The following is a 110,890-nucleotide window of genomic DNA, read 5'->3' as shown; positions in this document are numbered from 1 at the left end:
CAACGAAGGATTACCGGTCCCCGTTTCGATGGCGTGAATGGTTCGGGAAGACGTGCCGATCAGGTCCGCCAGAACCCCTTGGGTGATACCAGCGTCCCTGCGGGCGTGCCGGATCCTGGCACCTATGGCCGTCACGTCCTCCATCCGGGCACCCTTCTGAAATATATTGCTGATACGTTCGGTTCCATCGCTTACTTTGCCCCAGTTCAATGGATTCTGCAAGATATTTCCGAAACGCCGTCTCTGCTGGGTTCCTAGGTGGATAAGACGCCAACCCGGAAGGATATTACCGATTTCCTCTCCCCCGGCGCCGTAGAATCAAGCGAATCAGTCTAGGGGGCGGCAGTGAGATGCATACCGGAACAACCGGAATTCGGCGAGGGACAGCTGGCGGAAAAGGCCGTCTGGACCGCCCTGAAAAACAGTCTCCCCGATGAGTGTGTCCTAGCCCATTCCGTCCAAGTCCGCGACGGCCGCAGTGAACACGAGATCGATCTCCTGGTCCTTTGGCCTGGAGTAGGCATGGCCGCCATCGAGGTCAAAGGCGGACAGGTCAGCATCGCGGACGGGCAGTGGTACCAGTCAGACCGGTCCGCCAAGCGCAGGATCCTGAGCCCTGTGGCGCAGTCGCAAAGCTCAATGCATGCCCTCAAGAACTGGCTGGAGGACCACCTCGGGTCCCGGCTCAGCAGCCGCAGCGTCTATATGGTCAGCCTGCCTTACACGGACGTGCCAAGGGACTGGACCATGGCCGGCTGCCCCCGGCCCCTCATCCTGGACCAGACGGACACCAAGTCACCCGCCGACCTCGTCCGCCGTGCGATAGAGAACGAAGGCGGCGGCGCCTCCCCGCTGGCCCCGGCTTTCCTGGACCGCATCGCCGGCAAGCTGGGCGGAAACCTGGACACCGCCGTCGTACCTTCCACCACCGCCAAGGAGGATGAGGCAGCCCAGGACCACCTCACCGAGCGCCAGTCCGTGCTGCTGCAGGCAACCCGCTCACTCCCCCGCATCCGCTTCACGGGCGGCGCCGGCAGCGGGAAGACCTGGCTCGCCGTCGAAAAGGCCCGGATGCTCAGCAAGCAGGGCAAGCGCGTGGGCCTGTTCTGCTACAACAAGGGCCTCGGCCAATACCTCCAGGACCGCGTCGCACCCTGGCGCCAAGCCAAGCCGGTGTTCACCGGCGAATTCCACGAGTACGTTCGCGGGCTGGGAGTTCCGGACGGTTCCGGGCAAGAATACTTCGACATCGAGATGCCCCGTCTCCTGAAGGAACTGGCCGCGGGGATGGAACCGCATGAGCGGCTCGACGCCGTCGTGGTAGACGAGGCGCAGGACTTCGCGCCCCTCTGGTGGGACGCGCTGCTCGCCTGCACCACCGACCCCGATGCGGGCGAGGTGTACGCCTTCATGGATGACCGGCAGGACGTCTACCGCAGATGGGAAGGCGCGACGGCGGACCTCGCCAACGGCCCCATGGCCACCTTCGTGCCCATCCACATCGACGACAACCTCCGCAACACCCGGAAGATTGCCGAGGCGTTCAGGCCCTTCGCCGGTGAGCATTTCACGCCCCGCGGCAGTACGGGCTTGCCTGTCCGGTTTGTGGAATGCGCTACGGAGGATGCGCTCGGCGTCGCGGAGGATTGCCTGAACGCGCTGATCGACGAAGGCTGGGCGAACAACCAGATCGCCCTCCTCACCACCAAGGACCGCCACCCCATCCACTTGGACTATTTCGAGCGGGGCGCCACAGAGGAGTATTGGCGGGACTTCCATGCTAACGAGGGTGAATTCTACGGGCACGTTCTGGGGTTCAAGGGCCTTGAACGGTCAGTTGTGGTCCTCTGTGTCAACGGGTTCAAAGACATGAGCCGGGCGCCTGAGCAGCTGTACGTCGGGTTGTCTCGCGCGCGAAGCCTCTTGGTGGTGGTTGGTGATTCCGTGCTGCTGGAGGAGGCCGGCGGACGGGAACTGAAGGCGGTGCTAGGGCGGGCGCAGGCGTGGAGCCCGGCGCCGGCTTAGGACCAAAAAGCGCGGCATGAGCTTAGGCCAAGTGGCCAAGTCTCGTGGATCTAGATCGACACGAGGCTCGGTGAATCACGGCATCCCCATACGAAAGAACACGATGAGCACATACGTTCAAATGGATCTGTCCCCCGGTATGCCCGGAGGAATTGGGGTCGTACCAATACAGGACGTTGCGGCAAGAGTCGTCGGCTACTGCACGCACCCGAGGAGCGGCTGGCATACGTACGATATGCCAGGATTAGAAGCTCGGCGAGGTGGCCACTTCAAGGAAATCGCCCCTTGGTCACTGTTGTGGGCAACTGCGCTTTCTGGACGATTGTCCGCGTCAGACGTCGCACGCTTCACGCACGAATTTCGGTCTAAATTGCTGCAACGACTGACCGCGCTGTCCGCCAAGGACCTCGCCGAAATGGATGATGACGAGGTGAAAGCCCTGGCGCTCCTTTGCAGGTCCGGCTTTAGCGGCTTGTGGGCACCCAAGGTCACAAAAATGCTTGCCCTTTACAGGCCGGACGCTGTACCAGTGCTCGATGGGCACGTGGCGATGGCCATGGGCTTCAAGAGAGACGGCTTCCGTGCCGGCAAAGAACCACGCTGGGATCGAATCGAACGAACACTTTTGACACTTCGCAGCATCCTCCGCCAACAACATGGCGAACTCACCCACGTCCGTGATCAAGTCGCCCACGAGGTATCGGATATTGGCACAGTAACGGATCTGCGACTGCTGGACATTATCATCTGGACTTCCCAAGACGACCGCATTGCCCGCGCCGGGAGCCCAACCGACTTCTGGCTAAATCGTCAACCTCGTGACTACCAGCCGGGGCGTTTTGACCCACTGCCTTTGCAGTGAGTAGGTGCGCTCGGTGCGTGACGAGAACAAAACGCTGGACGACCCGGGAACCGTTGCGTGCATGCACATGTCCGCAAGATCGAAGGGCATTCGATAGAGAAGCACCACCATCGTCGCTCAGCGCCAGCGAACTTCGTCCCCAGTCGAACGACAGGACTCAATTGTCAGACACTGGCGTTAGCGTGATAGAAACGACCACCAGTCAAAGCATGGGGGATAAATGAAGATCGAGTTCGGATGGCACCTAGACCGCGCACCGTGGGCCTACACGCAGCCGGGGCTCAACCGGATCCGCGTGGGCCGGAAGAACTTCACCGCCCTGCTGCAGACACGACTGGGCATAACGCGGCCGGACACCGGCCATGCCGAACGTGTCAGCCAATACCTGGAACGTCTCCAATCAATCGACTCCCCCGACGCATGGTTCCACAAGTCCTTCCAGGTTGACCCGTGGTCCACCGCCCAGGAACTGCTCGCCGCCCGCGACGACGCCGTCGCCAATGGCTGGAACGGTCTGCTCCCCGCCGAGCAGGCAGACTCAGAACCACTGTCCCCGTTGCTGCGGACTCTTGAAGCGGCGGAAAAGGCGCCCGGACGCCTTGCGCCATCTTTGGCAGATGACATCGCCGAGCTGCTGACCGCGCTTGACTCGCCACTGCCGCTGGGAATCGACGAGCTCATCCTTCAGCACCCGGAGCATAGTTTTCCGCAGATCTGGCAGGTCATCATCGGAAAGCTCCGCAGCCGCGGCGTCAGGATCAGCGAATCCTTCTCTGCCGCCACGCCTCCCAAGCTCACGATCCTGACAGCGGAAACAGAATGGAACGCTGCGGAAGCAGCCGCCAGGTGGCTCGCATCGGGTGAAAACGCCAGCACCGCCGTCGTCTGTTCCGACAGCAGCGCACTGCTGGACAGCTATCTCTCCGGCCATGGGCTGCCAGCGGTCGGCGTGGGTGCCCCCTCGGTGTGGCGGCCCCAGGACCAGTTGATTCCGCTGTTTTTCGAAGTCATCTGGTCACCAGTGAACGTACAGCTTCTCTCCGAATTGCTCAGCCTTCCCGGTTCACCGATCCGCAGAGGCGCCGCGCGGCATCTTCTGGGCGCACTCAAAGCCGAGCCCGGAATCGGCGGCGACGCCTGGGCCGCGGCAATTGCAGACATCGAAGGCGACGAAAAGCTCGGCCCGGATGTTGCAGGCGTCCTGGACAACGTCTTCAACACGGGCCTCCTCGTTGAAGAAGAAAATGTCAGCGGCAACCATCTGGCCGAAAGGGCGGAATGGCTGGCAGCCCGGCTGCGTGCACGCGTATCTATGGACGCAACCGCCGCGGCCACGGCGTCGCTGCTGCAACGGATACTTGCACTGATCAAACATCTGCCCCGCGTGTCCCGCCGGGACCTGCGGCGGATCATCGCCGCGGTGATCACTCCGTCCGCCGGGTCCCTGGTCTCAGCGGAAGCATCACCTTGGCTGCGGCTCGGCCATTTGGCTGAGCTGACCGATGACGTCGACCAAGTCCTCTGGTGGGGATTCCAGGGCGCCAGCGCGCTGCACCACCGCCGGTGGGACGCCCACGACGTTGCGGCGCTCGCCCGGGTGGGTGTTCTGCTTCCGGCCCCCGAAGAACTGAGCGCTCTCGAGGTTAGGCAGACGCTTGCTGGTTCTACCCGGACCAGAAACCTGGTTCTCGTCCAGATCCAGCAGCGCGACGGAGAACGCGTGGCGGGCAACCCGCTTCTGGAGGCACTCGTTGCCGCACAGTCCAACGGGCAGGCGGAAACCGTTGCAGCCCGGTTGGCCGCGCTGACTGTTGTACCCGAACAGCTGATCGGAGGCAAAGGCCGTTGGTCACTGGCCGGCCGCCAGGCACAGCTCGCCCCCGTTGCTCAACACCGGCCCCTGGCACCACGTCCAGTCCACGAAGTGGCTCCGAACCCGATGCTCATCCCGAAACGCATCTCCTACACCCAGCTGTCCACCCTGCTCGGCTGTTCATTCGCGTGGGCGCTCAAACACAAAGCACACCTCAAGGCGCCCGACGCCGCCGGTGTGCCGGCCGGCAACCAGATGCTTGGCATCTTTGCCCACAAGGTCGTCGAGGTCCTGCACGGCGAACTCCGGCCGCTGCACCGCTCGGTTCCGGAAGCAGCCGAGGTGAGTGCCGTCGTCGGCCGTCTCTTGCCCCAACTGGCATCCGAGCTGCTCCTGCCTGGCCAGCTGCACCGGCTTGCCGGTGTCCGCGCCACCATCGAAGCCACTGTCATGATGTTCTTCCAGCAGCTGCAGCGCGGCGGAGTGGTGCTCCAGGAGATGGAGAAGGAGTTCGGTAAGGACCTGACGCTCACAGTGGCGGGATCCGGTCTCACAGTGTCAGTCGAGGGCCGTGCCGACGCCGTGGGCATCGATGCGCACGGCCGTACAACCGTCGTCGACCTCAAGTGGAGCAACACGGAAAGGTATCTCCGCGAGGACGTTCAGCGGGGTGAAGCACTCCAGCTCGCGCTCTACCAATGGGCTCTCAACGACGGGGACGTGCCGCCGGATTTTCCGGCCGCATATTTCCTGCTGAAACAGGGAACATTCGCGTCCGCCCATCCTGAGTTCGGCGCCGCCCTGCAACCTGCGCAGGACACGCCTGAGCTCTGGCGCCGTGCAGTACGTGCCGTGGAATTCACGGTAGAGGAAGTCCTAGCCGGCCGCATCACTGCCGCACAGCCAGCCGAGGACGCCTTGGTCGACGGTGAGCCAGGTGCTGCCGGGTTGGCTGCGGAGAATGAGCGGCTGCACCGGAAGCCGAACTGCCGGTACTGCCATTTTGGAACTTTGTGCGGACTCAAAGGGGACTACTCGTGAACATGCTGGAAAACGTCACTATGGTCTCGGCAAGCGCCGGCACAGGGAAGACCTATACGCTGACGGGCAAGATCGTGGAGCAGATCGCAGCCGGGCTGCCTGCCGGGGCCATCATGGCCACCACGTTCACCAAGAAAGCGGCAGGCGAGCTGCGCGAGCGCATCGCCGCCCGCCTTTTGGAACAAGCTGAGGTGACGGACGACGCCGACGCTGCCGCCGCCCTTCGGCTCGCCTCCCAGCAGCTCCCGGTGAACCTCATCGGAACGGTCAACAGCGTCTGCGGGCAGCTGCTCCAGGATCACGCCATTGACGCGGGCCTGTCCCCTGCCCTCGAGGTCATCGGAGAGGAGCAGCTTGCCGGCATCTTTAACCTCGCCACGGACGAAATCCTGGCCGAGCACGCTCCGGCGATTCTGCCCATCGCACACCGCATGGGCACGGACGACGCTGGCGCTCGGGATGCCAAAACCTGGCAGGAGATGGTCCGCTCTGTCGTGGACGCCGCCCGAACCAACCTGCTGGATGCGGAGGAGCTTGCGGACTGCGCGGAGCGTTCCTGGACCGGGTTGCGTGAGCTCCTCGACACGCCCGGCACTGACGACCGGGCGAGCTGGCTGCGGGACCTGCATCTCGGTGGCATGGAGTTCCGAGAAATGGTCAGAAGCGGTACCGGCACTGATGGGAAGAAAGCCCTCACAGATACGGCGAAGTTCCGGGAGCAGTGCCCCAAGGTCCTGCCGAAGATAGATCAAGCGCAAACCGCGGAAGATACGCCTTGGGAGATATGGCGCGGGTTCATCGCCTCTGCTCCTGCGGCTCCGATTAAGGACATTTTTTGGGACCTCCGGCAGCGTATTCATGCTGGCCTACTCTCCAACCCCGCTTTCCATCACGACCTTGAGCAGTACATCCGGCGGATCTTCGCGTGCGCCGCGGATTGCCTCGATGCCTACTCCGAGTTCAAACGGCTCCATGGCCTCATGGACTTTGTTGACCAGGAGACCCTTGTCCTGAAACTTGCGCGTGACAACGAGGCGTTCCGGCGTTCGTTTCCCGGGCGCGTCCAGTTCCTTGTGGTCGACGAGTTCCAGGACACCAGCCCCCTCCAGCTGGAACTCTTCCTGCAGCTCAGCGGTCTCGTAGAGGAGGCCGTCTGGGTGGGCGACCCCAAGCAGGCCATCTATGAGTTCCGTGGCACTGACCCTGAACTCATGGAAGCCGTGGTTGCCAAGGTCAGCCAGCGGGAGCAGTTGTCTGAAACCTGGCGCTCACACCAGGCTGTGGTGGACCTCAGCAACGCCGTGTTCGAGCCGGTGTTTGAACCGCACGGCATGCCACCAGAAACTGTCCATCTGGAACTCCCTAATGCGCACGCGGAGTGGTCCCCGGGCACGCTCGAGGCCTGGACCCGGCCACAGTCGAACGATGCCGAGCGGCTCAAGGCAACCGCGGCTGGCGTGGCGTCCCTGCTAGGACGGCGGCCCGAGCTGCGGGCCGGCGATGTGGCCATCCTGGCCAGATCCAACAAGGATGTGGAATCCCTTTCCACGGCACTCGACGCGCTGGGAATCCGTGCCAGCCGCAACCCCCGTAAGCTGTCTGCCGCGCGGGAGGTGCAGCTCGCGCGGGCAGGCATGGCCTTTATCGCTGACGGCTATGACACTGTGGCGTTGACCGAGCTCGTGGCACTGCATCCCGGCCACTCGGCCCACGCAACATGGCAACAGCAGCTCCTCGAAGCCCCGGATGCCGCCGTCGTGCTCGAGTCGTGGAATGCTGACCCGTTGGTGACCGCACTCGATGGCCTCCGTGAACGCGCGGCCATGGCTACTCCTACAGAAGTCTTCGAGGCAGTGACCGGCGTTCTTGGGCTGCCCCGGCTCATCGCCAGCTGGTCTTCGCCGGCTACCCGGTTTAGGAATCTCGACGCCGCCCGTGGAGCGATCCACACTTATTACGAGCGGTGCCTGGCGCTCCGCTCCCCTGCGACCTTGCGCGGCTTCCTCGCCTTCTTCGACAGTGAGGAGCAGCAGTCGGCCGAGAATGCCGGGGACGACATCGTAAACGTCCTCACGTACCACAAGGCCAAAGGGCTCGAATGGCCCGTGGTAGTCATGGAAGGGCTGGACAAGGACCTGCGGCTCGCAGCATTCGGGGCCGCAGTGGAGCAGGACGGCACCTTCGATTTAGCGCAACCGCTAGCCGGCCGCTGGATCCGATTCTGGCCGACCCCCTTCCCGTATGGCGGATCCCCCCTGGACACGAAGGGCAAGAACAGCGAGGTTGCGGAGCGGGCGCAGGAACGCGACCGCCGCAACATGTCACGGCTCATGTATGTGGGCATGACCCGGGCAGTAGAGACCACTGTGCTGACCGCAAAGAACGGCAAACCGGAACTGCTGAACAACTTGGGTGTTGCCGGCCTTGTGTCCTGGTCGAAAGAAGACGAGAACAGCACCGAAGGGATTATTCAGGTAGACGATGGCGAAGGTTTTCCCGCGTTTGTTGAGGAGCTGGAGCCTTTCGATGCTGTACAGACAGCTGCAGTTTGGACTCCGCGGTTTGCAGACGCGCTATCAACCCGTTCCGGCGCTGCGGCATTGCCAGCCCGCTTCGCCGCCTCGTCCGTGGACTCTACCGGGCACGATGCCGCGGTCGCCGCTGTGGCCGAGCTGGGTTCACGGCTTGCGGATCATGGCTCCGATGACTGGGGTGCGGTCGGCAGTGCGGTGCATGCCTATCTGGGAACGCAGTTCTCCGCGCTCAGCGCGCCCGAGCGGCGGGATCTGGCAGAGCGGATCGTTGCGCGGTGGCAGGTCGCGGGAACCGTTGACCCTTCGTTACTTATCACGTCTGGGGACAGGTTCGAAGCCTATCTGGACATCGAATTTCCAGAATGGGTCCGGCACAAGGAAGCGGCCATCGGCTGGCGGCCAGACCATCAGGTCATGGAAGGCTGGATCGATCTGTTGCTGGAGAGTTCCGACGGATTTGTCCTGGTGGACCACAAGACGTACCCGGGAAATGATCCCGCGGGTCACGTTCGCGAGAAGTACCTAGGCCAGATGGCTGCGTACCGGAACGCGGTCCTCGCCGCGACGGGCAAGCCGGTCTTGCGGACCCTCATCCATTTCCCGGCTCTTGGCCGGGTCTACGAGATCAGCGAGTTCTAAGACAGCCGAGTCTTGCTACCACCAGCGATGGTGGCACTCGGGATTCTGGCATGCCCACTTCGGCACGCCCGTTTCAACCTTGCCAGTAGCGGGGTAGATTCTGAGTTCCTCCATCATGACGCAGCCGGCGAACTCCGCCTTTGAATACTCCTCCCGGGTGTCGGGCATGACCATTCCATAGATGACGCGCCAGGCTTCATGCCCGCACACCGGGCACTTCCTCGTCGCGGTACTCGTTGTCTTGCCGTCTTTAGTCATGCAAGCAACCTAGTCCTGGCCACGGACATTCCTGGCAGTTACAAAAATTTCTTAGCGCTAAGCGCTTTTTGTAGGCCGTGAACAGCAACGAGCACCCGGAACGGATCGCGCCAGTGAGCAAGTCCGAGGATGGCAGACACGCAATTGAATCCCGACCCGGTCCATCCGAGTGTCACAGCCGCAACCTAGCTTCATCCAAGGAAGCGGGACACCTCAAGCCGGACGGACAGGTCAGCGGCGACAGGAATGCAGGCGTTATGTTCCTCATCCTGCCATGCTTGCAGAGCGGCCATCTCGTGAAGAGATAGGAACGTATAGTCATCGGTCCCGTGATGTCTCCGAGTGGTCTCTTGGAGTGCCGCGTCAAAGTCCGTTTGGGAGAGTGGCCAACGCTATTCTCATGTTTGAATCATCTCGAGGGGAGACACCGTTGCCGTATGTAGTCGCTTTCGGAATCGTGATTGTCGTGTTGGCGCTCATGGTTTCGTTCTGGTATATCGTCCTACCAATTGCACTAGTGGCTTTGGCGGGCGTGATGTTGCCCCGCCTGATACGGCATGTTCGTAAGAACCGCTACTTCGCCAGTGAAGGTTTTCTGGCGCAGAAAGCTGAGATCGCTTCGGTCGTCGATGAGCACAATGAAATTGCTGAGTACACCTCTGAGATTCGTGGCCGTGGAACGTTTCAGCTTGGCATAGCGGCCACAGGTGCTCACGCGCACCTGGCGTCGTTTGAGAATACGAGCAATCACAACTACCGCCGTGACCGCAACGTAGCTAACTACCAGGGGCAGAATGTGCATAACTGCTCACTGCAAGTTGTAAGCAAGGCTAGCGCCGATCCCATCAAGTATCTGATGAAGTACTTCAACATCAAGGCGGACGAGGCAAACCTTCCTGACGTAGAAAATCTTGGCGAGGAGATCGCCCGCCTCGAAGATGCGGTCAATAATTTACATCAGCGCGAGGCGAGCATTACTGCGTCATTCGACCCTCCTGCCTTCATCTTGAAGCACTACGCCGAGGAGTTCATGGAGCACGCCGGAATCGAACTCTCGCCCATCAGCGTTCCGTACCCTGAATATGCATTCGAATATGTAAGCGCTGGTGGGAACAGCTCGCAGCGAACGACCGTCACCTTGAATACCGAGACGATTGACGCGCTCGCCGAGACTCTTTTGCAGAAGATCCGATTTAACCGAAGCGCGGCCGGACAGCGAGCTCTTATGACTGCGAAGCTCCGCCAGTTCATCAAGACGCGAGACCGCCACACGTGCCGATACTGCTCAGTGTCGATCGCTGCGGAGCCCCATCTCCTTCTTGAAGTGGACCATGTTGTTCCGGTCTCGAAGGGCGGGGTGTCAACGCCCGAGAACCTGCAGACCCTTTGCTGGCGATGCAACAGGACCAAATCGAACAAGATCGTGCCCGTTTGAGAGCAGTGTCAATGCATTCCAGAAATCACGCCTCACGGAGAACGACAGCGGGAGCAGCCGGCGCAGCCACCCCGTCGCCGTGAAAGCAGCATGCAGAGCGGAGGGCGCGCCCGGCCAAAGCCGGACGCGCCCTCCCTGCACCGAACCCGCGGAGTGGGTTTACAGCGCCCATTCAGTCGATGAGCACCGGCTGCTTGGCTTCGTCCGAAGATTCAACGCGACCAGAAACCTTGCCCGAACGGTGATGAAGCCAGTTGGCCACCGCCAGAAGCGCAACGAGTCCGAAGGTGCTCAGGAGCTGGGGGCGTGAATCCTCGCCGATGAAGCCCACCGTGAAGATCGCCGCGAGAATGAGCAGGCCAAAGCAAGTGAGCCACGGGAAGCCGGGCATCCGCAGGGGAAGCGCCGTTCCCTCGCGGTCGGCCCGGAGGCGCAGCGCGAGCTGGGCCAGGAGCGCGGACGTCCATACCAGCAGACAGGTCGAACCCACAATGTTGAGCAGGACGGGAAGCACCTTCTCAGGGAAAGCCAACTCCAGCACAACCGTAACAACGCCGAAAGCAACGCTGGCCAGGACTGCGACAACCGGGACACGGGCCTTGGACACGGAAGCAAGCAGGCGCGGCGCTTCGCCCCGCTCAGCGAGGGAGAATGCCATCCGTGAGGCGCCATAGAGGTTGGCGTTGAGGGCGGAGAGCAGCGCTGCCACGGCCACCAGGGTGATGGCAGTCGCTGCGCCGGGCATGCCGGCGGCGTCCAGCACGGCGGCGAACGGGCTCTTCAACCCCGCCGATCCCACGGGAACAACAGCCGCGATGATGAAGATCGCACCGATATAGAAGATGAGGATGCGCCACAGCACCGTCCGGACTGCCGTCTTCACACTGCGGGCAGGCTCCGCGGTCTCAGCTGCCGCCACAGACACGATCTCGGTGCCGCCGAACGCGAACGCCACGACGAACAGTGCCGTTGCAATGCCGGCGAAACCACTGGGTGCGAATCCGGCACCGGTGAAGTTGGACAGGCCCGGCGACTGCACGCCCGGCAGCCAGCCGAAGAGCAGCGCAGCGCCCACCAGGAGGAACCCGACGATGGCTACCACCTTGAGCAGTGCGAACCAGAACTCGAACTCGCCGAAGTTCTTCACGCTGGTGAGGTTCACTGCGGTGAGCACCACGATGAACACGAAGGCCATCAGCCACACCGGCAGGGCCGGGAAGATGGTGGCCAGCAGGCCTGCCGCGCCGAGCGCCTCGGCCGCGATCACCACCACGAGCTGCAGCCACCAGAGCCAGCCCACGGTGGCGCCGGCCACCGGCCCGTAGGCCTTTGCGGTGTAGACGGAGAAGGCGCCGCTGTCCGGATTGGCGGCGGCCATCTCGCCGAGGGCCCACATCACCAGGATGATGAGGGTGCCGGCCACGAGGTAGGAGATCAGTACGGCCGGGCCGGCGGCCTGGATGCCGGCGCCGGAGCCGATGAAGAGGCCCGCGCCGATGGCGCTTCCGAGCCCCATCATGGTGAGCTGACGGGGTTTGAGTGCGGCGCCGAGGGCGCGGCCAGACGTCTTTGTCTGTTGTTCCATGGGGAGTCCTCTGGTTGTAGGTGGAACGGGTTGGGGTTTCAGGTCAGTCGATTGTTGAGGCCGCGTGGGCTTCCAGGAGCCGGAGCACACGGTCGTTGGAGGCGGGGGCGGCAACGGTGATCCGCACGCCGTCGCCCTGGTACGCCCGGACCAGGATGCCCGCGCGGTCGAACGCGTCCACCAGCCTCGCCTGGAGATGCTCGTCCGCACGGATCCACAGGAAGTTGCCCTGGCTCGGCTGCAGTTTCCAGCCCTGGGCTTCCAGCTGCGCGGCCATCCGGGCGCGCTCCTTCCTGACGCCGTCGACCCGCGCTTCCATCTCCTCCCCGGCGTCCAGCGACGCGATGGCCGCCTTCTGCGCCAGCGCGCTCACCGAGAAAGGCAGGGCGGTCCGACGTAGTCCCTCGGCGATGGCCGGCGCCGCCACGGCATACCCCACGCGCAGGCCGGCGAGCCCGTACGCCTTCGAGAAGGTGCGCAGGATGCACACGTTCGGGTACTGGCGGTAGAGCGCCAGGGAATCGGGACCGCTGCCCGGTTCGGCGTATTCCACATAGGCCTCGTCGATCACCACGAGGATGTCGGAGCGCACGGATTGCAGGAAGGCCTCGATGCGTTCATGGCCGATCGGCACGCCGGTGGGATTGTTAGGGGTGCAGAGCAGGATGACCTTCGTGCGCGGGGTGACGGCCGCAGCCATGGCATCGAGGTCGTGGCCCTCAGCGCCGTCCAGCGGGATGCGGACCGGCAGGGCGCCTGCAAGCTCAACCAGGATGGGGTAGGCCTCGAACGAGCGCCACGCGAAGATCACTTCATCCCCGGCGTCGCACAGTCCGGTGATGATCTGCTGGAGGACGCCCACGCTGCCGGGTCCCACCGCCACCTCTCCGGCCGTGACGCCCAGGTGCCGGGCAATCCGTTCGCGGAGTTCGACGGCGGCCGAGTCAGGATAGCGGTTCATCGTACCGGCCGCTGCGGCCACCGCAGCGGCGGCAGCGGGCAGTGGCTCGTAGTGGCTTTCGTTGCTGGCGAGGGCTGCGATGTCCGTGCCGGCGCTGCGCCGGCCCGGGACGTAGGGCGGGAGGCCGGCCACCGCGCCGCGAAGGGTGGGGAGCGCGGTGTCCGGTGCGGTCAGGAACTGATCACGGGTCATGAGCACTGATCATGGTTGTGATCCGGCCCACAATGCAAGATAGGCTCAACCCATTGGGACTTCTGCTCAACTCCTACTCTCTGTGGTGAAAATATGACCATCCCGAACCCCCGCACCGTGGATTCCCTCGACGGCAGGATCATCCTGGCCCTCGACAAGGATCCCGAAGCCAGCGCCCTGGCACTCTCGCGGACGCTCGGCGTCGCCCGCCGTCCCTTCGGGTTGCAGACGTTCCCCGGGATGGCTAGAAAGGCACCCCGCAGGTCAACAGCGCATTGGCATAGGGCGTAGCTTCCCCTGTCCGAATGAACAGTCTGGCCGACCCGGACAAGTCCTTGAGCTCCTGATGACTGACGTAGCTCAGTTGCCCGATGCGGCTGCCGACCCAATTTTCAGTGTCCGTGCCGCGTCCTTCCTTCGCCACCGTGGCACTTTCGAACACCAGGTCCCCGACTAGTGCCGCCAGAACCTCGTCAAAACGCGGTATGCCCTGGACTAGCGCCAGGTCCACCACCGGGACCCCGCGAGGGGCGGGCATGCCGCAATCGGCGAGCAGAACCAGGTCGCCATGGCCCAGCCGGCTCAGGGCAGCGTTGAGCTCGGCGTTGAGAATTCCGTGGCGCTTCACGCTTTCACCTCAGGGAGCACATCGGCCAGGGTCGGATAGGACGGCTGGGTTCCGTGTCCTTGCACCGCGAATGCGCCTACCCGGACCGCATAGCGGGAAGCCTCCAGGAGTGACGCGCCAGCGGCAAGACGCGTGCTCAAGGCACCGACGAAGGCATCGCCCGCGCCCGAGGTGTCCACTGCTTGGACCGTCGGGGCCGGTACCAGGTGAGTGCCCTCACCGTCTGAGCAGATGGCGCCGTCCGCGCCACGGGTGAGGACGACAGACGGGATCCCCTGTGCCCGCAGTGAGGCGACCAGCGCCTCGTCATCTGCCGGCACCGGGGCGAGGGGCTCCAGCTGCGCAAGCACCAGGACTCCCTCGTGCTCGTTGACCACCAGTGGGCTCGCCGCACGGATAACCGCCGGGTCCAGGGCAACCACTGGGGCTAGGTTCAGCAGCACCCTCCCGGTTGCAAGTTTGGCCGCCGCCGCAATTCCCTCGGCGGGAATTTCACCCTGCAGAACCACGACGGCTGCTTCGGCAATTCGGGCGGCAGCCCGTTCCACCGCCTCGGCGTCCACCGAGGAGTTGGCCCCCGGGATGACAACGATGGTGTTTTCGCCGCCGTCCGCCACGCAAATGACAGCCACGCCCGTGGCTCCGTCCACAGTCCTGACGGCACCGAGGTCCACCCCTGAGGTTTCCAGGAGTGCCGTGGCCAGCGCGGCGTTTGGATCGTTACCCACCGCGCCGACCAGGCTTACAGTTGCGCCGCATTGAGCCGCAGCAAGGGCCTGGTTGGCTCCCTTCCCTCCGGGAAGCAGTGTGATCGAGCTGCCGAGCAGCGTCTCCCCCGGCAAGGGGTGACGCGTCAGGCGCACTACCTGATCCAGATTAATAGAGCCAACTACAGCGACTTTTCCGCCTGGCCCTTGCTGTTCTGTCACTTGCTGAAGTCGCCGACGTTGGTCTTGTTCACGGTCACGACGCCGACTGGGACCGTGGCGTCGATCTTTTCGCCCTTGAGAACCTTCGCGGCCTGCTCGACAGCAAACTGACCCAGCTTTGCCGGCTGCTGCGCGATCGACGCCACCAGGGTGCCGGCCTTGATGGCGGCAAGCCCATCGGTGGTTCCATCAAAACCAACGACCTTGACGTCCTTGCCGGCCTTGGCGCCCAAAGCCTGAACTGCTCCCAAAGCCATTTCGTCGTTTTCAGCGAAGACCCCCGTGACACCGGGGTTGGCCTGGAGCAGGTTAGTAGTGACGTCCAATGCGGCTGCCCGATCGAAGTTGGCGGTCTGCTTGGCGACAATCTTGATGTCGGGGAAGGCCTTCATGCCCTCTGCGAAGCCGGCGCCGCGGTCACGGCTTGCGGAGGTTCCGGCAACGCCTTGCAGCACGATGACGGTGCCCTGCTTACCCAGCGCTGCACCGAGTTCCTCCGCGGCCTGCTTGCCGCCGGCAACGTTGTCGCTGGCCACCAGAGAGTTAAGGGTCGCGTTGTTGACCGTGCGGTCCACGCCAACCACCGGAATGTTTGCCTTGGTCAAGGCCGTCACTGATGCCGATGCTGCATCAGAATCCACCGGGTTGACGATCACGGCCTTGGCGCCCGACGTCTGGGCGTTGGCAAGCTGGTTGGCCTGCGTTGCGGAGTCATTCTGCGCGTCCACTACTTCAAGCTGGATGTTTGCGGCCTTGGCGGCGGCCTGGGCGCCGTCGCGGACCTCGACGAAGAAGGGGTTGTTCAGGGTGGACAGTGCCAGAACCACTTTGGGATTGCTGGCTGCGGCAGAATCGCCACCGCGGTTGCACGCCGTGGCTCCGGTAAGCAGGAGGCCGCCGACGGCGGTCAGTGCGAGGGCGCGGGTGAGGGAGAGCTTCATTGTTCTGTCCTTTGACTTGGAGGTTTGGAAAATGATTCGGGGGTTGAAAAATCTGTTGGGAGCGTTAGCTGGAACGGGTCTTTCGACGAAGGACGTCCATGCCGACAGCCAGGGCAATAACGACGCCGATCACCACTTGCTGCCAGAAGGAGGTCACGTTGAGCAGATTCAGGCCGTTGCGAATGACCACCAGTACCAGCGCACCGACGATCGTGCCGGAGATCCGGCCGAGGCCGCCCGCCAGGGATGCCCCACCGATCACGACGGCGGCAATCGCGTCGAGTTCATAGCCGGCCGCAGCCTGGGGCTGGGCGGAGTCCAGCCGGCCGGCCAGCAGGAGTCCTGCCAGGGCGGCGAAGAGCCCCGCCAGGGCAAAAACAGTGACGGTGATCTGCTTGACCGGCAGTCCTGAGAGTCGGGCCGCCTCGGCGTTGCCACCGACGGCGTACATTGAACGCCCTATGACGGTCCGGTTCAGGATGAAGGAGGCTACAGCTGCCGCGATGACCAGGACGATGATTGGGGTGGGGACAGGGCCGACGTTGCCGCCGAGGAAAGAAACTTCCGGTGCCGTCTTGATGGGCCGGCCGTCTGAGATGACCAGTGTGAGGCCGCGGGCAATGCTGAGCATGGCCAGGGTGGCGATGAAGGAGTGCAGTTTTCCGTAGGCGCTGGCAACACCGTTGACGGTTCCCACCACCAGGCCTGTCAGCAGGCCGACCAGCAGGGCCAGGCCCCCGGGCAACCCGGATGAAACAAACATATAGCCGGATACCATGGCGCTCAGGGCGGCCACCGACCCAACCGAAAGGTCAATGCCGCCGGCCACGATCACGAAGGTCATGCCGAAGGCAAGGATGGCCACGGTGGAGACCTGGATGCCGATGTTGAGCAGGTTCGGCCCGGTAAGGAAGTCGGGGGTGATGATGAACAGCGCCAGAGCCAGGACCAGTAGGCCCACCAAGGCGCCGTTGTTCGCCAGGAACTTTCTGACATCGAAGCCCTGATGTGGCTTGGTCAGGGTTGCAGTGGACATGTTGGTGTTCCTTGTCTGGGTCAATGGGGACTGTGACGTCTTCGTCTCGGGATTTGGGGCGTTCATTGGTCTTCATCCATATCCAAGGCTGCCAGGGTCATAACGGCGTCCTGGGTGGCATCGGCTGCGGACAGCACACCGGCGACTTCGCCGTCGCGCATGACGAGAATGCGGTCGCTCATGCCGAGGACTTCAGGAAGCTCGCTCGAGACCATCACGATGGCGCCGCCGGCGGCAGTTATTTGGTTCATCAGTTCGTAAATTTCCACCTTGGCGCCAACGTCGACGCCGCGGGTGGGTTCATCCAGCAGCAGCACCGAAGACGCAGCCATGATCCAGCGCCCAAAGACGGCCTTTTGCTGGTTACCGCCCGAAAGGGATCGGATTGGCTGGTCGATGTTGTGCATGCGGATGCGCAGCTTCTTGGCAATCTCCTCCGCTTTTTGGCGTTGACCGGCGAAGTCGGCCAGGCCCAGACGGGAGCTTGACTTCAGCGTCGCGTAACCCAGATTTTCGTTCACCGTGGCGTCCAGCACGAGGCCTTGGACTTTCCGGTCTTCGGGAACGTGCCCGATGCCGGCAGCTATGGCTGCCCCCACGTCGCCCTTGGGCAGCCGTTTGCCGCGCACAGTGACACTGCCGGCGTCGTGCCTGTCCACACCGGCGATGGCACGGATGACTTCAGTCCGCCCGGCCCCTACCAGACCGGCAATGCCCAGTATTTCGCCGGCCTTGACGTCGAAGGAAATGTTGCTGAAACGGTCCTTGGACCCCAGTCCCTCGACCTCGAGGACCTTCTGAGGTGTTTCTGGCTCGACGATGCGGCGAGGGAACTGATCGTCGATGCTGCGGCCCACCATGAGCCGGACCAGTTCGTCCTCGTGGGTGGATCCGGGTACTTCGGCGATGAACTCACCATCACGCAAAACACACACGGAGTCGCCGATTTCGGCGATTTCCTCAAGGTGGTGGCTGATGAAGAGCATGCCGACGCGCTCCGCGCGGAGTTCCTCCACCACACGGAACAGGTTCTCTGTTTCGTGTTTGGTGAGCGCCGCCGTGGGTTCGTCCAGAATCAGCACCCGGGCGTTGATGCTCAGCGCCTTCGCGATTTCCACCAGCTGCTGCTGTGCGATGCCGAGCTCCCCCACCGGGGTGTCCACGTCGACGCGGAGTCCAATGCGGTCCAAAGCATCCTTGGCCTGGCGCCTCAATTCACGGCGGTCCACCATCCCGAATTTCTTTGGGGTGCGTCCCAGCATGATGTTTTCAGCAACGCTCATGCTGCCCACCAGGTTCAGTTCCTGGTGGATGGTGGCGATTCCGTGGGCCTCGGCCGCACGGGTGTTCGCGAGAGTGACGGGCTCGTTGTTGATCAGGATCTGACCGCTGTCCGGCTGGTAAACCCCGGCCATGATCTTGATCAGGGTTGACTTTCCCGCACCGTTTTCACCCAGCAGGACCTGGACTTGGCCGGGGTAGACGTTAACGGTGACGTCCTTGATCACCTTGACGGGGCCAAAGGATTTGCTGATGTTCTTCAGCGTGACAAGCGGTTCGCCGGGATGCTCTGCGGCGTTGGAGTCGGAGGAGCGATCGGTCATTTCAATTCTTCCTCTGGGTTTTCACTGGATCGGAATGACGGTGCAAGGATGACTCGCGGATAATGAGTTCGCTGGGCAAAGACACCGAGAGGGGTTCTTCGCCGTCGATGACTTTCAGCAGAAGATCCACCGCTATCCGGCCCATGTCCTCCACGCTGTGCGCTATGACGCTCAATGCCGGACTGAGCAGGGCAAACCAATTGATGTTGTCGAAGGCCACCAGGGCCACGTCCGGTCCGATCCGGACACCAAGTTCATGCAGCTTGGCAACAGCACCCACAGCCATGGGACTGTCTGCAGCGAGGATTGCCGTGGGCGGGTCCTTGAGCTGGAGCAGCCGCTCGGTGGCTGCAGCGCCGCTCTCAAGCTGGAAGTCGCCGAAAACCGTCAGGGCTGGGTCTTGATCCAGTCCGGCCTCAAGCAGGGCTCCCAGGAATGCGGCATAACGCTCCCGACCAGTGGAAATTGACTGCGGTCCGGCGATGTAGCCGATCCGCCGGTGTCCTTGATCCGCGAGGTGCCGGACCGCCTGGCTGATTCCAGGACGGCTGTCCGTGGTGACGCTGGGGACGTCAATGCCGTCGACTGTTCGGTCCACGAAGACAGTGGGGATCCCGCGGTTCACAAGCGAACTAATGGAACCCTTGCCGTCACCCTGCGGCGCCACGATCACGCCATCAACCCGCTGGTCTATCAGGGTGTCCAGGAACCGGTTCTGCTGGTCTTCGAGTTCATTGGCGTTGCCGAGGAGAATTACGTAACCGGTCTTCAGCGCCGCCTGTTCCACCGCATGCGCCAGATCGGCAAAGAAAGGGTTCCGCACGTCCGACACCAGGAGGCCCAAGACATTCGTCTTGGCCGAGCGCAGGCTCCGGGCCTGGGCGTTGGGCCGAAAGTCCAGTTGCTCAGCGGCGGCACTAACCCTTGCCCGGGATTCGGTTGACGTGGCGGGGTGTCCGGACAGGACCCGCGATGCCGTGGCCAAGGAGACTCCGGCCAGTGCTGCGACATCCTTAATGGTGACGCTTGTCATCGCAGACACTCCTTCGTGTGAATAATTGCCGGTTCCCGTTCCATGGAATCGTTTCCATGAGATCGTTTCCACAAGTGTAAACAGCGGCATTGACGTGTGTCAACCGTCACCAAATCGCCCGGCTGTCCCCGATTCGCGCGGACCGCTTTATTCACACTGCGGGCCTGCACTACGGTCTCTGCTGCTGCAGTAGAGAGGTGTCGGTGCCGCCAAACGCGAACGACACCACGAACAGTGCCGTGGCGATCCCGGCGAAACCGCCAGGCGCGAAACCGTCGCCGGCGAAGTTGGCCGATGACATTGTGGGGGGCGCAGAGCAAATGACCTGTGTCGGGGCAGTGACGGCCGCGGCCGCTGCGCCGGCCCGGGACGTAGCGCGGAAGTCCGGCCACCGCGCCGCGAAGAGTGGGAAGGGCGGTGTCCTGTTTGGTCAGGAACTGATCACGGTCATGAGGAACGATCATGATTGTGACCCGGCCCACAATGCAAGATACCCTCAACCCATTGGGACTTCTGCTCAACTTCTACTCTCTGTGGTGAAAATATGACCATCCCGAACCCCCGCACCGTGGATTCGCTCGACGGCAGGATCATCCTGGCCCTCGACAAGGATCCGGAAGCCAGCGCCCTGGCACTTTCGCGGACGCTCGGCGTCGCACGGAACACGGTCCACGCCCGGCTGGCACGGCTGGAGCGCAGCGGCGCCCTCCGCTCCTTCAGCAGGAGACTGGATCCCGCCGCGCTTGGCTATGACCTCATGGCCTTCCTCTCACTGTCCATCAGCCAGACCCGGACAGGTGCCGTGGAAGACGGGCTCGCCGCGATTCCGGAAGTCATCGAGGTGCACGCCACCACCGGGGATGCGGACCTCATGGCCAAGGTGGTGGCTCGCAGTACGGCCGATCTCTACCGCATCACCAACCAGATCCTGGAAATCGAGGGGATCCAGCGGACCAGCACGGCCATTTCCGTGCTGGAACTCATGCCGCCCCGCTACGACGGCCTCCTCAGCCGGCTCTCCGAGCAGGAATCCCGACCTTCCACCTGAGTGCGGGTGATGCACGCCACAGGTGGGCATATTTTCACTTGCATCCGCCTACTTCTGCCAAATATCCCAATCAAATCCGCACCTCTTGCCTATCTGTGAACCAGGCCACAAGATTCCTGCATGACTACTCTCACCGTCTCCGGCCGCGTGGCGCAGGTTCTCAGCAGCTATCTCAGCGATGTCTTCGGCGTCATGGGCAACGGAAACGTCTACTTCCTGGACGCCGCGGAAAAGCTGGGCCTCCGCTTCTCCCCCGTCCGCCATGAAGGCGCCGCCATCGCCGCGGCCGACGCCTACTACCGGGCCTCAGGACGCCTCGCCGCAGGCACCACCACCTACGGCCCCGGCTACACCAACGCGCTCACCGCCCTCGCCGAGGCGGTCCAGGCGCAGATCCCCGTGGTGCTGGTCACCGGGGACGCTCCAAGCAGCGGTGCCCGGCCCCAGGACGTGGACCAGGCGGCCATCGCCGCGGGCCTCGGCGCGGCCACCTTTACCGTCACCCGCGAAGCCGCGGGCTCCATCACACAGCAGGCGGTGGAGTACGCGCTCACCAAGCGGACCGCCGTCGTCATTGCCATCCCCTACGACCTCGCGGCCCTCGAGGCTGCGGACGAGGAACTTCCGGCGCCGTTGGCACCTCAGGTGACGGACGACGTCGACGGCGGCCTTGGGCAGGTAGCCCGCCTGCTCGCAGGGGCGAAGCGGCCGCTGATCCTCGCCGGCCGTGGTGCGCATCTCGCCGGAGCCGGCCCGGAGCTCCGGGAGCTCGCCGACCGCCTGGGAGCGCTGACCGCCGGAACCGCCCTTGCGCTCAACCTCCTCCAAGGCGACGGGTACCTCGGCGTCGCGGGCGGCTTCGGCACGGACACCGCGGCCGGGCTCATGGGTGAGGCCGATGTGGTCCTCGTAGCCGGGGCAAGCCTGAGCCCCTTCACCATGCGGTTCGGGCACCTGCTCGGCCCGGACAGCACCGTCATCCAGATCGATGCCGCCCTGCAGCCGACGCACCCCCGGGTGGACACGTTCGTCAGCGCGGACGTGAAGTCTGCTGCGGGACGCATCCTGAGGATGCTGGATGGCCCGGCCTCGCCGGACGCCAATCTCACTGACGCCAGCCGCGCAGAAGCCTGGCGCGCGGAAGCCCGCAGGCGCCTGGCCGAAGGACCGGCCCACCACCCGGGCTCCGACGAGACCGCGGACGGCCGGCTGGACCCGCGCTCCCTGGCCAAGGCACTGGATGCGGTGCTGCCGGAGCGCCGCACGGTGGTCCAGGACGGCGGGCACTTCGTCGGCTGGGCACCCATGTACTGGCGCATCCCGAGGCCCCAGGACCTGGTCATGGTGGGGACCGCCTACCAGGCCATCGGTCTGGGCCTTGCCAGCGCCGTCGGGGCAGCCCGCTCAGTGGAGGACGGCCGCACCCTGGTGCTGGCCTCCGGTGACGGCGGCTTCCTGATGGGCCTGTCCGACCTCGAATCGCTCATTGGTGCGGCAAGCAGCGCCGTCGTCGTGATCTACAACGACGCCGCCTACGGAGCCGAAATCCACCAGTACGGCTCCCAGGGCCTGACCCAAAAGCCCATGCTGATCCCCGAGGTGGACTTCAGCGGCATCGCCCGCGCGCTCGGTGCCGAGTCGGCCATCATCCGCTCACTGACGGACCTTTCCGCACTCACGGACTGGATCGACGCCGGCGCGAAGGGAACCTTCGTGGCCGACTGCCGCATCACGTCCAGCGTCCGGGCCCCCTGGCTGAGCGAGTGGATGCAGGCCAAGCAGGAGGCGAAGGCGGCGGTGGCGGGGTAATTGGTCCTAGACAAGCCGGGAAAGAATCAGGCATGCCAGGCGACCGCGTTCTGGATAAAGGAGGCGATGCGCCGGACGGAAGCATCTCCAGAATCATGGCCACTCACATACGTGTTCGCCGCTTCGCGGATCAACCCTCGGTACACCATCGGCAGTGCGATGATTTGGCCGGTCAGGAAGGCGGACCGCCCCACCAGCAACCAGGCACGAGGGACCAGGCCGTTGATCGCCGACCGGATGGACCTCACCCCTTGAGTGCATCCGGCGCCACTACGCAGGAGAGCCAGAGAGCCCCCTCACCGCGAAGGGTTCAGGGAGTTCGTGGACTTCTTCCACCTGCAAGACCTCGTGACCTCCGACTACGACGAGGTTCTGTTCTACCTGCCGTTCGACAACTTCAAGCGTCGCGCGACACCGGCCACAACCGAGGAGTACGTGACCTACCGTGAGGCCACGCTGGGCTTCATCTGCAGACGAACCCGTCGGATAACCGAGTGGCTTAGGGACAACCACCCCGACGCCGAGATTGGCGGATAGCGCCTCATAGCCGTCGCCCATAGACGGCTACCGGACCGTCGGCACCAGCACCGGAGTGTTCGCCTTGTACGCCTCGTAATCCGCCTGGCCGCCCCACGTCTTGTCGGCCTTTTTCTCCAGCGGCGGGACGCCGCTGCCCTTTACGAGCAGCAGCGCCACGAACACCGGCGACAGCAGGGCCGCCCACTGCCATCCCTCCAGCACCGGCACGGCGATCAGGAGCACGCCGATCCACAGCAGGATCTCGCCGAAGTAGTTGGGGTGGCGGGACTTCGCCCACAGGCCAGTGGAGATGAAGCTGCCCTTGTTGGCAGGGTCTGCCGTGAAGCGGCGTTTCTGGCTGTCCGCCACCGGTACGATGCAATGACGGGCTGGGGGCATCGACTCTGCTTACGCTGGGTCCTCCAGTTCCCAGTCCTTAACGTCCGCGAAGGGAGCGAAGACGGAAGGATCGAGGTCGTCGAATTCCAGGTTGTTCCGGACAAGGTGCGGCCAGTTCCGGTTGGCCAGCGCGGCTTTGCCCAGCGCAACGACGTCGGCTGAGCCCCCGGCAAGCATGGACATCGCGGTGTCCGGAGCGTCGAGCTTGCCGTTGGCGATCACGGGCACTCCCGAGTAGCGCTTGGCCAGCGCAGCCAGGGTTTCCTCAGCATCCTCGAACGCGGGCTCGGTGGCGCGGTATTCGGTGGTGTGGACAAAATCGATTCCTGTGGCGCCCAGCGTGGCGAAGATGACTTGGGCTTCCTGCACTCCTCCGCTCCACTTGTGGTCATTGTCGCTGACCTTGGACTGGGAGACGCGGATCCCCACCGTCATGCCCGGGCCCACGGCCTCGCGGACGTCACGGCAGATCTCGGCAGCGAAGCGCACCCTGTTTTCGGGTGAGCCGCCGTAGTGGTCGTCGCGCTGGTTCAGGTAGTCCGTGAGGAACTGGTCCAGCAGGTACCCGTTGGCACCATGGATCTCAACGCCGTCAAAACCTGCCTGCTGTGCGTGCAGCGCGGCCGTCACGAAGCCATCCCGGACCTCTTTCATCTGGTCCGTGGTGATCTCCGAAGGAACGGGATAGGGGCCTTCACCCCGGTAGAACCCCAGCTGCTCCCCCTTGGGTGCCACCGCCGAAGGCCCTACCGAGGAGGCCACGAACCGGTTCCCCTGGCTCTGCGCCCCCGCATGCATCAGCTGGGCGAAGATCTTAGCGCCCGCCGCGTGAACGCCGTCCACAACTTTCGCCCAGGACTGGGCTTGTTCCTCGGTAGCGATACCTGGCTGGTAGTGGTAGCCCTGGCTGTGGGCGGTGTCCGGATAGATGCCTTCCGTGATCAGCAGCCCGAAGCCTCCGCGCGCGAACGTCTGGTAGTAGGAAGCCATTCTTTCTGTGGCATGCCCGTCCTCGGTGGCGCTGATCCTCGTCATGGGAGCCAAGGCAACCCGGTTGTCCAGTTCTGTGGGACCGATCCTGATGGGTGACCAGAGCGGGTTGTAGTCAGTCATGAACTTCTCCTTGGAAGTTAGTGGCAGTAATTGGGTAAGCCGGGTCCGGCACAACCCCAGCTGCGAGCGCGGGCAGGCCGGCATTGGCTGGATCAGCTGCGTACGCGTGCCGGCGTTGGCGCAGGCGGTCGAGGACCGACGCTGCAGTGAAGCAGCCGAGCACAGCGGACCACAGTTGTTCGAGGGTCTGGCACTGCCTGGAGACACCGGAGGGGCCCGTCATCATCCAGCCGTCGCTAAGTGCAGTCACCTTCGGCGCTCCCGGGAGGCCGGTGCAGACCGCGTTGATCGTGCCGGCCACGATCAGGTGTTGCCGCATGGTCCGCACCGGTCCCAGGGCAGGGTCGGCAACGGTAGTCCTACCGCAGGCACCGCACATGTGGCTCTCCTTCGTTACGGCATGACGTCGCCGGAGTTGGGCCCCAGCGTCTGTCCCACAAACAGGTTTCCGCCCGGGTCGCTGGCCAGCAGCACGGCGGCAGGGGCCACCTCCTCCGGGCGCCCGAAGCGCCGGAGTGGCAGTTCGGCGCGTTTGGCGGCCTTCCAGCTTTCCGAAATGCCCTCCACCAGGGGCGTCTCAATCGGGCCCGGGGCAATGCAGTTAACCAGGACATTGTCCGCCGCCGTCTCCAAGGCAAGAGCCTTGGAAAGCCCTACCACGCCGGCCTTGGCAGCGCTGTAATGGGTGAGCCCAACGCCGCCTTTGATGGCCAGCTGGGAGGCGATGTTGATGATGCGGCCCCACTTCCGTTGCCGCATCTCCCCCACCACCTCCCGGCAGCACAGGAACACGCCGGTCAGGTCCACGGTGAGGGTCTCGTTCCACATGGCCAGGGACATTTCCTCCAGCGGAGACTCCGTCAGCAGGCCCGCGCTGTTGACCAGGACGTCGATTGGGCCCAGCCTGTCCCGGGCCTCGGCGAAGGCCGCCCGCACGCTGGCTTCATCCGCAACGTCCACGCGGATGGTGCCGTCGCCGTCGCCGCCGGCCCGGTCCAGCACGGCCACCCGGTCCCCGTTGGCCACGAACGCCTCGGCGATGGCCTTGCCGATTCCGCTGGAACCGCCGGTGACCACCACCGCCCTTCCGTCACTGGAAACCTGGTCAGCTGCATTAGTCGATATGTTCATCGTGTCCTTATCCCTGTCCGGCGCCCTGTCAGGCGCGCATCTTCACGGTGAGGCCGCCGTCAACCACCAGCGCCTGACCCGTGATGTAGCGGGACTCGTCGGAGGTGAGGAACCCGATCACACTGGCAACTTCCTCCGGTGTTCCCACCCGGCCCCACGGAATGTCCTTCCCGGCCCGCTGCAGCCCCTCCGGCCCGAGCGAATTCACCGGATCCAGGGACTGCGGGGTTTCGATCAGGCCGGGGATGACGGCGTTGGCGCGAATCTGGCGCGGCCCGAGTTCCACGGCCACACTGCGGACGAGGCCCAGGACGCCGGCCTTGGCGGCTGCATAGTGGGCGTGTTCCTCCCACCCGTACACACCGCCGGCGATGGACGAAACCGCAACCAGCGCGCCGCCGTCGGTCATTCTCTCCGCCCCGGCACGCAGCGTGCGCAGCACGCCGGTGAGGTCCACGTTGAGCATGTCGTGCCAGCGCTCGTCCGTCATCTCCCCCAGCGGGGAGTTGCGGAGGATTCCGGCGTTGGCGATGGCGTAGTCCAGCCGGCCGTATTCGTCCACGGCCCGCTGTGCCAGCCCATCCACGGACGCGGTGGTGCGGACGTCCACTTCGTGGATCACCGCCTCCCCGTTGGCCTCCTTGACCAGGCGCAGGGTCTCCTCCGGGTCGTGGGGGTCGCCGGGGAAGGTGCCGATGACTGACACCACTCCCTGGCGGGCGTAGTGGACGGCGAGGGCGCGGCCGATGCCGCTCGCGGCGCCGGTGATGATGGCGACTTTGTTACGGGACGTCATGGGGGTGGTCCTCCAGAAGAGCTTCAACAGGGGGCTTGGCGGCGATCATCAGGAGTCCGGAGAACAGTGTTCCCGCAGCGCCGACCCACAACGCGGCCGGCCCGGTTCCGGCCCCGGCTGCTGCAGCGGTGAACAGTGCCCCGCCGAGGATCACGCCGGGCTGGCTCATGGCGCCGATGAACGCTGTGCCTGTGGCGCGGCAGCTGACGGGGTAGCACTCAGCCATGAAGTACTGGATCGCGGCGTAGGGTCCGACGAGGAAGAACAGTCCGGCGCCGTAGGTGACGATGATCATGAACGGGCTGGTGGCGATGGGGCTGAGCATGATGGTGAAGGAGATGCCGGAGAGGATCCAGCCGCCGATGATGGTCCGCTTGCGGCCGATCTTGTCCCCCAGCCAGCCGTGGAAGACGTAACCGAAGTAGGCGAGCATGTTGATGACGATGAGCATCCAGAAGGCGTCGGAAAGTTCCACGCCCTTGGCGTTCTTCAGCACGGAGCTGCCGAGGATGCTGAAGATCATGATGCCGAAGAAGTTGAAGATCCAGGCCAGCGAGAACACGATCGTGTTCCGGCGCAGGTGCGGCTCCCAGATGCGCTTGAGCGGGGCCGCCGAGGAGTGCTCTACGCCGTATGACCTTGCCAGGGCATGTGCCTCCTCGGACCTGTTGCCCTTCTCCAGTGCGGTCAGTTTGTGGTGCAGCTCGAACTGCGGGGTTTCCTTCAGCTTCTTGGCAATGACCCACACAATGATGGCGGCCGGAACAGTAGCTACGAGATACAGCGCACGCCACCCCAGCGACGGGAGGAACGCCAAAGCCAACGCGCTGGCAAGCAGGAACCCCAGCGGCCAACCGCCCTGGATGAAGGAGTAGTGGAAGCCGGGACGCTTGCGCTTATCGGCCACCTCGGTGACCTGGTAGACCTCGTTCATGTACGTGGCGTTCACGGCCTGCTCGGAGAATCCGAGCCCGCCGAAGGAACGGATCAGCACCATCAGGCCGTTGCTCAGGAACGGGATCCCTGTCGGGATCAGGGCCGTCAGCCCGGAAACGACGGCGGTCCCCCCGATGGTGGTCATCATGCCTTTACGTCGGCCGAGGCGGTCAATGACCGGTCCGATGCCGAAGCATACGACAGCGGTACCCACCGCGATCCAGGTGTTCAGCGCGTATGCTTCCGTTTCGGTCCAGCCGAACTCCTCTTGCATCGCCGGCAGGAGCGTGCCGAAGAGCCCGTAGTCAAAAACAGCTACAGTCCAGGCAAGCAACGCAAGAACAGTGGCAATGCTGGTATCACGCTTGGAAAAGACTGGGAAGCGGCGCTTCTCGCCGGGTGCCGGCTGGGTCAGATCGACCTCATTCTGCTGCGTAGTCATCAGATGTTTTCCTTTCGGGGGCTGCGGGCAAGGAAGGAGTCGGCAATCTGGTCAAAAGTCATCCAGTTGACGCCCTCGTGGGAGTTGATGTGTTCGATGAGTCGTTCGAGCATGAGCAGGACCTGGGGGCGGCCGGAGACATCCGGGTGGATGGTCATGGTGAAGGTCGCCTGGTCCATTTCCCGGTAGACCCAGTCGAACTGGTCCCGCCACATCTGTTCGATGTCGCGGGGGTTGACGAACCCGTGCGAGTTCGGGGCCGCCTTGATGAACATCATGGGCGGCAGGTCATCGAGGTACCAGTTGGCCGGTATCTCCACCAGGTCCGTTTCCTGTCCGCGCACCAGCGGCTCCATCCAGGTTTCGGCGTCCTTGGCGTAGTCGATCTTCTTCCATGAGTCGCCGACGCGGACGTAGTACGGTTCGAAATCGCGGTGCATCAGGGAATGGTCGTACTTGATGCCGCGTTCAAGGAGGATTTCGTTCGTGACGGGCGAGAATTCCCACCACGGGGCGACGTAGCCTGTGGGCCGGCGCCCCGAAACCTTCTCGATCAGTTCGATCGAGCGGTCCAGGATGGCGGTCTCCTGTTCCCGGGTCATGGCGATCGGGTTTTCGTGCGAGTATCCGTGGACGCCGATCTCGTGTCCGGCATCCACAATCATCCGTGTCAGTTCCGGAAAAGTCTCGATCGAGTGGCCCGGCACGAACCAGGTTGCCGGGAGGTTGTATTTCTCGAACAACCGGATCAGCCGAGGTCCCCCGACTTCGCCGCTGAACAGGCCCCGGGAGATGTCACATGGGGAGTCCTCGCCTCCATAGGAACCGAGCATGCCCGCCACTGCATCAACGTCCACGCCGAAGGCGACTTGAATGTCCTTAGCCATTAGATTTTCCTTTCAATTCGTATAAAACGGGGGTGTTCGTGGGTGTCATTCGGAAGGTTCAGGAGGCCTCCCTCGTTGGGTGAAGATTTCGGTGATCCGCTCCCGGTCAGGGTTGATCCTGAGCAGGAGGCTGAGCAGAATGAGCGACTGTGACGGCCGGAGGTGGCCGGATCCGATGGCCCCGGCTGCGCGGAGATCCTCACCGCCCCCGCCGGCGCCGTAGATCGGGACCACGGGTCCGGCATCCACGCGGGTGCTCGTCACTACCACGACGCCGGATGCCACCGCAGAGGCGACTTCGGCGCAGAGGCTGGTGTTCGCATTGCCGCTTCCGGTGCCTTGCAGGATGATGCCCGCTGCTCCCCCTTCGAGCGCGGCGTGCATCAGGGTGGAGCCGGCGCCGGGGTATGCGGCAACGACGTCCACCCGGGGGGAGCTGCTTCCCGGCCGGGGCAGCGGCAGGGCTTCAAGCCTGCTGCCACTGCCCGCCATTGCGACTTCTCCCTGGGCTGATACCTGCCCAAGTACCCCAAAATCGGGGTTCGCAAAAGCATTGAGCAGAATAGTTTGGCTTTTCCGGACGCCGGCGGCGGGGAAGATGGTGCCCGCGAACTGCACCAACACGCCTTTTCCCCTGCCGTTTTCAGAACCCGCGACGGCGATGGCGCGGGCCAGGTTGTCCGGGCCGTCGGGAGCCTCGGAGTCTGCGGCGCGCTGCGAGCCGGTAAAGACAACCGGCCGCTCGTCACTGTGGGTGAGGTCCGCGAGGTAGGCGGTTTCCTCCATGGTGTCCGTCCCGTGGGTCACCACCACACCCAGTACCTTGGGGTCCTTGAGGACTTCCTTGATGGTGGTGCAGATCCTGAGCATGTCTTCGAATGTCAGGAGATAAGACCCCTTCTGGAACACATCCAGGACCCGCACGGGGTGGGATACGGGGGAACCGAGTGCTTTGAACACCTGCTCGCCGGTATCGGAGGCGACGGCGCCACCGGCAACGGAAGAACGCGACGAGATAGTGCCTCCAGTGGCCAGCAGCACGACGTGGGAGTCGGTATCAGTCATTTTCAGCTCCGGTGGTTCTCTTTGAGGTCCGCAACCCAATCGATTGGGTTACTTTCCGCGGAAAAGCGCGCAAGTGCGTGGACGAAGGGGTTCGGCATCAAGGGTGGCGGCGCCGGGAGAGGTTTTGGGTCACTTACCCAAACGTTTGGGTAACGTTGAAAACGACTATAGGATGTGAAGGGAGTCACGTCAAGGGCCGCACGTAACATCCCGGGGCGGAAAGACCTGGGCTACAGAGACCTCTATTGGGCAGGAGAGCGACATGGAAGAAAAGGCAGACGGCGGCCGCACGGTCACGCTGAAGGATCTGGCCAGGGAGCTGGGCGTCCATCCTTCGACCGTTTCCAGGGTCCTGCATTCGGGCTCGGATGTGGCCAAAGGCGCCGCTTCCGCCGCCACTGCCGAGCGCGTCCGTGAGCTGGCGCGCAAGCTCGGCTACTCCCCCGACCCCCAGGCGGCCAGCCTGCGGACCCGGCGGACCAAGCTGCTCGGCGTCATCGTCCCGCGGCTTTCGGACCTGGTCCTGGCCATCATGTATGAGGGCATCGATGAGGCTGCAGCCGAGGTGGGGTATTCCGCGTTCGTGATGAACTCGCGCGACGATCCCGAAGAACAGCGGCGGAAAATCGACCTTATGCTGGCGCGCCGGGTGGATGGCCTGATTATTGGCGACGCCCATCTGGACGGCAGCCTTCTGCAGGAACTGACCGACCGGAAAGTCCCGTTCGTGCTGATGAACCGCAGGGTGCCGGGATACCCGTCCGCCACCTGCGACGACGTGGTGGGCGGCGAACTGGTGGCCGCGCACCTGTGGGAGATGGGCCACCGGCACGTGGCGGTGATTGCCGGCGAGCCGTACGCAAGCACCGCAGTCGACCGCACTGCGGGCTTCCTTGACCGCTGGTGCTCCCTGGGCGGCGCCATCTCGGACGACGACGTGGTGTGGTCCAGGTTCGACACGGCCGGCGGCCGGGAGGCCGCAGAAAAAATACTAGCCAGGGGCAAACCGCGCCCCACGGCCCTGTTCGCCGTCAACGATTTTGCGGCCATTGGAGCGATGGGGGCCTTGCGCTCCCATGGCCTCACCGCAGGAAGGGACGTTGCCGTAGTGGGATACAACGACACGTCCCTGGCCGCCGAACTACCCATCCAGTTGACCTCGGTCTACTCCCCGATGGCGGACATAGGACGGACGGCAGTGCAACTCATCCAACGTGTGCTTAGTGGCGAGAAGCCTGAACCTGCGAGGCTGGAACCCACGCTGCACGTGCGGGAGAGCAGCGCCGCCCGGGTGCCGGCGGACGCGACCGCCCCCTAGGGCGCCGCGGCCACGATCTTCAACGCCAGCAGGCAGGTGGCGCGGACTTCGCCGTCATCCAGGTCAAGCTGCAGAACCTCCTCGATCTGGCGCAGCCTGTAGGTGAGGGTGTTGCGGTGGATGAAGAGCTCCCCGCAGGTCTCGCTGGTGTTCCCGCTGTGCCGCAGGTACACCTCAAGCGTTTCGCGCAAGGCCGTGCCGCCGTCGGACATCAACGGGCCCAGGAGGCGCCGCGCCATCGCAACCAATCCCGGCCCGGGCAGGCCCTCCACCACGCCGGCAAGATCTGCGACGGGTGCTCGATGGAGACCCGGTTCGCCCCCGGCGGCGGGCAAGCTGCAGCACCAGCGGCAGTTCGGCCAGGCTCCCGCACTCGGAGACGACGGCGGAGAGTTCCGGTGCGTCCTGGAAGGACTTCCGGACGGCGTCCATGAGCTCCATGCCGGCCTCGCTGGGATGGCGCCCGCGTCCCGCTCCCGTGGACCGCGTCGCCTTCGTTGCACCATGGATTCTCGCTGGGTTCTCCGGCTGCGGCCCCGTGGTTGCCTGCGAGCGCAGCCCCAAGTTCCTGGTTGCCGTGGCGATGGGGACCGAGACAGTGCGGCTGCCCGCAGGGACCGCCGCGCGGCGCCCGCTCCGCACCGTCTTCAGCTAGGCCGTCAACAACTCAGTAGCGTATTTGTTCAGGGGCACTCCGTGATTGGCGGCCTCAATCGCCAGCTTCCGGTGAAGCTCAGGGGGTACCCGAAGGTTAAGCCTGCCACTAAACGTCTGGGTCGCAATAGGTTGCGGCACCGGTTCGCCAGAAACCGTAAGTTCGTCGATGACATCGGACACCAAGCGTTCGAGGCCGCGAAGTGCCTCGAACTGATCCTCGTCCAGCCACGACAGCGAAGGGAACTCAAGGACAGTGGCAACGAACTCCTGGTCCTCCGGTGACCACTGCACCGAGTATCGGTACTGCGCAACCGGGGACGGAACGGCTGCTGCTTTTCGACTGGACATCTACTTCTCCTTGCTCCGATCGACGGCGGCTATGGCTTGTTTGACCTGATACGGCTTAGCCTTACCGTTCTTGTTCTGCAGATTGATTCTGGGATCCCCCGCCCAGGGCATTTTGAATATCGCGTTGTGGCTCCCAGAACCCGACCTAGTTCGCCAAAATAGTGAGCGCAAAGTTTGAGCATGTCGCTATACGAGACATTCTCGGGTGATTTTCTAGCTTGCTGTTCGATCTTCTCGATGCTCGCCATATGAATATGGTGCCACTTTTGGCACCACTTCTCAAAGTGTACCTGAGCGGTTCAGTGCCAAATGCTGCCCCGTCCCCTGCGCGCCCGGCACCCGCGACGAGCAGACCAGTGTGGCCTGCGCGCCGCCGTCGGAGCAATGCCCGTCAAGCAGGGCGGAGGACGCTCCCTCCGTGCACACGAACCCCATGAAAGGGGTCATAGCCCAGATTCAGTCAGTGAGCACAGGAGGCTTGGCGCGCTCCAGGACTGGATCGACGCCGGCGCGAAGGGAACTTTCGTGGCCGACTGCCGCATCACGTCCAGCGTCCGGGCCCCGTGGCTGAGCGAGTGGATGGCGGCCAAGCAGGAGGCGAAGGCGGCGGTGGCGGGGTAGCTGCCCGGCTGGCACGAAAAAGGAGGCCGACGACGACACCCAGTGTCGCCGTCGGCCTCCTTTTAAGCCCGCGGTGGCGCTATCCCACGCAGGGCGCCTGGGCTCTATGCCGCCATTGGAAGCGATACATAGCTGCCCTCGATGACGCCGGCGGCAACAACGGGAGTGCCGTCTACTGTGACATAGCTGCCACGGGTGACGGGGGCCAGGTTTCGGCCGCCAGCGACGGTGACGTAGCTGCCCTCGACGCCGGCGGGGACTCTGCCGGCGGGGAGAGTCACGTAGCTGCCGCCGCGCACTGCGGTGTCAGCGGCAGTGATCCGGGTGGCGTTCTTGAGAGTGGTTTCGGTGGTGGATGAGGAGGTTGCGGGGCGTTCGGTCAGCAAAGTCATGGGTTCTCCGTGGGGTTTCGGGATAAGGGCCATACAGGTTCTTGTGCCGCTCAAGCAGGAGGGCGGTTGCGCGTCGTGTCGCTTGCCCCGCTGGCCCGGGTATGTTCACCGGTGCGGTACTCAAGGGCTACGGTGGCCTGTACCTAACTTTACAGGCTTAATGTGAGCTACTCAGAATAAGGTGGGAAGGCTCACGTTTACGCAAGGCGGCTACGGATAACCACGTCATCCCCTACACGGCGCGAGCGTCCGGGCCCCGTGGCTGAGCGAGTGGATGCAGGCCAAGCAGGAGGCGAAGGCGGCGGTGGCGGGGTAGCTGCCCGGGCCCAGGTTGCTGCGGTTAGGTGCCGCGGGTGGGAGGTCCTGCTGAAACCGCCTAGCCTTGGGACATCGGATACGAAGCCTCGTCAGCTGTTCCCTGGCTCCTATGCCCGGTCAACATCCCTGAACACCCGGAAAGGTATGCACCCATGCGGATACTCGTCGTCGGAGCCGGAGCCACAGGCGGGGCGTTCGGCACGCTCCTGCAGGAAGCGGGACGGGATGTCACCTATTTGGTGCGGCCGCGCAAGCAGGAGGTCCTTCGCCGCGACGGGTTACGCTTCATCTCCCCCACCGCTGACCGGACGCACCCGGTAAAAACCATCACGGCACCGGACAGCTCAGAGGCCTTCGATCTGATCCTCGTCACGGTCAAAGCCACCGCGTTTGAGGGCGTCCTCGGCGAGATTGGCGCTTTCGTGGGGGCTGGAACCAGCATCATCCCCATCCTCAACGGCATGGCCCATGTGGACCGGCTTGAGCAGTTGTACCCGGGCCAGGTGCTCGGCGGCCTGGCCCGGATCGTCGCCACTCTTGACGGCGATGTGGTCCGACAGCAGATGCCCCTCACTTCCCTCACGGTGGGCGGGCTGAACGGAAACCCTGTCCCCACGGATGTTTCCGAGGCTCTGGACGTGCCCGGCGTCGACTTCTCGGTAGTGGACGACGTAGCCGGCGCCCTGTGGGAGAAATGGGTATTCATCGCTGCCGCAGGAATCGTCAACTGCCTGTTCCGGGCGCCGGTTGGACGGATCATCGAGGCCGGCGGGCGGTCCAGGATCCTGGAGGCCATCAGTGAAACCGAAGCTGTGGCGGCCGCGGCAGGACATCCCGTTTCCGACGCCGGCCATGCACAAGCGGTCGGCATACTGGCTCAACCGGGATCCGCATTCACTTCCTCCCTGTACCGGGACCTCAGCGCAGGGCTCCCATCGGAAGCCGAACACATCCTCGGCGACCTTGCCGGCAGGGCCCGCAGCCTCAACGCCCCGACGCCACTGCTGGACCTCACCCTCATCCAGATCAGGGCCGGCCTGCCAACCTGAACCACTCCGGCGCGGCCAGCACGCGGCGGAGGCGAAGGCTGCGGTGGCGGGGTAGAGGAAATCACAGGTCCACCGCCTAACATGGCCCACATGAAGGCTGCCCGGGACGCACGCTCTGCCGCCGTTGTAATCAACGCCGGATCACGCCGAGGGGCGGCACACGAACTTGCCGTGGACACGATGCGCAAGGCAGGCGTTCCGGTCTCCTCCGTCCACCATGTGCGCTCGGGGGCAGACCTGGCCGGGGCGCTTGACCGCGTGCTTGCGGACGGGCACGATCTGGTGGTTGTCGGCGGCGGCGACGGGACTGTGTCCTACGCCGCCGGTCGGGTTGCCGGCACCAACGTTGTGCTCGGCGTTCTTCCGCTGGGCACCGCCAACGACTTCGCCCGCACGCTGGAGATACCCAACAATCTTGCCGATGCATGCGCTGCCGTCGCCGACGGGAAGGTGGTGGACATCGACCTCGGCCGGGCCAACGGCGAGCCATTCCTCAACGTAGCGTCCGTGGGCCTGTCGGTGGCTGTTACCGAAGCGCTCAGCCCCCGCCTGAAGCGGCTTCTCGGGCCGCTGGCCTACGGCATTGCCACCCTGCGCGCTTATACCGGGCACAAGGCGTTCCGGGCCCGGCTCGAGTTCCCGGACGGGGACCACGAGACGATGGAGTTCGACAACCTGCTTCAGGTGGCGGTCGGCAATGGCCGGCACTACGGCGGCGGCAACACGGTCTCCCCGACGGCTGGAATCGACGATCACACCCTTGACATCTACGCCATCCTGGCGGGGCCGCTCCGGGAGCACGTGAGTATCGCACGGTTGCTCAAGGACGGCAGCTTCATCGAACACGACCGGGTGTACCACCTGACCAGCCGTGCTGTCCGGCTGGTCACCGAGCAGCCGCTGCCGGTGAACCTCGACGGCGAGATCGCCACCACGACGCCTACCGACTTCACCGTCCAGCGCAACGCCGTCCACGTCGTGGTGCCCCAGAGCAGCACGAGCGCGCTGTTCGACGGACCGGGCGCCGCGAACTGGCCGCCCACGTGAACGCGCATTAGCTCACCGCACCTAAACCCCCGGTTTCCGCTTCCACGCCACCGCCAATCCCAGCACCACGGCACCCAGCCCCAGCATCACCAGGACCATCAGTCCCCAGTTCGCCTGGTTTACGCCTGGCCCGTACAGCACACCGATCAGCACCGTCGCCGTGATGGCCCCAAGGTAGCGGCAGGTCTGGAAAATACCGGCCGCCACTCCCCTCTCCTCCGGCCGGGCAGACACATACAGGCCCTGGTTCGACGACGTGCTCACCACCCCGTACGGCACACCCATCAACGCGGTCAGCACAAACACCAACGGCGGCCACAGGGACAACGTCAACGCCCCCAGCCCGCCCGAGGCCACCAGCAGGATCAGCGCACCGGCAATCAACACCGGACGCACGCCGAACCGCTCAATCAGCCGAACCGTCACCGGGGTGACCACCACGGACATCGCCGCCAGGGGCAGCATCAGCAAGCCCACCAGCCCGGCGTCGTAACGTCCCGCCTCCTGCAGCAGCTGCGGCAGGCCGAAGAACGCAAAGTAGTAGACGCCGCTGAAGACCACGAACACCAGATACACCAGCAGCAGCGGCCGGTTCCGGCCCAGCAGCCGCAAGTCAAGGAACGGCGGGCGGAAGCGCAGCTCCCGCCATGCGAACAGCGCGGCAATGACGGTTGCGGCGCCCAGGAGCCACCACCGGTAGCCCGGCATCACGTTCAGCAGCGCCATCATCGCGAGCATCAGCGAGGCGACGAAGGCCAGGATGCCGGGGATGTCGGAGTCCCGGATCAGGGTGGAGAGCTTCCCGGTTTCGCGTCCGGAATCGGCCGGCGCGGCCCGGTGCACCACAATCAGCGCCAGCAGCGCGAGCGGCACGTTGACGGCGAACAGCGCCTGCCAACCCAGCAGGCTCACCAACAAACCGCCGACGACGGGTCCCACCGCGGCCGCCGACGTGTTCGCCATCTGGATCCGGCCCAGCGGACGGGTGGACGGCAGCTTCGCCAGCCGGCTCAGTTCGGTGACCATCACGACGGCGGACGGGTACGCCGTCGCCGTCCCCACAGCCATGAGCGCGCGGGCCACGCAGACCAGCGCAAAGTTGGGCGCAAACGGAGCCAGCGCGCACGTCACCGCCACCAGTGCCATCCCGAACGTGAACAGGCGGCGCGGCCCAAAACGGTCCGCAAGCCTGCCCATCAGCGGCTGCCCGGCTGCGGACGCGAGGTAGAACGAGGTGATCACCCAGGTAACGGTGGCGACGTCGAGCGCGAAATCCTCCCGCAGAACCACCAGGGCGACGGCGATCATGGACGAGTTCAGCGGGTTCAGGGAGGTGCCCAGGCTGAGCGCGGCGATCGCGAGGCCGGGACGGGGTTTGTGCGTCACGCCCCTAAGTCTGGTGCATGGTTGCCTTGGGTCACGAACCTAGTCCGGGGCGTGCGGCGAGTCGAGCTCGCCGCAAACCGGCGAAAGGCTCACCACCCCCTGGGCGCCGGCGCTGGCCAGCCTCGTGCCCCGGTCACATCCCGGGCATCAGCCCAAGCTGCCCCATCAGTGCGGCAACATCCGGATGGGCGCGGAACGAGGCGATCTTTCCGTCGGTGACGGAAGCGAAATAGGTTCCTGTTCCCACTACGGATTTGCCCGTGGCCGGAATTTCCTGGTCCCCCATCCGCACCGGACCGGTGTTCGTGCCGGTGAATTCCACCTCCGCCGCCACCTCGTCATCGCTGACCACCCGCCGGGTGGCCCTGATGCGCATATCCGGAAACGCCATGAACCAGGTGTCCATGTAGGCCTGGACCTGCTCCCGCGTGCGGAACGGCTCAGGGGCCATCACGTCCGTAAAAATGAAATCATCGGCCAGCAGGTCGGCGAACGCCGCCGTATCGTGCTGGTCCCAGGCCGCCATTCCGCGGTCGTCAAGCTGCTCTACTTCGGCGCGTGACATCACTAATCTCCTCCTTGAAATGTCCTGATGCGCCTCATGTTAGACCGCTGGAACCCGCAGTCAATGGTTAGTTGCTACCTGGGCGCAGGTCAGCCGGATGGCGCCCGCACCCAACCCTGGTACCGCCGTCGTACTCCCTTACTCCGGGGCGTGCGGCGGGTTCAGTTCGCCGGCAATCTTCACTTCCAGCGCAGCTACCGTGGCCTCGGGCAGGACGATGAGACCGTCCAGCTCGCACCGGGCGCGCTTGTAGGCTGTCTGCCGCTCCGCCGGTGTGGCGGCATTGTCCGAGGCGATGTTGAGCAGCTTCCTGGCCGTTGCCAGCCGCTGGCGTTCGGGCCCCGTGAAATTGCTGTCCTTGATCCGCTTGGCTTCCCGTTCCGCGACGTCGAACGCCAGCTCGAAGCTGTGTACGGCCGCCCGGTACTCCGCCAGCCGGGCCGCCGTCGTCATCTCCTCCGGTGTGGCCGGCCGCAGACCGTCAGCCTCCCGCTTGGCATCATGCGCTGCCATCAGGGCGGCGACCTGGGCCTGGCTGGCCTGTTCGGCCTGCACCGCCTGGTTCTTGAGCTTGTAGAGCTCCAGACGGCGACGGTGCCGGCGTTCGCTGGCCTTGGACCACTGCCTTGCCCACCCGGCAACCATCGGTGCCCAACCCGGGCACCGGCGTCGTGCTTTACGGACTCTCAGATCTGAGCGCTGGCGCGGCGGGACTCGGCGTCCTTCCGGTTCTGTTCCAGAAAACCGGGCTTCGGGAAGCCGACCGATTCGGGGGCGCCGGGGAGGGTCTCGCCGCGGAGCGTGGCCTGCGCGGTCTCCCGCATGCACAGGACGCTCACCAGGCCGATCACGCCGGCAATCGCCATGTACCAGCCGGGCACCAGCTGGTTCCCGGTGGTTTCGATCAGCTGGTTCGCGATGGTCTGGGACGGGCCGGCGAAGAATGCCGTGGAGAAGTTGTAGGCGATGGCAAAGCCGGTGTAGCGCACGGCCGTGGGAAACAGCGCGGGCAGCGTGGAGGACACCGAAGCCACCAGGATCACCAGCAGGAGCCCCAGCACCGCCAGGCCCAGGAACTGCAGGGCCACGTTGGGCAGGCCCAGCAGCATGACGGCCGGGACGGACAGCAGCGTGTACCCGGCAGCAGCCACCAGCAGCAGCGGCTTGCGGCCGAACCGGTCAGAGAGCGCACCCACCGGCGGAATGGCCACCAGCATCATGGCCATGATGGCCACGAGCATCCAGTTGCCCTGTGACGTGCTGTGCCCCAGCTGTCCGCTCAGGTACGTGGGCATGTACCCGAGGATCAGGTAGAACGCCACGTTCAGCAGGACCACGAATCCTGCCAGCACCAGCAGCTGGCGCCAGTTGTGCCTGAGCGCGTGCCGCAGCGGCGAGCGCATGGTCTCCCGGTGCTCGGATGCTTCGGAGAACACCGGCGCCTCCACCAGCCGGGTCCGGATCCAGAGGGCGGTGAGCCCCAGCGGGATGGTCAGCAGGAACGGCACACGCCACCAGCCGTCCTCCATGCCCTGGTCCCCCACCACGGCAATCAGCGAGGTGCAGACGATGGCCGCCAGGATGAATCCCACGGTGGTGCCGAACTCCAGGAACGAGCCCAGGAAGCCGCGGCGCCGGTCCGGCGCGGACTCGGCCATGTAAACGGCCGCGCCGCCATATTCGCCGCCGGCCGAGAAACCCTGCACCAGGCGGCAAATCAGCAGCAGCACGGGGGCCAGCAAGCCTACGGTCTCCAGCGTGGGCAACAGGCCGATGGCACCGGTGGCCAGCGTCATCAGGGTCACGGTGAGGACCATGACCTTCTGCCGGCCCACCCGGTCACCCAGCGGCCCCAGAATCAGGCCGCCCAGGGGCCGGACCAGGAAGGACAGCGCCAGGGTGGCGAGGGTCAGCGTGACGCCAAGGCCCCCGTCGCCCTCCACTGAACCGAAGAAGTTCGTGGCCATGTAAATCGTCAGGTAGCCGTAGACGCCGTAGTCAAACCACTCCACCGCGTTGCCCAGGGCTGACCCCAGGATAGAGCGGCGGAGGGAACGTTTGCCCTCTTCAGTGCAGGGCTCAGCACCTGGTGCGTTGAGTGGTTCAGGATGCCTGTTGGAAACGGGCTGGGGACTGGTCATCGTTGGTTCGTCCTTGAAGGGGGTAGTTTTCGCTTGCATCGCGGCGGCCTCAGCCGCGGGGCACGGCCATGTATTTGGTTTCGAGGAACTCCTCGATGCCCACGCGCCCGCCCTCTCGGCCCAGGCCCGAAGCCTTGATCCCGCCGAAGGGTGCTGCCGGGTTGGAGACAATTCCGGTGTTCAATCCAACCATGCCTACCTCGAGGGCGTCACCCATGCGGAAGCCGCGGTCCACGTCCTGCGTGAAGAGGTAGCCCACCAGGCCCCACGGGGTGTCGTTGGCCAGCCGGGTGACTTCCTCTTCGGTGTCGAACGGCACCACCGGGGCCACCGGGCCGAAGATCTCCTGGCTCATCAGGTCCGACTCTGCGCTGACGCCGGAGAGGACCGTGGGGCTGTAGAAATAGCCGGGACGGTCCGGGCGGGACCCGCCGCAAACCACGGTTGCGCCCTTGGCCACCGCATCGTCCACGAGCTCCTGCACCTTGGTCAGCGCCTTTTCTTCCACGAGGGGTCCGACGTCGGTCCCCTCCTCGGCGCCGTCGCCCACCTGCAGTGCGCTGAGGCGTGCAGCCAGCCGGCGGGCAAATTCGTCGGCGATGGGACGCTGGACGAACAACCGGTTGGCTGCCGTGCAGGCCTCGCCCATGTTGCGCATCTTGGCCGCCACAGCACCATCCACGGCACGGTCGAGGTCCGCATCCTCGAACACGATGAACGGCGCGTTGCCGCCCAGTTCCATGGAAGAGCGCATCACGTGCTCGGCTGCCTGCTTCAGCAGGCGGACGCCCACGTCGGTGGAGCCGGTAAAGCTGACCTTGCGGGCGATCCCGCTGGACATCCACGGGGATACCACGTCAGCGGCCTTGGTGGTGCAGACAACGTTCAGGACACCCTTGGGCAGGCCGGCCTCGATGAGGATGTCCACGAGTGCCAGCGAGGACAGCGGGGTCAGGTTGGCCGGCTTGAATACCATGGTGCAGCCTGCAGCGATCGCGGGACCGATCTTCCGGGTGCCCATGGCCAGCGGAAAGTTCCAGGGGGTGACCAGAACGCACGGTCCCACCGGCTGCTTGGAGACCAGGATGCGGTTCTTGCCGTCGCCGGTGGTGGTGACGTCGCCGCCGATACGGACCGCTTCCTCGGAGAACCAGCGGAAGAACTCTGCAGCATAGGCCACTTCGCCCTGGGCCTCGGCGAAGGGCTTGCCCATCTCGGAGGTCATGATGAGGGCCAGTTCGTCCTGGCGGGCCATGATCAGGTCGTAGGCGCGGCGGAGGATCTCGCTGCGTTCCCGCGGCGCGGTCCTGGCCCATTCTTCCTGGACCCGGCCGGCGGTTTCGATGGCCCGGCGGGCGTCCTCCGGGCCGCCGTCGGCCACGGTGGCGATAACTTCCTCGGTGGCGGGGTTGATCACGTCGAACCGGGCGCCGGACGCGGCTTCCGTCCATTCGCCGTCGATGAAGAGGCCGGTGTTGACCTTGGCGATTGCGTCCAGGGCGCGCTGCGAGATGCCGGCGGTCTGGGTTGTCTGGGTTGTCATGTCGGGAATCCTTTTCGTTGAAGATGGGGCAAAGTGTGGGTCAGCCTGCAATGGTGGTCAGGCTCGTTCTGGAGTTGTTTGTCCTGGGTCCAGGAGCTGGGCGATATGCCGCCCGGGCCGTTCGGCATCGATCTGCTTGACCTGCATGGCGCAGGAGAACCCGTCGGTGAGCACCACCGAATCGGTACGCGTGGTGCGCAGCGCCGGCGCGAGGGACTGCTCGGCAACCTTCATGCTGATGTCGTAATGCTCCTTCTCGAACCCGAAGTTCCCGGCCACACCGCAGCAGCCGGTGGCATCCACCACGTCCGCGACGCCCATGGCGGCCAGTGCGCCGCGCTGGGTTTTGGCACCGAACACCGAGTATTCGTGGCAGTGCGTCTGCAGCACCACCTGTTCCGGAAGCGGCGCCGCCGGCGCGGGCGTCCAGCCCGCAGCGGCCAGTTCACCCACGTGCTGGGCGAAGCTGCGGACCCTCGCCGCCACCCGGCGTGCCTGGTCCGTGTGGACCAGCTCGGGCAGGTCCTTCCGCAGCGCCGCGGCACAGCTGGGCTCCACCACCACGATGGGACGGTCCGTGCCGTCGTCCAGGACCTCGGCAGCGTTGGCCATCAGCCTTTTGGCCGTGTCCAGCTGCCCGGTGGAGATCCACGTCAGCCCGCAGCACGCGTCGGCCGAGCATTCGGTGGGCTCCCCCGTGCCGGCGAGCACGCGGGCCGCGGCGCCGGCCACCTCCGGCCGGAAGCCCTTGGTGAAGGTGTCCACAAAGAGCACGACGCCGGCTCCCGCACCACCGAGGGGACGGTCACCGCCGGGGCGCGTCCCGCCGTCGTTCTTCCGTTCCGGCGCCTTCCGTCCCTGTGCGTTCCGCGCGGGCATCTTCACGCCGGCCGCGGCGACCTCCTTGCGCCATTCACCGTCGCCGGCGAACCGGGGCAGGTCCCGGTGGGTGGTGAGGCCGCCCAGCACGGCGGCCAGTTTGCCCAGCGGCGTTGCCAGGACGGCGTTGACCAGCGGCGCTACGCGGCCCGTGATCTTCAACCAGCGCGGCAGCCAGCCCAGGGAGAAGTGCGAGAGCGGGCGCAGGCGGCCCCGGTAGTAGTTGTCGAAGAACTCGGATTTGTAGGTGGCCATGTCCACGCCCGTTGGGCAGTCGCTGGAGCAGGCCTTGCAGGACAGGCACAGGTCCAGCGCCTCACGGACCTCCTCGGACTTCCAGCCCTCCTCCACCGTGCGGGCGCCGCGGACCATGTCCTGCAGCACGCGGGACCGGCCCCGGGTGGAGTCCTTCTCGTCGCCTGTGGCCCTGTAGCTGGGGCACATCACGCCACCGGAGTCGGTGCGGCAACGGCCCACGCCGATGCACGCCTGGATGGCGTGGATCCAGGGATCCAGGCCGCTGCCGGCTGAACCGGCCGGGTTGTCCGTCTCGCTGGCGGAGCCGCCGCCGGCGTGGAGCGGCCGCAGATCAAAACTGGTGCGCCACTCGCGCTGCGGCACGCCGTCCAGCGCCAGGTTCTCATCCAGCGGATCAGGATCTGTGAGGGATCCCGGGTTCAGGATGGCCGCGGGGTCCCACAGCCTGCGGAAATCCGAGAATGCCGCCAGCATCCGTGCTGAATACATCAGCGGAAGCAGCTGCGAGCGGGCCCTGCCGTCGCCGTGTTCGCCGGAGAGCGAGCCGCCGTGGCGGACCACCAGCTTCGCTGCCTCGGCGGAGAACCGGCGGAACACCTCGCGGCCTTCCTCGGTGCGCAGGTCGTAGGTGATGCGGATGTGCATGCAGCCGGCGCCGAAGTGCCCGTACATGATCCCCTGCAGCCCGAAGCTGTCCAGCAGTCCACGGAAATCGGCCAGGTAGTCAGCCAGGTTTTCCGGTGCGACGGCCGAATCTTCCCAACCGGGCCAGGACTCGCCGCCGGTGGACAGCCGGGCTGAGAGCCCGGCGCCGTCCTCGCGGACCCGCCACAGCGAGCCGCGTTCCACGGCGTCCGGAACCGGGCGGCCCGCCACCAGGCGGCCGTTTTCCCGGAGCCGGGCCAGCAGCCGGTCAGCCTCGGCCCGCACCTGGGCCGGGTCATCGCCGTCGAGGTCCACGTACAGCCAGGCCTTGCCTTCCGGCAGGCCCAGTACAGCGTCCGCGCCGCGCCGGAAGCGCATGGTGTCCACGATGGCCTCGTCGATGCCTTCCACGGCGGCCGGTGAAAACTCCAGGATGGTGGTGATGTCCCGTGCCGCGTCCACCACGTCCGCATAGCCGAGGCAGACCAGCAGCGCGCTGGCTGGCTTGGGCACCAGCTTCATCCGCGCCCCGGTCACGACAACGCAGGTCCCTTCGGACCCCGCCAGTGCGCGTGCCACGTTGAAACCCTTTTCCGGCAGGAGGTTGTCCAAGTGGTACCCGGAAACCTGCCGCTGGATCCGGCCCAGCTCGACCCGGAACTCGGCCAGGTTGGTGTGGGCCAGTTCCCTAAGCGAGTCGGTGAGCGCGGCGGCGCGCACCACTGCGGCCCTGTCGGCAGGGTCGGTGGCACGCAGCCCGGTGGCGGTGGCGGTGAGGCGGGCGCCGTCGGTAGTGACGACGTCGATCTCCACCACGTGGTCCGACGTGCGGCCATAACGCACGGAGTGGTTCCCGCACGCATCGTTGCCGATGGAACCGCCCACTGTGGCGCGGTTCTTGGACGACGGGTCCGGAGCGAACGTGAAGCGGTTGGCCGTGGCCTGCTCCACCTCGCGGGAAAGCACCGCCAGCACCACCCCGGGATCCACCGAGACGGTTCCGGCGGCCTCGTCGATCCCATGGATCCGGTTCATGTGGCGCGAGAAATCCAGCACCACGCCGGGGCCGATCGCGTTGCCGGCCATTGAGGTGCCCCCGCCGCGGCTGATCAGCGGGGTGCCGGTTTCCCGGCACGCCGCCAGCGTTCCCACCACGTCCTCCACGGACCGTGGAAACACTACGGCCTGCGGCTGCACGCGGTAGTTGGAGGCGTCGTAGGAATACTCGGCCAGCCGCCGCGGTGAAGCATCCGCGTCGATTCCGGCCTCGGTCAGCCGCTGCAGGATCCGCTCCCGGGCCGGTTCAGGCACGGTAGAAGACACGACGGCGTCTGCGGCGTCGGGCAGGGAAGAAACAGTCATGTCGCGGCTCAGGCTCCGGCGGTGGCGGGGACGGCACCGACGACGGCACCGACGGCGGCTTCGAAGCGATCCAGGCCGGTGGCGATCTCTTCGGCGGTGACAACCAGCGCCGGGATGAGCCGGACTACGTTGCCGGCAGGGCCGCAGGTCAGGGTCAGCAGGCCCTGGTCTGTGGTGGCCTGCTGGATTGCGGCGGCCGTGGCGGCGTCGGGCTTGCCGTCCTCGCCGGTGAACTCAATGCCCTGCATGAGGCCGCGGCCGCGCACGTCGCCTATCACCGGGAAGCGCTGTTGGATCTCTTTGAGACCGAACTGGAGCTGCTCGCCGCGGATCCGGGAGTTCTCCACCAGGCCTTCCTCCTTGACCACTTCGAGGGTGGCGACGCCGGCCGCGGCGGACACCGCGTTGCCGCCGTAGGTGCCGCCCTGGGAGCCGGGCCAGGCCTTGGACATGGTTTCGGTGGAGGCGGCAATGGCGGAAATCGGGAAGCCGGAGGCGATGCCCTTGGCAGTAATGATGATGTCCGGGGTGGCAGCGGAGTACTGGTGGCCCCAGAACTTACCGGTGCGGCCCACGCCTGCCTGGACCTCGTCGAAGATGAGCTGGATGCCGTACTTGTCCGCCCGTTCGCGCAGGCCCTCCATGAAGGCCGGCGGGGTGGGCAGGTAGCCGCCGTCGCCCAGTGCGGGCTCAATCAGGAAAGCGGCGGTGTCATTGGGTGCGGTGCGGGTCTGCAGCAGGTAGTCCAGTTCCTGCAGGGCGAACTCCACTGCCAGGGCCTCGTCCCAGCCGTAGCGGTAGGCGTACGGGAAGGCGGACATGTGGACGCCGGACATCAGCGGGGAGAAACCGGCGGAGAATTTGGTGCCGGCGGTGGTCAGGGAGGCAGCCGCAACGGTACGGCCGTGGAAGCCGCCCTGGAAGACCACGATGTTGGGGCGGGCGGTGGCCATGCGGGCCAGCCGGATCGCCGCCTCCACTGCCTCGGAACCGGAGTTGGCGTAGAAGACGGAATCCAGGCCAGCCGGGAGGACTTCGCCGAGCTTTTCGGTCAGTTCCAGCAGCGGCTTGTGCATCACGGTGGTGTATTGGGCGTGGATGATCTTGCCCACCTGCTCGCGGGCTGCAGCCACCACTTTCGGGTGGCAGTGGCCGGTGCTGGTCACGCCGATGCCGGTGGTGAAGTCCAGGTAGTCTTTTCCATCGGTCCCGTGGATCCAGCTGCCAAGGGCGTGATCCACGATGATCGGTGTTGCTTGCTTGAGTGCGGGGCTGAGGGAAGTCATGCATTCCATGATGCACGTCACATCTGTTTATTGTCAACAATCCTAATATCGCGTAGGGTTGTGGCGTGAGTAACACTGATAATCAAAGCCGGCCCTCTACGGCCCCGGCTGAAGCACCCGGCTCAACGATGCCCCGGGTGGTGGTACTGGTAGCCGAAGGGCAGCCCCGCCCTTGTAACCTCGCCGCCATCGAGCAACTGGCCGACGTGGTCCTCACGGATGCAGCCGGCCTCGCGGAGGCCTCCCGCGGCGCAGACATCCTGTTCCTTTGGGACTTCTTCTCGTCGGCACTCCGCGAGGCGTGGCCGTCCGCCGATTCCCTTAAATGGGTGCACGTGGCGGCAGCCGGAGTAGACGCCATGATGTTCGAGGAACTGCGCTCCTCGGATGTGGTGGTGACGAATGCGCATGGAACGTTCGACCAGCCGATCGCGGAATTCGTCCTGGCCTCCATCCTGGCGCACGACAAGCAACTGCATCGCAGCAAGGCGCTGCAGCAGCAGGCCATCTGGCAGCACCGCGAAGTCACCCGCACCGGGGGCTCCCGGACCCTGGTGGTGGGTACCGGCGGAATCGGCCGGGCCACGGCCCGGCTGCTCCGCGCGGTAGGCATCGAGGTCCGCGGCGTGGGCCGCACGGCCCGTGACGACGATCCTGACTTCGGCACCGTCCTCGCCAGCGAAGACCTGGCCGCGCATGCGGGATGGGCGGACCACGTGGTGCTCATTGCACCCTTGACGGACCAGACCCGGAACATGATGGACCGGGAAGTCCTTGCCGCCATGAAGCCGTCGGCACACCTCATCAACGTGGGCCGGGGCGCCCTGGTGGATGAGCCCGCGGTGATCGAGGCGCTCCAGGGCGGCCGGATCGCGGCCGCGTCCCTGGACGTGTTCACCGAAGAGCCCGTCCCCGCCTCGCATCCATTCTGGGGCATGGACAACGTCCACATGTCCGCCCACATGTGCGGCGATGTGATCGGCTGGCGTGACGCACTGGCTCTCCAGTTCCATGCCAATCTTGAACGCTGGACCGCGGGTGAGCAGCTCACCAACGTGGTGGACAAGCAACGCGGCTACGTCAGCCGCCGCTAACCCTGCGCCGGACCTGGCCGCAGCGCTGCGGCCAGGTTTGTGTGAGCCGCACCACATGGCGTAAATTGTAAACAATCTACTAATCACCGGAGGTGTCTCTTTGCTGTTCAGCCAAGAGGAATATGATGCCCGGCTCGCCGGCGTCCGCTTGCGCATGGCCAGGCAAGGGCTGTCTGCCCTGCTGGTCACCGACCCTGCCAACATCTACTACCTGACCGGCTACAACGCCTGGTCGTTCTACACCCCGCAGCTGGTGTTCGTTCCTGCTGACGGCCCCATGCTGCTGTTCAGCCGGGCCATGGACGCCGGTGGGGCAACCCGCACCACCTGGCTGCCCCAGGAAAGCGTCGTCGGATACCCGGAGCAGTACGTCCACCGCCCCCACGTCCACCCCTTCGACTGGGTGGCATTCGCCCTGCGCGAGCGCCACCTCATCGCACCGGCGGCCAAGGGCTGCGTGGGACTGGAAATGGACTCGCACTTCTTCTCCCCCAAGGCTTACCGTTCGCTGGTGAACGCGATTCCCGAATGGACCCTCGTGGACAGCTTCGAACTGGTCAACTGGGTACGGTCCGTCAAGTCGCCCGCCGAGATCCAGCTGATGCGCGGTGCCGCGCAGGTGTGCATGGCGGCCATGGAGGCCGCAGTGGAGACGATCGACGTCGGCGTCCGCCAGTGCGATGCTGCAGCAGCCATCAGCAAGGCCCAGATCCAGGGCGCCAACGGCATCGGCGGGGACTACCCCGCCATCGTGCCGATGTTGCCCACCGGCGAAGCGGCAGACACCCCGCACCTGACCTGGAGCGAGGACCGATTCGAAGCCGGCCAGGCCGTAGTGATCGAGCTCGCCGGCGCCCATCACCGGTACCACACCCCGCTGGCGCGCACCCTGACCCTCGGCAAGAAGCCGGAGCGGCTCGCAAAGCTGGCTGACGCCGTCGCCGACGGCCTGAACGCCGTCCTGACCGAGGTGCAGCCCGGCGTCCCCGTCCGTGAACTGGCCCGCGCCTGGAACTGGACGCTGGCCAAACACGGCCTGGAAAAGCCGTCCCGCATCGGCTACTCGATCGGTATCGGCTACCCGCCGGACTGGGGCGAGCGCACCATCTCCATCCGCTCCGAGGAAGAATCCATCCTCCAGGAGAACATGACCTTCCACGTCATCGGAGGCATGTGGATGGACAACTACGGCTATGAACTCTCCGAATCCATCCGCGTCACCGCCGACGGGGTGGAAACCTTCACCAGCTTCCCCCGCGAACTTATCCAGAAAGGCGGCTAGGCCATGACCGCAGACCGCTCCCAGGCTACTTTGCCCCTGGCCGACCGCGCAGCCAGCCTTGTTGGCTCCGTCATCGACTCCAGCACTTCCCTGCTGGCAGCCCAGACCCACGACATTGTCCGCTTCGCCATGGGCTCCCCCGCGGACGAGGCAGTTCCGCTGGCCGAATTCCGTGACATTGCGGACAAGGTCATCGACCACAGCTCCATGACCTACGGCGCCACCGAGGGCGAGCCCGTGCTCCTGAAGGCGCTGGTGGACTACCTGGCCGGAACCTCGGATCCCACCACGGAAGAACGCGTCACCATCACCGCCGGTGGCATGCAGGGCCTGGACCTGGCCTGCAAGATCTTCATCAACCCGGGCGACCTGGTGATCGTTGAAAGCCCCACCTACACCAATGGCAGCGCCACCGCCCTGAGCTACGGCGCCGAACTGCTCGAGGCGCCCATGGATGAGGACGGCCTCATCGTCGAGGCCCTCCCCGACCTGGTGGCGGCGGCCGGTCGTACGCCCAAGGCCATCTACACCATCCCCAACTTCCAGAACCCGTCCGGCGTCACCCTCTCGCTGCCCCGCCGCCTCCAGCTGCTGGAACTGGCCCACGAGTGGAACGCCGTGATCATCGACGACGATCCGTACGGCCTGCTCCGCTTCCAGGGCGAAGACCTGCCGTCCTTCCAGACGCTGAGCCCGGGCGACCCGCTGCTCTTCTCGGTCCGGACCTTCTCCAAGATCCTGGCCCCGGGCCTCCGCGTGGGCTGGGTGGACACCGATCCCGCACTGCGTCAGCTGGTCATCAACGCCAAACAGGCCATGGACACCTGCACCAACGTCCCCAACCAGCACATCGTGGCCGAGTTCATCCGCCGCGGCGGACTGGACAACCACCTCGCCGGCCTGCGCACGGAGTACAAGCGCCGCAAGGACGCCATGCAGGAAAGCCTGCACCGCCACCTCGGCGACCGCGTCACCACCACCGATCCCGAAGGCGGCTTCTTCCTCTGGCTCACACTGCAGGGTGAGGATGCCCGGATCTCCACCCGGAAGCTCTTCGAAACGGCACTGGCGGAAGGCGTGGCGTTCATCCCCGGACCGGCACTGTCCGCCAGCGGAAAGTTCGACGACGCCGTCCGCCTTTGCTTCGCGTCCACCACTCCCGAACGGGCTGAGGAGGGCATCATCCGCCTTGCCCGGGCAATGGACCGTGAGCTTGCAGCGGTTAAGGCCGGAGCGGGAGCGTGAGTTCCGCCGTCCAGCAGCAGGGGTCGGGCGGGAGGCAAGGCGCGGAGCAGCAGGTCCTCGAGGAAAAGGTCCTGGGCCTGATCAGCGAGGCTGACCTGGTGGCACTCACCACCGCCCTTGTGGCCGCCGGCGGCGAGAACCCCGGCGGGACCGAGGAAGCCACCGTGCAGGTCCTGGCAGAGTTCAGCCGGTCCGCCGGCCTGGACGTCTTCACCGAGACTGTGGCTGTGGGACGGCCGAACTTCACGGCTGTCCTGCCCGGCGGCGGCCAGCCCGGCATACTGTTCCTCGGCCACTCGGACGTGGTCCCGGCCGGAACCGGCTGGGCGCGGCCGCCGTTTGAACCGTACGTGCGCGATGGCAGGCTCTTCGGCCGGGGCTCCACTGACATGAAGGGTGGCCTGGCCGCCGTCCTCGTTGCCCTCAGGGCGCTCAAGGATGCCGGCGCAGACCTGCCGTTCAATGCGGCACTGGCATGCACCGTGGACGAGGAGGACCTGGGCATCGGCATCCGGGCCTACACGGCCGCCGCTGCAGCGGATGAGTCCTTCAACTACTCGGCATGCGTCGTGGCCGAACCCACCGACCTGGAAACCGTGATCGGTTGCCGGGGAGACAGCTACATCGAGTTGAAGGTCACCGGCAAGTCAGCCCACTCCGGCCGGCCTGCCGATGGCCGCAACGCCATTGACGCCGCTGCCAAAATCCTGGAACTGGTCCGCAACGACCACGCCCTTCTGCAAACCGAACAGGACCCGCTCCTGGGCGCCGGCACTTGGAACATCGGCCTCATCCGGGGCGGTACCGGGACCTCGATGGTAGCGGCGGAGTGCACCGTTTCGCTGGACCGCCGGCTCATGCCCGACGATGACGCGCAGCTGATCCTGGACCGCCTCCTGGCGCAGGTCCGAGAGGCAGGCATCGACACGGACGGCATCGCGGTCTCGGCCGAAGTCGCCATGGAGATGCCCGGCTTCCGGACGCCGGACGACCACCCCTTGGTCGCCAACTCCGTTGCTGCCCTGGCTGATGCCGGCGTTGAGAGTGCAATCCGCGGCTGGACTGCAGCCTGCGACGGCGGCTTCGTGGTGCGCGACCTTGGCGTGCCGGCGATCGTGATGGGCCCGGGCGGACTCAACGACCAGGCCCACCAGGTCAATGAATCCGTCAGCATCGCCGAAGTGCGGGCAGCTGCCCGCGCCTACGCGCTGCTGTGCCTGCGGCACGGCGCCTGCTGAGTGCGCTTTAACTGCCGAGGGGCTGGCCGCACACGATGCAGCCAGCCCCTCTTCTTTGTTATTGCGGTCTGGTTGGGCCGGGTCAGGCCGTCGCCACGTCCGCATCGCCGTTGCCGGTCAGGCGGTCCAGCGCGTCTTCCATGTGGCTGATCAGGAGCTTGCCCACCCGTTCCTGATCGCCATCCGCCAGCGCCTCGGCGATGGCCTGGTGTTCGGCAACCCGGGCATACGGATCCGGGTACTTCCGCTCCAATGCGGTCAGGCACATGCGGGTTTCGGTCAGCAGCGTGTTGTGCATGCGGGTCAGCCGGGTGCTTTCGGCCGCAGCCACCAGTTTGGCGTGGTACTCCATGTCAGCCTGGGACATGGCGTCCATATCGGCCTTGTCCGCGGCCTTCTTCATGGCCTTCACCGTCTGCATCAGCTGCGCGGCAACGGCCTTGCCGCCTTTCTGCAGGATCAGTTCGGAGGCCGCACGTTCGACGGCGGTCCGCGCGACGTACATGTCGCGCACCTCTTCATCGGTCATGGTGATCACGAACAGCCCGCGGTTGCGGATGCTGATCAGCAGGCCTTCCTGGGTCAGCCTCTGCATGGCTTCACGGAGAGGTCCGCGGCTGACGCCCAGTTCCTTGGCCAGCTCCGCTTCGCCCAGCTGGGAACCAGGGGGAATCTGGCCCAGGCCGATCGCCGTGCGCAATTTACCGGCAATGATTGCTGGTGTGGACTCGCGCACCAGGGGCTCAAATCTTTGCATCGGTACTCACTATCCATCAGTGGTCCGGCTGCGACCCTCGTGGTACGCAACGGACCCGTTTTCGGTCATGTCCGGCTGGGCGGGTCGGGAATGAACTGTCTACAATCCTACCGGCAGTAGCCTGACCCTCCGTCTTTTGTGTAAAAGAAGTCGGGACCGCCCGCGTGGCGGCCCCGACGAAGCGGATCAGGGCGTGGTGTCGACGGCCCGTGAATACGTCAGGGTCTCGTCCCGGGCGCCGCCCATCCAGATGTCCTGGCAGGCGGCCGCCATTTCGTCCAGGCCTTCCACGATGGTGGCAAAGACGTTGCCGGGCACCCAGCCTGTATCTCCGTTCAGCAAGAGGTTGTTGCGGCCGTAGAACACGGCCAGGTCCACGATGGTCTCCTGCGTATCCGTAGAGTCCGCCTCGTAGCCGTGCGACGGCGTCTTGAGGTCGTTGGACGTGAAGGTGAAGTAGCAGACGTCGCCCGGTATGGGTGTCACGGTGGTGTTCTCCGCGCCCGGTTCGGCCGGGGCGAATGCCGGCACCAGGTTGTAGATCTCGTTGCGGGCATACTTTCCGTGGAAAACCTGCCCGCTCAGGGGCAACGCGTCCCAGACGGCATTGGCCGTGCGGGGTGCTGCGTCATCGAGCAGGAGCGCCTTGCAGGTGACTCCGCGCTTCTCAAGGGTGATGTTGATGTACCTGGCCATTTCTGCCTTACTTCCTGGAGGGATTGGTCAATACTGCGGTGGTGTTCGGACGGGCGAGGTGCCACTCGGTGGCGCCCTGGTAGGCGGCGGCCGCCGAAAGCACACCCGCGTCGCTGTGCCGGGGACCCACAATCTGCAGGCCGACAGGCAGGCCCCCGGCCGTATAGCCACAGGGGACACTAATGGCCGGCTGCTGTGTCAGGTTGAAGGGGTAGGTGTAGGGCGTCCACGAGGTCCAGTCCAGCGAGGACGAGCCGGTGGGGACGTCACGCCCGGCTTCGAAGGCCGGAATGGGAAGCGTGGGCGTGAGCAGGAGGTCAAAGCGCTCATGGAGGAGCCCCGCCTCGCGGCCCAGCCTCATGCGAACGGCGGTGGCGTCCAGGAAATCACTGGCACTGAAGTCGGCGTGCCGTTCCAGCGCAGCGGCGAGCAGCGGATCAATCTGCTCCGGGGCGCCGGCACCATATCCTTCCAGCACCTTGGCCGCGCCGCTGAACCACAGCACGTGGTAGGCCGCCACGGGATCCTGCCAGCCGAGGTCGATTTCCTCGACGTCCGCCCCCAGTTCCCGCAGGACCTGGACTGCCTCGCGGACGGCCTTGTCGACGTCGGGATCGTTGGTCCCGTAACCGAGGTTCGGGCTGAAGGCGATCTTCCGGCCCCGGACACCTTCGCCGATGGACGAAAGGAAGGACCGGGTGGGCGCGGGTCCGGCGGACCAGTCGCGTGCGTCCGGGAGGGAAAGGATGTCCATCATCAGCGCCGCGTCGTCGACGGTGCGCGTGATGGGGCCGGCGTGGGCGAGGGTTCCGAACGGGCTGGCCGGGTAGATCGGAACGGTACCGTACGTGGGTTTGAAACCTACGACGCCGGTGAAGCCGGCCGGGATGCGGATAGAGCCGCCGCCGTCGGTCCCCACAGACCAAGGGCCCATGCCCTGGGCAACTGCGGCGGCGCTGCCGCCGCTGGATCCGCCCGCGGTGCGGGAAAGGTCCCATGGATTCCGGGTGATCCCGCAGCGGGGGCTGTCCGTCACGCCTTTCCAGCCGAATTCCGGGCTGGTGACCTTGCCGATCAGGACGGCGCCATTTTCACGCAGCCTGGCCACGGCCGGGGCATCTTCACTCCAGTCACCGTCGGGAGATGTCAGCCGGGACCCGCGAAGCGTGGGCCAGCCCTTTGTGAGCATGAGGTCCTTAATGGACGTGGGAACCCCGTCGGCAAGGCCCCGCGGTTCATTCCGCCGCCAGCGTCCTTCCGATTCGCGGGCGGCCGCCAGGGCGGACTCCGCTTCCACGAGGCAGAAGGCGTTAATATCTCCATCGTGGCGGTCAATGGCATCCAGGGCCGACTGGGTGGCCTCCACCGGGGAGACCTCTCCGGAGCCGTATGCGGAAACCAACTGTCTGGCAGTGGCCCATTCCAATGAATCAATCACGCTGTGAAGCTCCTTGTCCGGTGCGAAAAACGACCTATGATTACGGCTTGCCTGGCTGTGACGCCGGTAACACTCTTGTCAGGTTATGTTGCCCGTGTCACTATTGTCAACAATCCTACTTTCCTATCTTTTGCCGGTTTGGAATTGTACGATTGTGCACAATAACCGGGATCTGTTCCCCGGCACTCACTTCGAAGGAGAATTTATGACTGTCACGATCGGCATGCTGTACCCGGGCTTTGGAGCCGAGGACGACTACCCCTACATGGAGGAACTCCTCGGCGAGGGAATCCGGTTTCCGTTGGTCCACACCTCGGTGGGCGTTGACGCCCACGAGGTCCAGGCCCTGCTGGACCTCGGCAAGAGCGAACGGCTTCTCGAAGGTGCGGAGGCCCTTCGCGCTGCCGAGCCGGACGCCGTTATGTGGGCCTGCACGTCCGGCAGCTTCGTTTTCGGTTGGGACGGCGCCCAGCAGCAGGCACTCGAAGTCCAGGAAGCGCTGGAGGTCCCCGTGTCCTCCACGTCCCTGGCCTTCGTTGCCGCGTGCCACGCCCTGGGACTGACCCGGGTGGCCGTCGCTGCCACCTACCCGGAGGACGTTTCCCGGCACTTCGTCGCGCTCCTGTCCCGCGGCGGCATCGACGTGACGCAGCTTGTCAGCCACGACATCCCCACAGCTGCCCTCGCCGGCGAACTTGACCGCGAAGGCGTCCTGGCGCTGGCCAGGAGCAACGACAGCGACGAAGCGCAGGCAATCCTGATCCCGGACACCGCCCTGCACAGTGCCCGCTGGATCAATGAGCTGGAAGAAGCCCTCGGCAAGCCCGTGCTGACGGCGAACCAGGTTACGGTCTGGCAGGGCCTGCGGCTGGCCGGCGCCCTGCGCCCCTGCGATGCACTGGGCCACCTCTTCAAGGAGACCGCTTCCGTTTCCGCGGGAGCCTAGGACTCTTCCACAATGGATCCCTTTCCATAAAGAATCCCGGGCGCGGGCAGCCATTGGTGCAGCCCGCCCCGGGATTTTTCGTTGTGCGGCACATCTTCCGCTTTCGGGATTCCTACCGCACGGCTACGCCAGGAGTCGCTGTCCGGGACCCACCGCCGTCTTTCCCAGCCTGCGCAGCGAGGCCCAGGCCGTTACTTGGTTGGCCGACAGTACCGGCTTGCCCAGCTCGCGCTCCAGCGGAGCGATGATGTCGTAGGTCGGCAGGTTGGTGCAGCTGATGAAGATAACGTCTGCCTCGGGCACGTCCGCCCCGCGGATGAGGTCCGCGGTGACCTGGTAGGGGACTTCCCAGATGCCGCCACCCAACCCCAGTCCGGCCTGCGACACCACTGAATGGCCCGCTTCCTCCAGAAAATCCCCCAACCGCCGGGTCAGGTCCGTCACGTAGGGCGTAATGACCACGACCCTGGACGCACCCAGATGGTCCAGCGCCTCCAGGAGGGCCTCCGACGTACTGACGCCCTGCGCATCGCCCGCTGTGGCCATGACCTTCGATATGTGACGGGCCCCTGATACGCCGTTAATGAAGCTGCCGGACGTGCACGCGTACGCCATGACGGCGGGGCGCACGGCACTCAGGTTCCGAACCGCCTCCAGGATGTCGCCGTCGTCGCTGACGTCCTCAGCCATCTCCAGGCTGACGGGCTCATCAAAGAACGGCGTCCGCGTGAAGAAGAGCGAGACATCCGCCGGCATCCACCGCCACAGCTCGCGGTCCAGGGCCATGTCGAACGGGCACACCACGCCGATGCCGGACTGGGCTTCCGGCCCTGCGAATGTTGCATCATGGGACTGCATAATTCTCCTCAAGTAGTAGATTGTTGACAATTCTTCGACGCGTATCTAGGGTCCATAGTGACCCGGCACACCCTTCGAAGGAGCATCATGGATATCGCAAAAAACCGCACAGACGCCGTCGAACTCGAGCTGCCGTCCCCTCCCGTCCCGGTGGCCAACTACGTCCCGGTGCGGCAGGTGGGAAACCTCATTTTCACGGCCGGCCAGACCCCCACCAGGGACGGCGTCCTCACCGTCAGCGGCAAGCTGGGGCGTGAGCTCAGCATCGAACAGGGCCAGGAGGCCAGTGCCACAGCGGCACTCAACTGCCTGTCCGCCCTGCAGCAGCACCTGGGCTCGCTGGACCGGATTGTGTCCATTGTCAGCCTGACCGGATACGTGGCTTCGGCCGAAGGATTCGGGGACCAGCCGGCCGTCATCAACGGCGCTTCCCTGGTCCTGGAGAAGGCTTTCGGCGACAAGGGGCGCCATGCCCGGGCAGCTGTCGGTGTTGCCGAACTGCCCGGGCTGGCGCCCGTTGAGATTTCCATGATTGTGGAGGTGTAGCGGCCCCGTCAGTGCTGCAGGACGGCCCGGAGGAAGGTCCGGGTGCGTTCCTGCTGCGGGTCCTTGAAGATCTGCGCCGGCGGTCCGCTCTCCACGGCAGCGCCGTTGTCGAACATCACCACCCGGTCGGAGATCTCCTCTGCGAACCGCATTTCATGCGTCACCATAAGCATGGTCATGTCCGTGGTGTGGGCGAGGTTCCGGATCACGTTCAGCACCTCCCCGATCAGCTCCGGGTCAAGGGCGGAGGTGGGCTCGTCGAACAGCAGCACCTTCGGCCGCATGGCCAGCGCCCGGGCAATGGCCACGCGCTGCTGCTGGCCGCCGGACATCTGGGGCGGCGTGTGGTTCATGTGCTTTCCCAGGCCCACAAGATTCAGCAGCTCCGCCGCGCGTTCCTTCGCCTCGGCCTTGTTCATGCCGAGCACGTGTATGGGCGCTTCGATGATGTTTTCCATGGCCGTCATGTGCGGAAACAGGTTGAACTGCTGGAAGACCATCCCGATCTTGCGCCGGGTTTCGCGCATCTGCTTGGTCTCGCGCACCTTTTGGCCGGGACTGACGTCCCACAGCGTGTCGCCGTCGACCTTTACCAGCCCTTCGCTGGGAGTCTCGAGCGTCATGAGGATCCGCAGGATGGTGGTCTTGCCGGATCCGGATGGGCCGATGATGGAGACCTTCTCCCCCGGGGCCACCTCGAAGTTCAAAGACTTCAGGACCTGGTTGGATCCCCAGTTCTTGCTGACGTTCTGGAACCTGATGATCGGGTCCGGGGCGAGGTCCACGGGTGCGGACAGGGGTTGGGGTTCAGTGCTGGGGCGCATAGCGCCGCTCCAATCTATTGACGAGCCGCGAGGCTGGGTAGCTGACGGCCAGGAAGAGCAGGGCCGCCAGGGTCAGTGGTTCCAGGTATCGGAAGCTCGAGCTGCCGATGGCCTGTGCCGTCGCCATGAGTTCCACCACCGTGATGGCCGAGAGGACCGCGGAGTCCTTGAACATCTGGATGAGGTAGTTGCCGAGCATCGGGACCACCGTGCGGACCGCCTGGGGAAGGATAATCCTGCCCCAGGTGCGGACGCTGGGCAGGCTCAGCGCCGTTGCGGCCTCCCATTGCCCCTTCGGCACGCCCTGGATCCCGCTGCGGTAGACCTCCGCCATGTAGGCGCTGTAGTTCACGCCGATCACCACCACGCCGGTGGTGAAGGCATCGAAGCTGATCCCGTACGCGGGCAGGACGAAGAACGCACAGTAGGCCTGCACCAGAAGCGGGGTTCCGCGGACAAACACCACGAAGAAGGACACCACCAGCGACAGCACCGGGATGGCCAGCCGCCTGAGGATGGCGAAGAACAGGCCCAGAGCTGCAGCCAGGGTTGTGCCCAGCAGGGTGATCTTGATGGTCACCCAAAGCCCCTCCAGGAGCAGCGGAATGACCGACACGGCAAAGTTGTTGTCCCAGATCAAGCTGCACCCACCTTCATCATTTTGCTGTCCTTGCGCTGGGCAGCGAGTGCCCTCCGGTCAAGCGCAAACCGCCGTTCCAGCCAGCTCGTCAGCAGGGTCAACAGGTAGGAAAGGACAAAGTAGAGCACCAGGATGGTGAGGAAAATAGCCGTCGTCTGACCGGTGCTGCTGCGGATCATCTGGGCCCGGAAAGTCAGGTCCGCCACGGTCACCAGCGAGACCAGCGAGGTGTTCTTCAGCAGGTCCACCATGACGTTCCCGAACGGCGGCAGCATGGCCGGAATGGACTGCGGGATAATGATGCGCCGGAGCCGCAGTGCGGGCTCCATTCCCAGCGCGATGCAGGCCTCCGTCTGGCCCTTGGCCCGGCTGGCGATGGCGCCACGTACCACTTCGGCGGCGTAGGCCCCTTCGTTAAGGCCAAGCGCCAGGACGGCCGCTGTCAGCGGGTGCAGCTGGATGCCGAAGAACGGCAGCGCGAAGAACAGCCAGAACATCTGTACCAGCAGCGACGTCCCGCGGAACACCTCAATGAAGACTCCGGCCGGCCAGCTGATGAAGCGGTGGCTGGACAGCCGCGCCAGCCCTGCGGCGAACGCCACCACCAGGCAGAGGGCGCCGCTGAGGACCGCCACCAGGATGGTGGTCAGCAAGCCCTGCCACAGCAGCGGCGCGTAGTCGATTACTGCCGACATCCGCACCTCCCCTCGACCGGCAACAGCATCAGCCCGCGGTCTTGCATAGCTCCTCAGCGGTTACGCCCTCCACCACGGAAGCGTCAAAGCCCCACTTGGTGAGGATTTTGGCGAACTCCGGGGTGGCCTTGAATGCTTCGAGTTCCTTGTTATAGGCCTCGTGGAAGGCGGCGTCGGACTGACGGAATGCCGCGCCGGAGCCGGTGCGGGGAGCATCGTCCAAAGGTGCGGAGATCTCGAAGCTCGAGTCGTCCGCCGCAAGGGCCTGCAACGACAGGGTGGGCAGCATGAAAGCGTCGGCGCGGTTGGCCTTGAGTGCCTCAAGGCCGCTGCGGCCGTCGTTGATTTTGACCTGCTGGGAGGCCGGGACGTTGGCCGTCTTGAGTACGCCTTCCTCGAAGCCGCCCGGGAGCACCGCGATCCTCAGTGAGGGGTCAGCCAGGATAGCGGCCACGGAGGTGATGCCCTTCGGGTTGCCTTCGGGGGTGGCGAAGGACTCCGTGGAGACAATGACCGGCTCCGAGTAGAGGACCTGTCCGCAACGGGATTCCTTCATGAAAAGACCCGCAGCGATTACATCCCAGCGGTTGGCATTCAGGCCCGGAATCATGGATTCGTAAGGCGTGATGATGCCCTGGACCTCTTCGATGCCCAGCCGCTTGCAGACAGCGCGAAGCACATCCGGTTCGCAGCCGGTGACCGTTCCATCCGCGTCAACCTGCGTGTATGGCGGTTCGTTGGCGATGCCCACGCGGAGAAAGCCCTGGGACTTCGCTTGCTCCAGCAGGTTGCTGGCAGCGCCGGAGGCAGGACCTCCGGGCGCCACACTCGTGCAGCCGGTGGCCCACCCAGCCACCGTAGCGCCCAGTACAGCCACTCCTGCACCTCGCAAGACATTCCGCCGCGAAATGTAACCCGTCATAACTACTCCTTCACCCGGACCCACCGGGGATAGTCAGCAAATCACTCGATGTGATGCGTGTTACATAAAACCTAGGAGCAACATGTACTATTGTCAACAATCCGAATGTAAATTTTGAACCTGCTGGTGATGACACTGACGTTTCCCCGCGAGGCTCGAATCCCACAATTCGGCGGCACTATCGCCAACCCCACCAGCACAAAGTGTCCGAAGGAACCACCATGAAGAACCGCGGCCGACTCCACCACGTCCGACTTTCCGAGAACAGCCGGGCACTCGGACCACGTACCGGCGAGCACTGCCCGGTCAACGGATGGTGGGCGCCCCTCGAAGGCGAGGGAGACGCGCGCTTCATCACCGAAGGCACCATCATGCCCTCAGTCAACGGTGCGCCAGGCTTATGGACCCTGACTGTGCGGCCGGCGGGGCGTGGCTACGCAGCCAGCGCCGGACCGGCAGGCCTGACTTCGCTCGACACCGTCTGATCCGCGCCCCCGTGCGAGGTGGGGACCTGAGCCTTCGGCCGCCATGCCCTTGTTAGGTGACCATATGGTCACGTATCATGGGAGCTATGGACGCCGTATTCAAGGCCCTCGCCGACCCCACCCGCCGGGACCTGCTCGATGAGCTCTTCCGGGAAGACGGGCAGACCCTTCACGCGCTCGAGGCCCGCTTCGAGATGACCCGCTACGGCGTCATGAAGCACCTCAAGCTGCTGGAAGACGCCGGGCTGGTGGTCACCCGCCGTCGGGGCCGCGAGAAACTGCACTTCCTCAATCCGGTGCCCATCCGCCTGGTCCACGACCGCTGGGTCAGCAAATATGCAGAACCATGGGCCGCTGCCCTCAGCGACCTCAAAACCAGATTGGAAAGTCCCATGGAAAAGATCTTCGAAATCTACATCAAGACCACCCCGGAACGGCTCTGGGAAGCCATCACGGACAGCGGAATCCGCAGCAAATACCAGTTCGGCAACAGCATCAAATCGGACTGGACGCCGGGGAGCCGCTTCGAAATGGGCAACCCGAAGGCCGACGGAGCGCTGCTGGGCGAGGGCGAAAACATCGAAGTGGACCCGCCCCGCAAACTCGTCCAGACCATGACCGCACTCTGGGGCGAGGACGTCAAGGCCGAAGGCACCTCCCGCATCACCTGGGAAATCGAACCCGTGGGCGATTCCTGCCACCTCACCGTCACCCACGACCAGCTCCGCGAAGGCGCCAACGACCAGCTCTACGGCGGCTGGCCGATGATCCTCTCCGGCCTCAAAACCTGGCTCGAAACCGGCGAAAAGCTCACCACCCCGGGCTCGCTCATGTACACCTGAGGCGGCTCCGGCCAGCGCCACCTGGTGCGGTTACAGCTGCCTGCGCGCCGTGCTTCCGGCAATGAGATCTTCTGCACGAGCAGCCACGAGTGCGGGCAGGTGCGCGAGGCGCTCGGGAACGGACGTATGAGCCCCCGCGGCCGCAACGAGGAGGCCCGTCACGCCGGAGCGGGCTTCATCCACGTCCATCCCCCAACTGCCAGCCTCCCTCACAAGATGGTCCAGGGTGATGTAGTTCAGCCGGGCCTGACCGGCCACTGAATGCCCTGCATTGGAACTGCGCGCATGTAGCAGCAGCGTTGGCGCGACGTCATACAGAGGCGCCAACTGCACCTCGCCCGTTTCCCGGATCAGCACCGAGTAGTTCTTGGAATGGGCGTCACCGTTACCGATGAGGACATTGAAAGCCACAGCCTTCAACAACTCACTCTTGAAAGCCGCAGCATTTCGGCTGCGCGGCGACGCGATCGCAGCCACTTGCGCGAGGCGTGACGGTGCCGCGGTCGACTGATCGTACTTTGCCGCAGACGCAATCCCCAGAGCCTGGGTGAAGTCTTCCTGATGAATCCGCTTGTGGTCCTCGGTTCGGTCATAGCGTTCCACTACCAGGGCATCCCGGGTGCCGAACGTCTCCATCCGTGTCCGTGCCGCACGAAGGCCTGCCGCCCTGGCCAGCTCAAGCGCCCAATGTTCGGCCGCCAGCAAGTCCGGAATCGGTGAATCAAGCGGGTCGGGTTTGATGATGTGCGTGGAGGCGGCGCCCCGGGCCGGCCAATACCAGCCGCTGTCGCCTGGCGACAAGCTGCTGGACAGCAGGACCTTGGACTGGACACCGCCAAGGGACGTGGTGATGGCGAAGTCCTCAGGGAGGTCCCAAGTGGGGAGGGACTCGACGGCGGCCACGACTTCCTGCTCGGTCATCGGCAGCAGTTCTCCCCCCTCCTCGGGATCCACGCCGTCGGGAAGGACCTGCACCGCGCCGGCACAGTCAGCGCCCACCGCCGCGAGCAACGCTTTGATGTCCGTGGAAGCAACCCCGTGCAGGTCGGCCAAGTGCGCACGAACCTGACCTTCCGGGAGGAGTCCATCGAAGAAGTTCAGCACTGCCGGACCGTTGATGGCTTTGGACTGCAACGGCAAGGACAACGAGAGCAGGGCAGCGCCGGCACCGTACTCAGCTACAAGGTCCGGGAGGTATTCAAGCCGCGGACGCAACGACGTTCCCGTGAGCCAGGCAATCCGCCGGCCATGCAGCCAGACGGCCAGCCGCTCATTCCGCCTCACTGCTTGACGTCCAAACGTGAAAACCGCGGAATAAGGGCAATGTCCCGTTCAAGGGCCCGTACCGCCGCGATGGCCGTCTCCAAAGAAACATTCTCGCCCTGTTCCAGGCGGACGATGGTGTGACGGCTCGCGTTGATGAGCTCGGCCAAGCCGCTCTGCGTCAGCTTCCGCTCCTGACGGGCGCTACGGACCGAAGCGCCAAAGGATTTCGAATCCACGGCGCGGAAGAACGGAGTTTCAGCCGGATGTTCCATATATTCACCATAGCAGGCATGAGAATCAAATGGTGAAGATAGTGAACATTCACCGCCATTTCTGAAATGTTCACGATCTTCACCTCACCGTCAGGCGACGCGTGGCACCCAACCCGGCTGCCGCCGTCGTACCCGCCCACGCCCTGCCTGGATGCATTGCGTTTCACCTACACACCCTTCCGCCATGGATCAGCCGAACAGGGCAGCCACGCGGGTCAGGGTCTGATAGACCCCGTAGGCCAGCGGGAGGCCCACAAGCGCCCAGGCGGCTGCAAGCTGGCCGGTGGACACTTTCACGGATGTTTGCGGGCCGGGCGTGTGTGCGGTGCTCATCTCAGGCCTCCATGGCAGGTTCGTATGCCCGTCCGCGGTCGGGGCGGGGTTCGTGGAATCGTGCGTCTACCGGCTTCACCAGCAGGTTGGCCAGGAAACCGATCACCAGCAGCACCACCATGGTCAGCAGCGCCGGCTGGTAGGACACGGCGTTCAGCTGACCGGGCTTGCCCTGGGCGTCCAGGAAGGCGTTGACGATCAGCGGCCCGGCCACGCCGGCGGCGGACCAGGCGGTCAGCAGCCGGCCGTGGATGGCGCCCACCTGGAAGGTCCCGAAGAGATCCCGGAGGTAGGCCGGGACCGTGGCGAAGCCGCCGCCGTAGAAAGAAATGATCACAAACGCGAGCGCCACATAAAGGACGGTGGCGGTGGAACCGACCAGCGCCAGCACCGCATAGAGGACGGCGCCGACGCCGAGATACACCATGTAGATGCGCTTTCGGCCGGTGACGTCGGAGGTGGCGGACCAGGCGAAGCGCCCGGCCATGTTGCCGATGGAGAGCAGCCCAACGAAGCCGGCGGCCACGGCGGCGCTGACAAGCGACGTGCCGTCGGATCTGCGGAAAAAGTCCTGGATCATCGGCGCGGCCTGTTCCAGAATGCCAATGCCCGCCGTGACGTTGCAGAACAGCGCAATCCAGACCAGCCAGAACTGCCTGGTCTTAACCGCGTTCTGGGCCGAGACATTCTCCGTTGTGACCAGTTTGGCGGCCTTGACCTTGGCGGCGTCAAACCCTGCCGGCTGCCAGCCTTCGGCCGGGACCTTGATCGTGAAGGCGCCAAAGAGCATGTACGCGAGGTAGACGACGGCGAGGGACAGGAAGAGCTTGCCCACGGCATCGCCGCTTGCCACCCACCCAGTGGCACCGGAGTTCGGGTCGTACAGCTTGAGCAGGGCCGTGGATACGGGGCTTGCGATCAGCGCGCCGCCGCCGAATCCCATGATGGCCATGCCGGTGGCGAGGCCTGGCCTGTCCGGGAACCACTTGATCAGGGTTGACACCGGCGAGATGTAGCCGATGCCCAGGCCGATTCCGCCGATGAAGCCGTAGCCGAGGTAGACCAGCCACAGCTGGTTCGTGAAGATGCCGACCGACCCGATCAGGAAGCCGCCGGCCCAGAACATGGCCGAGGCGAACATCGCCTTGCGCGGGCCGTTCTTGTCAACCCAGGTGCCCATGACCGCAGCCGACAGGCCCAGCATCACGATGGCGATCGAGAAGATCATACCGATTTCAGTAAGGCTGGCATCAAAATGCTTGACCAGCGCCGTCTTGTAGACACTCGTGGCGTAGGCCTGGCCGATGCAGAGGTGCACGGCGAGCGCCGCGGGCGGCACGAGCCAGCGGTTGAATCCCGGTGGGGCAATAGTTCGTTCACGGTCCAGCCAGCCCATCGTCGCTCCCTTGCGCGTCGTAAGACGTCGGTGTCCAAAGATCTGGAGGCGAATGGCCCCCAACACGGGCCGGCGCCTCCGGCAATCATGGTGCAAATCATCAGCAAGCGAACTAATCGTGCGCCGAGCGGTAGGAAATCCGCGATGAGCGGTGGTCAAGACCACGCCGGCACGGCTCTGGGAAGCCATCACCACCAGCGAGATCCGCGGCAACTACCAGTTCGGCAACACCTTCACCGCCGAGTGGAAACCGGGCGGCCGCTTCGAGATGGGCAACGCCAAAGCCAGCGGCCAGCTCCTGGCCGAGGGCGAAATCCTCGAAGTCGACCCGCCCCGCAAACTCGTCCAGACCATGCGCGCGCTCTGGGGCGAGGACGTCAAGGAGGAGGGCACCTCCCGCGTCACCAGGGAGATCGAACCCGTGGGCGATTCCTGCCATCTGACCGTCACCCACGACCAGCTACGCGAAGGCGCCATCGACCAGCTCTACGGCGGCTGGCCCATGATCCTCTCCGGCCTCAAAACCTGGCTGGAAACCGGCGAAAAGCTCACCACGCCCGGCTCACTCATGTACACCTAAGGCGACCGTCGGCGCCCAACCCGGGCGCCGCCGTCGTACTCCCGCGCTATTTTTCGGGTCCCGCGTGCGCCGCCCTAGCGGCCTCATAGCTGGTGCCGAAGGGCAGCGTGTCCATGTCCAGCATGGGGTTATCGTCCTGGGTTGCCACCAGTTCGCGGGCAGCTCTGTCCGAATCCACGCTGGGCATTGACCCGGGCAGGTGCCTCCGGGCGGATTCCGGCAGGAAGTAAATTGTGACCGCAGCGATTGCCGAGGTGGCCATGAGGTAGTACGCGGGCATCATGTCGTTGCCCGTCAGCTGGATCAGGCTCGCAATAATGAACGGCGTGGTGCCCCCGAAAATCGCCACCGCGAAGTTGTAGGCGATGCCCATGGCCCCGTAGCGATGGGCCGTGGGGAACAGTGCCGGCAGCGCCGAGGCGAGATTGGCAACGTAGAACGTGACCGGGAAGGCCACCAGGGCAAGACCGGTGAGCGTGGCCGGAATGCTTCCGATATCGATCAGAATGAACGCGGGGAGCGAGAGCACCACCGTGCTGATCGCACCGATCCACAGCACGGGGCGGCGGCCGATCCGGTCCGAGAGATGACCTGTCAGCGGGATGCACAGGGACATGGCCACCAGGACCGGGATGGTCAGGAGAGTCCCGTTGATCTCGTCGTACCCCTTGTTGGTGGTCAGGTACGTGGGCATGTAGGACGTCAGGGCGTAGCCCACCGTATTGGCAGCCGCCACGAGGATCATGGCCAGCACTATCCTCTGCCAGTAGGCCTTGAAGATCCCCACCGGGCCCATGGGGCCGAGCACCTCACCGGTTTCGGGATGCCTGGCCACTTCGGCCTCTGCCTCGAGGGTTGCCTGGAACGCGGGAGACTCCTCAATTTTCATCCGGAAGTAGATCGCGATGATGCCGAGGGGCCCGGCGATCAGGAACGGAATCCGCCAGCCCCAGGCCTCCATCTCGGCCTGGCCCAGGGTCAGCTGGAGACCGGACACCAGAGCTGCACCGATGGCAAAGCCCAGGTAGCTGCCCATGTCCAGGAAGCTGGCGAAGAAGCCGCGGCGGTGGTCCGGGGAGTGCTCACTGACGAACGTCGTGGCGCCTGCGTACTCGCCGCCGGTGGAAAAGCCCTGCACCAGCTTGGTGATCACCAGCAGCACGGCAGCCCAGATGCCCAGCACCGAGTACCCCGGAAGGAGACCGACGGCGAAGGTCGCCGCGGCCATGAGCATCAAGGTCATTGCAAGGACCTTCTGGCGGCCGATCTTGTCGCCAAGCCAGCCGAAAAAGACGCCACCCAGGGGCCGGGCGATAAACGTGGCTCCGAAGGTTCCCAGCAGGAACAGGTTCTGCACGGCTTTGTCGGCTTCCGGCAGGAACACCGGCCCCATGGTGGTGATCAGATAACCGAACACACCGACGTCGTACCATTCCATCGTGTTGCCGACGATGGTCCCGCCGAGCGCTTTCCTGAGGGTCCGGTGGTTAACAACATTGACGTCTGAAACGCGGAGACGGCGTTTCTTGAGAGGTTGCTGGGTCATGGCTGCCCCACCTCCAGATTGAAGGGGCCCATCAGCTGGCATACAGACACTTTGGTTCCTCCGATGGAGGTCACACGCCACCGACGGATGGCGCCGTCTTTGGCGTTGGACACACCTCGATGGCGAAGCCCAAGTGTCCGGCAATCGTGCCGGGCTGTCGAGAAGAGCCGGAGGTCCGATCGTGGGGAAAGCGCCCTGCGTTAGGTCCTGTCCCATGGGTCATTCCGGCTCGTTTAGGTACTCCGACCATCTTGGCACCGCCGCCCGGGCACAGCAATGGGATTCGGTGAGAAACCCGTTCAGAAACCGGCTGTTCAGAAGCCTGTGACTGCCCGGGGAACAAGCCGCCACAGGGACGTGACCTCGGCCGTGCGCGCCTCGAACAGAGGATCGTCGCGGTCCGATGCCTTCGGATGCGTCGGCTTGGTGTCGAGCCGTTCCACCACCTTCAGCCCAGCCGCGTTGATGGCCGCCAGCAGATCGTCACGCGACCGCAGGCCAAGGTGCTCGGCCAGGTCGGAAAGGACAAGCCAGCCCTCACCGCCCGGCTCCAGATGGTCGGAGAGTTCGTTCAGGAAGCGGAACAGCATCCTGCTGCCGGGGTCGTAGACGGCGCTGTCCAGGGTGGAATGCGGCGTGGCCGGAATCCAGGGCGGGTTGCACACAACGAGCGGTGCCCGTCCGGGCGGGAACATGTCGGTCAGGACGGCCTCAGCACGGTCCTGGACACCGAGGTTCCGGAAATTCTCACCGGCGCAGGCGATGGCACGCGGTTCATTGTCCGTCGCCACCACGCGGTGGACGCCACGGCGGGCGAGGACGGCCGCGAGCACCCCGGTACCTGTTCCGACGTCGAACGCCAGCGTGTCAGAGGGCAGCGGCGCGGCGGCCACGAGATCCACATACTCACTCCGGGTGGGGAAGAACGTGCCATAGTGCGGGTGGATGCGGCCCTGCAGGGCATCGACGTAGACGCCATTCCGTCGCCACTCGTGGGCGCCAATTGCCCCGACAAGCTCATGCAGGGACACAACGGAAGGTTCGCCGATATCGCCATACGCTTCAGCGGCGGCCTCCCGGATATCCGGTGCGCGGCGCAGCGGCACCACCGGGCCCGGATCAAGAGGAATCAGCAGCAGGCCGAGAATGCGCGCACGGTGCGAGCGGGACTGGCGATGCCGATAGAACTTTTCGGCCGGAGTTCCTGCGATCTTCTTTCCGGCGCCTACCCGCCGGTCCATGGCGTTGAGGATCTGCCGTGCGTTGTGGAAGTCACCGTGCCAGAGCATCGCGATCCCCTGTGACGCCATCCGGTTCGCCTCATCGGCCGTGAGGGAGTCGGTGACCACTTCGACGCGCGTCGGCGCCGGCCTGCCGTTCGCCGAACGCCATCGAGCGGTCATGCTCTCACCAGCCTCGACCCAGGTCACGACGGCGGGATCATCCACCGCAGCTGCGCGCGCCGGATCGGGGGCCGACGTCGGGATTCCCACGGGAGCTGGTGTGTCGGTAGTGATATAGATCCATTCCAAGAGTCCGGGGGCCGATCGGAGAGTGACGATTGCGGCGGTGATTCCACGACGTGGAAGGCGACGGCCCAAGATTCCGGACCGTCTTCCGGCCGCGAACCGCGCTTGGTTGATGGCTGCTGGAACCATTCAACCTGCATTGTCAGGATACAGGTGTGCCATAATCGCCACCCGCCGCCCGGCCGGGGCACGTGAGGCGACCGTCGCCACCCAATCCGGGCGCCGCCGTCGTACTCCCCCACGCCGAGGCAGGGATGCATTGTTTTCCACCTGGCCAGGCCATACCGTGAAGGGACGGTCAGCCGAAGTGCAGGTGCGGGCATGCGAGCTATTTCCTGGTCAGCGCGCTGTCTCCTGTTGTGCTTCCTGACCGTGGGGATCCTCGGCGGCGCCACCACACCGGCACCGTCACCTGCCGGCCTGCTGGCCACGGGACCCGCGAGCCCCGAGCAGACCTACGACGCGCTGGACACCTTCCTTCGGGAGCAACTGGACACCCTCGGGATTCCGGGCGCCGCCATCGCCGTCGTCCGGGACGGCGTCCACGTGCACTCCGCCGCATTCGGACGCGCCGACGACTCCGGGCGCCCGATGACCGCCCAGACGCCGGTGCTGCTGGCCTCCACCAGCAAGTCCGTCACCGCCATCGCCGTGATGCAGCAGGTGGAGGCCGGCCGCCTGCGGCTGGATGCGCCGGTGCAGACCTACCTGCCCTGGTTCACGCTGGACGACAGTCGCTCGCAAGCCATCACAGTCCGCCATCTGCTCCACCAGGCCAGCGGCATGTCATCCAAGGACACGGCCTTCGAAGCCTCCGACGCGCAGGGCCCGGAGGCTCTCGAGGAAGGGGTCCGGGCCTTGGCCGGTTCCCCGCTGGCCGGCGAACCGGGCGAGGCCTTCCACTACGCCAGCGCCAACTTCAACATCCTGGGCCTCCTGGTGCAGACAGTCTCCGGCCAGCCTTTCGGTGACTACTTGGAGCAGCACGTCTTTGGGCCGCTGGAGATGGCCCACAGCCATCCCACGCAGGCTGCCGCCCGCGCGGACAATGCGGCCGCCGGCTACTCGCTGTGGTTCGGCTCGTTCTGGCGCCAGACCGACGTGCCCGCACCCACCACCGGCATGCCGTCGTCCACGCTGTACGCGTCGGCGGAGGACATCGGCCACCAGCTGATCGCACTGCTCGACGGCGGACGGTACGGCGGTGCCCAAATCCTCCGGCCCGAGAGCGTGGCGGCGATGTTCGAGCCGGGGGTGCAGGTGGACGGGTCCAAGCGGTACGCCATGGGGTGGTTCACCCGGCCGCTGGTGGAATCCGCCGATCCCGCAGCACCGGCCGTCCAGGAAGCGGACTTGCCGCTGCTCCTGGAGCATCAGGGCGAATGGGGCAACAGCCACACCTACCTGGCCATGGTTCCGGAGTCCGGCCTTGGCGTCGCCCTGGTCATCAACGGCAATGACACCGCCGCCCCGTCGCGGCTCAAGGCCATCGACACCAACGTCCTGCGGATCCTCCACGGGCAGTCCCCCGTGCCGGCGGTGGTGTTCGAGGACTGGCTGCAGCGTTACAGCTGGGCGGTGGCCCTGGCCCTGCTTCTGACGGAGCTGCTGAGCCTGTGGCTGGTGCTGCGGTTTTTGCTTCGGCGGCGTGCTCCGTCCCGGAAGCGCTGGGTGCTTCTGGTTTGGGGAGTTGCTGCTCTCGCCCTCGACGCGTTCGCCCTCTGGCTGTGCCTCAGCTACGCCCCCGCCCGGTTCGACACCCACTTGTTTGTGATCATCCGCCAGTTTCCCGACGTCGGCATTTTTCTGGTGCCTGTGCTCGTGCTGGCCATCCTTTGCCCTGTCCCGCGGACGGTGTGGCTTCTCGCCAGAGTGCGGGCTGATGCCGCCCGCAATTTGCCCGTTCAGGCTCCGGCTGGCGCGGTGTGGCCTAAAGTGCAGCGTTCGCCGTCAGCGGGGCGCCGTCGTGGGCCACATTGACGGTGACCTGGCCCCGAAACGGCTCAAACCGCGGCGTGTCCATGTCAAAGTGCCCCAGTTCGGCTACTCGTGCAGTTACGGGGAAGTCCATCGCGGTGATGCGGCTGAACATGCTCAACACTCCCTGGCCTGGATCAGCACTAAAGCCGACAGCCGCGGACACCTTCCAGAGGAAAGGTTTCCGCGGCATTAATCGTCCGATTCGCTTACTTATCGCACCCGATTCCGTCGCGGTCTCTGTCGAGGTGCGTCCCATATCCCGGTGTTCCGGCATAGATGGGCGCCGCACCTGCTGCGCGTGCCGCCGTGCAGTTTGCGTAGTACACGGCTGCTGGTGCCTGGACTACGGGTGCTGGCTTTACGACCGCCTGCTGGGCAGTCTGCTGCGCGGCTGCCTCGGCTGCTTTCTGGGCTGCAACCTGCTGCGCGGCTGCCTGATCTGCCGCAGCTTTGTCCGCCACAACCTTTGCTGCAGCAGCCGCCTCTGCTGCAGCCTTGTCAGCTGCGGCTTTATCAGCGGCGGCCTTTTCCGCCGCAGCCTTTTCAAGGTTCTTGACGCCTAGGTGAACGGTGGATCCCTTTGCCACCTGTGCGCCTTCGGTTGGGTCTTGGGACGTCACCTGCCAGTTCTTCTTTACGATGATGGACTTGCCATCGGCAGTGTCCGCAGCTTCGACCTTGAACCCGAGATCTTCCAGTTGCTCCGTGGCTTTGTCCAGAGTCAGGCTCAGCACGCCTGGAACCGTGACAGCATCTGCAACCACTGCAACAGCGGTTGACGTTGATGACGCCTGCGTACCACTGCATCCCGTCAGCATGAGGCCGGTCAGCACAATTAATGTCAGTGTCTTCTTCATTTTTCCCCCTTGGAAATTCTTGAAACGGTGGAGTGATTGGCGTGGCTAGCTCTCGCAGGCCACACCGTCGGAGTCGCGGTCCAATGCCGCCCTATAGCCGGCCTGTCCGGCATAGATCGGCGCGGCACCGGCGGCCTTGGCGGCCGTGCAGTTGGCGTAGTAAACGGCGGCCGGAGCAGCAGAAACAGGTGCGGGCGCCGGCACAACAGGCGCGGGAGCAACCGGAGCAGGGGCGGGTGCCACAGCCGCCGGGGCCGGAGCGGGAGCTACCGGGTCAGCTGCCACCACCGGCGCAGGTGCGGGCGCCTGCGCCGCGGCGACTGGTGCCTGCTCGTTTGTTGGTGCGAGCTGGCCGGAGCAGTCGGCAAGGATCCTGGCCATCGCGGCATGCTCCGCCTGGGTGACCCACAGGCTGTACGTTGCCTTCACCGAAATCTGCCGGGCAACGTATTCGCACCGGAAGCCCTTATTCGGCGGCAACCAGGTGGCGGCGTCGCCGTCGCCCTTTTTCATGTTGGTGGGACCGTCCGTGGACTGGAGGTTCAGGGGGTCATTGGCGAAGGCCGTCCGCTGCTCCGTGGTCAACTGCTGCGCACCCTTCTGCCAGGCGTCGCTGAGGGCAACAACATGGTCGATCTGGACGGCGCTGCTGGTGGCACTCCCCCGCAGGAAGCGGATGGTAGTGCCTGTGTAGGGGTCCGCCAGCGTTCCGGACTGAACCTTGCAGGGGATGCTGTTGGTGTAGGTGATCCCCGTAAGGTCGCGCTTGAGCATGTCGTTCCGCGTGTCGCAGCCGTTGCGGTCCACGTCTGCCCAGGCCTGACCGAAGAGCGCACGGTCGTAGCCCGTCTTCGGCGCCCGGCCCTTGATGGGAAGGGTTGCCAGCAGGTCGATCGTCTTCGTTGCAAAGGCGGGCTGCGTCTTCGGAGCCGTGACATCGTTCGCAACGAGGCTTGAAGTCTCAGGATCGAGCGGGGCGCCCGTCGCCTGCGCGGTTGGAACGGACGACGGCGTCGGAGTCGCTTTTGCAGATGCGCTCGCTGTGGCGGTTCCCGGCGAGGCATTCCAGTCCGAGGAGGCTGCCTGGAGATCCTCCGCGTTGGTCCGTGGCACTGTGACTGCGCCGGCGATGAAGAGAGCGAAGGAGAGGGCGAGTGCGATGGCCCCTGCCTTCCGCTTCGCCGGGAGCCACGCCCAGGAACGGCGTCCGGTCGCCAGAACATAAAAGCCGGTAACGGCGCCGGCGATAGCTAGGAAAACCAGAGCGCCCCCGAGACCGCCACTGAAAGCACCAATAATCATGAAAAGGGCTGTGATGCCGCCGACGATGAACGTGGAAGCACGTGGCCTGCCTGGTGGTCTTGACCCGGGACCACCTGATACTGGAGCCCAGAGCACTTCATTGTTCGACATTATTTCCCCCAATAATAAAAGCCCGACAATTAGCCGGGCTTTTACCCTGTCGACATCTTGCGTCACTGAAGACCCTATTTCTACGTCCCATGCGAACGGCGGATACTTCGCGGATCCTGGCACAACATTGATCCGGTCTTGAGCCGATCTTGAGCCGTTCGTCGATCGGGGAATTCGAGGCTTAATAATGGAAATAGGTGCTAAGGGAAGACGTAGTTTTCTGTTTTCCCATATTTACGGCGGTCGGCCTTTCACCCAACGTTTCCTGGCGCTGACCACCATCACCGAGCGCCTATCGCCTATCGCCTATCGGGACCAAGTGCAGTACGTTGGCCGTACGCCGCACGAATAGCGTGGTGCTGGGCACGCATTCCGGCCGCCAACTCTCGAAAATTTCGATCTGCGTCATGAGGGACTCTGAGGTCCCGGCCTGACTCAACCCCGGCGAGTGCGTGCGCGCACGGACCAGAGAAGCGAACTCATGAAATCTGCAACCCTTCCCCGCTCCCGCAAAAGCCCCCGGACCCGCTGGCTCGTACCTGCCGCCCTGATCCTCCTCAGCCTCGTCCCGGTCATCGCCGGGGCCGTGCGCCTGACCGAGCTCTCGGGAGGTCAGATCACGCCGGATAACGCGCGGTTCTTCGATTCGCCAGTCCCCGTGCTGATCCATATCCCCACCGTCACGGTGTACCTGGTGCTGGGGGCGTTTCAGTTCGTTCCCTCGCTTCGACGGGGCAAGCGCGGCAGGGCCAGCTGGCACAAAATCGCGGGACGCATTCTTGCCCCCACCGGCCTGCTCGCCGCCCTGTCGGGTTTGTGGATGGCAGTTTTCTACGATCTCACGCCTCTGGACGGGCCGCTGCTACTTGTCCTTCGGCTCGCCTTCGGGTCCGCCATGGTCGCGTTCATTGTCCTTGGATTCATCGCCGTGCGGCGCCGGAACTACGTCCGGCACAGCGAATGGATGTCGCGGGCGTACGCCATCGGCATCGCCCAGGGAACCATTGTTGTGGTGACAATTCCGTGGATTCTCCTGGTAGGACCGGTAGACGAACTGACCCGGGCGCTTCTGATTGGCGCATCATGGGTACTCAGCCTGGCGGTGGCCGAATACTTCATCCACCGGCGCGCCCAAGTACCAACGCGAGCGGCGCCCCCAAGCCGTGCGCCGTCGTCGTAATTCCCGACGGCGGCCGCTGGCCAGGTGCCTATGGTTTAGTAAGTGCGCTTACGGATTGGGATCTAGACTTAATCATGGACACGATCCCGGCGGTTTTCCTCGTCATCGGGGCAGCGTTTGCCTGGCTGGGCGTGACGCTAGTGGTTATCCTCCGGACTCGGCGCCGTAGGAGTGGATCGAGGCCGGTGCATCCGGCGCATCCCACTGACCAGGCTCACCTCCGTAACGGCATTCGCTGGCGCCGCCTCCGCCGGATCGCGGACCAGAACACCGGAACTCCGTCGAGGCGACACAGTCTGAAAATCAGGAAGGTCCGCCACTAAGGCCACCGAAACTTCAACGGCGTCAGGACACCCGGCGGAACTCCCCGGGCCGCAGCTGGACGTGGATGGGCAGCACCAGCTGGATGTGGGTGTCGCCGATGGGCTTGTCGAGCAGCTCGTTGATGGAGGTCTGCCCTTCCAACTCGCTGTGCTGGTTTTTGCCCATGTATCGAGCTTATGTGCGCCACGGCGGGAGTGAATCCTAAGACACGCGTGAGCTATGGCCTCTTGTCTGCGGCAGTGCCAGTATGTGGAGAATCAGGTTCGCTGCAGGACCCCAAACCGGCCAGTGAGGACGCACAATCATGACCTACGTCAACAATTTGGCCGATGTGGGAGCAGGCGACATCGCCGTGGCCGGCGGAAAGGCCGTGGGACTGGGCGGCCTCCTTCAGGCCGGGCCGCCGGTCCCCCCAGGCTTTGTGCTGAACACCGCAGCCTATTCGCATTTTGTGGACGCCAACCACCTTGAGGCACGCATCCAGGAACTGGCCACTCTGTCGCCGCAGGCCGCGCCCCAGGACTACGCGGACGCCTCGGAGCGGATCCGCGCCCTGTTCGCCGGCGGCATCATGCCGGCCGACATCGCAGCGGAACTCGGCGCCGCCTACGGGCAGTTCGCCGACGGCGACGGCGACGGTGACGCCGACGGGAATCCGGCCGTTGCGGTGCGCTCCTCCGCCACGGCCGAGGACCTCGCCGCAGCCAGCTTCGCCGGGCAACAGGAAACCTACCTGAACGTCCGCGGGGCCGAGTCGCTGTCCGCGGCCGTGATCGATTGCTGGGCTTCCCTGTGGACGGCGCGTGCCATGGCCTACCGGGCCCGCGGAGGCATCGGACCGGATTCGGTGCGCCTCGCGGTGGTGGTCCAGCGGATGGTCGAGGCCGAGGCTGCCGGGGTCATGTTCACTGCCAATCCGGCCAACGGGCGCCGCGACCAGATCGCCATCAGTGCCGCGTGGGGCCTGGGCGAGTCCGTGGTCAGCGGGACGGTCACCACGGATGACCTCGTAGTCGACGCCGGGACGGGCGCCGTGCTCTCGCGACGCACCGCAGACAAGGCGGTTATGACTGTCTACGCGGAGCACGGCACCCGGGAGCAGCCCGTGGCGGCAGCCCGCCGTCGTGCTCCCGTTCTTGACGACCGTGCCGCAGCCGAGCTCGCCGGGTATGGCACGCGGAGTGCGGATCATTTCGGGGCACCGCAGGACATCGAGTGGGCGCGGGCCGGTGGCGGGTTTTTCATCCTGCAGTCCCGGCCCATCACCGCGCTGCCCGAACCGGCGGCCGACACCCCGGATACCTGGCCCGTGCCCTTCCCCAAGGGGATGTACTTCCGGGCGAGCATCGTGGAACAGCTGCCCGACCCGCTCTCGCCGCTGTTTGCCGACCTCATTGACGGCTCGGTGTCCAGGTCGCTGCGAGCCTTGATGAACGAGGCCGTGGGCACGAACGTCATCCGCGAGGGCGACGTGGGACTGCCCACCATCAACGGCTACGCCTATTACTACTACCGCACCTCGGGGATGTGGCGGATCATGGGCAAGGCGCTGACGGCGGTACGCGCGCTGGCCCGCGGCCAGGCGCACATGGGAGTGGCAGGCTGGCGCGAATTTTCGCATCCACACTACGAACGGGTGATCAAAGACCGGTCCGCGACGCCGGTCGGCGAGCTCACCGGCGAGGAACTGCTGGAGGGTGTGCAGGCGCTGCTGGACGCCGGCACCGTGTACTACACAGCCGTCCAGTCAGTCATTCCGCTCGCCGCATGCAGCGAAATCTCGTTCCGGGCGTACTACGACAAGTTCGTCCGGCGCGACGGCGAACCCCCCGCCGTGACGTTCATCCTCGGCTACGACAGCGAACCCATCCGGGCGGAGAAGTCCCTGTACGATCTGGCAGCCTGGGCCCGCGGCGTCCCCGGGCTCGCCTCGGCGCTCCTCCATGAACCGACGACGGCGTTGGCCGAGTCCCAACGCACGGGATTCCCGCCTGCCGGCTTCGCTGAGCCGTTGTGGCAACAGTGGCGTCCTCGCTTCCAGGACCACCTCGGCCGGTTCGGCCATGCGGTCTACAATCTGGACTTCGCCAGCCCGGTGCCGGCCGACGATCCGTCAGCCCTGCTGGACACGGTGAAGTTCTACCTGCGGGGGCAAGGCACTGACCCCCATGAGCGGCAGCGGCACTCGGCCGACCGCCGCGAGGACGAGACCAGCCGGATCAGCGCCCGGCTCGGGCCGCGCCGCCGGGCCGCGTTCCTCCGTTTGCTCCGGTGGGCACAGACCACCGCGCCGATCCGCGAGGATGCCCTGGCCGACGTCGGCCTGGCCTGGCCGCTGCTCCGGCGGATGCTGCTGGAACTAGGGCAGCGGCTGGTGGACTCCGCTGTCATCGCCGAGCCCGCCGACGTGTTCTGGCTGCGGCACCAGGAGCTGCGCAGCGCCGTCGAGTTCGGCCTGGCCGCGCCGGGCGCAACGGCGGCCGTGGCCATTACCGGAGCCGACCGGCCCGTCCGCGCCGCCGCCGTCGAAGAGCGCAAGATGCTGTGGCGGGGCCAGATGAAGGCCGCTGCCCCGCAACTGCTCCCGGAGAGCCGGTGGATGGAAAAGGCCTTCGGCTCCATGATGCCCGCAGGCTCGCAGCACCAACTCGGCGACATCATCAAGGGCACGGGCGCGAGCGCGGGCCGGGTCAGCGCTCCGGCCCGAGTCCTGAGGGGACCACAGGATTTCGCCCTGATGGAGCCCGGAGAGGTCCTCGTCGCCCGCATCACCACTCCCGCCTGGACCTCGCTGTTCGCGATGGCCTCCGCCGTGGTGACCGACGTGGGCGGACCGTTGAGCCACAGCTCCATCGTGGCCCGGGAGTACGGCATCCCGGCCGTGCTCGGCACCGGCGTTGCCACCCAGCGGCTCACCAGCGGCCAGCAGATCCGTGTGGATGGCGACGCCGGCACCGTCACCATCGAGCAGCCGAGCCCTACTCAAGGGCCATGACCCGGTGGCATGATGGGGCGCATGAGCCGAGTCACGTGCGACCTGACCATCTCCCTCGACGGCTTCGTCGCCGGCCCGAACCAAAGCCCGGTGGAGCCGCTGGGCGAGAACGGCGAGCTCCTGCACCGGTGGATGTTCGAGGAACCCGAGGCCAACGCGGCCGCGATCGAAGGCATCCTCGCTTCCGGCGCCTACATCATGGGGCGGAACATGTTCGCAGGTCCCGGGGCGTGGGATGAGGACTGGCGGGGATGGTGGGGTGAGGAGCCGCCCTATCACGCACCGGTTTTCGTTCTCACCCATCAGCGACGCGAGCCCCTGCAGATGCAGGGCGGTACCACGTTCAACTTCGTGACCGATGGGATCGAATCGGCGCTGGCCCAGGCCCGGAAGGCCGCAGGCAGCAAGGACGTGGCCATTGCCGGCGGGGCGCAGACCGCCCAGCAATACCTATCGGCGGGGCTGATCGACGAGCTGCGGCTCCACACCGCGCCCATCATCCTGGGGGCGGGCGAACGGCTGCTCGACGGCGTCGCGAACCTCACGCTTGAGCCCACGGAAGTGAGCGGCACCGGCCTCGTCACCCACGTCCGCTACCGGGTCATCCACTAAACAGGCCGAGCGGGTGGGAACCGGCTGAGTTCACAATTGCGTGAATACATCCTTAGATGTACTTTATTGGTATGGAAACGCTCGCTCATGCACCGGTACTGGCACGGTTCGGTTACGCAGTCTCGGACCCAACGCGGGCCCGGATTCTGCTGGCCCTTGCTGACGCGCCGGCCTACCCGTCCGATCTGGCCGACACTTTGGAAGTTTCGCGGCAGAGCATGTCCAACCACCTGACGTGCCTGCGCGGCTGCGGCCTGGTGGTCGCCGTCCCTGACGGGCGGCGAAGCCGGTACGAGCTTGCGGATGCCCGGCTGGGCCACGCTGTCAGGGATCTGATCGGCGTGGTCCTCGCCGTGGATCCGGCCTGCTGCGCGCCGGACGGAACGTGCCCGGCATGACGGCGCTGCTGAACCCGCTGGCGCCGGAGCGCCGTGCGGTCCTGACCCGAAGGATCCGGCTGTTCGCCGCGGCGACGATCACCTACAACCTCATTGAAGCGGTCGCCGCCCTGTGGGCCGGCGGTGTCGCGGACTCCTCGGCGTTGATCGGGTTCGGGCTGGACTCAGTCATCGAGGTGGCCTCCGCCCTGGCGCTGTCCTGGCAGTTCTCCGCCAAGGACCCGGAACGCCGGGAGCATCTGACCCTGCGGATCATCGCGGTGTCCTTCTTCGCCCTCGCCGCGTTCGTCACCGTCGATGCCGTACGGGCGCTGACGGGCGGCGGGGAAGCACGGCACTCAACGCCGGGGATCGTTATCGCTGCCCTGAGCCTGGCCATCATGCCCGTTTTGTCCTGGCTGCAGCGCCGCGCGGGGCGCGAGCTGGGCTCCCGGACCGCGGTGGCCGACTCAAAGCAGACGCTTCTGTGCACGTACCTGTCAGCGGTCCTGCTGGTGGGGCTGGTCCTGAACAGCACTCTGGGCTGGTGGTGGGCCGATGCCGGGGCCGCACTGGTCATCGCCGCCATCGCCGTCCGGGAAGGCATCAATGCCTGGCGCGGAGACGTGTGTTGCATAGTCCGCACCGTCGACGCGTGCTGCCCAGAATGTTCAAGTGAAACTGCCCGCCAAGAGGGTCCTCTACCAGCGGGCCGGCCCTTGCTGGAGGTACGGGAGATCCCCTGACGTCCCTGGGGGTTACTCCCCTAATCCATGCGATTGTCCGAGCGCGAGCCACGCCCGGAGGAGATCCGCACCATGCGGATCTCGCGCACGCCGTCCTCCACATTCACGGTCCCGTCCGCCACGAACCCGTGCTTGCGGTAGAACGCCTGCGCCCGAGGATTTGGATCGGCCACCCAGAGCGCTGCCGAATCGTCAGGTCCGCACATTCACGCGCGCCATATGGGCAGCGTCCTCGACGCGCGCGAAACGAACCCTCACCGGGGTATCCATAAGCAAAACTCTACCGAGAGCGGCACCCGGCGTAGCCTGAATCCATGGACTCCGAAGTCCGGTATCTCACGCTCCGCACCGGCATCACGGTGCCGTGCCTCGTCCACGGCGACGCCGCCGCGAAACCGGTGCTGCTGCTACACGCGTGGGGCGAATCGAGCGGCAGCTTTGACCGCTTGATTCCCCAGTTGCCCGGTTTCCGGGTCTATGCCCCGGATCTCCGCGGGCAAGGTGAGGCGGACAAACCGGAGGGCGGCTACTCCCTGGCGGAACAGGCCGAGGACGCAGCCGCAATCCTGGAGGCCCTCAACGTGCCGAGCGCCGCCGTCGTCGGCTCCTCAAGCGGCGGCTACGTCGCCCAGCAACTCGCCATTTCCCACCCACAAAAGGTTGCCTCGCTGGTGCTGGTGGGCGCTCCCCTGAGCCTCCACGGGCGGGCACCCTTCGCCGACGAAGTGGACCGCCTGACGGACCCCCTCGACGAGGACTGGGTCCGGGATTCCCTGTCCTGGTTTCCCCTGTTGCACGAGGTTCCCGCTTGGTTCGTCGAGGACCGTGTGCACGACGGTCTCCGGATGCCGGCCCACGCCTGGAAGGGCATCCTGAACGGCCTGGGCGAGGCCACCCCGCCCACCGAATCGGGAACCATCCACGCCCCCACGCTGATCCTGTGGGGAGAACAGGACCGCTTGCTGACACGCGGCGGCCAGGAAACCCTGGCAGCCCGGATCCCCGGCTCCGTGCTGAAGGTCTACCCCGATGTGGCGCATCTGGTGGTGTGGGAGTGCCCGGACCAGGTCGCAGAAGATACGACGGCGTTCCTCGCCTCCCTCTTTGACGCCCGCAAGCCATCGGACGTACTGTGACGGCCCGCTCTGCAGGCTCGCCGGCCAGGCGGTTGAAGGAGGTTTACGACAACCTCCCGCTGCCGCTGCCTATCGTGGCCGCGCTGGCCCTGGATCTCCTCCTTGACCGGGTCCGTCCAATGCCGCTTCCCGGATCCCGCTCCCTCCACCGGATAGCGGGGGCGGCACTGCTGCTCGCCGGCGTCGGCCTGAATGTTTGGGCGCTGGCTGAACGGCGACGCCGCTCGGCGGGCCCCTTCGCGCTGGAGCGGCCGGTGGAGCTGGTCATCACCGGCCCGTATGCAATCACCCGCCATCCGATGTATGTCGGCTGGTGGCTCATCCAACTGGGCGCGGGAACCTTGGCCGGTTCATCCTGGGTCCTCGCGACGATGCCGGCTGAATTGCTTGTGGAACACCGCTTTGTCCTCGGCGAAGAGGCCATGCTGGCCGAGCTCTTTGGACGGTCCCACCGTGATTACGCGAAAACGGTTCCGCGCTACCTCGGGTTCCCGAGGGAGGCACAGTCCGCAAAGTGCCAGGGCATTGCTTGCGCGGCGGGCTCGCTATTTAGCGGCAAGAGAACTCTTCAACGGGCATCGCGGGCGGCACTTCCTTAGTTCCGGCGGTGCCGGTGATGACTTTCGTAGCTTTGGAACACTTCTGAGGAGGTTTGGCCGGAGTGTCCGAATTTTCCGCGGAGGACCTCGGCCAGGTCATCCAAGGCCGCGTGCATCATCCGTCCGGCAAATTGCAGGTCGATGTTCGTGCTTGCCTGCGCTTCTGAGGCCAGTTGGTGCGCATAGGCGACGGTAGCCGGCAGTGATCCTCTCTGCTGTGCTTCGTGGAAGTAGTACGTTTCGTTGAACGCCAGCAGGTCCATGCTGACCGTGGCTACACTTCTGGCGAATGATTCGAGCAAGGTAGCGGCATGTCCGGGTTCCAACGTCGACATGCCTTGCGGCCCGGCGGCCTGCCTGAACAGGTTCAGCTCGTGGGCAAGGGCGCGGCGCCGGCTGAGGGCGGGGTACGTCTGCAGAATCCAGGAGACCGTGGCCGTAAGCAACCCGAAGCCTGTGACGGCCTGCGCAGCGACGACGAACCGAAGTAATGGCGCCGCCGGAACTATCTCACCGAAGCCGACAGTGGAGAGGCTCACCATCGAGATGTACATGGCCTCGGAAAGGTCCCCTCCATGGGGGACGCCCGCTGCGTAGACGAACCCGTCCGGTAAATGCGGTACATACACCAGTGCCCATCCCATGATGGACAAGGACGCCCAGGCGCCGATCACCGCCGCCATGGCGGCGGGTGCAGCGACGGTGGAGGCCCGGCCGGCGAATCGTCGGGACAGGAGCCACAGCGCACGCATGATGAGCCTGCACACGGGTCCCGTGCCGTGAGGATAGAGGAGCGTGTGAAAGACATCTGCGGCCATCAGCAGAATCAGTCCCGCACCGATGACCGTCACCACAACGTCCGCAAAGTCCATGCTTCACCTTAGGCGTTGGGGTAGCTGCGCCGGAGCAGGCCGGCGGCCAGCATGCCCCAACCCCAGTGGAATACTCACTCTGGGTGCCGCTGCCAAGAGGACCGCGGTTGCCGCGACGAAGACGACGGCGGCCGGGACGTGCGCCAACGCGGCGCCGACCAGCAGGCCTGGCGGGCCGTTTTCCGCGCCGGCCAGGGCAAGACCGATGGTGGCTACGGTCCCGGCGACGACGGCCACGGCTACTGTCGAGGAGGCGGCGAGGACCAGGTTCGCGCCAAGCCACCGGGCCTTGGTTCTGGGTGGGCATCGCCGGTTCCTGATTTCGACGTCCATCCGGTGATGGCTGGCCTCGCGGAGTGGCCAATATAGTAAGTTGCCTTATGATTTGATATATACATTGCCGCAGCGCCGGAAGGAACGGGTATGGTGGCGGAATCGCCGAGCTCCAACAGAATTGACGTGGTTGGCGGACGTTACCGGCTGGGCGAGGTGATCGGCCGCGGCGGCATGTCGTCCGTCTACCGTGCAAGGGATAAGAATCTGGGTCGCGACGTGGCCTTGAAGCTCTTCGCACCCCAGGCCCCCGATGCAGACGAGTTGAAACGCCAGGAAGCTGAAATAACGCTGCTGGCGACGCTGAACCATCCCAGCCTCGTGACTTTGTTCGATGTCGGCGTCGACGTACGTATCCCGGATGAGCCCCGGCCGTTCCTGACGATGGAACTGGTCGAAGGACAGGACCTGCGCAGCCGGATCAGGCACAGTAAAGTCCCCCTGGACGAGCTCGCCGTCATAGGAGCCGGCATCGCTGACGCACTGGCCTATGTCCACGGCCTTGGCATCCTCCACCGCGATATCAAGCCGGGCAACATCCTCTTGGTGCAGACCCGACCCGGGGAGCCACTGCGGGCCAAGGTCGCAGACTTCGGCATAGCACGAATCGACGACGCAACACGCCTGACCGTTACGGGGGCCATGGTGGGCACCGCGGCGTACCTCAGCCCCGAACAGGCCATGGGTTCCCCGCTCACCCCTGCCACAGACATCTATTCGCTGGGGCTGGTCCTGCTCGAATGCATCAAGCAGACAATGGAGTACCCCGGCAGCGCTGTGGAATCTGCGGTGGCCAGGCTGCACCGCGCCCCCAAAATTCCTGCGGATCTCCCTGCCGAGTGGGCAGACCTGATCCGCTCGATGACGGCAATCGAGCCGCTGGAACGCCCGACGGCTGCGGACATCGAGACGGCGCTGCGGCAGGCCCTTGTCTCGCCGACATCCACTCCCGGCGAACTTGCACCGGAAACCACGCGTGTGCTGCCGGCCATGCCGTTCAGGACGCCGTCCGTCACAGCAGAGTCGCCCTCCCTTAATCTGCCGGCCAGGCCGACCAACGAAGACCCCAACGGTGAGGATTCCGCCAACGCCGCCCAGTCACGGCCGGTACCTGGCACCGATCAGCCCAGCAGCCCCCTGGGAGTGCGCCGACGGAGGTCGGCCCGTTCGGGACAGAAGATGCGGCGGCTCCCGGTGGTGGCCATCCTGATCCTTGTTGCGCTGGCAGGCGGTGCCGCGGCACTCACAGCGGGCCAGGCGCCAGAGTCCACATCCGGCGTCGTGCCTTACCCCGCGGTGAGCGGCACGCTGGGTGACCACCTCCTGGAACTTCAGAAGAGTGTGGAACCATGACCCGCTTCCATTCCACAGGCCAGCGCGCCGGAGCACGGGGAGCCGGCCTTGCCGCCACCTTGGTGCTGGCGGCATCGCTCGCCGGCTGCGGCCCGGCCGCTACCGGCCTGCAGCGCGATACGGCCTCCCATCTTCAGGAACTCGTGCTCGGCGTAAGCCAGGCAGCGGCCGCCAACGATCACACGGCCGCGCTCAAGACCTTGGACAGCCTGGAAGCGGACGTGGCGACTGCAGCCGGCAGCGGCCAGGTTTCCGAGGAACGGCGCCGGAGCATCATGACCAGCATCACCGCCGTCAGGGCCGACCTCAATGCCGCCGTAGTCGCCGCCGCAGCGGCAGCGAAGGAAGCTGAAGCAGTGGCCGCCGCGGCAGAAGCGGAGAAGACCAAGGCCGACGCGGAAGCCGCCGCGCAGGCCGCCCAGGAAAACACTGCGACCGTCGTGCCGGAACCTGTACCGGCACCAGCCCCTGCACCGGAACAGGCAAAAGGCGCCGAGGGAAAAGGCAAAAACAAGAACGGCTGAGGATTTGCCGTCCACCCAGGCGGACCCTTCGACTACGCTCGTGTGATGCCTGTTCTCATCGCTCCGGACGTCAGCTATCACGCCTCCTGGCTGGAAGGATCCGCGGAATTTGGCGGCGCCAACCGGGACGGTGGAGGCCCGGAGGACTGGTCCTTGGAAGAACTCAAAGATGCCCGGCCGTTCCGCCGATTTGTCGCTGCCCTCGTCAACGATGCCCTGCAGGAGAGCCCGCGCAAGCCGGGGTACGTGCCCTGCACGTACTTATGGATTGTGGAGGGTGACACGTTCCTTGGCTCGCTGGCCATCAGGCACGAGCTGAACGAATTCCTCCTCAACGAGGGCGGGCACATCGGCTACAGCGTGAGGCCTACTGCCAGGCGTCGCGGCCACGCCGCTGCCGCTTTGGAAGCCGCCCTGCCGATGGCCCGGGAACTGGGAATCCTCCGGGTTCTCCTCACCTGCGATGAGACCAACACCGGCTCCCGGGCGACTATCGAAAAGAACGGCGGCGTCTGGGAGGACACCCGCAACGGCAAACGACGCTACTGGATCGATACCGTCTGACCGGTTGAAGGCGGCCTGAAATCCGGCACCAGAGGGTGGACATTGCGGTGCCCGTATGCGGGCTGCCGCTAGACGCGCGTTGGGAAGGACTCCACTTTGGCTGGATCCCGCTCGACGACGTCGCCCAGCACGCCGTCAATCCGGTCCAGAGTCTCCTGGCCCAGCGCGAGGTCGGCGGCCTTGACAGTGTCGTCGAGCTGCTCAGGGCGGCTGGCGCCGACAATCGCCGCGGAAACGTTGGGGTTCGCCAACACCCAAGCCACGGCCAGGGTAGCCAGCGGCACACCGAGGTCCGCGGCAATCGGCTTGAGCTTCTCCACCCGCTCCAGCACCTCGGGTTGCATGAACTTGTGCTCAGTCTTCAGCCCGCCGTCGTCGGCGGTGAAGCGGCTGCCGGCCGGTACGGTGGAGGCACCGTACTTACCGCTCAGCACGCCTTGGGCCAGCGGCGACCAGCACACCTGGGTGATCCCGAGCTCTTCGCAGACCGGCACCACTTCAGGTTCGATCACGCGCCAGAGCATGTTGTACTGCGGCTGGCTGGAGACGAACTGGATGCCCAGTTCGGCCGCCAACGCGGCGCCCGCGCGGATCTCCGCCACGGTCCATTCCGAGACGCCGATGTAATGGGCCTTGCCGGCACGGACGATATCCGCAAAGGCACCCATCGTCTCCTCGAGCGGGGTCTCGTAGTCATAGCGGTGCGCCTGGTAGACGTCCACGTAGTCCATCTGCAAGCGGCCCAACGAACCGTTGATGGATTCCATTACGTGCTTGCGGGACAGGCCCCGGTCGTTCTTCCCTGTGCCGGTCGGGAAGAACGCCTTAGTCATGACCTCGATGCCCTCGCGGCGCACACCCTTGAGTGCTTCGCCGAGCATGGTTTCGGCCTTGGTGCCTGCATAGGCGTCGGCGGTGTCGAAAGTGGTGATGCCAAGGTCCAGGGCCTTTCGCACGCATGCCGTGGCAACATCCTGGTCCACGGTTTCGCCGTGGGTGGCCCAGTTGCCCAGTGCGATCGAACTGACGTACATGCCGCTGGTGCCGAGTTTGCGGTATTGCATGAAGCTTCCTTTCAGAGTTTGCCGGGGTGTCCGGCGGAATGCTGAGAATCCGGGGCGGTAGGTGTTGTGCGCAGGGCACGGGGCGGCGCGGTGGTCTCCCGGACCACAAGGCGTGCCGGACGGGCAAGGTTGGTAGCTTGCCCTCCATGCATGATCTCCAGGAGGATCCGGGCGACGTCCTGTCCTTGTTCGGCCACCTCGTGGTCCATCGTTGTCAGGCCCACGACATCGCAGAGCTCGTGGTTGTCGAATCCGACCACAGAGAAATCCCGGGGAACTTCCAGGCCTGTCTGGCGGAGGACCTTGAGGACCCCGAAGGCCATTTCGTCGGAGGCTACAAAAGCCGCGGTCGGGGCGCGTCCAGCGACAAGCAGGCGGGACATGGCCGCTGCGCCCCCAGCGACACTGTTCTCATCGAATTGTTCAAGGGCGTCGTCCAGGGTCAGTCCGGCCTCGGCCAGAGCCTCCCGGTAACCCACCAGCCGCTCCAAGGGCGGCACACCGCCCAAATTGCTGCCCTCCTCATCACGGATGCCGATGAAGGCTACCTGCTCATGGCCAAGGTTCAACAGGTGCCTCACAGCAGCCCGCCCGGCCCCGACGTTGTTCACAGACACCGATCCGGCACCCTGCGCTTGAGCCCCAAGCAACGCCACCGCCTGCCCCTGGGAGGCGAGCGAATCCAGCTCCTCCCTGCTCGGCTGCAGGGCCATGATGATGACCCCGTCCGTACGGCCATGCAAATGCACGGTGCCGAAGAACCTCTGACGCTGTCCGGCAGTGGCGAGCTCGTAGAGGAGCACATCGAATCCGGCCTCCCGGAGCGTGTGTGTGGCCTCGCCAATGACCTTTCCGAAAAACCACTTGGCCAGCACTGGTACCACGATGCCCACGGTCATCGTCCGGCCTGTCGCAAGACGCGACGCAGCAGGGGATGCCGAATACCCTAGCTCATCGGCCGCCTTCTGCACGCGCTTGCGAGTTGCCGTCGAGACACCTGGAACGGAACGCAGCGCACGGGAGACTGTTGATACGGAGACCCCAGCACGTTCCGCCACTAATTCAACGCTTGCTACCATGCAACCCATGCTAGACAGGCATTGCGCATTAACGCAAGCGCTTGCAATGCGTTCAGCGCGTCACTGACTCCAATGCCCGTACTCCCTGGCGGAACAGGCCGAGGACGCCGCCGCGATCTTGGACGCCCTCAACGTGCCGAGCGCCGCCGTCGTCGGCTCCTCCAGCGGTGGCTACGTAGCCCAGCAGCTCGCCATTGCCCACCCACGAAAGGTCGCAGCGCTGGTGCTGTTGCAGTGCCCGGAACAAGTGGCGGAAGATACGACGGCGTTCCTCAGCTTGCCCGGTTGAGGTCAGGCACCAAACCAGCGGCCGCCGTCGTGATTCCCGACGACGGCCGCTGGCCAGGTGAGGAGCTTAGTTGAGGTATCCGTTCGGGTTGAGGACGTACTTGGTGGCTGCGCCGGCGTCGAACTCGGCATAGCCCTTGGGCGCATCCTCCAGGCTGATCGCCTTCGCGTTGACGTTCCTGGCGATGCTCACCTTGTCGTGCAGGATGGCCATCATCAGTTGCCGGTTGTACTTCATCACCGGGCATTGTCCGGTGGTGAAGCTGAGCGACTTGGCCCAGCCAGTGCCCAGGCTCAGGCTCAGCGCACCCTTCTTGGCAGCTTCGTCCACGCCGCCCGGATCGCCTGTGACGTACAGCCCGGGAATGCCCAGCGCACCGCCGGCCGCGGTGATTTCCATCAGCGAATTCAGCACCGTAGCGGGCGCCTCCTTGGCGTCATGGCCGTGGCCGCGCGCTTCGAAGCCCACCGCGTCCACGCCGCAGTCCACTTCCGGGACGCCCAGGATCTGCTCGATCTGCTCCGCCGGGCCGCCCTTGCTCAGGTCGATCGTTTCGCACCCGAAACTGCGCGCCTGCTTCAGCCTGTCCTCGTTCAGATCGCCCACAATCACGACGGCGGCACCCAGCAGGTGCGCACTGGTGGCCGCTGCGAGGCCAACAGGGCCGGCGCCGGCCACATACACGGTGGAGCCGACGCCCACCCCGGCCGACACGGCGCCGTGGAAGCCCGTGGGGAAAATGTCCGACAGCATGGTCAGGTCCATGATCTTTTCCAGGGCCTGGTCCTTGTCCGGGAACTTCAGCAGGTTCCAGTCTGCGTACGGAACCAGCACGTAGTTGGCCTGGCCGCCCACCCAGCCGCCCATGTCCACGTAGCCGTAGGCGCTGCCGGGGCGGTCCGGATTGACGTTCAGGCAGATCCCGGTCTTGCGTTCCTTGCAGTTCCTGCAGCGGCCGCAGGCGATGTTGAAGGGCACCGAACAGATGTCCCCGACTTTGATGAACTCGACGCCGGGACCCACCTCCACCACTTCGCCGGTGATCTCATGCCCCAGCACCAGGTTCGAGGGGGCGGTGGTGCGTCCGCGGACCATGTGCTGGTCCGAACCGCAGATGTTGGTGGCAACGGTTTTCAGGATGACCCCGTGGGGTACTGTGCGCCCCACGTTCGCCGGATTCACGCCGGGTCCGTCCTTGAGTTCGAAGCTTGGGTAGTCGATGTCGATCAGTTCGACCTTGCCCGGTTCCTTATAAGCAACGGCTTTGTTTCCAGTCATCAGTGCTCTCCTCTCTCGGCACGGCACGCCTTCGTGGGGCAGCCGTGAGTTGTGAAGTGTTGCGATGGAACCCCCCAGGTGCAGGGCCTGCCCGTGGCTTGAGCAGTTCGATGTTTTCCTGGCGTTGGAGGTCTGGCCAGTCTAGGCATGCCGGTCCGAAGGGTCCATAGCCCGAACCCCCTATTTGCTCCCCTGCCGTGGCCGTCTGGCCTGGCGGAATTCGGGCCGCCAGCCGGACCGGTGCGGGCATGCAGTGGTTCCGAAATTGACCTCGACTAAGCCCCCGCAGACCGGTAAAGTTCCCGCATCTGTCCCGTACACTTCTTGGAGGCCACAGTGTTTAGAAGAATCAGCAGGATGACAGGTGCCGTGGCGGGGCTGGTGCTCTCGCTCGGCCTGATCGCGCAGTCGGTGCCGGCAGTCGCCGCGACGAACTACGACATCGATTCCGCCTCCAGCCTGCAGGTGGTGGTCAACAAGCACCGGGCACTGAACCCGGTCTCATATGTGCCGGCGACACTGGTCAGGGTCCAAGGCGAACGGCTGCGGGCTGAGGCCGCGGACGCCTACAAGCAGCTCGCCAAAGCCGCCAAGGCGGACGGCGTGAACATCATGCCGATCAGCGGCTACCGTTCGTTCAGCCAGCAGGCCAGCCTCTATGACAGCTATGTGCGCCAGTACGGACAGACGACGGCCGATACCCTTGCCGCCAGGCCCGGACACAGCGAACACCAGACCGGCCTGGCAATGGACATCGGCAACGCCAGCGGAACCTGCGCCCTGCAAGCCTGCTTCGCAAGTACGCCGGCGGGCCAGTGGGCGGCCGAGCACGGCCCGGAGCACGGATTCATCATCCGCTATCCGGCCGGGGCCGAGGACATCACCGGATACACCTACGAGCCATGGCACCTGCGCTATGTGGGAAAGGCGCTCGCCCTGGACATGCAAACGAGGCAAATGGCCACACTGGAGCAATACTTCGAGCTCGAAGCGGCTCCGGATTACCTTCCCTGAGGTCCAGCCTTCACAGCACCTTTGAGAGGAACGCCTTGGTCCGGTCCTGCTGGGGATTGCCCAGCACCTCACGGGGCGGGCCCGCCTCGACCACCACGCCGCCGTCCATAAAGGCGATGGAGTCCGCCACTTCGCGGGCAAAGCCCATCTCGTGGGTCACCACGATCATGGTCATGCCACTCGTGGCCAGTTCCTTCATAACGTCCAGGACCTCACCCACGAGCTCCGGGTCCAGGGCACTGGTCGGTTCGTCGAAGAGCATCAGCTTCGGATCCATGGCCAGGGCCCGGGCGATGGCCACGCGCTGCTGCTGCCCGCCGGACAGATGCGCCGGATAGTGATCCGCCTTGTCCCCCAGCCCTACGCGCTCCATCAGCTGCCTGGCGCGCAGGGTGGCTTTGGCCTTCGGAACGCGCTTGACCCGCATCGGCGCCTGGATGATGTTTTCCAGCGCGGTCATGTGCGGAAAGAGATTAAACCGCTGGAAAACCATGCCGATGTCGCGGCGCTGGAGCGCTGCTTCTTTCGGCTTGAGCTCATGGAGCTTGTCGCCCTTTTGGCGGTAACCCACCAGCTGCCCCTCCACGAAGAGGCGGCCGGCGTCGATCTTTTCCAGGTGGTTGATGCAGCGGAGGAACGTGGACTTGCCGGAGCCGCTGGGCCCCACGATGCACAGCACTTCGCCGGCCTGGACTTCCAGGCTGATGCTGCGCAGCACGTTGTTGGCACCGAAGCTCTTCGAGATCCGGTCCGCGGTCACCATCGGAGTAGCGCTCATCCTTTGCCTCCCAAATCATTGCCCGTTGGCGCAGCAGTCACTGCCGCCGCCCCAGGATCACTTTCCGACGCCGGTCCCGCCTGCCGCCGTCCCGTTCCGCGTGAGAAACGCTTCTCGATGAAGTGCTGCCCCACCATCAGGACAGACGTGAACAGGAGGTACCAGATCGATGCCACGATGAGCAGCGGAACGGGGGTGAAGGTCACCGCGGAGATGCCGCGGGACACCCCGTAGAGGTCGATGCTCAGGGGAATGGCCGCTACGAGTGAGGTGGTCTTGAGCATGGAGATCACCTCATTGCCCGTGGGCGGAATGATGATCTTCATGGCCTGCGGAATCACCACGTAACGCATGGTCTGGCCCCATGACATGGCGAGCGCCGTCGACGCCTCCTCCTGGCCCTCATCCACGGACAGCAGTCCCGCGCGGACAATCTCGGACATGTAGGCGGCCTCATTCAGCGCCAGTCCGATCACCGCGGTGATGAAGAGGTTGGTGAACACGTCGTTGGGGATGGTGATCCACGGCGTCATGAACGGTATCCCGATGGTGAACACGGGGTAGATGAGCGCCACGATGCCCCAGAACACCAGTTGGACGTAGACCGGGGTCCCGCGGAAGATCCACAGATACAGCCAGGCGATGCTCTTGACCACCGGATTCGGCGAGAGCCGCATGATGGCCAGGAGCAGCCCCAGGACGATGGCGCCGAACATGGCGTAAATGGTGAGCGTCAGGGTCACCCAGGCCGCCTGGCTGATCCGGCGGTCGAAGAGGTACTTGCCCACCTCCGCCCAGCCGTAATCGGGCCGCTGCGAAGCATCCACGATGAACAGCGCCAGAAGGAACACCAGGACGACGGCGATTGAGATCCGCCAGGGGTGGCGCAGGGGAACGGCCACAATGGCGTCCCCCTGCGCTTGAGTTCCGCCGGTTGCGGGGCTGGGCCGCGCCACGGCGGCATGTTTGGGAAGAGTCACGGCTGGTTACTTGGCCGACGACGCCACGTTGAGCGCCGCCATCTTCACGCCGCCGCTTTCCACGCCCCATTTGGACAGGATCCTGTTGTAGGTGCCGTCGTCGATCAGGGCCTGCAGCGCCTTCTGAAGCACCGGGGTGAACGCGCTCCCCTTGTCCACCGGAATCCCGTAGGGCGCCACTTCAAAGGCATCCCCCGCGGTCTGCAGCTTCTCCTTCGTCTGCGAGATCGCGTAGAGGGTCACCGGCGAGTCCGCACTCATGGCGTCCACCTGGCCCACCACCAGGGCGTTCGTGGCCTGGTCCTGCGCGTCGTACTTGAAGATCTCAATGGCGGGTTTGCCCGCATCCGTGCACGCCTTGGACTTGGCCGGCACCTCGTGGGTGTCCTCATAGGTGGTGGCCTGGACGGCAACCTTCAGACCGCAGGCGTTGTCCGGGTCCACGGTTTTGCCCTTCGGTGCCGCCCACTGGATGCCAGCGGAGTAGTAGTTCACAAAATCGACCTGCTTTTCGCGTTCCAGCGTGTCGGTGAAGGACGACATCCCCATATCGTCCTTGCCCGCCTTGACGGACGGGAGGATGTTGTCGAACGTGCCGATATCAAAGTTGACCTTCAGCCCGAGCGAGGCACCCAACGCATTAGTGAGGTCCACCGACCAGCCGGCCGGGGCGCCGTTGCCGTCCTTGAATTCGTTGGGCGGGTAATTGTTGGCCATTCCCACATTCAGGACGCCCGCGGATTTCATTTTCTCGGGCAGCAAGGCCGCAAGTTCCTCATTCTTTTGAACAGCGGTGTCCGCGGAGGAAGACGCTTTATCCGCAGCTGCCGGGGCGCTGTTGTCCACGCAACCCGAAAGCATAAGTGCTGTTGCAGCGGTCAGGGCCGGGATTAAATAGCGGTTGCGCATTGGATCCTTAGGAGGTTGAAGATGAAGGTCCGGCACCGCGAAAATTGTGCGACTCCCCTGGATGCAAAATCAGTGGGGAATTCAGTGGGGCGGCATGGCACCCGTTAATCGGACCGCATTCCGTAAGTCACTGATAACTTCCGAGCCTCTGGCCTTCAACTCGGAGATAGTGGATGCGCCTACCAGCGTCATGCTAGGCGCAATTCGTTGGAGAAAAGGTCAAAGACACGGCAGGCCCACGGAATGCCCCACCGTCACCTACCGCCCGGCGGCCCCGCCGAGCACCACGTTCACTGGTTCCTGCCCGGCCTGCAGCAACCCGATCTGCTTCCGGATCAGCCGTGCCACCCGCGGCAGCATGGCCGAGCTCGCCCCGCCCACGTGCGGGGTGATCAGAACACCCGCTACGGTCCACAACGGATGATCGCGCGGCAGCGGTTCCGGGTCCGTCACGTCCAGGGCCGCCCGGAGCCTGCCGGCGGACGTCTCGCGCAGCAGGGCCTCCGTATCCGCCACCGGCCCGCGCGCCACGTTCACCAGCAGCGCGCCGTCCGGCATCGCCGCCAGGAACCGGGCGTCAACCAGGTGCCGGGTCTGCTCGCTCAGGGGAACACTGACCACCACAATGTCGTGCAGCGGCAGTTGCTCATACAGGGAATCAATCCCGTGGATCCTGCCGCGCTCATCGTCGCGGCCGCGGCTGGCCAGCCGCGTCACCTCGGTCTCGAACGGCAGCAGCCGGGCCTCAACCGCCTTCCCCACTCCCCCATAGCCCACCAGGAGCACGCGCCTGTCGGCCAGGCTGGGGCGCTCGCGGTGGTCCCAGGTCCCGGTCGCCGCATGCCGCACAAAGTCCGGGATCCCCCGCTGGCTGGCGATGATCATGCCCAACGCCAGTTCCGCCGTCGACGTCTCATGCACTCCGGCCGCATTGGCGAACAGGCACCCCGCGGGCAGCACCGCCTCGACGCCGTCGTAACCGATCAGCTGGCTCTGCACCAGGCCGACGTCTACGGAGTCCAGCGCAGCCAGCACCCCTACCCCGCCCATGTACGGCGGCACCACAATATCGAACTGCTCGGCCGGCGGCGGGCCGCTCAGGTCCCACAGGAAGAGTTCGACGCCGACGGACGGCTCAAGTGCGTCCACCAGGTTCTGGCTGGGCAGACTCACCCGTAGTTTCGGTGATGCGGGCAAACCGGACATGGGTGCTCCTTCTCTCGACTTCCCTGCCAGTTAACCAGCCCCGGCGGTGGAGGAGCGCATCACGCCATAACCGGAAACACGAACGAAGTTCACCAAATTCACCCGGCAAACCAAATTCACCAAATTCACCCATATTCACATGTATGGTTGACGGTATGGTCATCATGGAGAACCCGTTCCGTCCAACGGCTGGGGCCACCCCGCCGGAAGTCATCGGCCGAGCCGGGCTACTGGATGAATTCGAATATGGTCTGCGGCTCGGTTCCGGGGCGCCCGGCCTGCTGTCCATCTTCACCGGTGCCAGGGGCATCGGCAAGACCGTCATGCTTGGGGCCGCGCACGACGTGGCCCGGGAACACGGATGGGCCGTGGTCTCAGAAACAGCCACTGGAACCTTCATGGGCCGGATCGGCGAAAAAATGCGCCGACTGACCCAAGAGCTCGGCGACGGACCCGAATCCCGACGACGCATCACGGCCGTTACAGTCGCCGGGTTCGGCCTCACGACGCAACTCTCACCAGAACGCCAAGTGGACTGGCGGGAGCTTGGCGAAAACCTCCTGAAACTTCTGGACGAACGCGGCACCGGGCTCCTCATCACCGTGGATGAGATCCATGCCGCCGACCGGACTGAACTCTCCCAGTTGGCGGCAAACGTCCAGCACTTCATCCAGGACCGCCTCCCCATCGCACTGATCTTCGCCGGCCTGCCCTCTGCCGTGTCAGACCTTCTGAACGAGGGCGTGGCAACGTTTCTTCGCAGGGCGGACAAGATTGACCTCCATGCCGCCGCGATACGCGATGTCGAGACATCGTTCACAGAAACGTTCGACAACGCCGGGATCAGAATAGCCCCGGACCTCATACACGGCGCAGCCGTAGCCACCGGAGGCTACCCGTTCCTCATCCAACTCGTCGGCTACTTCCTGTGGAAGGAAGCCGAGAATCAGGACCGTTCCCTCTCCCCCGCCGCGGTCGACAGGGCAGTAGCAGCAGCCATACGTCGAAACGAACGCGTGGTGATCGAAGCAGCCCTCGCTACGGCTTCAGCGAAAGACCTGGAATTCCTGTATGCCATGGCCGTTGACGACATCACCTCAACGGCCGCTGACCTAGTCCAGCGGACCGGATCGCGCCCGACGCTCGTCGCCAAGTACCGCACCAGGTTATTGGCCGCAGGTCTTATCGAGTCAATCGCCCACGGCAAAGTCGCCTTCGCCATTCCAGGCCTCGGCCAGTATCTGCGGAAGAACCCACCGTCCTGACGCGCGGCCTTTACGGTCAGAATAATGCCGCAAAACGCCTCCTCGCACTCGGGTTTAACGTCACCCTCACGCCCGTGGAGGCAGCCTGACGCACCTTACTTTAGTACCAGCAGAACTCCGGCGCCGCCGTCGTATATTCCTCAGCGGGCGCCGCTACCGGTCGGTCTTGACCACCGTGAACAGCACCGCCGAGTCCTCTTCCGCTTCCAGGCTGTGCAGCCCGTCCGGCACGATCAGGAGATCCCCTGCCTTGCCTTGCCATGACTCCCCGCCAGCCCTCAGCCAGACCGATCCCTTCAGAACGTAGACCGTTGCCTCGCCGGGGTTCTGGTGCTCGCTGAGCTGCGTGCCGGCACGGAAGGCCATGACGGTCTGGCGCAGTTTCTTCTCGTGCCCGCCGAACGCTGTGTCGGCTGCCCGCCCGCTCGGTGCCGCAACAGCGGCAGCGATCTGCTGACGGGCCAAAGCCTCAATGGATATCTTTTGCATGAGGCAACCGTACCTACGATTGACTGCGTTGCCGAGGGCTGTTCGCTTACCATCTTCGCGGTGCTAGCCGTGCGTCACCGCAGCACCCAAAAGCCCGAACAGCGTTCCGGCCGCCAAGGCTATCAGGGCCCGCTTCCCTGTGGGATAGAGCCGGGGCACGGCGAAGGCAGCCCCGGCGAGGATGAATCCGTTCACAACGGTCATGGTGACCGCCAGCCGTTCGGCCCCGTTGTACACGCCGAAACCTCCGCCGCTGCAACCGCTGATCCCGCACCAGGCAAAACCCGCCACGAACCACTGCGGAAGGCTCAGCAAAACTGCCAGAGGTACCGTCCACCGAAGATGCCGGACATACCGAGTGACACCCGGTGATGGCGGACCCGAGGAATCAAGGAGGAAACCCACGGCGAAATAAGCTGCCGAAACGGGAAGCGTCAGGACCACCCCGGCCAGCCACAGCCGCTCCCGGAACACGGCTTCCAGACCCGTTTCGAAGGAACCGGTGAGGAGCAAAGCTCCAACAGCGGCAACCGTCACCGCCAGATAAACGACGACGGCGATCCTCGCCCAGCGCGGTAGTGACCCCTTATCCGGCAAGGATCCTGTCCGCATAGTCATGACCGGGCCCGCACAGAACGGACCATGCGGATTTCGGGCAGCTCTTCCCACTCGGGTGGCAGCTGGCCGCGCGTGCCGTCAGGGCGAAAGCCGTGTTTGACGTAGAAGGCCTGCGCCCGGGGATTGTTCTCCAGCACCCAGAGATACGCCGGGCTTTCACCGATGGCCGCGCTCAGCAACGCGGCCCCCAGCCCGCTGCCGTGCGTCCGCCGGAGTGTGTACAGCGAATACAGTTCCAGCGACTCGGGTCCGTCCTCATCCCGTGCGGGACCCGAGTCGGCGAGACCCACCACTTCATGGTTGGCGTCCACGGCAATGATCCGCGGGTCGCTGCCGGCCAGGAATGGCCGACGGCGTTCCACACGTTCGGGAATGCTGGCCCTCCGCGTGCGGAAAAACTCCGCTGACAGCCGGTCCCCATAGGTCTCCTCGTGAGCCAGGGTGTGCATATGCACCACGGCTTCAGCGTCCTCGGGAGTGGCCTGCCTGATCAGAAAGTCCATGGCCCCAGCCTAGCTACTTCACCCAGCCCGTCTTCTGCAGCCAGCCGGCCAGGATGGGCAGCGCCACCGAGCTGTGCATCGCGGCCAGGTGATCCAGGCCCGGCAGGACACGGACGTCCCACCCGGCCTTTGTCAGGGCCGCTTGATGCCTCGCCAGGGGCTCCCCGATGGACACCCGGACACCGCCCCAGACCGGTTTGTAGTCGATCTGGTCCTCGGCGCCGGCGAACGCGAGTTTGGGCAGGTCCGCCGGGAGCATCGCGGCGGAATCGTCAAAGTCCTGCAGCGCTTCGTACAGGGTGACGAACTGCTGCGTCTGCGCCTCGGTGGTCTGGACCGACACCGAATCCCAGTCGCCCGGCTCAGGTTCGGGGACCGGGCCTGCCGGTGCGCTTGCCGGTTCGCCGGCCTTTTCCACGGACATGGCGTGCGCTGCCCGGGTGACCGCCAGCATGCTCCGGTACGGGCCCTCGAGCGGCGGGAACCCGCCCATGGCGAGCGCCCGCAGACGGTCGGTGCGGAGTGCGAGCTGCAGGCCGCACAGCGCCAGCCAGGAGTAACCGTAGTAGGCAAAACGGTCGACGCCGGCGGCATCGGCAAGTGCCAGCAGATCCTTCGCGATGTTCCCCGGGCTGAGCGTCTGCGGCGCCGGGTGGGCCATGCGGTGCGCTTCGTAGTCCGCGGCTATGACCCGGTTGGTTGGTGCCAGTCCGTTGATGAGGTTTGGTCCCAGGTCCGGGTCCCCGCCCCACTGGCGCAGCGTCTCCGCTTCCGCCGTCGTGTGCATCGCCAGGCTGACCGGCAGGAGGACACCGGGTCCGTCTCCCTGAACCGTGACGGGGATGGTTGAGCCGTCATGGAGAACTGCCGCAACTGTTTCTGCGTCTGTTTTTGTGCCCATGGATTCTTCTTCCTCCGCGGTATTCACAGAGGGTATCCCCGTTCGTTGACACTCCTCTACGGCGGACGTGTACTTAAATTGGCGCCTGCGCCTGCAGGGCCAAATCACGAAGCGGCCCACGCTTCCGTGCGGCCGCCCTCAACACATGGAGGTCGAAATGGGACAGGCACGCGAGGTCATGGACCGCTTAACCACGGCCATGGCAGCAAAGGACAAGGAAACACTAGCGGGGTGCTACGCAGAGGACGCCGTGGCCTTTACTCCTGATGAAGGCGAGCTCACCGGGCGGGAGGGAATCACCAACTACTTCGTCCATTTCTGGGAAGCGCTGCCGGACGTCACGTATGAGTACGCCGATAAGCATGAGGCCGGGAATGTGGCTATTGATGAGGGTTTCGTCACCGGAACGAACACCGGGCCGTTGAGCCTGCCTTCCGGCGAAACACTGCCAGCCACGGGCAAACACGTCAGAGTCAGAAGCTGCGACATCGCCAGGGTGGAGGGTGGCCAGATCACATCGCACCACTTCTACTTTGACCAGATGGAGTTCCTGGGACAGCTCGGTCTGCTTCCGGAATTGTCCAAACACTGACCGACGCCCGCCCTACTTGAGGATCTCGGCACGGCGCAGCCGGACGATGTCCTCCAGCACGTCGTCGGGGAGGGGATGCGCCGCCGTGAACCGGATGGTCCCTTTGGACAGGGAGTACCCTTCAAGCCGGCCGGCGACGGCGTCAATCACCGCAGGGGAAAACGGGAAGACGGAGAGGTGCTTGGCTGCCCGGACGACGCCCACGAGTGGCTTTCCCTCAAGTTTCAGGGCGGGCATCCCGTAGCTCATCCCCTGCTCGGCCTCCGGCACAACGGCCCTTGCAACGTCGATCACATGTTGCAGGCAGCCGCGGTCCGGCTCAGGAAGATCGGCCAAAGAATCGTCAACGGCGCCCATGGCGCCCATTCTATTCCTGGGTGTGGCGCACGAGGGGCCGCACCTGCCTTCGCGGCAAGCGCGGCCCGTTGCTCCGCCATCAGGCCCTGCGGCTGGTTAGGCGCGCTGGGAGATGTTGAGGATGTTCCCCTCGCTGTCCAGGAACCAGGCGCCCTTGCCCCACTCATTGGTGGCAACGCCGTTCTCTGTCTTCAAACCAGGAAAATCATATTCTTCAAAGACGACGCCGCGGCTCCGCAGTTCCTCCATCTCGCGTTCAATGTTTTCCGTTTCCCAGCCCATCTGGGTGTTCTTGGCTGTCCCGGCGTTGTCCGTCTTGTAAACGAGGAAGCCCGTTCCCTTGCCACAGCGGAACATCAGGTTGTCGTTATCCACGGAGTCGGCAGGTTCGAGCCCCAGCTTGTCCCGGTAGAATTCCTTAGCCCTGTCGATGTCCTTTGCGGGGAGGACAGCCATGATCTCTAGATCCTTGAGCATGATGATTTCCTTTGTGCCTTGCTTTCGCGTTGGTGGCGATGCTCTCCCCCGGTGGCGGATCCGGAACCCCGTTGTCCGGTGCCGCGTGGCCGCCCGTTGCGCCAAGTGCCGGAGCGGCCACCTGGGACTCTCCTGCGCCGCGCCAGCCATCATCGGCGCGAGGGTCCCCGAAGCCTATGTGGCCATTATGGAACTGAAAGGGCACCCGCGGATATAGGGGATTTCAACCGCTTCAGTCGGCCCTCCCGGAAGCCTCGCTGTGCCCTCACGGATGCCCCCACGGATGCCGCGAGCAAGTGTGGATCTGGGGCTGCTTTTGGTGCCGCACACTTAGGTAGTGCGTACTTTTGGTGTAGAAGAAGAATTCCTGATCGTTGATCCCTCCAACGGCAGTCCCCTGCCCCTGGCCGCAGACCTGCTGCGCCTCCAGGACCCGGGCGAACCGGCGGACCTTTCCACGCACCCGGTGCTCGCCGTCGAGCTTCACCAGGAACAGCTCGAAGTGATCACCCACCCGCACAGCACCCTGAGCGGACTCTCCGCCGAAATCCTGTCAGGCCGCGCCTACGCGGACTCGCTCGCCCGAAAAGCGGGCGCCCGGATCGCGGCGCTCGCCACGTCCCCGCTGGCAGTGACACCCCATTCCACCAGCAATCCCCGCTATGACGCGCTGCTGGAAAAGTTCGCCCTCACGGCCCGTGAGCAGCTGACCTGCGGATGCCACATCCATGTCTCCGTCGACTCCGACGAGGAAGGCGTCGCAATCCTGGACCGGATCAGGTCCTGGCTGCCGCCGCTGATGGCGTTGAGCTCCAATTCCCCGTTCTGGGGCGGCGCTGACAGCGGCTATGCGAGCTTCCGCACACAGGCCTGGAACCGGTGGTCCTCTGCCGGGCCGACGGAAATCTTCGGCTCGGCGCAGGCCTACCACCAGCGGGTGGCGGACCTGGCCGGCACGGGCGTAGTCAACAACCCTGATTTCGACGCCCGCCTCTCCGCCCGCCACCCCACCGTGGAGATCCGGGTGTCCGACGTTTGCCTCGATCCCCGCGACACCGTCCTGATCGCCGCCCTGGTGCGCGGTCTGGTGGAGACCGCTTCCCGGGATTGGAAATCCGGCCATGCGCCGGACATGGTTTCGGCCATCATCCTGCGTCAGGGTTCCTGGCTGGCCAGCCGGTGGGGAATCCAGGGCGAGCTGCTGAACCCGCTGACCCACAAGCCGGAGTCTGCACGCAGCGTCATCGCCGCGCTCCATAACCATGTTCGCGACGCCCTGGTCGAGGCGGGCGATGAAGCCTACGTCGAGGCATCCCTGCACCGGATCTTCAGCAACGGCACCGGCGCCAAGCTGCAGCGGCAGGCCTACGCCCGCCACGGCAGGCTGGCTGACGTGGTGAGCGACGCCGTCGTAGTTACTCACCAGGAGCCGGCCTTCTACGAGCCGAGCACCTCGGATGACCTATCACTCTTGGTCCCCAACCCGGTGGTTTAGCCACCAAACCTGATCGAGCAACCCCGGCGATCAGTTGGCCAGGACCTGGCGGCCCGTGAATGCCACCAGCCGGTCCATACTTGCCGCGGACTCTTCCACCAGCGTTTCGTCGGCGAAGCTCTTTCCGCGCATCTGCGGGCTGATGGTGTTGTGTGCCAGGCCCAGGACGTAGTCGGTTAGCACCGGCGAAACGTCCAGGTCCTGGCCGGTGGCCGTTGCGAAGTCCCAGGCGTGGACCAGGAATTCCAGGTTCAGGATGTTGGCCACCAGGGAGGCCGGCAGTTCCGCGAAGCCCATGTCGATGGTCCCCTCCAGGCCGCGGGCCTGGAACGCTTCCAGCGTGGGCTGGGCGGCGTCGGCCACGCGGACTTCCGGTGCGGCATCCGGCTGATCGGCGACGGCGACGCCCAGGGCCTTGCCGATTCCCGTAATGGAGCCCACCAGGTGTTCCACGAGTTCACTCACGGTGAAGTCCTCGCAGGGCGTCGGTTTGTCCGCGTCAGCATGTGTCAGCGTCCGCAGGACATGCTGGACGATCGCGAGAGTGGCCTCGGCGCTGACAAGCTCCGTGAGAGGATCCGGAGCCGCCGCCCAATCGTCCGCGCCGGCGTCGTCCGTTGTGGTCAGCGTGACCAGGCGCTCGAAGTAGTGGTTCCACCCCTCGGTGTGGCCGATGGCCTGTTCCGGACTGAGGCCCTCGTGGACGAGGCGGACGTTTGTCCCGCCGTCGACGCTGTCCAGGGTGATGGTGACTGTGGAGGCATCGGCGGCAGGGGCCTTGGAACCTTCCCAGTCCCAGGTGAAGACGACGCGCTTGCCGGGCTCGATTTCCGTGAACGTGCCCGCGGCGGAGTGCCCCGGCGTGATGGTCCAGCGGTACTCTCCGCCCACGCGGAGGTCCACGCGCGCCGCGACGGTTTGCCAGCGCCGCAGCCGTTCGGGCCGGGTGATCAGGGCGAAGGCAGTGTCCGGGTCGACCGGAATGAAGACGGATTTGTCAATGGTCATCAGGGTTCTCCTTGAGATTTGGATGCTGCAGGGCGGTGGCCTCGGCCACCAGTGAATCCAGTTCGTCGGTCCAGAAAATGTCCAGGGATTCCCTGAGACTCCTCATTCCTCCGGAGTCGAGACTGTAGTACCGGTTGCGTCCGTCCTTCCTGGCACGCACCAGCCCGACGTCGGCCAGCAACAGCAGGTGCTGGGAGATTAAGCAATAGCAAGCCCGCACCCTGGGCCTCGCGTCGGATTCTGCTCAATCAGCCACTTCCACCCTGCCGGGCGGGCTGGATTTCCGGGGCGGCCCGCATGCCGCCATCGAATGATTGAGCAGAATCCGTCGGCCGCAAGCGGGCCGGGAACCGCGGGATAATGGAAGCATGAGCAATCAGGACCCGGATCCCTGGGCGGAATTCGACAGGCTCAAGCCCGCAGTCCCGGACCGAGTGGCCGGCTATCCCGGCGGCGAACCGGTGGGCTTTGGCTTCCGGACGGGTGTGCGCAGCGCCAAAGTGGCCCTCGGCTTCGCCGTGTACGCGCTGGCGCTGGGAACCATGCTGGTCCTCACCGGCGCGGTGGTCTTCATCGCGCAGGGGCAGTGGCTGCTGCTCGGGTTGATGGTGCTGATCGAGGCCGTCTTTGTCTATGGATTCATCCGGCTCGCACGCCAGGCGCGCGACCGCCGGATCTCCGGCTAGTCGCTCCTCCGGCCAGGCGAGCTTTGGCCGGGCAGGCTCTCGGGCAGGCTTCTGGCCGGGCCGTACGGCTAGGACCGCGCAGCGCGGATAGCCCGGGCCCCAGCGGCGCCGGCAGCCAGGATCACCGGGACCAGGCACATCAGGGTGACCACGGTGTTGGGCCGAAACGCCGCGCGGCCGCCGACGGTCCGGTACACACCCAGCGGCAGCACCATCCCGCCGCCACCCCCGCCGGAGGCACCGTCGCCAGCTTCGCCGCCTCCCCCGAACCCGAAGGACACCAGGGCAACCGGGACGATTTCTTCCCCGCCCACCTGGACGGCCGGGCCATAAGCCTTGGCGACGCCGATGTTTTTGAAGGTGTCCACGAAGGACGAAAAGGAATCAGACATGACTTCACCATAGGCGCGCGGCGCGGCCATCACCATGGGTGAGCGGCCGGCGTCGGGCCTTCCCCCAGCGAGCCGCGCATTGCCCCGCGACCCCTGCCTGCAATACTTCGGGGATGTCTGCTCCTTCAGCCGCGTTCGCCGAGAACGCCATCCGCAAGCCCGTGCGCGCCCAGTTCGAGGCCTTCATCGATGACCACCGGAACATGCTCAGCGCCTGCCTGGACGGCCTCACCGAGGAGCAGGCGCGCCGGTCGCTGGTGGCATCCCGCACCACTCTGCTGGGCCTGGTGAAGCACGCAGCCTTTGTGGAGAAGGTCTGGTTCGACGAGGCCATCACGTGCCGGCCGCGCACCGAGATCGGGATTCCGGCAACACCCGACGAGTCGTTCATCCTCACGGACCAGGACACCATCGCCAGCGTCCGGCGGGCGCACCGGGAGGCTTGCGAGGCATCGCGCGAGGCGACGTCGTTGTTAAGTCTCGACGACGTGCTCCGCGGCAACCGGCGCGGCCCGCTCCCGCTGCACTGGGTGTACCTGCACGTGCTGCGGGAGTTCGCCCAGCATTGCGGGCACGCCGATATTCTGCGCGAGCAGATCCTCAACGGCTGACGCCGGGCAAGCGCCGACGTCAGCCGCGGCGGGTCAGGCCTTGTTGGCCGTCGCGGCGGCCGAGAGCGCAGCCAGCCCACGCTCGAAGTCGCCGCCGACCATCTTGTCCATGTTGACGATCATGGCGAAAATCTTCGCGAGCCCCTTGTTCTCGCCGGTCATCCGCCACGTGACCTGGGTTTCGCCGTCGGCCGGTGTGAACGTAAACGTGGTGGGGTTCACAGCCTTGAACGGCTTGGTGAACTCAAGGCGGACCTTGATACTCCGGGGAAAGTCGGACTCGACAATTTCCATGGTTCCGCTGCCTGCTTTGCGGTTGCCGCTCCAGGCATACTTGGCCCCCACACCGGCGTCGTTGCCCGAATACGAGCGGTTCAATTCCGGGTCCACGTTCTCCCAAGGCGACCATTTGGTCCACTCGAGGACGCTGTTGACCAGCGGAAAGACGTCTTCTGCGGGGGCGGGAATAACGGCGCTGCGAGTGACTTCGTAAGATGACATGCCGCAATCATAGGCGGATGGAGCCGAGATTCAGCGGGTCTTGCACGAGGCGTTCACCAAGTGTTCCGGAACCCGAAACTTGGCTCTCCTACAGTCGCAGGATCGACGGCCGGAAGTACGGCCGCATCAGCGAAAGAGGCAACGATGACCACCGGAATCCACCAGCCCACCCTCAGCCGACGGGCAGCGCTGGCTGCCGCCGGGACGCTTGGCGCGCTGGGACTGACAGTGGCCGCAGCAACCGGTAGCTACGCGGCGCCGGGGGCGAAGGCACCCAAGCCCACCCTCGCCTTCCGCCCTGACGGTGGCTTCAAAGTGATCCAGTTCAACGACACCCAGGACGACGAGCAAACGGACCGCCGCACGATCGAGCTCATGGACAAGACCCTGGACGCGGAGAAGCCTGACTTCGTGGTGATCAACGGCGATGTGATCAATGGCGGCTGCGACTCTGAACTGGAGGTCAAGCAGGCACTCAACCACGTGGTCCAGCCCATGGAGCGCCGGCAGATCCCGTGGGCCGTCACGTTCGGCAACCACGACGAGGATTCCGTGGCACGGACGGGCATGACCGAGGCCAAAATGCTGCAGTTCCTGCAGACCTACGAATTCAACATGAACGGCGACTCCACGCCGGGGCTCACCGGGACGTCGAACTCGCTGCTGCTCGTGCAGTCGGCCAAGTCCAAGGAGCCGGCCTTCGGCCTGTGGCTCATCGACACCGGCCGATATGCCCCGGACGCCATCAACGGACAGGACTTCGCAGGCTACCCCGACTGGGACTGGGTACGCATGGACCAGGTCACCTGGTACCGCAATCTGTCGATCGCCACTGAGCAAAAGTACGGCAAGAAGGTCCCCTCACTGATGTGGGGCCACATCGCACTCCACGAGCACCGCAACATGTGGTTCGCCAGCCTCGACTCGCGGACGGACGCGGATCACGCCCGGGCCCTCACGAAGCACAACATCGTCGGCGAACGGAACGAGGACGAGTGCCCGGGCCCCATCAACTCCGGCCTGTTCAACGCCTTCCTGGAGCGTGGGGACGTCCTGGGCTACTTTGTGGGCCACGACCACGTGAACACCTACGTGGGCAACTACTACGGGGTGCAGCTCGGCTACGCCCCCGGAACCGGATTCGGCGCGTATGGGCTCCCCGGCGCTGAGCGGAACCGCCTGCGCGGCGCCCGGGTCTTTGAGCTGGATGAGAACCACCCCGGAATCTACAAGGACACGCGGCTGGTCTTCGCCAAGGACATGGGCATAGACCTGACGGCCAACGACCAACCGATCGTTCCGCAGCCGCTGGATGCGGGGCAGCTGTAGGGAGCGTTAGCGTCGGCCAGGACCAGGTTGCCGCTCCGTGTGGCTCCGGCGGGACTGGCGGGCGAGGGGGTGGGCGGGCTATCCGGCTGTTGGCCGGTTCCTGCCGTCCCATCCCCTGTGCCGCAGGTTGCGCGTGGCCATCAGCGAGGCGCCGATGAACAGCACGCCCAGGACCACGGTGGCGACGCCCACATAGAACCAGCCACCCTGGCCGAAGATCATCAGCGCGACGCCCAACAAGCACAGGCCTTTAGCGGTGATATCCAAGTACAGCTGCACCTTTGGAGAGCCCATACCTCCACGATAAGCCCGGCGGCGGCATCTCGCCCCGGGCGCTTTTCCTGGTCCGCCCGCTCGGAGCTACTGGTCAGGCGGACAGCGGCCAGGCCCGGTCAACGCCCGGCTGGGCTGAGCGCAGCCGGTAACTGACCGCTACGCCCGGGCCCGCGGGGCCAAGGCGGTGTTGAGGAACTCCAGATGCGCCGGCGTGATGGCCACCGCGGCCGCCGCATAATCCGGGTGCTTACGAACGTACTTCTTGATGAAGGGGCAGACCGGGACGATGGCGCGGCCCTCGTCAACCGTTTCATTGAGCGCCACCTTGGCGAGCTTGCCCGCAAGGCCCTGGCCGCCGTACTCCTCATTGATCACCGTGTGGTAGAAAATCCGCTGCGGCGAGCCGCCGCCGTCGTATTCCTTGTACACGGCCTTACCAATGACGTTCCCGCCGGTCAGCACTTCGAAGCGCTGCCGCTCCGGGTTGTGGCGGATGGTGACATCGTGCACGGGATCTCCTCGGGTCGGCTTCTGATACAGCCTAACCTCGGGACCCCCGTCCTTATTTCGTGCCCCGTTAACAGGCCAGGTTGAGCGCGTTCACGGCTGCTTCGGCCATCTCGAGCGACCGCCAGTCTTCGAAACCAACGCGGTCCGGGACGGGTTCACGGGGCCACCGCCATGGCCACCTGCCGGGACCCGTCTGCGCTGATCAGCGCGAGTGCCGCATATCCCCGCACCACACCGACATGGCCGAAGTAGTCATTGTTGGAGCACTCGTCGTACTGCCTGACGAGGCCAAGGCCGAACGTTTCGTACTTTGGATGATGCATCTCCTGCACGCTTTGGAGCGTCAGCAGGGTCCCTTTCTGCAGGGCGGCGAAATAGGTGTTGAGTTCCGGGACGGTGGAGATCATCCCGGTGTCGGGGGAACCGTTGTGGAACGGAACTAGAGCGTTGTCCTCCAGCTCGCCGGTTTCCGTCCGGGTGTAGCCGTGGAGCATCCGCTGCGGGCCCGGCTCATCCTCCGTCATCAGGGTGTCCTGCAGCGCCAAGGGCACCACGTTGTCGTCGTGAATGACCGCTCCGAGGTCCCTGCCCCGCAGCTTCTCGACGAGGAGGGCTAACGCCGAATAATTCGTGGCGGAGTAGCTGTACAGGCTGCCCGATCCGCCGGTCCAGGGCATGCCCGCAACGAAGGACACACGTTGCTCATGGGTGAAGGGCCCGTCACCTATGTGGATGGGCGATACCCAATAGTCGGGCATCCCGGACCGGTGGCTGAGCAGGCTGCGTATGGTGATGGGTCCAGGCGGCTTGATGATGTTCTCGAGGTGCGGCAGGTACTTCTGGACGGGGTCATCGAGCTGGACTTTTCCCTCCGCCACCAGCTTCATGACCGACACCGCCACCATGGTGGTGGTGATGTCGCCGATATGGGTCTGGTCCGTCAGTTGCACGGGTTCCTGGGTCTCAAGGCTGCGGACGCCTTCGGCCGAGGACCATTCGCCCAGCCTTGACTTCAGCTGGATGATGACGGCCGTCGCTCCCCCTGCGCGCATTTCCCCGGTGTACTTTTCCAGCACTCCCACAAAAGCCCGCGGCGCCCGGGCAGTGGCGGACGCCGCCGTCGTGGTTTGAACAGTTGGGGATTGCTGATCCGGCGGATCAGGGGCGCTGGTGCAGCCTGCGAGCGAGGCCACCAGCGCGGCTGCTGCCACAGCGGCCGCAAGGCGGGAGGAGCTGAAACCATGAACGGCTGCCTGCATCCCACGTCCCTTCACGGGGCCGGTCAGCAACTGAACTCCCAAGAGACCGCCAGCTGCCCCGGCACCTTCGATGTTCCTCAGGGCAAAACGGAGTGTCAAGGACGCTGCCGCCGCCCGGTGACGCAGCCGCCCAGGCCTTGTAGTGTCGTGGACATCGGGCACGGACTCCCCTCCCGCCCACCAGCAGCGAACCGGGAACTTAGGAGCGAACATGACTGTTGACGAGAACGAAGCCCAGGTCCTGGACCAGTGGACCCAGCGACTGGTCCAGGCACTGCAGATCCTGGACCTGGAGGTGGATCAGGGACTCCTCCTTGATCTGGCCAGGAAGTCTGCCGGCTCGGTGATCCATGCGGCTGCACCGGTCACCACGTTCCTGGTGGGTTACGCCGCAGGGCTCGCCGCCGGCAACGGCAGCGCCGGATCCAAGGAAGAGTCGACGGCGGCAGTCACCCAGGCGGCCGACGTCGCCTTCCGGCTGTGCGAGGACGGGCACGACGGCGGCCCGGCGGCTGGGGGCTGGGCGGACACCGGCCAGTAGGGAGCCCCGGGTCTGGCCCCAGGCTCAACCAAGGGCTGCCGGCTCCAGCCGGACGATCACTTCCTTCGACGCCGGCGTCTGGCTGCCCTCGGCCACGCTGTCCAGCGGCACCAGCACGTTGGCCTCGGGGTAGTAGGCCGCCGCGCAGCCGGCCGCCGTGGGGTAGGAGACCACCCGGAAGTTCCGCAGCACCCGCTCCACGTTGTCCTGGTACACGCCGTGGATATCCACGTGCTGCCCGTCGCTGAGTCCCAGTTCGGCGAGGTCCCCGGGGCTGACAAACACCACTTCGCGGCCCTTCTTGATGCCCCGGTAGCGGTCGTTGTTGCCGTAGATGGTGGTGTTGAACTGGTCGTGCGAGCGCATGCTCTGCAGGATCAGCGTTCCGGCTGGCCGCTCCATATGTTCGAGCTCGTTGACGGTGAGCATGGCCTTGCCCGTCGGGGTGGTGAACGTCCGGGAATCCCGGGGCCCGTTCGGGAGCACAAAACCGCCGTCCTGCCGGATCTTCCGGTTGTAGTCCTCGCAGCCGCTGACCACGTGCGAGATGTGGTCCCGGATGAGGTCGTAGTTCTTCTCGAACCCAGCCCAGTCCGCCTGCACGGAGTCACCCACCACTTTTTGGGCCAGCCTGCTGACGATTGCCACTTCGGACAGCAGGCCCGGCGCCACCGGTTTCACGGTTCCGTGTGAGGCATGCACGGCGCAGACCGTGTCCTCCACGGAGACAAACTGCGGACCGGATTCCTGCATGTCGATCTCCGTGCGGCCCATCGTGGGCAGGATCAGCGCCTCGGCGCCGGTGACCGTGTGCGAGCGGTTGAGTTTGGTGGAAATCTGGACCGAGAGCTCGGTGTTCTCCATCGCCGCAAACGCCGCGTGGGTGTCCGAAATGGCTCCCACGAAGTTACCGCCCATGGCCACGAAAACCTTGATGCCGCCGTCGCGCATTTGCCTGATGGTATCGACGGAATCGACGCCGTGTTCGCGCGGCGGTTCGAACCTGAATTCCTTGCCGAGGGCGTCCAAGAATGCCGGCGGCATCTGCTCCCAGATGCCCATGGTGCGGTCGCCCTGGACGTTGCTGTGACCGCGGATGGGAGAGGCTCCGGCGCCGGGCTTGCCGATGTTGCCCCGGAGCAGCAGGAGGTTGATGATCTCCTTGATGGTGGCCACTCCCTTCTTGTGCTGGGTGATGCCCATGGCCCAGGTGATGATCACCTTCTCCGCCCTGAGATAGCGGTCCGCGAGCTCGTCTATATCCTCGGTCCGCAGGCCGGTGGCCGCCAGCACGGCAGTCTCGTCCAGCTGGGAAAGGTGCTCGCGAAGCTCCTCCAGACCTTCGCAGTGTTCGGCGAGGAACGCGTGGTCCAGCACCGTGCCCGGATTCGCAGCTTCGGCGTCCAGGACCCGCTTGGAGACGGCCTGGAGCAGGGCCATGTCCCCGCCGATGCGGACCTGCAGGAACTGGTCGGCGATCTCCGTGCCGCGGCCAATGATTCCCTTGACCTTCTGCGGGTTCTTGTAGCGCATCAGGCCCGCTTCCGGCAGCGGATTCACGGCCACAATGCTGGCTCCTGCCTCCTTGGCTTCCTCCAGGGCGGTCAGCATCCGCGGGTGGTTGGTGCCCGGGTTCTGGCCCATCACGATGATCAGGTCCGCCTTGGCGAAGTCATCGTAGGAGATGGTGGCCTTGCCGATGCCGATGGTCTGGCCCATGGCCCAGCCCGAGGACTCGTGGCACATGTTGGAGCAGTCCGGCAGGTTGTTGGTCCCGTAGGCGCGGACAAACAGCTGGTAGAGGAACGCGGCCTCGTTGGAGGTCCGGCCGCTGGTGTAGAAGGCGGTCTGGTCCGGGCTCGGCAGCCCCTTGAGCTTGTCGGCGACGATGGTGAACGCCTGCTCCCAGCTGACCGGCCGGTAGTGGTCCTCCCCCGCTGGCTTGTGGACTGGCTCGGTGAGGCGCCCCTGCATCCCCAGCCAGTACTCGGACCGCTGCCGCAGGTCACTGACCGGGTTCTCGGCCCAGAATTCGGAGCCGATCACCACCGGAGTTGCCTCCCAGGTGACAGCCTTGGCGCCGTTTTCGCAGAACTCGAACGTCTTGCGGCGCCCCGGGTCCGGCCACGCGCAGCTCATGCAGTCGAAACCGTCCTTCTGGTTCAGGGCAAGCAGGGTTTTCCCGGTCCTGACCAGGCCCATGTGCTGCACGGCCGGCTCCAACGAGTGGTAGACGCCCGGGACGCCGGCGGCCCACGCCTTGGGGTGGCCGCTGACCTCGATGTCAGCCTCGTTGGCCTCTTCCACGTGCGGGTTCTTGCGTGCCACGTTGCACTCTCCTTGGTTCAAGCTCACACCGGATGCGCACCGGTTTCAGCTCGGTGTGACGGTCCCAGTCCACCCTTATTGAGGGGGTCATCCAAGTCAATCAGGACTAACGGCAAACGCCTAGGTAGGGTGGACAGATGGACGTCCCTCCCTTTGTCTGGACCCTGACCATCGCGGGAATCGTCGGCCTGCTGGCCTTCGATTTCTTCTTCCATGTCCGGAAAGCCCACACGCCCTCATTGAAGGAATCGGCCATCTGGTCCTCCATCTACGTGGGGATCGCCCTCCTCTTTGGCCTGGGCGTACTGTGGTTCGGCGGCACCACCATGGGCACCGAGTACTTCGCCGGGTACATCACGGAGAAGGCCCTGTCCGTGGACAACCTCTTTGTGTTCCTGATCATCATGGCCAGCTTCAAGGTCCCCCGCGCGGACCAGCAGAAGGTGCTGCTCTTCGGCATCGTGTTTTCGCTGATCGCCCGGACGGCGTTCATTTTCCTTGGCGCCGCTTTGATCAACACCTTCGCCTGGGTGTTCTACCTCTTTGGACTCATCCTGCTGATCACCGCGGGGAACCTGCTCAAGCCCGACGGCCACGACGAAGACGCCGAAGGCCTGGTGGTCAGGCTCGCCAAAAAGTACCTCCCGGCGTCGGCCCATTACGATGGCGACAAACTCTTCACCCAGGAGAACGGCAAACGCGTCCTCACCCCGATGCTCCTGGTGATGGTGGCCATTGGCGGCACCGACATCCTGTTTGCACTGGACTCCATCCCCGCCATCTTCGGCCTCACGCAGAACGTCTTCATCGTCTTCACGGCCACCGCGTTCTCGCTCATGGGCCTGCGCCAGCTCTTCTTCCTGATCGACGGACTGCTGGACCGGCTAATCTTCCTTGCCTACGGTCTCGCCGCCATCCTCGGCTTCATCGGCGTCAAGCTCATCCTGCATGCCCTGCACGAGAACACGCTGCCGTTCATCAACGACGGCGGGCACGTCAACGTCATCGAAGTCAGCACCGGCGTTTCCCTGACCGTGATCCTGGGCGTCCTGGCGGTCACCGTCCTGGCCTCGATCTTCAGCCCCAAAGGCAAGGCCAAGAACGCTGTGTCCGGAGCAAGGCGGCACGCCACCGAATACCTGGACCTCAACTACGAGACGGACATCGCCGAGCGCGACCTGATCTTCGCCAGGATGGTCCGCGAGGAAGACCAAATCCGCAAGCTTCCGGAGAAGTACAAACGGCTCATCCGCAACGAAACCGAATTTATGGACCTCCTTCGCAAAGCCCGCGCCGAGCACGACGAAGCCCAGGTCCGGGCAGCCCAGGAGTAGCCGGGGCCTGATTGTCAGCCCCTCTTGCTAGATTCAAACCAGTCAGGGGAACTGTCCTCCGGCCAGGCACGTCAATGGGGAGGCCCCGTGTTTCTGCTCGATTCAGCCAGCGCTGATCCCGGTACTGTTGATCCGCGCCTCGCTGATCCCCGCCGGGCGGATTCCGGTTCCGGCGCGCCGCAGGACCTGGTGTTTTCCGCCAGCGACCTGGTGGCCGCCAGCGAATGTGAGTACCGCACGCTCCGCGTCCTGGACGAGAAACTGGGCCGGACCCCGAAGGCGCAGTTTCCCGACGACGAGATGCAGCGCCGTGCCGGGGCGCTCGGTGACAAGCACGAGGCCAAGGTCCTGGCTGGCCTGATCGCGCAGTACGGCGCCTGGGACGCCAGCCGCGGGGCCGGGGTGTACTCGATCGAGCGCGGGGAAAACACGCGCGGCGAGCTGCTGGCCAAACACGCCGAAACGGAACTCGCGCTCCGCGCCGGAGCCGACGTCGTCTTCCAGGCAACCTTCTTCGACGGAGAGTTCCTGGGCTACGCCGACTTCATCGTCAACGAGGCCGCAGGCACAGGCAATCCCGGACGCTACGAGGTGTGGGACAGCAAGCTGGCACGGCACGCCAAGGTGGGTGCGCTCCTGCAGCTCGCCGCCTACGGCGACCAGCTCATCGGCATGGGCCTGGAACCGTCGCCCCGGGTCACGCTGGTGCTGGGCGCCGTGGTGGACGGCGATTACGTCCGCAGCCACCACTCCCTGCCGGACCTGCTGCCGGTCTTCCGCGAGCGCCGCGACCGCTTCCGCACCCTGACCACCGCCCACCGCGAGGCCGGTTCGGCGGTGCAGTGGCAACAGCCCGGCGTCGCATACTGCGGGCGGTGCAACTACTGCGCCGAACAGGTCCAGTCCCACCGTGACCTCCTGATGGTGGGCGGCATGACCACCCTCCGGCGGAAGAAACTCATCGCCGACCACATCACCACCATCGACGCACTGGCGGATCTCCCGCTCAGCAAGGCCACCGGCTCGGTGGCCCGGCTCCGCGACCAGGCCAGGATGCAGCTGGGCCGGGACGTTCCGGACGGTTCCCGCACCTTCGCCAAAGACGGCGAGGAGCATACCGTCACGTTCAAGGTGCTGCCGGAGAACACCCTGGCAGCGATTCCCCGGCCCAGCCCCGGCGACATCTTCTTCGACTTCGAGGGCGATCCCCTCTGGCAGGACCCCGCCACCGGCAAATGGGGGCTGGAGTACCTGTTCGGCGTCATCGAGGCGCCCGTGTTTGACGGTGACGCTGCTGACGCCCTCGCCGCCGACAAGCCCGTGTTCCGGCCCTTCTGGGCGCATTCGCGCAACGAGGAGCGGCAGGCCTTCCTGGACTTCCTCGGCTATGTCGAAGAGCGCCGCGCCAGGCACCCGGACATGCATGTCTACCACTACGCCGCCTACGAGAAATCGGCGCTGCGGAACCTATCCGTCACGCACCTCGCCGGCGAGGACATCGTGGACAACTGGCTCCGCGACGGCCTCCTCGTGGACCTCTACGCCACCGCCCGGCATTCGCTCCGGATCTCCGAGCCCTCCTACTCCATCAAGAAGCTGGAGCCCCTGTACATGGGCAGCAACCTCCGCTCCGGGGACGTCAAGGACGCCGGAGCCTCCGTGGTGGCGTATGCCGGGTACTGCGCCGCACGGGACGACGGCGACGCCGCCACGGCCGCCCACATCCTGGCGTCCATCTCCGACTACAACCAGTACGACTGCCTCTCCACCCTCCGCCTCCGCGACTGGCTGCTGGGTCTGCGCGGGACGTCCGCCTCACGCGCGGCGTCAACCGGAACAGCCGACGGCGGGCGTCCGGCGCCGTCGTCGTCCGCTGTTGCTGCCCCGCCACCGCTTCCGGAACCCGAGCCAACCCCGGAGGAGCGCCGCCTGCAGGACTACCTGGCCGGCCTCCCGGACAACCGGCCGTGGACCAACGACGAACGGGCCATCGCCATGGTGGCCGCGGCCACCGGCTACCACCGCCGCGAGCGCAAGCAGTTCTGGTGGG

The 110,890-nt window shown here is 65.1% G+C and carries 109 protein-coding genes and 5 pseudogenes (2 of these 114 cut by a window edge); 44 read left to right on the top strand and 70 right to left on the bottom strand.

Translation table 11 applies throughout. The features are described 5' to 3' along the window. Positions 1-144, bottom strand: the 5' portion of a protein-coding gene (locus tag ASG77_RS15310; protein ID WP_056346991.1) for a helix-turn-helix transcriptional regulator. 60 nt of this gene lie to the left of the window's left edge; 144 of the gene's 204 nt are visible here — the first part of the coding sequence; it begins with the start codon at positions 142-144; its stop codon lies beyond the left edge, outside the window. Between the two features lie 201 nt (positions 145-345). On the opposite strand from ASG77_RS15310, the gene ASG77_RS15305 reads away from it, so the two are divergent. From ASG77_RS15305 to ASG77_RS15290, 4 genes are all read left to right on the top strand, one after another. Continuing rightward, positions 346-2,025 (top strand): NERD domain-containing protein, encoded by a 1,680-nt coding sequence (locus ASG77_RS15305; protein ID WP_056346988.1) that lies wholly within the window; start codon positions 346-348, stop codon positions 2,023-2,025. 16 nt (positions 2,026-2,041) lie between these two features. After that, positions 2,042-2,887, top strand: coding sequence for a DUF6308 family protein (locus tag ASG77_RS15300; RefSeq protein WP_327019627.1), 846 nt, complete (start codon positions 2,042-2,044; stop codon positions 2,885-2,887). Between the two features lie 220 nt (positions 2,888-3,107). Continuing rightward, complete coding sequence (locus tag ASG77_RS15295) at positions 3,108-5,741, top strand: PD-(D/E)XK nuclease family protein (RefSeq protein ID WP_056346984.1); 2,634 nt, start codon at positions 3,108-3,110, stop codon at positions 5,739-5,741. A gap of 2 nt (positions 5,742-5,743) precedes the next feature. Continuing rightward, entirely contained in the window at positions 5,744-8,914 is a 3,171-nt protein-coding gene (locus ASG77_RS15290) for a UvrD-helicase domain-containing protein (RefSeq protein ID WP_056346982.1), read from the top strand. A 15-nt stretch (positions 8,915-8,929) separates the two neighbouring features. Here the strand turns inward: ASG77_RS15290 and ASG77_RS15285 are convergent, their stop codons facing one another. After that, positions 8,930-9,172, bottom strand: coding sequence for a hypothetical protein (locus tag ASG77_RS15285; protein ID WP_056346980.1), 243 nt, complete (start codon positions 9,170-9,172; stop codon positions 8,930-8,932). A 400-nt stretch (positions 9,173-9,572) separates the two neighbouring features. On the opposite strand from ASG77_RS15285, the gene ASG77_RS15280 reads away from it, so the two are divergent. Beyond that, positions 9,573-10,607, top strand: coding sequence for an HNH endonuclease (locus tag ASG77_RS15280; RefSeq protein WP_200950778.1), 1,035 nt, complete (start codon positions 9,573-9,575; stop codon positions 10,605-10,607). Between the two features lie 172 nt (positions 10,608-10,779). Here ASG77_RS15280 and ASG77_RS15275 read toward each other — a convergent pair whose 3' ends face one another. Both ASG77_RS15275 and hisC read right to left on the bottom strand, forming a co-directional pair. Next, on the bottom strand, positions 10,780-12,192 hold the full coding sequence (locus ASG77_RS15275) for an amino acid permease (protein WP_056346978.1): 1,413 nt from the start codon (positions 12,190-12,192) through the stop codon (positions 10,780-10,782). A gap of 43 nt (positions 12,193-12,235) precedes the next feature. Further along, positions 12,236-13,345 (bottom strand): histidinol-phosphate transaminase, encoded by a 1,110-nt coding sequence (gene hisC, locus ASG77_RS15270; RefSeq protein ID WP_056346976.1) that lies wholly within the window; start codon positions 13,343-13,345, stop codon positions 12,236-12,238. 93 nt (positions 13,346-13,438) lie between these two features. Here hisC and ASG77_RS21995 point away from each other — a divergent pair. Further along, positions 13,439-13,555, top strand: a pseudogene (locus tag ASG77_RS21995) (Lrp/AsnC family transcriptional regulator); the annotation flags it as partial. A gap of 34 nt (positions 13,556-13,589) precedes the next feature. On the opposite strand, the gene rbsD reads toward ASG77_RS21995, so the two are convergent. The 7 genes from rbsD to ASG77_RS21990 all read right to left on the bottom strand — a co-directional run bounded on the left by rbsD (position 13,590) and on the right by ASG77_RS21990 (position 19,817). Continuing rightward, positions 13,590-13,973, bottom strand: a complete 384-nt coding sequence (rbsD, locus tag ASG77_RS15265) for a D-ribose pyranase (protein ID WP_056346973.1) — start codon at positions 13,971-13,973, stop codon at positions 13,590-13,592. Then, entirely contained in the window at positions 13,970-14,902 is a 933-nt protein-coding gene (locus ASG77_RS15260; protein ID WP_056346971.1) for a ribokinase, read from the bottom strand. The genes rbsD and ASG77_RS15260 overlap by 4 nt, the downstream gene beginning before the upstream one ends. Beyond that, positions 14,899-15,843, bottom strand: a complete 945-nt coding sequence (locus tag ASG77_RS15255) for a substrate-binding domain-containing protein (protein WP_056346969.1) — start codon at positions 15,841-15,843, stop codon at positions 14,899-14,901. Before ASG77_RS15255 ends, ASG77_RS15260 begins: the two co-directional genes overlap by 4 nt. 64 nt (positions 15,844-15,907) lie before the next feature. Further along, a complete protein-coding gene (locus tag ASG77_RS15250) occupies positions 15,908-16,879 on the bottom strand; it encodes an ABC transporter permease (RefSeq protein WP_056346968.1) in 972 nt (323 codons plus the stop codon). A gap of 62 nt (positions 16,880-16,941) precedes the next feature. After that, on the bottom strand, positions 16,942-18,483 hold the full coding sequence (locus ASG77_RS15245) for a sugar ABC transporter ATP-binding protein (RefSeq protein ID WP_056346965.1): 1,542 nt from the start codon (positions 18,481-18,483) through the stop codon (positions 16,942-16,944). A 1-nt stretch (position 18,484) separates the two neighbouring features. Next, positions 18,485-19,516 (bottom strand): LacI family DNA-binding transcriptional regulator, encoded by a 1,032-nt coding sequence (locus ASG77_RS15240; protein ID WP_056346963.1) that lies wholly within the window; start codon positions 19,514-19,516, stop codon positions 18,485-18,487. A 169-nt stretch (positions 19,517-19,685) separates the two neighbouring features. Beyond that, positions 19,686-19,817: a hypothetical protein gene (locus ASG77_RS21990; RefSeq protein WP_442854250.1), complete on the bottom strand. Its 132-nt coding sequence runs from the start codon at positions 19,815-19,817 to the stop codon at positions 19,686-19,688. Between the two features lie 243 nt (positions 19,818-20,060). On the opposite strand from ASG77_RS21990, the gene ASG77_RS15235 reads away from it, so the two are divergent. The 3 genes and pseudogenes from ASG77_RS15235 to ASG77_RS23060 all read left to right on the top strand — a co-directional run bounded on the left by ASG77_RS15235 (position 20,061) and on the right by ASG77_RS23060 (position 22,910). Continuing rightward, positions 20,061-20,564: an Lrp/AsnC family transcriptional regulator gene (locus ASG77_RS15235; RefSeq protein WP_056346961.1), complete on the top strand. Its 504-nt coding sequence runs from the start codon at positions 20,061-20,063 to the stop codon at positions 20,562-20,564. Between the two features lie 120 nt (positions 20,565-20,684). After that, the gene (locus ASG77_RS15230) at positions 20,685-22,373 is read left to right on the top strand and encodes a thiamine pyrophosphate-binding protein (protein WP_056346959.1); all 1,689 of its coding nucleotides are present in this window, start codon (positions 20,685-20,687) and stop codon (positions 22,371-22,373) included. A gap of 66 nt (positions 22,374-22,439) precedes the next feature. Then, positions 22,440-22,910, top strand: a pseudogene (locus ASG77_RS23060) (DUF6994 family protein). 27 nt (positions 22,911-22,937) lie between these two features. Here ASG77_RS23060 and ASG77_RS15215 read toward each other — a convergent pair. From ASG77_RS15215 to ASG77_RS15180, 8 genes and pseudogenes are all read right to left on the bottom strand, one after another. Beyond that, a pseudogene (locus tag ASG77_RS15215) lies at positions 22,938-23,261 on the bottom strand (DUF1295 domain-containing protein); the annotation flags it as partial. A 39-nt stretch (positions 23,262-23,300) separates the two neighbouring features. Continuing rightward, a complete protein-coding gene (locus tag ASG77_RS15210) occupies positions 23,301-24,404 on the bottom strand; it encodes an oxidoreductase (protein WP_056346952.1) in 1,104 nt (367 codons plus the stop codon). Then, a complete protein-coding gene (locus ASG77_RS15205; protein WP_056346950.1) occupies positions 24,397-24,783 on the bottom strand; it encodes a hypothetical protein in 387 nt (128 codons plus the stop codon). Before ASG77_RS15205 ends, ASG77_RS15210 begins: the two co-directional genes overlap by 8 nt. Before the next feature lie 14 nt (positions 24,784-24,797). Further along, entirely contained in the window at positions 24,798-25,535 is a 738-nt protein-coding gene (locus ASG77_RS15200) for an SDR family NAD(P)-dependent oxidoreductase (protein ID WP_056346948.1), read from the bottom strand. A 28-nt stretch (positions 25,536-25,563) separates the two neighbouring features. Further along, positions 25,564-26,331: an SDR family NAD(P)-dependent oxidoreductase gene (locus tag ASG77_RS15195; protein WP_056346946.1), complete on the bottom strand. Its 768-nt coding sequence runs from the start codon at positions 26,329-26,331 to the stop codon at positions 25,564-25,566. Then, positions 26,318-27,709, bottom strand: a complete 1,392-nt coding sequence (locus ASG77_RS15190) for an MFS transporter (RefSeq protein ID WP_056346944.1) — start codon at positions 27,707-27,709, stop codon at positions 26,318-26,320. Before ASG77_RS15190 ends, ASG77_RS15195 begins: the two co-directional genes overlap by 14 nt. After that, positions 27,709-28,596: a polysaccharide deacetylase family protein gene (locus tag ASG77_RS15185; protein ID WP_056346942.1), complete on the bottom strand. Its 888-nt coding sequence runs from the start codon at positions 28,594-28,596 to the stop codon at positions 27,709-27,711. Before ASG77_RS15185 ends, ASG77_RS15190 begins: the two co-directional genes overlap by 1 nt. 45 nt (positions 28,597-28,641) lie before the next feature. Further along, positions 28,642-29,661: an asparaginase gene (locus tag ASG77_RS15180; protein ID WP_056346940.1), complete on the bottom strand. Its 1,020-nt coding sequence runs from the start codon at positions 29,659-29,661 to the stop codon at positions 28,642-28,644. A gap of 262 nt (positions 29,662-29,923) precedes the next feature. Between ASG77_RS15180 and ASG77_RS15175 the strand changes: the two genes are divergently transcribed. Further along, positions 29,924-30,979: a LacI family DNA-binding transcriptional regulator gene (locus ASG77_RS15175; RefSeq protein ID WP_056346937.1), complete on the top strand. Its 1,056-nt coding sequence runs from the start codon at positions 29,924-29,926 to the stop codon at positions 30,977-30,979. On the opposite strand, the gene ASG77_RS21435 is transcribed toward ASG77_RS15175, so the two are convergent. Further along, a complete protein-coding gene (locus tag ASG77_RS21435) occupies positions 30,976-31,314 on the bottom strand; it encodes a PucR family transcriptional regulator (RefSeq protein WP_200950777.1) in 339 nt (112 codons plus the stop codon). The genes ASG77_RS15175 and ASG77_RS21435 overlap by 4 nt on opposite strands. A gap of 95 nt (positions 31,315-31,409) precedes the next feature. Between ASG77_RS21435 and ASG77_RS22140 the strand changes: the two genes are divergently transcribed. Further along, entirely contained in the window at positions 31,410-31,634 is a 225-nt protein-coding gene (locus ASG77_RS22140) for a hypothetical protein (protein ID WP_056346933.1), read from the top strand. Here the strand turns inward: ASG77_RS22140 and ASG77_RS15160 are convergent. Continuing rightward, entirely contained in the window at positions 31,631-31,984 is a 354-nt protein-coding gene (locus tag ASG77_RS15160) for a type II toxin-antitoxin system HicB family antitoxin (protein ID WP_056346931.1), read from the bottom strand. The genes ASG77_RS22140 and ASG77_RS15160 overlap by 4 nt on opposite strands. A 725-nt stretch (positions 31,985-32,709) precedes the next feature. Then, positions 32,710-32,997 (bottom strand): hypothetical protein, encoded by a 288-nt coding sequence (locus ASG77_RS15150; RefSeq protein ID WP_056346927.1) that lies wholly within the window; start codon positions 32,995-32,997, stop codon positions 32,710-32,712. A 470-nt stretch (positions 32,998-33,467) separates the two neighbouring features. On the opposite strand from ASG77_RS15150, the gene ASG77_RS15145 reads away from it, so the two are divergent. Then, the gene (locus ASG77_RS15145; RefSeq protein WP_056346925.1) at positions 33,468-34,364 is read left to right on the top strand and encodes a ketopantoate reductase family protein; all 897 of its coding nucleotides are present in this window, start codon (positions 33,468-33,470) and stop codon (positions 34,362-34,364) included. 90 nt (positions 34,365-34,454) lie between these two features. Next, positions 34,455-35,411 carry a lipid kinase gene (locus ASG77_RS15140; RefSeq protein WP_056347356.1) on the top strand — a complete coding sequence of 319 codons (957 nt, stop codon included), beginning with the start codon at positions 34,455-34,457 and terminating at the stop codon, positions 35,409-35,411. A gap of 21 nt (positions 35,412-35,432) precedes the next feature. Here the strand turns inward: ASG77_RS15140 and ASG77_RS15135 are convergent, their stop codons facing one another. From ASG77_RS15135 to ASG77_RS15105, 7 genes are all read right to left on the bottom strand, one after another. Continuing rightward, positions 35,433-36,797 carry an MFS transporter gene (locus tag ASG77_RS15135; protein ID WP_056346923.1) on the bottom strand — a complete coding sequence of 455 codons (1,365 nt, stop codon included), beginning with the start codon at positions 36,795-36,797 and terminating at the stop codon, positions 35,433-35,435. 133 nt (positions 36,798-36,930) lie between these two features. After that, positions 36,931-37,362 carry an ester cyclase gene (locus ASG77_RS15130; RefSeq protein WP_056346921.1) on the bottom strand — a complete coding sequence of 144 codons (432 nt, stop codon included), beginning with the start codon at positions 37,360-37,362 and terminating at the stop codon, positions 36,931-36,933. Positions 37,363-37,500: 138 nt separating this feature from the next. Further along, positions 37,501-38,007 (bottom strand): hypothetical protein, encoded by a 507-nt coding sequence (locus ASG77_RS15125; RefSeq protein ID WP_056346919.1) that lies wholly within the window; start codon positions 38,005-38,007, stop codon positions 37,501-37,503. 41 nt (positions 38,008-38,048) lie between these two features. Further along, positions 38,049-39,503 carry an MFS transporter gene (locus tag ASG77_RS15120; RefSeq protein ID WP_056346917.1) on the bottom strand — a complete coding sequence of 485 codons (1,455 nt, stop codon included), beginning with the start codon at positions 39,501-39,503 and terminating at the stop codon, positions 38,049-38,051. Between the two features lie 49 nt (positions 39,504-39,552). Beyond that, positions 39,553-41,046, bottom strand: a complete 1,494-nt coding sequence (locus ASG77_RS15115) for an NAD-dependent succinate-semialdehyde dehydrogenase (RefSeq protein ID WP_056346915.1) — start codon at positions 41,044-41,046, stop codon at positions 39,553-39,555. A 57-nt stretch (positions 41,047-41,103) separates the two neighbouring features. Continuing rightward, on the bottom strand, positions 41,104-44,190 hold the full coding sequence (locus ASG77_RS15110; RefSeq protein ID WP_056346912.1) for an FAD-binding and (Fe-S)-binding domain-containing protein: 3,087 nt from the start codon (positions 44,188-44,190) through the stop codon (positions 41,104-41,106). A gap of 8 nt (positions 44,191-44,198) precedes the next feature. Beyond that, positions 44,199-45,476: an aspartate aminotransferase family protein gene (locus ASG77_RS15105; RefSeq protein WP_056346910.1), complete on the bottom strand. Its 1,278-nt coding sequence runs from the start codon at positions 45,474-45,476 to the stop codon at positions 44,199-44,201. A 128-nt stretch (positions 45,477-45,604) separates the two neighbouring features. On the opposite strand from ASG77_RS15105, the gene ASG77_RS15100 reads away from it, so the two are divergent. From ASG77_RS15100 to ASG77_RS15085, 4 genes are all read left to right on the top strand, one after another. Then, entirely contained in the window at positions 45,605-46,570 is a 966-nt protein-coding gene (locus tag ASG77_RS15100) for a D-2-hydroxyacid dehydrogenase (RefSeq protein WP_056346908.1), read from the top strand. 100 nt (positions 46,571-46,670) lie between these two features. Continuing rightward, on the top strand, positions 46,671-47,852 hold the full coding sequence (locus tag ASG77_RS15095; protein ID WP_056346906.1) for a M24 family metallopeptidase: 1,182 nt from the start codon (positions 46,671-46,673) through the stop codon (positions 47,850-47,852). Positions 47,853-47,855: 3 nt separating this feature from the next. After that, complete coding sequence (locus ASG77_RS15090) at positions 47,856-49,097, top strand: aminotransferase-like domain-containing protein (RefSeq protein ID WP_056346904.1); 1,242 nt, start codon at positions 47,856-47,858, stop codon at positions 49,095-49,097. Continuing rightward, positions 49,094-50,335: a M20 family metallopeptidase gene (locus ASG77_RS15085; protein ID WP_082576074.1), complete on the top strand. Its 1,242-nt coding sequence runs from the start codon at positions 49,094-49,096 to the stop codon at positions 50,333-50,335. Before ASG77_RS15090 ends, ASG77_RS15085 begins: the two co-directional genes overlap by 4 nt. An 82-nt stretch (positions 50,336-50,417) precedes the next feature. On the opposite strand, the gene ASG77_RS15080 is transcribed toward ASG77_RS15085, so the two are convergent. The 3 genes from ASG77_RS15080 to ASG77_RS15070 form a co-directional block, all read right to left on the bottom strand. Next, positions 50,418-51,092, bottom strand: a complete 675-nt coding sequence (locus ASG77_RS15080; protein ID WP_056346901.1) for a GntR family transcriptional regulator — start codon at positions 51,090-51,092, stop codon at positions 50,418-50,420. 186 nt (positions 51,093-51,278) lie between these two features. Beyond that, the gene (locus ASG77_RS15075; RefSeq protein WP_056346899.1) at positions 51,279-51,788 is read right to left on the bottom strand and encodes a DUF3830 family protein; all 510 of its coding nucleotides are present in this window, start codon (positions 51,786-51,788) and stop codon (positions 51,279-51,281) included. A gap of 7 nt (positions 51,789-51,795) precedes the next feature. Next, positions 51,796-53,226 (bottom strand): amidase, encoded by a 1,431-nt coding sequence (locus tag ASG77_RS15070; RefSeq protein WP_082576073.1) that lies wholly within the window; start codon positions 53,224-53,226, stop codon positions 51,796-51,798. 205 nt (positions 53,227-53,431) lie between these two features. On the opposite strand from ASG77_RS15070, the gene ASG77_RS15065 reads away from it, so the two are divergent. Further along, the gene (locus ASG77_RS15065; RefSeq protein ID WP_056346897.1) at positions 53,432-54,172 is read left to right on the top strand and encodes a maleate cis-trans isomerase family protein; all 741 of its coding nucleotides are present in this window, start codon (positions 53,432-53,434) and stop codon (positions 54,170-54,172) included. A 123-nt stretch (positions 54,173-54,295) separates the two neighbouring features. Here ASG77_RS15065 and ASG77_RS15060 read toward each other — a convergent pair whose 3' ends face one another. Next, a complete protein-coding gene (locus ASG77_RS15060; protein WP_056346895.1) occupies positions 54,296-55,030 on the bottom strand; it encodes a maleate cis-trans isomerase family protein in 735 nt (244 codons plus the stop codon). A gap of 87 nt (positions 55,031-55,117) precedes the next feature. Between ASG77_RS15060 and ASG77_RS15055 the strand changes: the two genes are divergently transcribed. Further along, complete coding sequence (locus ASG77_RS15055) at positions 55,118-55,576, top strand: RidA family protein (protein WP_056346893.1); 459 nt, start codon at positions 55,118-55,120, stop codon at positions 55,574-55,576. An 8-nt stretch (positions 55,577-55,584) separates the two neighbouring features. On the opposite strand, the gene ehuA is transcribed toward ASG77_RS15055, so the two are convergent. The 4 genes from ehuA to ehuB are packed head-to-tail and all read right to left on the bottom strand — an operon-like array spanning position 55,585 to position 58,657. Beyond that, on the bottom strand, positions 55,585-56,400 hold the full coding sequence (ehuA, locus tag ASG77_RS15050) for an ectoine/hydroxyectoine ABC transporter ATP-binding protein EhuA (protein ID WP_304632680.1): 816 nt from the start codon (positions 56,398-56,400) through the stop codon (positions 55,585-55,587). Beyond that, a complete protein-coding gene (ehuD, locus tag ASG77_RS15045) occupies positions 56,384-57,040 on the bottom strand; it encodes an ectoine/hydroxyectoine ABC transporter permease subunit EhuD (RefSeq protein ID WP_056346891.1) in 657 nt (218 codons plus the stop codon). The genes ehuA and ehuD overlap by 17 nt, the downstream gene beginning before the upstream one ends. Beyond that, positions 57,037-57,735, bottom strand: a complete 699-nt coding sequence (gene ehuC, locus ASG77_RS15040; protein WP_056346888.1) for an ectoine/hydroxyectoine ABC transporter permease subunit EhuC — start codon at positions 57,733-57,735, stop codon at positions 57,037-57,039. Before ehuC ends, ehuD begins: the two co-directional genes overlap by 4 nt. Before the next feature lie 28 nt (positions 57,736-57,763). Further along, positions 57,764-58,657, bottom strand: a complete 894-nt coding sequence (gene ehuB, locus ASG77_RS15035) for an ectoine/hydroxyectoine ABC transporter substrate-binding protein EhuB (RefSeq protein WP_056346885.1) — start codon at positions 58,655-58,657, stop codon at positions 57,764-57,766. Positions 58,658-58,878: 221 nt separating this feature from the next. Between ehuB and ASG77_RS15030 the strand changes: the two genes are divergently transcribed. Beyond that, positions 58,879-59,142, top strand: a complete 264-nt coding sequence (locus tag ASG77_RS15030; RefSeq protein ID WP_056346883.1) for a hypothetical protein — start codon at positions 58,879-58,881, stop codon at positions 59,140-59,142. A gap of 86 nt (positions 59,143-59,228) precedes the next feature. Next, a complete protein-coding gene (locus ASG77_RS15025) occupies positions 59,229-59,984 on the top strand; it encodes an ArsR/SmtB family transcription factor (RefSeq protein ID WP_056346881.1) in 756 nt (251 codons plus the stop codon). A gap of 30 nt (positions 59,985-60,014) precedes the next feature. Here ASG77_RS15025 and ASG77_RS15020 read toward each other — a convergent pair whose 3' ends face one another. From ASG77_RS15020 to ASG77_RS15010, 4 genes are all read right to left on the bottom strand, one after another. Further along, entirely contained in the window at positions 60,015-61,268 is a 1,254-nt protein-coding gene (locus ASG77_RS15020) for a type II toxin-antitoxin system HipA family toxin (RefSeq protein WP_056346879.1), read from the bottom strand. Further along, positions 61,265-61,522: a helix-turn-helix transcriptional regulator gene (locus ASG77_RS15015; RefSeq protein WP_056346876.1), complete on the bottom strand. Its 258-nt coding sequence runs from the start codon at positions 61,520-61,522 to the stop codon at positions 61,265-61,267. The genes ASG77_RS15020 and ASG77_RS15015 overlap by 4 nt, the downstream gene beginning before the upstream one ends. Before the next feature lie 189 nt (positions 61,523-61,711). Next, the gene (locus ASG77_RS21985) at positions 61,712-61,855 is read right to left on the bottom strand and encodes an MFS transporter small subunit (RefSeq protein ID WP_156380338.1); all 144 of its coding nucleotides are present in this window, start codon (positions 61,853-61,855) and stop codon (positions 61,712-61,714) included. 1 nt (position 61,856) lies between these two features. Then, positions 61,857-63,251, bottom strand: a complete 1,395-nt coding sequence (locus ASG77_RS15010; RefSeq protein ID WP_056346874.1) for an OFA family MFS transporter — start codon at positions 63,249-63,251, stop codon at positions 61,857-61,859. A gap of 154 nt (positions 63,252-63,405) precedes the next feature. Here ASG77_RS15010 and ASG77_RS15005 point away from each other — a divergent pair. After that, a pseudogene (locus ASG77_RS15005) lies at positions 63,406-63,831 on the top strand (SRPBCC family protein); the annotation flags it as partial. Positions 63,832-63,877: 46 nt separating this feature from the next. On the opposite strand, the gene ASG77_RS15000 reads toward ASG77_RS15005, so the two are convergent. Both ASG77_RS15000 and ASG77_RS14995 read right to left on the bottom strand, forming a co-directional pair. Next, complete coding sequence (locus ASG77_RS15000) at positions 63,878-65,377, bottom strand: MFS transporter (RefSeq protein WP_082576072.1); 1,500 nt, start codon at positions 65,375-65,377, stop codon at positions 63,878-63,880. 314 nt (positions 65,378-65,691) lie between these two features. Next, positions 65,692-66,780, bottom strand: a complete 1,089-nt coding sequence (locus ASG77_RS14995; protein WP_056347349.1) for a N5-glutamine methyltransferase family protein — start codon at positions 66,778-66,780, stop codon at positions 65,692-65,694. 447 nt (positions 66,781-67,227) lie between these two features. Between ASG77_RS14995 and ASG77_RS14990 the strand changes: the two genes are divergently transcribed. After that, positions 67,228-68,886: a serine hydrolase domain-containing protein gene (locus ASG77_RS14990; RefSeq protein ID WP_082576071.1), complete on the top strand. Its 1,659-nt coding sequence runs from the start codon at positions 67,228-67,230 to the stop codon at positions 68,884-68,886. A gap of 206 nt (positions 68,887-69,092) precedes the next feature. On the opposite strand, the gene ASG77_RS14980 is transcribed toward ASG77_RS14990, so the two are convergent. Together ASG77_RS14980 and ASG77_RS14975 are read right to left on the bottom strand one after the other, a co-directional pair. Continuing rightward, positions 69,093-69,743 carry an excalibur calcium-binding domain-containing protein gene (locus tag ASG77_RS14980; protein ID WP_056346869.1) on the bottom strand — a complete coding sequence of 217 codons (651 nt, stop codon included), beginning with the start codon at positions 69,741-69,743 and terminating at the stop codon, positions 69,093-69,095. 45 nt (positions 69,744-69,788) lie between these two features. After that, positions 69,789-71,045, bottom strand: coding sequence for a GmrSD restriction endonuclease domain-containing protein (locus tag ASG77_RS14975; RefSeq protein ID WP_156380337.1), 1,257 nt, complete (start codon positions 71,043-71,045; stop codon positions 69,789-69,791). Positions 71,046-71,637: 592 nt separating this feature from the next. Here ASG77_RS14975 and ASG77_RS14970 point away from each other — a divergent pair. Continuing rightward, the gene (locus ASG77_RS14970; protein WP_056346865.1) at positions 71,638-72,336 is read left to right on the top strand and encodes a DUF2306 domain-containing protein; all 699 of its coding nucleotides are present in this window, start codon (positions 71,638-71,640) and stop codon (positions 72,334-72,336) included. 345 nt (positions 72,337-72,681) lie between these two features. Here the strand turns inward: ASG77_RS14970 and ASG77_RS21980 are convergent, their stop codons facing one another. After that, a complete protein-coding gene (locus ASG77_RS21980) occupies positions 72,682-72,825 on the bottom strand; it encodes a hypothetical protein (RefSeq protein ID WP_156380336.1) in 144 nt (47 codons plus the stop codon). A gap of 139 nt (positions 72,826-72,964) precedes the next feature. On the opposite strand from ASG77_RS21980, the gene ASG77_RS14965 reads away from it, so the two are divergent. The 4 genes from ASG77_RS14965 to ASG77_RS14950 all read left to right on the top strand — a co-directional run bounded on the left by ASG77_RS14965 (position 72,965) and on the right by ASG77_RS14950 (position 77,390). After that, the gene (locus ASG77_RS14965; RefSeq protein ID WP_056346863.1) at positions 72,965-75,655 is read left to right on the top strand and encodes a PEP/pyruvate-binding domain-containing protein; all 2,691 of its coding nucleotides are present in this window, start codon (positions 72,965-72,967) and stop codon (positions 75,653-75,655) included. Positions 75,656-75,676: 21 nt separating this feature from the next. Continuing rightward, a complete protein-coding gene (locus tag ASG77_RS14960; protein ID WP_056346861.1) occupies positions 75,677-76,267 on the top strand; it encodes a dihydrofolate reductase family protein in 591 nt (196 codons plus the stop codon). Positions 76,268-76,338: 71 nt separating this feature from the next. Next, positions 76,339-76,665, top strand: a complete 327-nt coding sequence (locus tag ASG77_RS14955; protein WP_056347347.1) for an ArsR/SmtB family transcription factor — start codon at positions 76,339-76,341, stop codon at positions 76,663-76,665. After that, positions 76,662-77,390 (top strand): cation diffusion facilitator family transporter, encoded by a 729-nt coding sequence (locus ASG77_RS14950; protein WP_082576070.1) that lies wholly within the window; start codon positions 76,662-76,664, stop codon positions 77,388-77,390. The genes ASG77_RS14955 and ASG77_RS14950 overlap by 4 nt, the downstream gene beginning before the upstream one ends. 20 nt (positions 77,391-77,410) lie before the next feature. Here the strand turns inward: ASG77_RS14950 and ASG77_RS14945 are convergent, their stop codons facing one another. Next, a complete protein-coding gene (locus ASG77_RS14945) occupies positions 77,411-77,596 on the bottom strand; it encodes a GNAT family N-acetyltransferase (RefSeq protein WP_056346859.1) in 186 nt (61 codons plus the stop codon). A gap of 108 nt (positions 77,597-77,704) precedes the next feature. Between ASG77_RS14945 and ASG77_RS14940 the strand changes: the two genes are divergently transcribed. Both ASG77_RS14940 and ASG77_RS14935 read left to right on the top strand, forming a co-directional pair. Next, entirely contained in the window at positions 77,705-78,526 is an 822-nt protein-coding gene (locus tag ASG77_RS14940) for an alpha/beta fold hydrolase (protein ID WP_056346857.1), read from the top strand. Next, positions 78,523-79,125 carry a methyltransferase family protein gene (locus ASG77_RS14935; protein WP_082576069.1) on the top strand — a complete coding sequence of 201 codons (603 nt, stop codon included), beginning with the start codon at positions 78,523-78,525 and terminating at the stop codon, positions 79,123-79,125. The genes ASG77_RS14940 and ASG77_RS14935 overlap by 4 nt, the downstream gene beginning before the upstream one ends. Here ASG77_RS14935 and ASG77_RS14930 read toward each other — a convergent pair. Together ASG77_RS14930 and ASG77_RS21975 are read right to left on the bottom strand one after the other, a co-directional pair. Further along, positions 79,122-79,997 (bottom strand): potassium channel family protein, encoded by an 876-nt coding sequence (locus tag ASG77_RS14930; RefSeq protein ID WP_056346856.1) that lies wholly within the window; start codon positions 79,995-79,997, stop codon positions 79,122-79,124. The two genes, ASG77_RS14935 and ASG77_RS14930, sit on opposite strands and share 4 nt — an antisense overlap. A gap of 3 nt (positions 79,998-80,000) precedes the next feature. Further along, positions 80,001-80,330, bottom strand: coding sequence for a hypothetical protein (locus ASG77_RS21975; RefSeq protein ID WP_156380335.1), 330 nt, complete (start codon positions 80,328-80,330; stop codon positions 80,001-80,003). A gap of 90 nt (positions 80,331-80,420) precedes the next feature. Here ASG77_RS21975 and ASG77_RS14925 point away from each other — a divergent pair, with 90 nt between their 5' ends. From ASG77_RS14925 to ASG77_RS14915, 3 genes are read left to right on the top strand one after another with little or no spacing between them, the layout of a single operon-like run. Beyond that, positions 80,421-81,683, top strand: coding sequence for a serine/threonine-protein kinase (locus ASG77_RS14925; protein WP_056346854.1), 1,263 nt, complete (start codon positions 80,421-80,423; stop codon positions 81,681-81,683). Beyond that, the gene (locus tag ASG77_RS14920; RefSeq protein ID WP_056346853.1) at positions 81,680-82,207 is read left to right on the top strand and encodes a hypothetical protein; all 528 of its coding nucleotides are present in this window, start codon (positions 81,680-81,682) and stop codon (positions 82,205-82,207) included. Before ASG77_RS14925 ends, ASG77_RS14920 begins: the two co-directional genes overlap by 4 nt. Positions 82,208-82,252: 45 nt before the next feature. Continuing rightward, positions 82,253-82,771, top strand: a complete 519-nt coding sequence (locus tag ASG77_RS14915) for a GNAT family N-acetyltransferase (RefSeq protein ID WP_056346851.1) — start codon at positions 82,253-82,255, stop codon at positions 82,769-82,771. A gap of 68 nt (positions 82,772-82,839) precedes the next feature. Here ASG77_RS14915 and ASG77_RS14910 read toward each other — a convergent pair whose 3' ends face one another. From ASG77_RS14910 to ASG77_RS23055, 3 genes and pseudogenes are all read right to left on the bottom strand, one after another. Next, on the bottom strand, positions 82,840-83,835 hold the full coding sequence (locus tag ASG77_RS14910; protein ID WP_056346849.1) for an aldo/keto reductase family protein: 996 nt from the start codon (positions 83,833-83,835) through the stop codon (positions 82,840-82,842). Between the two features lie 11 nt (positions 83,836-83,846). Continuing rightward, positions 83,847-84,734 carry a LacI family DNA-binding transcriptional regulator gene (locus ASG77_RS14905; RefSeq protein ID WP_056346847.1) on the bottom strand — a complete coding sequence of 296 codons (888 nt, stop codon included), beginning with the start codon at positions 84,732-84,734 and terminating at the stop codon, positions 83,847-83,849. Positions 84,735-84,785: 51 nt separating this feature from the next. After that, positions 84,786-84,914, bottom strand: a pseudogene (locus tag ASG77_RS23055) (LacI family DNA-binding transcriptional regulator); the annotation flags it as partial. An 85-nt stretch (positions 84,915-84,999) separates the two neighbouring features. Here ASG77_RS23055 and ASG77_RS21425 point away from each other — a divergent pair. Beyond that, positions 85,000-85,203, top strand: coding sequence for an alpha/beta fold hydrolase (locus tag ASG77_RS21425; RefSeq protein WP_082576067.1), 204 nt, complete (start codon positions 85,000-85,002; stop codon positions 85,201-85,203). A gap of 66 nt (positions 85,204-85,269) precedes the next feature. Here the strand turns inward: ASG77_RS21425 and fdhA are convergent, their stop codons facing one another. Next, entirely contained in the window at positions 85,270-86,481 is a 1,212-nt protein-coding gene (fdhA, locus tag ASG77_RS14900) for a formaldehyde dehydrogenase, glutathione-independent (RefSeq protein WP_056346845.1), read from the bottom strand. 357 nt (positions 86,482-86,838) lie between these two features. Between fdhA and ASG77_RS14895 the strand changes: the two genes are divergently transcribed. Continuing rightward, positions 86,839-87,495, top strand: a complete 657-nt coding sequence (locus ASG77_RS14895) for a M15 family metallopeptidase (protein ID WP_056346844.1) — start codon at positions 86,839-86,841, stop codon at positions 87,493-87,495. Between the two features lie 10 nt (positions 87,496-87,505). Here the strand turns inward: ASG77_RS14895 and ASG77_RS14890 are convergent, their stop codons facing one another. From ASG77_RS14890 to ASG77_RS14875, 4 genes are all read right to left on the bottom strand, one after another. Next, positions 87,506-88,273 (bottom strand): amino acid ABC transporter ATP-binding protein, encoded by a 768-nt coding sequence (locus ASG77_RS14890; protein WP_056346842.1) that lies wholly within the window; start codon positions 88,271-88,273, stop codon positions 87,506-87,508. After that, positions 88,270-89,253 carry an amino acid ABC transporter permease gene (locus tag ASG77_RS14885; RefSeq protein WP_442854249.1) on the bottom strand — a complete coding sequence of 328 codons (984 nt, stop codon included), beginning with the start codon at positions 89,251-89,253 and terminating at the stop codon, positions 88,270-88,272. Before ASG77_RS14885 ends, ASG77_RS14890 begins: the two co-directional genes overlap by 4 nt. 6 nt (positions 89,254-89,259) lie before the next feature. Further along, positions 89,260-90,162 carry an ABC transporter substrate-binding protein gene (locus ASG77_RS14880; RefSeq protein ID WP_056346839.1) on the bottom strand — a complete coding sequence of 301 codons (903 nt, stop codon included), beginning with the start codon at positions 90,160-90,162 and terminating at the stop codon, positions 89,260-89,262. A 258-nt stretch (positions 90,163-90,420) separates the two neighbouring features. After that, positions 90,421-91,368 carry a 2-hydroxyacid dehydrogenase gene (locus ASG77_RS14875; protein ID WP_056346837.1) on the bottom strand — a complete coding sequence of 316 codons (948 nt, stop codon included), beginning with the start codon at positions 91,366-91,368 and terminating at the stop codon, positions 90,421-90,423. A 143-nt stretch (positions 91,369-91,511) separates the two neighbouring features. Here ASG77_RS14875 and ASG77_RS14870 point away from each other — a divergent pair, with 143 nt between their 5' ends. Next, complete coding sequence (locus tag ASG77_RS14870; RefSeq protein WP_235564555.1) at positions 91,512-92,633, top strand: ATP-binding protein; 1,122 nt, start codon at positions 91,512-91,514, stop codon at positions 92,631-92,633. A 153-nt stretch (positions 92,634-92,786) separates the two neighbouring features. Here the strand turns inward: ASG77_RS14870 and ASG77_RS14865 are convergent, their stop codons facing one another. The 4 genes from ASG77_RS14865 to ASG77_RS14850 all read right to left on the bottom strand — a co-directional run bounded on the left by ASG77_RS14865 (position 92,787) and on the right by ASG77_RS14850 (position 95,144). Further along, positions 92,787-93,122, bottom strand: a complete 336-nt coding sequence (locus ASG77_RS14865; RefSeq protein ID WP_056346835.1) for a cupin domain-containing protein — start codon at positions 93,120-93,122, stop codon at positions 92,787-92,789. Between the two features lie 63 nt (positions 93,123-93,185). Beyond that, positions 93,186-93,740 (bottom strand): hypothetical protein, encoded by a 555-nt coding sequence (locus tag ASG77_RS14860; RefSeq protein WP_156380334.1) that lies wholly within the window; start codon positions 93,738-93,740, stop codon positions 93,186-93,188. After that, positions 93,737-94,243, bottom strand: a complete 507-nt coding sequence (locus tag ASG77_RS14855) for a GNAT family N-acetyltransferase (RefSeq protein WP_056346832.1) — start codon at positions 94,241-94,243, stop codon at positions 93,737-93,739. Before ASG77_RS14855 ends, ASG77_RS14860 begins: the two co-directional genes overlap by 4 nt. A gap of 13 nt (positions 94,244-94,256) precedes the next feature. Beyond that, entirely contained in the window at positions 94,257-95,144 is an 888-nt protein-coding gene (locus ASG77_RS14850; protein ID WP_056347341.1) for an alpha/beta fold hydrolase, read from the bottom strand. Positions 95,145-95,301: 157 nt separating this feature from the next. Here ASG77_RS14850 and ASG77_RS14845 point away from each other — a divergent pair, with 157 nt between their 5' ends. Then, on the top strand, positions 95,302-95,736 hold the full coding sequence (locus ASG77_RS14845) for a nuclear transport factor 2 family protein (RefSeq protein ID WP_056346830.1): 435 nt from the start codon (positions 95,302-95,304) through the stop codon (positions 95,734-95,736). A gap of 12 nt (positions 95,737-95,748) precedes the next feature. Here the strand turns inward: ASG77_RS14845 and ASG77_RS14840 are convergent, their stop codons facing one another. Continuing rightward, complete coding sequence (locus ASG77_RS14840) at positions 95,749-96,093, bottom strand: iron chaperone (RefSeq protein ID WP_056347340.1); 345 nt, start codon at positions 96,091-96,093, stop codon at positions 95,749-95,751. Between the two features lie 96 nt (positions 96,094-96,189). Then, positions 96,190-96,570 carry a VOC family protein gene (locus tag ASG77_RS14835; protein WP_056346827.1) on the bottom strand — a complete coding sequence of 127 codons (381 nt, stop codon included), beginning with the start codon at positions 96,568-96,570 and terminating at the stop codon, positions 96,190-96,192. A gap of 337 nt (positions 96,571-96,907) precedes the next feature. On the opposite strand from ASG77_RS14835, the gene ASG77_RS14830 reads away from it, so the two are divergent. Beyond that, positions 96,908-98,065, top strand: coding sequence for a glutamate--cysteine ligase (locus ASG77_RS14830; protein ID WP_056346826.1), 1,158 nt, complete (start codon positions 96,908-96,910; stop codon positions 98,063-98,065). Positions 98,066-98,095: 30 nt separating this feature from the next. On the opposite strand, the gene ASG77_RS14825 is transcribed toward ASG77_RS14830, so the two are convergent. Further along, on the bottom strand, positions 98,096-99,073 hold the full coding sequence (locus tag ASG77_RS14825; protein WP_056346823.1) for a TIGR03086 family metal-binding protein: 978 nt from the start codon (positions 99,071-99,073) through the stop codon (positions 98,096-98,098). Between the two features lie 368 nt (positions 99,074-99,441). Here ASG77_RS14825 and ASG77_RS14815 point away from each other — a divergent pair, with 368 nt between their 5' ends. Next, entirely contained in the window at positions 99,442-99,759 is a 318-nt protein-coding gene (locus ASG77_RS14815; protein ID WP_056346817.1) for a hypothetical protein, read from the top strand. Between the two features lie 68 nt (positions 99,760-99,827). Here the strand turns inward: ASG77_RS14815 and ASG77_RS14810 are convergent, their stop codons facing one another. After that, on the bottom strand, positions 99,828-100,151 hold the full coding sequence (locus tag ASG77_RS14810) for a hypothetical protein (RefSeq protein ID WP_056347337.1): 324 nt from the start codon (positions 100,149-100,151) through the stop codon (positions 99,828-99,830). A gap of 113 nt (positions 100,152-100,264) precedes the next feature. Between ASG77_RS14810 and ASG77_RS14805 the strand changes: the two genes are divergently transcribed. Continuing rightward, positions 100,265-100,762: a DinB family protein gene (locus ASG77_RS14805; protein WP_056346815.1), complete on the top strand. Its 498-nt coding sequence runs from the start codon at positions 100,265-100,267 to the stop codon at positions 100,760-100,762. A 33-nt stretch (positions 100,763-100,795) separates the two neighbouring features. Here ASG77_RS14805 and ASG77_RS14800 read toward each other — a convergent pair whose 3' ends face one another. Continuing rightward, positions 100,796-101,263 (bottom strand): SRPBCC family protein, encoded by a 468-nt coding sequence (locus ASG77_RS14800; RefSeq protein WP_056346814.1) that lies wholly within the window; start codon positions 101,261-101,263, stop codon positions 100,796-100,798. A gap of 144 nt (positions 101,264-101,407) precedes the next feature. Between ASG77_RS14800 and ASG77_RS14795 the strand changes: the two genes are divergently transcribed. After that, positions 101,408-102,592: a metallophosphoesterase family protein gene (locus ASG77_RS14795; RefSeq protein WP_056346812.1), complete on the top strand. Its 1,185-nt coding sequence runs from the start codon at positions 101,408-101,410 to the stop codon at positions 102,590-102,592. A 78-nt stretch (positions 102,593-102,670) separates the two neighbouring features. Here the strand turns inward: ASG77_RS14795 and ASG77_RS14790 are convergent, their stop codons facing one another. The 3 genes from ASG77_RS14790 to ASG77_RS14780 form a co-directional block, all read right to left on the bottom strand. Then, positions 102,671-102,886 (bottom strand): hypothetical protein, encoded by a 216-nt coding sequence (locus ASG77_RS14790; protein ID WP_056346810.1) that lies wholly within the window; start codon positions 102,884-102,886, stop codon positions 102,671-102,673. Between the two features lie 138 nt (positions 102,887-103,024). Next, on the bottom strand, positions 103,025-103,378 hold the full coding sequence (locus tag ASG77_RS14785; RefSeq protein ID WP_056346808.1) for a GNAT family N-acetyltransferase: 354 nt from the start codon (positions 103,376-103,378) through the stop codon (positions 103,025-103,027). Between the two features lie 155 nt (positions 103,379-103,533). Beyond that, a complete protein-coding gene (locus ASG77_RS14780) occupies positions 103,534-104,637 on the bottom strand; it encodes a serine hydrolase domain-containing protein (protein WP_056346806.1) in 1,104 nt (367 codons plus the stop codon). A gap of 211 nt (positions 104,638-104,848) precedes the next feature. On the opposite strand from ASG77_RS14780, the gene ASG77_RS14775 reads away from it, so the two are divergent. Next, a complete protein-coding gene (locus ASG77_RS14775) occupies positions 104,849-105,178 on the top strand; it encodes a DUF6457 domain-containing protein (protein WP_056346803.1) in 330 nt (109 codons plus the stop codon). A 24-nt stretch (positions 105,179-105,202) separates the two neighbouring features. On the opposite strand, the gene ASG77_RS14770 is transcribed toward ASG77_RS14775, so the two are convergent. Then, positions 105,203-107,506, bottom strand: coding sequence for an FdhF/YdeP family oxidoreductase (locus tag ASG77_RS14770; protein WP_056346802.1), 2,304 nt, complete (start codon positions 107,504-107,506; stop codon positions 105,203-105,205). 137 nt (positions 107,507-107,643) lie between these two features. Between ASG77_RS14770 and ASG77_RS14765 the strand changes: the two genes are divergently transcribed. Both ASG77_RS14765 and ASG77_RS14760 read left to right on the top strand, forming a co-directional pair. Next, positions 107,644-108,840 carry a TerC family protein gene (locus tag ASG77_RS14765; protein WP_056346799.1) on the top strand — a complete coding sequence of 399 codons (1,197 nt, stop codon included), beginning with the start codon at positions 107,644-107,646 and terminating at the stop codon, positions 108,838-108,840. Positions 108,841-109,029: 189 nt separating this feature from the next. Continuing rightward, positions 109,030-110,890 carry the 5' portion of a TM0106 family RecB-like putative nuclease gene (locus ASG77_RS14760; RefSeq protein WP_235564591.1) on the top strand. It continues 1,781 nt past the right edge of the window, so only the first 1,861 of its 3,642 coding nucleotides appear in the window; it begins with the start codon at positions 109,030-109,032; its stop codon lies beyond the right edge, outside the window.

It is taken from the genome of Arthrobacter sp. Soil762 (assembly GCF_001428335.1).
Taxonomy (GTDB): domain Bacteria; phylum Actinomycetota; class Actinomycetes; order Actinomycetales; family Micrococcaceae; genus Arthrobacter.
This window is presented reverse-complemented; position numbering and strand designations above follow the sequence as displayed.

Bases quoted from the DNA above. Each gene is read 5' to 3' on its own strand.
- ASG77_RS15300 (WP_327019627.1), top strand. From the start codon at position 2,042: ATGAGCTTAGGCCAAGTGGCCAAGTCTCGTGGATCTAGATCGACACGA.
- ASG77_RS15295 (WP_056346984.1), top strand. From the start codon at position 3,108: ATGAAGATCGAGTTCGGATGGCACCTAGACCGCGCACCGTGGGCCTAC.
- ASG77_RS15290 (WP_056346982.1), top strand. From the start codon at position 5,744: ATGCTGGAAAACGTCACTATGGTCTCGGCAAGCGCCGGCACAGGGAAG.
- ASG77_RS15285 (WP_056346980.1), bottom strand. From the start codon at position 9,172: ATGACTAAAGACGGCAAGACAACGAGTACCGCGACGAGGAAGTGCCCG.
- ASG77_RS15280 (WP_200950778.1), top strand. From the start codon at position 9,573: ATGTTTGAATCATCTCGAGGGGAGACACCGTTGCCGTATGTAGTCGCT.
- ASG77_RS15275 (WP_056346978.1), bottom strand. From the start codon at position 12,192: ATGGAACAACAGACAAAGACGTCTGGCCGCGCCCTCGGCGCCGCACTC.
- hisC (WP_056346976.1), bottom strand. From the start codon at position 13,345: ATGACCCGTGATCAGTTCCTGACCGCACCGGACACCGCGCTCCCCACC.
- ASG77_RS15255 (WP_056346969.1), bottom strand. From the start codon at position 15,843: ATGAAGCTCTCCCTCACCCGCGCCCTCGCACTGACCGCCGTCGGCGGC.
- ASG77_RS15250 (WP_056346968.1), bottom strand. From the start codon at position 16,879: ATGTCCACTGCAACCCTGACCAAGCCACATCAGGGCTTCGATGTCAGA.
- ASG77_RS15245 (WP_056346965.1), bottom strand. From the start codon at position 18,483: ATGACCGATCGCTCCTCCGACTCCAACGCCGCAGAGCATCCCGGCGAA.
- ASG77_RS15240 (WP_056346963.1), bottom strand. From the start codon at position 19,516: ATGACAAGCGTCACCATTAAGGATGTCGCAGCACTGGCCGGAGTCTCC.
- ASG77_RS21990 (WP_442854250.1), bottom strand. From the start codon at position 19,817: ATGTCATCGGCCAACTTCGCCGGCGACGGTTTCGCGCCTGGCGGTTTC.
- ASG77_RS15235 (WP_056346961.1), top strand. From the start codon at position 20,061: ATGACCATCCCGAACCCCCGCACCGTGGATTCGCTCGACGGCAGGATC.
- ASG77_RS15230 (WP_056346959.1), top strand. From the start codon at position 20,685: ATGACTACTCTCACCGTCTCCGGCCGCGTGGCGCAGGTTCTCAGCAGC.
- ASG77_RS15210 (WP_056346952.1), bottom strand. From the start codon at position 24,404: ATGACTGACTACAACCCGCTCTGGTCACCCATCAGGATCGGTCCCACA.
- ASG77_RS15205 (WP_056346950.1), bottom strand. From the start codon at position 24,783: ATGTGCGGTGCCTGCGGTAGGACTACCGTTGCCGACCCTGCCCTGGGA.
- ASG77_RS15200 (WP_056346948.1), bottom strand. From the start codon at position 25,535: ATGAACATATCGACTAATGCAGCTGACCAGGTTTCCAGTGACGGAAGG.
- ASG77_RS15195 (WP_056346946.1), bottom strand. From the start codon at position 26,331: ATGACGTCCCGTAACAAAGTCGCCATCATCACCGGCGCCGCGAGCGGC.
- ASG77_RS15190 (WP_056346944.1), bottom strand. From the start codon at position 27,709: ATGACTACGCAGCAGAATGAGGTCGATCTGACCCAGCCGGCACCCGGC.
- ASG77_RS15185 (WP_056346942.1), bottom strand. From the start codon at position 28,596: ATGGCTAAGGACATTCAAGTCGCCTTCGGCGTGGACGTTGATGCAGTG.
- ASG77_RS15180 (WP_056346940.1), bottom strand. From the start codon at position 29,661: ATGACTGATACCGACTCCCACGTCGTGCTGCTGGCCACTGGAGGCACT.
- ASG77_RS15175 (WP_056346937.1), top strand. From the start codon at position 29,924: ATGGAAGAAAAGGCAGACGGCGGCCGCACGGTCACGCTGAAGGATCTG.
- ASG77_RS22140 (WP_056346933.1), top strand. From the start codon at position 31,410: ATGAGCTCCATGCCGGCCTCGCTGGGATGGCGCCCGCGTCCCGCTCCC.
- ASG77_RS15160 (WP_056346931.1), bottom strand. From the start codon at position 31,984: ATGTCCAGTCGAAAAGCAGCAGCCGTTCCGTCCCCGGTTGCGCAGTAC.
- ASG77_RS15150 (WP_056346927.1), bottom strand. From the start codon at position 32,997: ATGACTTTGCTGACCGAACGCCCCGCAACCTCCTCATCCACCACCGAA.
- ASG77_RS15145 (WP_056346925.1), top strand. From the start codon at position 33,468: ATGCGGATACTCGTCGTCGGAGCCGGAGCCACAGGCGGGGCGTTCGGC.
- ASG77_RS15140 (WP_056347356.1), top strand. From the start codon at position 34,455: ATGAAGGCTGCCCGGGACGCACGCTCTGCCGCCGTTGTAATCAACGCC.
- ASG77_RS15130 (WP_056346921.1), bottom strand. From the start codon at position 37,362: ATGTCACGCGCCGAAGTAGAGCAGCTTGACGACCGCGGAATGGCGGCC.
- ASG77_RS15125 (WP_056346919.1), bottom strand. From the start codon at position 38,007: ATGGTTGCCGGGTGGGCAAGGCAGTGGTCCAAGGCCAGCGAACGCCGG.
- ASG77_RS15120 (WP_056346917.1), bottom strand. From the start codon at position 39,503: ATGACCAGTCCCCAGCCCGTTTCCAACAGGCATCCTGAACCACTCAAC.
- ASG77_RS15115 (WP_056346915.1), bottom strand. From the start codon at position 41,046: ATGACAACCCAGACAACCCAGACCGCCGGCATCTCGCAGCGCGCCCTG.
- ASG77_RS15110 (WP_056346912.1), bottom strand. From the start codon at position 44,190: ATGACTGTTTCTTCCCTGCCCGACGCCGCAGACGCCGTCGTGTCTTCT.
- ASG77_RS15105 (WP_056346910.1), bottom strand. From the start codon at position 45,476: ATGACTTCCCTCAGCCCCGCACTCAAGCAAGCAACACCGATCATCGTG.
- ASG77_RS15100 (WP_056346908.1), top strand. From the start codon at position 45,605: ATGCCCCGGGTGGTGGTACTGGTAGCCGAAGGGCAGCCCCGCCCTTGT.
- ASG77_RS15090 (WP_056346904.1), top strand. From the start codon at position 47,856: ATGACCGCAGACCGCTCCCAGGCTACTTTGCCCCTGGCCGACCGCGCA.
- ASG77_RS15080 (WP_056346901.1), bottom strand. From the start codon at position 51,092: ATGCAAAGATTTGAGCCCCTGGTGCGCGAGTCCACACCAGCAATCATT.
- ASG77_RS15075 (WP_056346899.1), bottom strand. From the start codon at position 51,788: ATGGCCAGGTACATCAACATCACCCTTGAGAAGCGCGGAGTCACCTGC.
- ASG77_RS15065 (WP_056346897.1), top strand. From the start codon at position 53,432: ATGACTGTCACGATCGGCATGCTGTACCCGGGCTTTGGAGCCGAGGAC.
- ASG77_RS15060 (WP_056346895.1), bottom strand. From the start codon at position 55,030: ATGCAGTCCCATGATGCAACATTCGCAGGGCCGGAAGCCCAGTCCGGC.
- ASG77_RS15055 (WP_056346893.1), top strand. From the start codon at position 55,118: ATGGATATCGCAAAAAACCGCACAGACGCCGTCGAACTCGAGCTGCCG.
- ehuA (WP_304632680.1), bottom strand. From the start codon at position 56,400: ATGCGCCCCAGCACTGAACCCCAACCCCTGTCCGCACCCGTGGACCTC.
- ehuC (WP_056346888.1), bottom strand. From the start codon at position 57,735: ATGTCGGCAGTAATCGACTACGCGCCGCTGCTGTGGCAGGGCTTGCTG.
- ehuB (WP_056346885.1), bottom strand. From the start codon at position 58,657: ATGACGGGTTACATTTCGCGGCGGAATGTCTTGCGAGGTGCAGGAGTG.
- ASG77_RS15030 (WP_056346883.1), top strand. From the start codon at position 58,879: ATGAAGAACCGCGGCCGACTCCACCACGTCCGACTTTCCGAGAACAGC.
- ASG77_RS15025 (WP_056346881.1), top strand. From the start codon at position 59,229: ATGGACGCCGTATTCAAGGCCCTCGCCGACCCCACCCGCCGGGACCTG.
- ASG77_RS15015 (WP_056346876.1), bottom strand. From the start codon at position 61,522: ATGGAACATCCGGCTGAAACTCCGTTCTTCCGCGCCGTGGATTCGAAA.
- ASG77_RS21985 (WP_156380338.1), bottom strand. From the start codon at position 61,855: ATGAGCACCGCACACACGCCCGGCCCGCAAACATCCGTGAAAGTGTCC.
- ASG77_RS15010 (WP_056346874.1), bottom strand. From the start codon at position 63,251: ATGGGCTGGCTGGACCGTGAACGAACTATTGCCCCACCGGGATTCAAC.
- ASG77_RS15000 (WP_082576072.1), bottom strand. From the start codon at position 65,377: ATGACCCAGCAACCTCTCAAGAAACGCCGTCTCCGCGTTTCAGACGTC.
- ASG77_RS14995 (WP_056347349.1), bottom strand. From the start codon at position 66,780: ATGACCGCTCGATGGCGTTCGGCGAACGGCAGGCCGGCGCCGACGCGC.
- ASG77_RS14990 (WP_082576071.1), top strand. From the start codon at position 67,228: ATGCGAGCTATTTCCTGGTCAGCGCGCTGTCTCCTGTTGTGCTTCCTG.
- ASG77_RS14980 (WP_056346869.1), bottom strand. From the start codon at position 69,743: ATGAAGAAGACACTGACATTAATTGTGCTGACCGGCCTCATGCTGACG.
- ASG77_RS14975 (WP_156380337.1), bottom strand. From the start codon at position 71,045: ATGATTATTGGTGCTTTCAGTGGCGGTCTCGGGGGCGCTCTGGTTTTC.
- ASG77_RS14970 (WP_056346865.1), top strand. From the start codon at position 71,638: ATGAAATCTGCAACCCTTCCCCGCTCCCGCAAAAGCCCCCGGACCCGC.
- ASG77_RS21980 (WP_156380336.1), bottom strand. From the start codon at position 72,825: ATGGGCAAAAACCAGCACAGCGAGTTGGAAGGGCAGACCTCCATCAAC.
- ASG77_RS14965 (WP_056346863.1), top strand. From the start codon at position 72,965: ATGACCTACGTCAACAATTTGGCCGATGTGGGAGCAGGCGACATCGCC.
- ASG77_RS14960 (WP_056346861.1), top strand. From the start codon at position 75,677: ATGAGCCGAGTCACGTGCGACCTGACCATCTCCCTCGACGGCTTCGTC.
- ASG77_RS14955 (WP_056347347.1), top strand. From the start codon at position 76,339: ATGGAAACGCTCGCTCATGCACCGGTACTGGCACGGTTCGGTTACGCA.
- ASG77_RS14950 (WP_082576070.1), top strand. From the start codon at position 76,662: ATGACGGCGCTGCTGAACCCGCTGGCGCCGGAGCGCCGTGCGGTCCTG.
- ASG77_RS14945 (WP_056346859.1), bottom strand. From the start codon at position 77,596: ATGTGCGGACCTGACGATTCGGCAGCGCTCTGGGTGGCCGATCCAAAT.
- ASG77_RS14940 (WP_056346857.1), top strand. From the start codon at position 77,705: ATGGACTCCGAAGTCCGGTATCTCACGCTCCGCACCGGCATCACGGTG.
- ASG77_RS14930 (WP_056346856.1), bottom strand. From the start codon at position 79,997: ATGGACTTTGCGGACGTTGTGGTGACGGTCATCGGTGCGGGACTGATT.
- ASG77_RS21975 (WP_156380335.1), bottom strand. From the start codon at position 80,330: ATGGACGTCGAAATCAGGAACCGGCGATGCCCACCCAGAACCAAGGCC.
- ASG77_RS14925 (WP_056346854.1), top strand. From the start codon at position 80,421: ATGGTGGCGGAATCGCCGAGCTCCAACAGAATTGACGTGGTTGGCGGA.
- ASG77_RS14920 (WP_056346853.1), top strand. From the start codon at position 81,680: ATGACCCGCTTCCATTCCACAGGCCAGCGCGCCGGAGCACGGGGAGCC.
- ASG77_RS14915 (WP_056346851.1), top strand. From the start codon at position 82,253: ATGCCTGTTCTCATCGCTCCGGACGTCAGCTATCACGCCTCCTGGCTG.
- ASG77_RS14910 (WP_056346849.1), bottom strand. From the start codon at position 83,835: ATGCAATACCGCAAACTCGGCACCAGCGGCATGTACGTCAGTTCGATC.
- ASG77_RS14905 (WP_056346847.1), bottom strand. From the start codon at position 84,734: ATGACCGTGGGCATCGTGGTACCAGTGCTGGCCAAGTGGTTTTTCGGA.
- fdhA (WP_056346845.1), bottom strand. From the start codon at position 86,481: ATGACTGGAAACAAAGCCGTTGCTTATAAGGAACCGGGCAAGGTCGAA.
- ASG77_RS14895 (WP_056346844.1), top strand. From the start codon at position 86,839: ATGACAGGTGCCGTGGCGGGGCTGGTGCTCTCGCTCGGCCTGATCGCG.
- ASG77_RS14890 (WP_056346842.1), bottom strand. From the start codon at position 88,273: ATGAGCGCTACTCCGATGGTGACCGCGGACCGGATCTCGAAGAGCTTC.
- ASG77_RS14880 (WP_056346839.1), bottom strand. From the start codon at position 90,162: ATGCGCAACCGCTATTTAATCCCGGCCCTGACCGCTGCAACAGCACTT.
- ASG77_RS14875 (WP_056346837.1), bottom strand. From the start codon at position 91,368: ATGTCCGGTTTGCCCGCATCACCGAAACTACGGGTGAGTCTGCCCAGC.
- ASG77_RS14870 (WP_235564555.1), top strand. From the start codon at position 91,512: ATGGTTGACGGTATGGTCATCATGGAGAACCCGTTCCGTCCAACGGCT.
- ASG77_RS14865 (WP_056346835.1), bottom strand. From the start codon at position 93,122: ATGCAAAAGATATCCATTGAGGCTTTGGCCCGTCAGCAGATCGCTGCC.
- ASG77_RS14860 (WP_156380334.1), bottom strand. From the start codon at position 93,740: ATGACTATGCGGACAGGATCCTTGCCGGATAAGGGGTCACTACCGCGC.
- ASG77_RS14855 (WP_056346832.1), bottom strand. From the start codon at position 94,243: ATGGACTTTCTGATCAGGCAGGCCACTCCCGAGGACGCTGAAGCCGTG.
- ASG77_RS14850 (WP_056347341.1), bottom strand. From the start codon at position 95,144: ATGGGCACAAAAACAGACGCAGAAACAGTTGCGGCAGTTCTCCATGAC.
- ASG77_RS14845 (WP_056346830.1), top strand. From the start codon at position 95,302: ATGGGACAGGCACGCGAGGTCATGGACCGCTTAACCACGGCCATGGCA.
- ASG77_RS14840 (WP_056347340.1), bottom strand. From the start codon at position 96,093: ATGGGCGCCGTTGACGATTCTTTGGCCGATCTTCCTGAGCCGGACCGC.
- ASG77_RS14835 (WP_056346827.1), bottom strand. From the start codon at position 96,570: ATGCTCAAGGATCTAGAGATCATGGCTGTCCTCCCCGCAAAGGACATC.
- ASG77_RS14825 (WP_056346823.1), bottom strand. From the start codon at position 99,073: ATGACCATTGACAAATCCGTCTTCATTCCGGTCGACCCGGACACTGCC.
- ASG77_RS14815 (WP_056346817.1), top strand. From the start codon at position 99,442: ATGAGCAATCAGGACCCGGATCCCTGGGCGGAATTCGACAGGCTCAAG.
- ASG77_RS14810 (WP_056347337.1), bottom strand. From the start codon at position 100,151: ATGTCTGATTCCTTTTCGTCCTTCGTGGACACCTTCAAAAACATCGGC.
- ASG77_RS14805 (WP_056346815.1), top strand. From the start codon at position 100,265: ATGTCTGCTCCTTCAGCCGCGTTCGCCGAGAACGCCATCCGCAAGCCC.
- ASG77_RS14800 (WP_056346814.1), bottom strand. From the start codon at position 101,263: ATGTCATCTTACGAAGTCACTCGCAGCGCCGTTATTCCCGCCCCCGCA.
- ASG77_RS14795 (WP_056346812.1), top strand. From the start codon at position 101,408: ATGACCACCGGAATCCACCAGCCCACCCTCAGCCGACGGGCAGCGCTG.
- ASG77_RS14790 (WP_056346810.1), bottom strand. From the start codon at position 102,886: ATGGGCTCTCCAAAGGTGCAGCTGTACTTGGATATCACCGCTAAAGGC.
- ASG77_RS14780 (WP_056346806.1), bottom strand. From the start codon at position 104,637: ATGCAGGCAGCCGTTCATGGTTTCAGCTCCTCCCGCCTTGCGGCCGCT.
- ASG77_RS14775 (WP_056346803.1), top strand. From the start codon at position 104,849: ATGACTGTTGACGAGAACGAAGCCCAGGTCCTGGACCAGTGGACCCAG.
- ASG77_RS14765 (WP_056346799.1), top strand. From the start codon at position 107,644: ATGGACGTCCCTCCCTTTGTCTGGACCCTGACCATCGCGGGAATCGTC.